Source organism: Pseudomonas sp. LBUM1645, from assembly GCF_059716185.1.
Genome location: NZ_CP166811.1, coordinates 887,226 through 1,001,188 on the forward strand (window position 1 = coordinate 887,226; position 113,963 = coordinate 1,001,188).

General features: G+C 59.5%; 102 protein-coding genes (2 of these 102 cut by a window edge). 50 read left to right on the forward strand and 52 right to left on the reverse strand.

Going from position 1 to position 113,963, the window contains the following annotated elements:
* Window positions 1–1,707, forward strand: the 3' portion of a protein-coding gene (locus ACA079_RS03790; protein ID WP_497702627.1) for a methyl-accepting chemotaxis protein. It extends 324 nt beyond the left edge of the window; the window shows 1,707 of its 2,031 coding nt (coding positions 325–2,031); its start codon lies off the left edge, out of view; its stop codon occupies window positions 1,705–1,707.
* A gap of 109 nt (window positions 1,708–1,816) precedes the next feature.
* On the forward strand, window positions 1,817–2,206 hold the full coding sequence (locus tag ACA079_RS03795; protein WP_497702628.1) for a hypothetical protein: 390 nt from the start codon (window positions 1,817–1,819) through the stop codon (window positions 2,204–2,206).
* On the opposite strand, the gene ACA079_RS03800 is transcribed toward ACA079_RS03795, so the two are convergent.
* Together ACA079_RS03800 and cra are read right to left on the reverse strand one after the other, a co-directional pair.
* A complete protein-coding gene (locus ACA079_RS03800) occupies window positions 2,207–2,983 on the reverse strand; it encodes a TatD family hydrolase (protein WP_497702629.1) in 777 nt (258 codons plus the stop codon). It lies immediately after the preceding gene.
* 3 nt (window positions 2,984–2,986) lie between these two features.
* The gene (cra, locus tag ACA079_RS03805; RefSeq protein ID WP_046045803.1) at window positions 2,987–3,982 is read right to left on the reverse strand and encodes a catabolite repressor/activator; all 996 of its coding nucleotides are present in this window, start codon (window positions 3,980–3,982) and stop codon (window positions 2,987–2,989) included.
* A gap of 288 nt (window positions 3,983–4,270) precedes the next feature.
* On the opposite strand from cra, the gene ptsP reads away from it, so the two are divergent.
* From ptsP to ACA079_RS03825, 4 genes are all read left to right on the forward strand, one after another.
* Window positions 4,271–7,132, forward strand: coding sequence for a phosphoenolpyruvate--protein phosphotransferase (gene ptsP / locus ACA079_RS03810; protein WP_497702630.1), 2,862 nt, complete (start codon window positions 4,271–4,273; stop codon window positions 7,130–7,132).
* Window positions 7,132–8,073, forward strand: a complete 942-nt coding sequence (gene pfkB, locus ACA079_RS03815; RefSeq protein WP_497702631.1) for a 1-phosphofructokinase — start codon at window positions 7,132–7,134, stop codon at window positions 8,071–8,073. The genes ptsP and pfkB overlap by 1 nt, the downstream gene beginning before the upstream one ends.
* Before the next feature lie 11 nt (window positions 8,074–8,084).
* A complete protein-coding gene (locus ACA079_RS03820) occupies window positions 8,085–9,824 on the forward strand; it encodes a PTS fructose-like transporter subunit IIB (RefSeq protein ID WP_497702632.1) in 1,740 nt (579 codons plus the stop codon).
* Window positions 9,825–9,990: 166 nt separating this feature from the next.
* The gene (locus ACA079_RS03825) at window positions 9,991–11,532 is read left to right on the forward strand and encodes an alkaline phosphatase D family protein (RefSeq protein ID WP_497702633.1); all 1,542 of its coding nucleotides are present in this window, start codon (window positions 9,991–9,993) and stop codon (window positions 11,530–11,532) included.
* Between the two features lie 54 nt (window positions 11,533–11,586).
* Here the strand turns inward: ACA079_RS03825 and ACA079_RS03830 are convergent, their stop codons facing one another.
* From ACA079_RS03830 to ACA079_RS03845, 4 genes are all read right to left on the reverse strand, one after another.
* On the reverse strand, window positions 11,587–12,747 hold the full coding sequence (locus ACA079_RS03830) for an integrase core domain-containing protein (protein WP_497702634.1): 1,161 nt from the start codon (window positions 12,745–12,747) through the stop codon (window positions 11,587–11,589).
* Window positions 12,748–12,967: 220 nt separating this feature from the next.
* Window positions 12,968–13,345 (reverse strand): endonuclease domain-containing protein, encoded by a 378-nt coding sequence (locus ACA079_RS03835; RefSeq protein ID WP_497702635.1) that lies wholly within the window; start codon window positions 13,343–13,345, stop codon window positions 12,968–12,970.
* Between the two features lie 234 nt (window positions 13,346–13,579).
* Complete coding sequence (locus ACA079_RS03840) at window positions 13,580–16,108, reverse strand: PepSY domain-containing protein (RefSeq protein WP_497702636.1); 2,529 nt, start codon at window positions 16,106–16,108, stop codon at window positions 13,580–13,582.
* A gap of 214 nt (window positions 16,109–16,322) precedes the next feature.
* Window positions 16,323–18,584 (reverse strand): TonB-dependent receptor, encoded by a 2,262-nt coding sequence (locus ACA079_RS03845; RefSeq protein WP_497702637.1) that lies wholly within the window; start codon window positions 18,582–18,584, stop codon window positions 16,323–16,325.
* Window positions 18,585–18,790: 206 nt separating this feature from the next.
* Between ACA079_RS03845 and ACA079_RS03850 the strand changes: the two genes are divergently transcribed.
* A complete protein-coding gene (locus ACA079_RS03850; RefSeq protein ID WP_008148973.1) occupies window positions 18,791–19,471 on the forward strand; it encodes a Fe2+-dependent dioxygenase in 681 nt (226 codons plus the stop codon).
* Complete coding sequence (locus tag ACA079_RS03855) at window positions 19,468–20,235, forward strand: tetratricopeptide repeat protein (RefSeq protein WP_497702638.1); 768 nt, start codon at window positions 19,468–19,470, stop codon at window positions 20,233–20,235. The genes ACA079_RS03850 and ACA079_RS03855 overlap by 4 nt, the downstream gene beginning before the upstream one ends.
* 164 nt (window positions 20,236–20,399) lie before the next feature.
* Here ACA079_RS03855 and ACA079_RS03860 read toward each other — a convergent pair whose 3' ends face one another.
* The 5 genes from ACA079_RS03860 to ACA079_RS03880 all read right to left on the reverse strand — a co-directional run bounded on the left by ACA079_RS03860 (window position 20,400) and on the right by ACA079_RS03880 (window position 25,483).
* Entirely contained in the window at window positions 20,400–21,563 is a 1,164-nt protein-coding gene (locus ACA079_RS03860; RefSeq protein ID WP_059403206.1) for a type III PLP-dependent enzyme, read from the reverse strand.
* A 469-nt stretch (window positions 21,564–22,032) separates the two neighbouring features.
* Window positions 22,033–23,190 (reverse strand): osmoprotectant ABC transporter ATP-binding protein OsmV, encoded by a 1,158-nt coding sequence (locus ACA079_RS03865; protein WP_497702639.1) that lies wholly within the window; start codon window positions 23,188–23,190, stop codon window positions 22,033–22,035.
* The gene (locus tag ACA079_RS03870) at window positions 23,187–23,840 is read right to left on the reverse strand and encodes an ABC transporter permease (RefSeq protein ID WP_008148960.1); all 654 of its coding nucleotides are present in this window, start codon (window positions 23,838–23,840) and stop codon (window positions 23,187–23,189) included. Before ACA079_RS03870 ends, ACA079_RS03865 begins: the two co-directional genes overlap by 4 nt.
* A gap of 12 nt (window positions 23,841–23,852) precedes the next feature.
* Window positions 23,853–24,746 carry a glycine betaine ABC transporter substrate-binding protein gene (locus ACA079_RS03875; RefSeq protein WP_497702640.1) on the reverse strand — a complete coding sequence of 298 codons (894 nt, stop codon included), beginning with the start codon at window positions 24,744–24,746 and terminating at the stop codon, window positions 23,853–23,855.
* A gap of 20 nt (window positions 24,747–24,766) precedes the next feature.
* On the reverse strand, window positions 24,767–25,483 hold the full coding sequence (locus tag ACA079_RS03880) for an ABC transporter permease (RefSeq protein WP_008148956.1): 717 nt from the start codon (window positions 25,481–25,483) through the stop codon (window positions 24,767–24,769).
* A gap of 363 nt (window positions 25,484–25,846) precedes the next feature.
* Between ACA079_RS03880 and ACA079_RS03885 the strand changes: the two genes are divergently transcribed.
* On the forward strand, window positions 25,847–27,430 hold the full coding sequence (locus tag ACA079_RS03885) for a peptide chain release factor 3 (protein ID WP_033058078.1): 1,584 nt from the start codon (window positions 25,847–25,849) through the stop codon (window positions 27,428–27,430).
* 122 nt (window positions 27,431–27,552) lie between these two features.
* Here ACA079_RS03885 and ACA079_RS03890 read toward each other — a convergent pair whose 3' ends face one another.
* Window positions 27,553–28,713, reverse strand: coding sequence for an integrase core domain-containing protein (locus tag ACA079_RS03890; RefSeq protein ID WP_497701752.1), 1,161 nt, complete (start codon window positions 28,711–28,713; stop codon window positions 27,553–27,555).
* Window positions 28,714–29,139: 426 nt separating this feature from the next.
* Here ACA079_RS03890 and ACA079_RS03895 point away from each other — a divergent pair, with 426 nt between their 5' ends.
* Entirely contained in the window at window positions 29,140–29,385 is a 246-nt protein-coding gene (locus ACA079_RS03895) for a hypothetical protein (protein ID WP_497702641.1), read from the forward strand.
* A 106-nt stretch (window positions 29,386–29,491) separates the two neighbouring features.
* Here the strand turns inward: ACA079_RS03895 and ACA079_RS03900 are convergent, their stop codons facing one another.
* The 9 genes from ACA079_RS03900 to ACA079_RS03940 all read right to left on the reverse strand — a co-directional run bounded on the left by ACA079_RS03900 (window position 29,492) and on the right by ACA079_RS03940 (window position 42,080).
* The gene (locus ACA079_RS03900; protein ID WP_140681593.1) at window positions 29,492–30,472 is read right to left on the reverse strand and encodes a peptide ABC transporter ATP-binding protein; all 981 of its coding nucleotides are present in this window, start codon (window positions 30,470–30,472) and stop codon (window positions 29,492–29,494) included.
* A complete protein-coding gene (locus ACA079_RS03905) occupies window positions 30,472–31,440 on the reverse strand; it encodes an ABC transporter ATP-binding protein (RefSeq protein WP_129438545.1) in 969 nt (322 codons plus the stop codon). Before ACA079_RS03905 ends, ACA079_RS03900 begins: the two co-directional genes overlap by 1 nt.
* Window positions 31,441–31,450: 10 nt before the next feature.
* Complete coding sequence (locus ACA079_RS03910; RefSeq protein ID WP_033058231.1) at window positions 31,451–32,362, reverse strand: ABC transporter permease subunit; 912 nt, start codon at window positions 32,360–32,362, stop codon at window positions 31,451–31,453.
* 13 nt (window positions 32,363–32,375) lie between these two features.
* Window positions 32,376–33,386, reverse strand: coding sequence for an ABC transporter permease subunit (locus ACA079_RS03915; protein ID WP_027924494.1), 1,011 nt, complete (start codon window positions 33,384–33,386; stop codon window positions 32,376–32,378).
* Between the two features lie 72 nt (window positions 33,387–33,458).
* On the reverse strand, window positions 33,459–35,054 hold the full coding sequence (locus tag ACA079_RS03920) for an ABC transporter substrate-binding protein (RefSeq protein ID WP_497702642.1): 1,596 nt from the start codon (window positions 35,052–35,054) through the stop codon (window positions 33,459–33,461).
* Window positions 35,055–35,133: 79 nt separating this feature from the next.
* Window positions 35,134–36,570: an OprD family porin gene (locus tag ACA079_RS03925; protein ID WP_497702643.1), complete on the reverse strand. Its 1,437-nt coding sequence runs from the start codon at window positions 36,568–36,570 to the stop codon at window positions 35,134–35,136.
* Between the two features lie 173 nt (window positions 36,571–36,743).
* On the reverse strand, window positions 36,744–38,345 hold the full coding sequence (locus ACA079_RS03930; protein WP_497702644.1) for an ABC transporter substrate-binding protein: 1,602 nt from the start codon (window positions 38,343–38,345) through the stop codon (window positions 36,744–36,746).
* A gap of 307 nt (window positions 38,346–38,652) precedes the next feature.
* Window positions 38,653–40,278: an ABC transporter substrate-binding protein gene (locus ACA079_RS03935; RefSeq protein WP_497702645.1), complete on the reverse strand. Its 1,626-nt coding sequence runs from the start codon at window positions 40,276–40,278 to the stop codon at window positions 38,653–38,655.
* A 1,085-nt stretch (window positions 40,279–41,363) separates the two neighbouring features.
* Window positions 41,364–42,080: an SIMPL domain-containing protein gene (locus ACA079_RS03940; protein WP_497702646.1), complete on the reverse strand. Its 717-nt coding sequence runs from the start codon at window positions 42,078–42,080 to the stop codon at window positions 41,364–41,366.
* 360 nt (window positions 42,081–42,440) lie between these two features.
* Here ACA079_RS03940 and ACA079_RS03945 point away from each other — a divergent pair, with 360 nt between their 5' ends.
* The 4 genes from ACA079_RS03945 (at window position 42,441) to ACA079_RS03960 (ending at window position 47,001) form a co-directional block, all read left to right on the forward strand.
* Window positions 42,441–43,703 carry an ATP-binding protein gene (locus ACA079_RS03945; RefSeq protein ID WP_095129467.1) on the forward strand — a complete coding sequence of 421 codons (1,263 nt, stop codon included), beginning with the start codon at window positions 42,441–42,443 and terminating at the stop codon, window positions 43,701–43,703.
* A complete protein-coding gene (locus tag ACA079_RS03950; RefSeq protein ID WP_497702647.1) occupies window positions 43,696–44,262 on the forward strand; it encodes a response regulator transcription factor in 567 nt (188 codons plus the stop codon). Before ACA079_RS03945 ends, ACA079_RS03950 begins: the two co-directional genes overlap by 8 nt.
* A 96-nt stretch (window positions 44,263–44,358) precedes the next feature.
* Window positions 44,359–46,086, forward strand: coding sequence for an ABC transporter ATP-binding protein/permease (locus ACA079_RS03955; protein ID WP_497702648.1), 1,728 nt, complete (start codon window positions 44,359–44,361; stop codon window positions 46,084–46,086).
* Between the two features lie 165 nt (window positions 46,087–46,251).
* Entirely contained in the window at window positions 46,252–47,001 is a 750-nt protein-coding gene (locus tag ACA079_RS03960; protein WP_046045828.1) for a FadR/GntR family transcriptional regulator, read from the forward strand.
* On the opposite strand, the gene ACA079_RS03965 is transcribed toward ACA079_RS03960, so the two are convergent.
* From ACA079_RS03965 to ACA079_RS03975, 3 genes are all read right to left on the reverse strand, one after another.
* Window positions 46,998–47,222, reverse strand: a complete 225-nt coding sequence (locus tag ACA079_RS03965; RefSeq protein WP_283182944.1) for a hypothetical protein — start codon at window positions 47,220–47,222, stop codon at window positions 46,998–47,000. The genes ACA079_RS03960 and ACA079_RS03965 overlap by 4 nt on opposite strands.
* Before the next feature lie 250 nt (window positions 47,223–47,472).
* On the reverse strand, window positions 47,473–47,664 hold the full coding sequence (locus ACA079_RS03970) for a hypothetical protein (RefSeq protein ID WP_497702649.1): 192 nt from the start codon (window positions 47,662–47,664) through the stop codon (window positions 47,473–47,475).
* Between the two features lie 14 nt (window positions 47,665–47,678).
* The gene (locus ACA079_RS03975) at window positions 47,679–48,995 is read right to left on the reverse strand and encodes a phospholipase (protein ID WP_497702650.1); all 1,317 of its coding nucleotides are present in this window, start codon (window positions 48,993–48,995) and stop codon (window positions 47,679–47,681) included.
* Between the two features lie 238 nt (window positions 48,996–49,233).
* Between ACA079_RS03975 and kdgD the strand changes: the two genes are divergently transcribed.
* From kdgD to ACA079_RS04000, 5 genes are all read left to right on the forward strand, one after another.
* Entirely contained in the window at window positions 49,234–50,145 is a 912-nt protein-coding gene (gene kdgD, locus ACA079_RS03980) for a 5-dehydro-4-deoxyglucarate dehydratase (RefSeq protein WP_008148911.1), read from the forward strand.
* Window positions 50,146–50,206: 61 nt separating this feature from the next.
* Complete coding sequence (locus ACA079_RS03985; protein ID WP_497702651.1) at window positions 50,207–51,652, forward strand: aldehyde dehydrogenase family protein; 1,446 nt, start codon at window positions 50,207–50,209, stop codon at window positions 51,650–51,652.
* 43 nt (window positions 51,653–51,695) lie between these two features.
* On the forward strand, window positions 51,696–53,168 hold the full coding sequence (locus tag ACA079_RS03990; protein WP_497702652.1) for an MFS transporter: 1,473 nt from the start codon (window positions 51,696–51,698) through the stop codon (window positions 53,166–53,168).
* An 11-nt stretch (window positions 53,169–53,179) separates the two neighbouring features.
* Window positions 53,180–54,733 carry a galactarate dehydratase gene (gene garD, locus ACA079_RS03995; protein WP_046052868.1) on the forward strand — a complete coding sequence of 518 codons (1,554 nt, stop codon included), beginning with the start codon at window positions 53,180–53,182 and terminating at the stop codon, window positions 54,731–54,733.
* A 186-nt stretch (window positions 54,734–54,919) separates the two neighbouring features.
* Window positions 54,920–55,861, forward strand: a complete 942-nt coding sequence (locus ACA079_RS04000; protein WP_497702653.1) for an AEC family transporter — start codon at window positions 54,920–54,922, stop codon at window positions 55,859–55,861.
* Window positions 55,862–56,016: 155 nt separating this feature from the next.
* On the opposite strand, the gene ACA079_RS04005 is transcribed toward ACA079_RS04000, so the two are convergent.
* From ACA079_RS04005 to gatC, 6 genes are all read right to left on the reverse strand, one after another.
* Window positions 56,017–56,397, reverse strand: a complete 381-nt coding sequence (locus tag ACA079_RS04005; RefSeq protein WP_134096699.1) for a carboxymuconolactone decarboxylase family protein — start codon at window positions 56,395–56,397, stop codon at window positions 56,017–56,019.
* On the reverse strand, window positions 56,394–57,455 hold the full coding sequence (locus ACA079_RS04010; protein ID WP_497702654.1) for a calcium/sodium antiporter: 1,062 nt from the start codon (window positions 57,453–57,455) through the stop codon (window positions 56,394–56,396). The genes ACA079_RS04005 and ACA079_RS04010 overlap by 4 nt, the downstream gene beginning before the upstream one ends.
* Window positions 57,456–57,505: 50 nt before the next feature.
* Window positions 57,506–57,880, reverse strand: coding sequence for a septal ring lytic transglycosylase RlpA family protein (locus ACA079_RS04015; RefSeq protein ID WP_497702655.1), 375 nt, complete (start codon window positions 57,878–57,880; stop codon window positions 57,506–57,508).
* 148 nt (window positions 57,881–58,028) lie between these two features.
* Window positions 58,029–59,474, reverse strand: coding sequence for an Asp-tRNA(Asn)/Glu-tRNA(Gln) amidotransferase subunit GatB (gene gatB / locus ACA079_RS04020; protein ID WP_095129458.1), 1,446 nt, complete (start codon window positions 59,472–59,474; stop codon window positions 58,029–58,031).
* Between the two features lie 10 nt (window positions 59,475–59,484).
* The gene (gatA, locus tag ACA079_RS04025) at window positions 59,485–60,936 is read right to left on the reverse strand and encodes an Asp-tRNA(Asn)/Glu-tRNA(Gln) amidotransferase subunit GatA (RefSeq protein ID WP_497702656.1); all 1,452 of its coding nucleotides are present in this window, start codon (window positions 60,934–60,936) and stop codon (window positions 59,485–59,487) included.
* A 16-nt stretch (window positions 60,937–60,952) separates the two neighbouring features.
* Window positions 60,953–61,240 carry an Asp-tRNA(Asn)/Glu-tRNA(Gln) amidotransferase subunit GatC gene (gene gatC, locus ACA079_RS04030; protein ID WP_008026876.1) on the reverse strand — a complete coding sequence of 96 codons (288 nt, stop codon included), beginning with the start codon at window positions 61,238–61,240 and terminating at the stop codon, window positions 60,953–60,955.
* A gap of 214 nt (window positions 61,241–61,454) precedes the next feature.
* Here gatC and mreB point away from each other — a divergent pair, with 214 nt between their 5' ends.
* From mreB to tldD, 8 genes are all read left to right on the forward strand, one after another.
* Entirely contained in the window at window positions 61,455–62,492 is a 1,038-nt protein-coding gene (mreB, locus tag ACA079_RS04035) for a rod shape-determining protein MreB (RefSeq protein ID WP_002555108.1), read from the forward strand.
* A 142-nt stretch (window positions 62,493–62,634) separates the two neighbouring features.
* Window positions 62,635–63,792, forward strand: coding sequence for a rod shape-determining protein MreC (mreC, locus tag ACA079_RS04040; RefSeq protein WP_497704278.1), 1,158 nt, complete (start codon window positions 62,635–62,637; stop codon window positions 63,790–63,792).
* Window positions 63,792–64,283, forward strand: a complete 492-nt coding sequence (gene mreD / locus ACA079_RS04045; protein ID WP_008148886.1) for a rod shape-determining protein MreD — start codon at window positions 63,792–63,794, stop codon at window positions 64,281–64,283. Before mreC ends, mreD begins: the two co-directional genes overlap by 1 nt.
* Window positions 64,284–64,477: 194 nt before the next feature.
* Window positions 64,478–65,074 carry a Maf family protein gene (locus tag ACA079_RS04050; RefSeq protein WP_497702657.1) on the forward strand — a complete coding sequence of 199 codons (597 nt, stop codon included), beginning with the start codon at window positions 64,478–64,480 and terminating at the stop codon, window positions 65,072–65,074.
* A 57-nt stretch (window positions 65,075–65,131) separates the two neighbouring features.
* Window positions 65,132–66,589: a ribonuclease G gene (gene rng, locus ACA079_RS04055; protein ID WP_033058026.1), complete on the forward strand. Its 1,458-nt coding sequence runs from the start codon at window positions 65,132–65,134 to the stop codon at window positions 66,587–66,589.
* Between the two features lie 75 nt (window positions 66,590–66,664).
* On the forward strand, window positions 66,665–70,468 hold the full coding sequence (locus ACA079_RS04060) for a YhdP family protein (protein WP_497702658.1): 3,804 nt from the start codon (window positions 66,665–66,667) through the stop codon (window positions 70,466–70,468).
* A gap of 178 nt (window positions 70,469–70,646) precedes the next feature.
* Window positions 70,647–71,495, forward strand: coding sequence for a carbon-nitrogen hydrolase family protein (locus ACA079_RS04065; protein WP_497702659.1), 849 nt, complete (start codon window positions 70,647–70,649; stop codon window positions 71,493–71,495).
* Window positions 71,496–71,513: 18 nt separating this feature from the next.
* Complete coding sequence (tldD, locus tag ACA079_RS04070) at window positions 71,514–72,956, forward strand: metalloprotease TldD (protein ID WP_008148876.1); 1,443 nt, start codon at window positions 71,514–71,516, stop codon at window positions 72,954–72,956.
* Window positions 72,957–73,005: 49 nt separating this feature from the next.
* Here the strand turns inward: tldD and yjgA are convergent, their stop codons facing one another.
* Window positions 73,006–73,530 carry a ribosome biogenesis factor YjgA gene (gene yjgA / locus ACA079_RS04075; RefSeq protein WP_054049927.1) on the reverse strand — a complete coding sequence of 175 codons (525 nt, stop codon included), beginning with the start codon at window positions 73,528–73,530 and terminating at the stop codon, window positions 73,006–73,008.
* Window positions 73,531–73,638: 108 nt separating this feature from the next.
* Between yjgA and pmbA the strand changes: the two genes are divergently transcribed.
* The 6 genes from pmbA (at window position 73,639) to ACA079_RS04105 (ending at window position 78,921) form a co-directional block, all read left to right on the forward strand.
* Window positions 73,639–74,985, forward strand: a complete 1,347-nt coding sequence (gene pmbA, locus ACA079_RS04080; protein ID WP_046045848.1) for a metalloprotease PmbA — start codon at window positions 73,639–73,641, stop codon at window positions 74,983–74,985.
* A gap of 178 nt (window positions 74,986–75,163) precedes the next feature.
* On the forward strand, window positions 75,164–75,571 hold the full coding sequence (locus tag ACA079_RS04085; RefSeq protein ID WP_497702660.1) for a FagA protein: 408 nt from the start codon (window positions 75,164–75,166) through the stop codon (window positions 75,569–75,571).
* Window positions 75,552–76,928 (forward strand): class II fumarate hydratase, encoded by a 1,377-nt coding sequence (locus ACA079_RS04090; protein ID WP_497702661.1) that lies wholly within the window; start codon window positions 75,552–75,554, stop codon window positions 76,926–76,928. The genes ACA079_RS04085 and ACA079_RS04090 overlap by 20 nt, the downstream gene beginning before the upstream one ends.
* Window positions 76,929–76,955: 27 nt before the next feature.
* Complete coding sequence (locus ACA079_RS04095) at window positions 76,956–77,384, forward strand: DUF2753 family protein (protein ID WP_497702662.1); 429 nt, start codon at window positions 76,956–76,958, stop codon at window positions 77,382–77,384.
* Window position 77,385: 1 nt separating this feature from the next.
* Window positions 77,386–77,997 carry a superoxide dismutase gene (locus ACA079_RS04100; protein ID WP_415766520.1) on the forward strand — a complete coding sequence of 204 codons (612 nt, stop codon included), beginning with the start codon at window positions 77,386–77,388 and terminating at the stop codon, window positions 77,995–77,997.
* 30 nt (window positions 77,998–78,027) lie between these two features.
* Window positions 78,028–78,921, forward strand: coding sequence for a ZIP family metal transporter (locus ACA079_RS04105; RefSeq protein WP_497702663.1), 894 nt, complete (start codon window positions 78,028–78,030; stop codon window positions 78,919–78,921).
* 170 nt (window positions 78,922–79,091) lie between these two features.
* Here the strand turns inward: ACA079_RS04105 and ACA079_RS04110 are convergent, their stop codons facing one another.
* The 10 genes from ACA079_RS04110 to ACA079_RS04155 all read right to left on the reverse strand — a co-directional run bounded on the left by ACA079_RS04110 (window position 79,092) and on the right by ACA079_RS04155 (window position 86,118).
* Window positions 79,092–79,367, reverse strand: coding sequence for an HPr family phosphocarrier protein (locus ACA079_RS04110; RefSeq protein WP_033058002.1), 276 nt, complete (start codon window positions 79,365–79,367; stop codon window positions 79,092–79,094).
* Window positions 79,368–79,382: 15 nt separating this feature from the next.
* The gene (gene rapZ / locus ACA079_RS04115) at window positions 79,383–80,240 is read right to left on the reverse strand and encodes an RNase adapter RapZ (protein ID WP_033058000.1); all 858 of its coding nucleotides are present in this window, start codon (window positions 80,238–80,240) and stop codon (window positions 79,383–79,385) included.
* A 2-nt stretch (window positions 80,241–80,242) separates the two neighbouring features.
* The gene (ptsN, locus tag ACA079_RS04120; RefSeq protein WP_056742951.1) at window positions 80,243–80,707 is read right to left on the reverse strand and encodes a PTS IIA-like nitrogen regulatory protein PtsN; all 465 of its coding nucleotides are present in this window, start codon (window positions 80,705–80,707) and stop codon (window positions 80,243–80,245) included.
* A 12-nt stretch (window positions 80,708–80,719) separates the two neighbouring features.
* Window positions 80,720–81,028, reverse strand: coding sequence for a ribosome hibernation-promoting factor, HPF/YfiA family (gene hpf / locus ACA079_RS04125; protein ID WP_007941242.1), 309 nt, complete (start codon window positions 81,026–81,028; stop codon window positions 80,720–80,722).
* 74 nt (window positions 81,029–81,102) lie between these two features.
* Entirely contained in the window at window positions 81,103–82,596 is a 1,494-nt protein-coding gene (locus ACA079_RS04130) for an RNA polymerase factor sigma-54 (RefSeq protein WP_033053633.1), read from the reverse strand.
* A 183-nt stretch (window positions 82,597–82,779) separates the two neighbouring features.
* Window positions 82,780–83,505, reverse strand: coding sequence for an LPS export ABC transporter ATP-binding protein (gene lptB, locus ACA079_RS04135; protein ID WP_027924532.1), 726 nt, complete (start codon window positions 83,503–83,505; stop codon window positions 82,780–82,782).
* Window positions 83,505–84,053: a lipopolysaccharide transport periplasmic protein LptA gene (lptA, locus tag ACA079_RS04140; RefSeq protein WP_497702664.1), complete on the reverse strand. Its 549-nt coding sequence runs from the start codon at window positions 84,051–84,053 to the stop codon at window positions 83,505–83,507. Before lptA ends, lptB begins: the two co-directional genes overlap by 1 nt.
* Window positions 84,040–84,612, reverse strand: coding sequence for an LPS export ABC transporter periplasmic protein LptC (gene lptC / locus ACA079_RS04145; RefSeq protein ID WP_150658803.1), 573 nt, complete (start codon window positions 84,610–84,612; stop codon window positions 84,040–84,042). Before lptC ends, lptA begins: the two co-directional genes overlap by 14 nt.
* Before the next feature lie 7 nt (window positions 84,613–84,619).
* Window positions 84,620–85,144 (reverse strand): KdsC family phosphatase, encoded by a 525-nt coding sequence (locus tag ACA079_RS04150; protein WP_033057989.1) that lies wholly within the window; start codon window positions 85,142–85,144, stop codon window positions 84,620–84,622.
* A complete protein-coding gene (locus tag ACA079_RS04155) occupies window positions 85,144–86,118 on the reverse strand; it encodes a KpsF/GutQ family sugar-phosphate isomerase (RefSeq protein WP_129438476.1) in 975 nt (324 codons plus the stop codon). Before ACA079_RS04155 ends, ACA079_RS04150 begins: the two co-directional genes overlap by 1 nt.
* A 276-nt stretch (window positions 86,119–86,394) precedes the next feature.
* Here ACA079_RS04155 and ACA079_RS04160 point away from each other — a divergent pair, with 276 nt between their 5' ends.
* The 10 genes from ACA079_RS04160 to hisC all read left to right on the forward strand — a co-directional run bounded on the left by ACA079_RS04160 (window position 86,395) and on the right by hisC (window position 94,350).
* A complete protein-coding gene (locus ACA079_RS04160) occupies window positions 86,395–87,204 on the forward strand; it encodes an ATP-binding cassette domain-containing protein (protein ID WP_008150748.1) in 810 nt (269 codons plus the stop codon).
* Window positions 87,204–88,001, forward strand: coding sequence for a lipid asymmetry maintenance ABC transporter permease subunit MlaE (mlaE, locus tag ACA079_RS04165; protein ID WP_008150745.1), 798 nt, complete (start codon window positions 87,204–87,206; stop codon window positions 87,999–88,001). Before ACA079_RS04160 ends, mlaE begins: the two co-directional genes overlap by 1 nt.
* A complete protein-coding gene (gene mlaD, locus ACA079_RS04170; RefSeq protein ID WP_046045861.1) occupies window positions 88,001–88,468 on the forward strand; it encodes an outer membrane lipid asymmetry maintenance protein MlaD in 468 nt (155 codons plus the stop codon). The genes mlaE and mlaD overlap by 1 nt, the downstream gene beginning before the upstream one ends.
* 11 nt (window positions 88,469–88,479) lie before the next feature.
* The gene (locus ACA079_RS04175; protein ID WP_415773254.1) at window positions 88,480–89,136 is read left to right on the forward strand and encodes an MlaC/ttg2D family ABC transporter substrate-binding protein; all 657 of its coding nucleotides are present in this window, start codon (window positions 88,480–88,482) and stop codon (window positions 89,134–89,136) included.
* Window positions 89,133–89,438, forward strand: a complete 306-nt coding sequence (locus tag ACA079_RS04180; protein WP_008150739.1) for an STAS domain-containing protein — start codon at window positions 89,133–89,135, stop codon at window positions 89,436–89,438. The genes ACA079_RS04175 and ACA079_RS04180 overlap by 4 nt, the downstream gene beginning before the upstream one ends.
* 113 nt (window positions 89,439–89,551) lie before the next feature.
* Complete coding sequence (locus ACA079_RS04185) at window positions 89,552–89,791, forward strand: BolA family protein (protein ID WP_046052891.1); 240 nt, start codon at window positions 89,552–89,554, stop codon at window positions 89,789–89,791.
* Between the two features lie 22 nt (window positions 89,792–89,813).
* The gene (gene murA / locus ACA079_RS04190; protein WP_415773255.1) at window positions 89,814–91,079 is read left to right on the forward strand and encodes a UDP-N-acetylglucosamine 1-carboxyvinyltransferase; all 1,266 of its coding nucleotides are present in this window, start codon (window positions 89,814–89,816) and stop codon (window positions 91,077–91,079) included.
* 128 nt (window positions 91,080–91,207) lie between these two features.
* On the forward strand, window positions 91,208–91,843 hold the full coding sequence (hisG, locus tag ACA079_RS04195; RefSeq protein ID WP_007901570.1) for an ATP phosphoribosyltransferase: 636 nt from the start codon (window positions 91,208–91,210) through the stop codon (window positions 91,841–91,843).
* Between the two features lie 126 nt (window positions 91,844–91,969).
* Window positions 91,970–93,295 carry a histidinol dehydrogenase gene (hisD, locus tag ACA079_RS04200; RefSeq protein WP_497702665.1) on the forward strand — a complete coding sequence of 442 codons (1,326 nt, stop codon included), beginning with the start codon at window positions 91,970–91,972 and terminating at the stop codon, window positions 93,293–93,295.
* Window positions 93,296–93,297: 2 nt separating this feature from the next.
* The gene (gene hisC / locus ACA079_RS04205; protein ID WP_497702666.1) at window positions 93,298–94,350 is read left to right on the forward strand and encodes a histidinol-phosphate transaminase; all 1,053 of its coding nucleotides are present in this window, start codon (window positions 93,298–93,300) and stop codon (window positions 94,348–94,350) included.
* 124 nt (window positions 94,351–94,474) lie between these two features.
* Here the strand turns inward: hisC and algW are convergent, their stop codons facing one another.
* Entirely contained in the window at window positions 94,475–95,635 is a 1,161-nt protein-coding gene (gene algW, locus ACA079_RS04210) for a Do family serine endopeptidase AlgW (protein WP_129438464.1), read from the reverse strand.
* A gap of 102 nt (window positions 95,636–95,737) precedes the next feature.
* On the opposite strand from algW, the gene ACA079_RS04215 reads away from it, so the two are divergent.
* From ACA079_RS04215 to cysN, 3 genes are all read left to right on the forward strand, one after another.
* Window positions 95,738–96,496 (forward strand): Nif3-like dinuclear metal center hexameric protein, encoded by a 759-nt coding sequence (locus ACA079_RS04215; RefSeq protein ID WP_497702667.1) that lies wholly within the window; start codon window positions 95,738–95,740, stop codon window positions 96,494–96,496.
* Between the two features lie 266 nt (window positions 96,497–96,762).
* Complete coding sequence (gene cysD / locus ACA079_RS04220; RefSeq protein ID WP_462047023.1) at window positions 96,763–97,680, forward strand: sulfate adenylyltransferase subunit CysD; 918 nt, start codon at window positions 96,763–96,765, stop codon at window positions 97,678–97,680.
* 9 nt (window positions 97,681–97,689) lie between these two features.
* Window positions 97,690–99,588 (forward strand): sulfate adenylyltransferase subunit CysN, encoded by a 1,899-nt coding sequence (gene cysN, locus ACA079_RS04225; RefSeq protein WP_134096681.1) that lies wholly within the window; start codon window positions 97,690–97,692, stop codon window positions 99,586–99,588.
* 148 nt (window positions 99,589–99,736) lie between these two features.
* On the opposite strand, the gene yihG is transcribed toward cysN, so the two are convergent.
* Genes yihG through ACA079_RS04240 form a run of 3 tightly spaced genes read right to left on the reverse strand, consistent with a single transcriptional unit; the run spans window position 99,737 to window position 103,141 of the window.
* Window positions 99,737–100,642, reverse strand: a complete 906-nt coding sequence (gene yihG / locus ACA079_RS04230; protein WP_497702668.1) for a 1-acylglycerol-3-phosphate O-acyltransferase, YihG family — start codon at window positions 100,640–100,642, stop codon at window positions 99,737–99,739.
* Window positions 100,643–102,742, reverse strand: a complete 2,100-nt coding sequence (gene pta, locus ACA079_RS04235; protein WP_497702669.1) for a phosphate acetyltransferase — start codon at window positions 102,740–102,742, stop codon at window positions 100,643–100,645. It abuts the gene before it with no gap.
* Between the two features lie 60 nt (window positions 102,743–102,802).
* A complete protein-coding gene (locus ACA079_RS04240) occupies window positions 102,803–103,141 on the reverse strand; it encodes a DUF3565 domain-containing protein (protein ID WP_497702670.1) in 339 nt (112 codons plus the stop codon).
* Between ACA079_RS04240 and ACA079_RS04245 the strand changes: the two genes are divergently transcribed.
* The 3 genes from ACA079_RS04245 to ACA079_RS04255 all read left to right on the forward strand — a co-directional run bounded on the left by ACA079_RS04245 (window position 103,110) and on the right by ACA079_RS04255 (window position 105,492).
* Window positions 103,110–103,595, forward strand: coding sequence for an FKBP-type peptidyl-prolyl cis-trans isomerase (locus ACA079_RS04245; protein WP_007901600.1), 486 nt, complete (start codon window positions 103,110–103,112; stop codon window positions 103,593–103,595). The two genes, ACA079_RS04240 and ACA079_RS04245, sit on opposite strands and share 32 nt — an antisense overlap.
* Before the next feature lie 124 nt (window positions 103,596–103,719).
* On the forward strand, window positions 103,720–104,202 hold the full coding sequence (locus tag ACA079_RS04250; RefSeq protein WP_415773261.1) for a glutathione peroxidase: 483 nt from the start codon (window positions 103,720–103,722) through the stop codon (window positions 104,200–104,202).
* 186 nt (window positions 104,203–104,388) lie between these two features.
* Entirely contained in the window at window positions 104,389–105,492 is a 1,104-nt protein-coding gene (locus ACA079_RS04255) for an NADH:flavin oxidoreductase (RefSeq protein WP_497702671.1), read from the forward strand.
* A gap of 113 nt (window positions 105,493–105,605) precedes the next feature.
* On the opposite strand, the gene ACA079_RS04260 is transcribed toward ACA079_RS04255, so the two are convergent.
* Together ACA079_RS04260 and cysZ are read right to left on the reverse strand one after the other, a co-directional pair.
* Window positions 105,606–106,805 (reverse strand): glycosyltransferase family 4 protein, encoded by a 1,200-nt coding sequence (locus tag ACA079_RS04260; protein WP_497702672.1) that lies wholly within the window; start codon window positions 106,803–106,805, stop codon window positions 105,606–105,608.
* A gap of 40 nt (window positions 106,806–106,845) precedes the next feature.
* Window positions 106,846–107,598, reverse strand: coding sequence for a sulfate transporter CysZ (gene cysZ / locus ACA079_RS04265; protein ID WP_415757910.1), 753 nt, complete (start codon window positions 107,596–107,598; stop codon window positions 106,846–106,848).
* Window positions 107,599–107,914: 316 nt separating this feature from the next.
* Here cysZ and trxB point away from each other — a divergent pair, with 316 nt between their 5' ends.
* Window positions 107,915–108,871 carry a thioredoxin-disulfide reductase gene (gene trxB, locus ACA079_RS04270; RefSeq protein WP_033057935.1) on the forward strand — a complete coding sequence of 319 codons (957 nt, stop codon included), beginning with the start codon at window positions 107,915–107,917 and terminating at the stop codon, window positions 108,869–108,871.
* Window positions 108,872–109,057: 186 nt separating this feature from the next.
* Here the strand turns inward: trxB and ACA079_RS04275 are convergent, their stop codons facing one another.
* The 5 genes from ACA079_RS04275 to ACA079_RS04295 all read right to left on the reverse strand — a co-directional run.
* Window positions 109,058–110,341: an NAD(P)/FAD-dependent oxidoreductase gene (locus tag ACA079_RS04275; protein ID WP_497702673.1), complete on the reverse strand. Its 1,284-nt coding sequence runs from the start codon at window positions 110,339–110,341 to the stop codon at window positions 109,058–109,060.
* Window positions 110,342–110,424: 83 nt separating this feature from the next.
* Window positions 110,425–111,252 (reverse strand): transporter substrate-binding domain-containing protein, encoded by an 828-nt coding sequence (locus tag ACA079_RS04280; RefSeq protein WP_415757907.1) that lies wholly within the window; start codon window positions 111,250–111,252, stop codon window positions 110,425–110,427.
* Between the two features lie 46 nt (window positions 111,253–111,298).
* Window positions 111,299–112,027 carry an amino acid ABC transporter ATP-binding protein gene (locus ACA079_RS04285; protein ID WP_165353310.1) on the reverse strand — a complete coding sequence of 243 codons (729 nt, stop codon included), beginning with the start codon at window positions 112,025–112,027 and terminating at the stop codon, window positions 111,299–111,301.
* Between the two features lie 60 nt (window positions 112,028–112,087).
* Window positions 112,088–113,062 (reverse strand): amino acid ABC transporter permease, encoded by a 975-nt coding sequence (locus ACA079_RS04290; RefSeq protein WP_415757906.1) that lies wholly within the window; start codon window positions 113,060–113,062, stop codon window positions 112,088–112,090.
* A 131-nt stretch (window positions 113,063–113,193) separates the two neighbouring features.
* Window positions 113,194–113,963 carry the 3' portion of a 2-aminoadipate transaminase gene (locus tag ACA079_RS04295; protein ID WP_497702674.1) on the reverse strand. The gene runs 481 nt beyond the window's last position, so the window shows 770 of its 1,251 coding nt (coding positions 482–1,251); its start codon lies beyond the right edge, outside the window; it ends in the stop codon at window positions 113,194–113,196.

A 113,963-nucleotide genomic window follows, 5' to 3' on the forward strand; every position in this document is an offset into this window, starting at 1 on the left:
GGGCTGACAGCGATGACCGCTGACCCCGAGCAAATCATGGTTTTCGATGCCAAACGCGATGAAATGATCGCTGCGTTCAAGGCCCAGCAAGCGGAAAACTCCCTGCAAAGCAAAAGCGCGATGATCGGCAAGTTGCTCGGCAACGCGCAAATTTTCAGCCAGATCATTGCCAGTCAGGCCGGTCTGAGCCACGACACCCAGAGCGACATGCGCCAGCTGAGTGAACTCATCACCAATGTCACCCCGCCCGTGACCCAGCTTCTGGGTGAAGGTCGGGCGATGGGCTCTTTTTCGCTGGGGCAAGGCTTTCTCAACTCGGCATCGAGTACCCGTTTTGATGAGTTGCTGGCGCAGATCGAAAAACTGCACGCTGAATATGCCCTGAAGTTGCAGGACGCGCTGGGTTCCAGCAAAGCGGCACGGGAAACCCTGGCCGCCCAGGCTGATAGCAGCAAGGCGTCGTTGAAAAAGGCCAGTGAACTGTTCGAAGAGCAGGTAGTGATGGCCGACACGCTGGATGCGCCGTGGCAGGGCTTTTACGATCAGGTCACGGGCCTGATGGACCAGACGTACCAACTCAACGAAGCCACCCTGAAGTTTCTCGGCACCCAGTTACAACAGCGACTGGAGCAGAACCGCACGCATATGGTCTTGCAGGCCGTGGCGCTGTCGGTGGTGTTTGTGTTGATTTTTTACCTCTACGGCGGCTTCTACGCCTCGACCCGCACCACCCTCAAGCGTCTTGGCGCGGTGATGGACAAGGTCGCGGCCGGCGACATGACAGTGACCTTCAGCGCCAACAGCCGCGATGAACTGGGCGAGTTGGGTGAGGTGTTCAATGGCACTGTGAAGAAAATCCATGACCTGATCGAGCGGGTCGGCCAGACCGTCACTGAGGTCGAGCGCCAGGCCGGGCAGGTGGAGAACGTTTCCGCCCAGAGCAACCAGGCGGTGGCGGGACAGCGTACGCAGATCGAGCAGGTCGCCACGGCCATGAATCAGATGTCGGCCACCTCTCTTGAGGTTGCACGCAGTGCCGCGGCAGCGGTCAGCAGCGCCCATAGCGTCAATGACGAGACCATCAGCGGTCGCGGGTTGGTGGAGTCTCAACAGGGCAGCATCGCTGCACTGGCCAGTGAGATCGATCAGTCGGTGCTGGTGATCAATCAACTGGCCAGCGACAGCCAGTCCATCAGCCGTGTGCTGGAGGTGATCAAGAGCATCGCCGAACAGACCAACCTTCTGGCCCTCAACGCGGCTATCGAAGCCGCTCGGGCCGGTGAGCAGGGCCGTGGTTTTGCGGTGGTGGCGGACGAGGTTCGGACCCTGGCCAAGCGCACCCAGCAATCGACCGAGGAAATCGAGCAGATGATCGCCAAGCTGCACAGCGGTGTCGGCGCTGCGGTGAAGGCGATGGGGACCAGTCATCAGATGGCCAACGGCACGGTGGGGCAGTCGGAAAAGGTTCAGCAAGCGCTGGAAAACATCCTCGGTGCCGTCGGCATGATCGTCGATCAGAATCAGCAAATTGCCGCCGCGGTAGAGCAGCAGACCGCCGTGGCCCATGACATCGACCAGAATATTGTCGAAATCAACCGCGCCGGTGAGCGTACTGCCGAAGGTGCACACCAGACCGAGGATGCCAGTCGTGCGTTGTCGGCTCAGGTGGTGGAGTTGAAGCAGCTGATCAGCGCGTTCCGGGTCTGATATCACCCCGGCTCCTACAGGGCAATGTCCGGTTTTCCTCCGTCGTCTGGATTTTGGTCTTTAATGAAGGAAGATCAATCACTTGGACCCGCCCTGAGGAGGCTTGGTAATGTCTGCTGCAACAGTTGGAATCCAGGGTCACTGCGCTCATTGCGGGAACACACTCCTGCTCAAACCCTGGCAACTCAACGCCATTGCAATCAACGAAGCGTTCGCGTGTTCCCACTGCCAGAAGACGTTGCAACTGAACGATCCGAAACAGATCAAGCGCTTCAAGTCTCTCGACTCCCTGGCATTGCTGCGGGCGAGCACGTTGGTCATGGTTTGCACCGCGTTGCTGGTGGCGTTGGTGTTGGAGTGGATCGGGATGTTCAGCGTCGTGGAGCAGCTGAATTTTTCGCTGTTGGCGATTTTCGCCTATTTCGCCGTCATGCGGTTTGCCCGGCACCGGCAACACATGACGCTGACGCTGGAAGCCGCCAAGGCCCACGCCGACTGATTACCAGTTGAACAGCTCACAGGCATTGGCAGTGCTGGCGGCGGCCAATTGCTCGGGGCTGATCGCCATGATCCCGGCCAGTGCCGAGCAGATCGCCGGCAGATGGGCCGGGCTGTTGCGTTGGCCGGGGAACATGGCGGGTGCCATGTCCGGCGAATCGGTTTCCAGTACCACCGATTCAAGCGGCAATTCGGCCAGCACACGATGCATGCGCAGAGCTTGCGGCCAGGTCGCGGCTCCGCCCAGACCCAGTTTGAATCCGAGCTTGATGTATTCGCGGGCTTCTTCTTTGCTGCCGGCGAAGGCATGAATGATCCCTGCGCGTTGCAAGCGAAACCGTTTAAGCGTGGCAATCACCGCCGCGTGGCTGCGTCGCACATGAATCAGCGCGGGAAGATTGAAGTCAGCCGCCAGTTGCAGTTGCGCATCGAACAACGCCTGTTGGCGTTCACGGTCCAGGGTTTCGATAAAGTAATCCAGACCGATCTCGCCCACCGCGCAGAGCTGTCGATGGCCGGTTAACCGAGTCAGCCAGTCACCGAGTTCCGTCAGGTCTTCGGGACGATGATCATCCAGATACACCGGATGCAAACCGAACGCCGCATGCAGGTCGGGATCGCTTTGCACCAGGTCCCAGACCCGCTGCCAATTACCCTGATAAACCCCCAGCACCACCATCCGCCGTACTCCGACGGCGCGGCTCTCGGCCAACAACGCCGTGCGATCCTCGTCGAAGTCCGGAAAATCCAGATGAGTGTGGCTGTCGATCAGCTCCACGGTTCAGTCCTGGCGAATACGCTGCTTGAAGGTCCGCGCGATGGCCTGCACGCCGGGTCGGTAATCCGATTGCTCGATGGCGGCTAGGGCCAGTTCCAGAGCCTTGTCGGCGATGAGCTGATGCTGCTGGGCCATGGCGTTGACTGGCAGCGGCAGGAAATCCAGCAGCTGCGTGTCGCCAAAGGTGCCGAGGCGCAGCGGGCGGGTTTTGAGCGGGAAGTCGTGCAAGGCATCGAATACGCCCTGAAGCAGCACGTAGGAAGTCGTCACCAGCGCATCCGGCAAATGGCCCAGACGCTGTAGCAGTTCTTCCATCAACTGTTTGCCGCACTCACGGCTGAACGACTCGCCGTGCTCGATCAGCACCTCGCCTTTGAACCCGTCCAACGCATCTTTGAAACCGCCCGCCCGCTCCTGGCTGATGCTCAGTTCGGGGCGTGCGCCGATCAGTGCGATCTGCTTGGGCAACGGGTCCAGTAGACTGCGGGTCAGTTGCAGGCTGGCCTCGCGGTCATCACTGATCACCGAACAGAAATGCTCAGGCTCCATGACCCGGTCGATCGCGATGATCGGAATGCCCTTGGCCTGCAATTGGCGATAGCTGTCATCGCCGGCCGGCAGGCAACTGGCAACGATCAACGCATCGCAGCGCCGGGCCCGGAACAGTTTCAGCAATTGCCGTTCGCTGTCCGGCGCATCGTCGGAACTGGCGATCAGCAGCTGATAGCCGCGAGCGCGGGCGCCTTGTTCCAGCAGTTTGGCGATTCGCGCGTAACTGGGGTTTTCCAGGTCCGGCAGAATGAAACCCAAGGTGCGGGTGTGCCGACTGCGCAGCCCGGCGGCCTGGGGATTGGGCGTAAAGCCATGTTGTTCGACGACCGCGCGCACGCGCTCGACGGTGGCACTGCTGATACGTTGTTGTTCTGCCTTGCCATTGATGACGTAGCTGGCGGTGGTAACGGACACACCGGCCAACTGGGCGATATCACTGAGTTTCAACCCGGGTTTTCCTTGTTTTTTCGAGCTTGCCTCGACATTTTCGCCAATCCTACCCGATTAAAGCAGACGACCATCGTCGCGACGCATCCGACAATTGGACTTCAAGGATGAGACATTATCGAGTAACGTGCCAATCATTCTAGATTAAACGTTTCAGCAAGCGTATTTTCTACGTTATAGGCTCCTTTGCCGGTTCTGCCGCGAAACCGCCAAAAGTTATGACTAAGGGCCTAAGCTGAATCATTCAAAACAATACCTGGCGTCACAAGGCGCCAAAAAGGAGAAAGCATGCTCGAGCTCACCATAGAGCAGATATCCATGGGCCAATCGGCTGTGGATAAGTCCGCAGCGTTGCACCTGCTAGCCCAGCATCTGGTCGCCGATGGCCTGGTGGCCGAGGGTTATCTCGCCGGGTTGCAGGCGCGCGAAGCCCAGGGCTCGACCTTTCTCGGGCAAGGTATTGCCATCCCCCACGGTACGCCGGAAACCCGCGATCTGGTGTTTTCCACCGGCGTGCGGCTGATGCAGTTTCCTGAAGGCGTGGACTGGGGCGACGGTCAGATTGTCTATCTGGCGATCGGTATTGCGGCCAAATCCGACGAGCACCTGCGCCTGTTGCAACTGCTGACCCGCGCCCTCGGCGAAACCGACCTGGGCCAGGCGTTGCGCCGCGCTAGTTCCGCCGAAGCCCTGCTGAAACTGCTGCAAGGCGCGCCGCAAGAACTGGCGCTGGATGCACAGATGATCGGCCTCGGTGTGTCCGCCGATGACTTCGAAGAGCTGGTCTGGCGTGGTGCGCGTTTGCTGCGTCAGGCCGATTGTGTGAGCAATGGTTTCTCCGCCGTGTTGCAACAAGTCGATGCGCTGCCGCTGGGCGATGGCCTGTGGTGGTTGCACAGCGAGCAAACGGTCAAGCGTCCGGGCCTGGCCTTCGTCACGCCGGACAAACCCATGCGCTACCTCGGCCAGCCGCTCAGCGGTCTGTTCTGCCTGGCCAGCCTCGGTGAAGCCCATCAGGCCTTGCTCGAACGCCTTTGTGCGTTGCTGATCGAAGGTCGCGGCCACGAATTGGGCCGCGCCACCAGCAGCCGTAAAGTCCTCGAAGTCCTGGGCGGTGAGCTGCCGGCCGATTGGCCGAGCGCTCGTATCGCCCTGGCCAACGCCCACGGCTTGCACGCGCGTCCGGCGAAGATCCTCGCGCAACTGGCGAAAAGTTTTGAAGGTGAAATCCGCGTACGCATCGTCGATGGCCAGGACAGCGCGGTGTCGGTGAAGAGCTTGAGCAAACTGCTCAGCCTCGGTGCCCGTCGCGGGCAGGTGCTGGAATTTGTCGCCGAACCGAGCATCGCCGCCGATGCCTTGCCAGCCTTGCTGGCCGCCATCGAAGAAGGCCTCGGTGAAGAAGTCGAGCCGCTGCCAGCCGTGAGCCAACAGCGCGAAGTGATCGCCGATGTGGCCGAGGTAATCCTCGCGCCGGCGTCCGGTAGTCTGGTTCAGGCCATCGCCGCCGCACCGGGCATCGCCATCGGCCCGGCGCACATTCAAGTGCTGCAAACCATTGAATACCCGCTTCGCGGCGAGTCTGCCGCGATCGAGCGCGAGCGTCTCAAACAGGCGTTGGCGGACGTGCGTCGCGACATCGAAGGTCTGATCGAGCGCAGCAAGTCCAAGGCCATTCGCGAGATTTTTATCACTCACCAGGAAATGCTCGACGACCCGGAATTGACCGATGAAGTCGACACCCGTCTCAAGCAGGGTGAAAGCGCCGAAGCGGCGTGGATGGCGGTGATTGAAGCGGCGGCCAAACAACAGGAATCGCTTCAGGACGCCTTGCTCGCCGAGCGCGCTGCCGACTTGCGTGATATCGGCCGTCGAGTACTGGCGCAACTGAGTGGCGTCGAAACCCCGAGCGAGCCTGAGCAACCGTACATTCTGGTGATGGATGAAGTCGGTCCGTCCGACGTCGCCCGCCTTGATCCGGCGCGTGTCGCCGGCATCCTCACTGCCCGTGGCGGCGCCACCGCACACAGTGCGATTGTCGCCCGAGCCCTCGGGATTCCGGCGCTGGTCGGCGCCGGCCCGGCCGTGTTGCTGCTGGCGCCGGGCACGCCGTTGCTGATTGATGGCCAACGCGGTCGCCTGCACGTGGACGCCGACGCGGCGACCTTGCAGCGCGCCACCGAAGAGCGCGACACCCGCGAGCTGCGTCTGAAAGCGGCCGCCGAACAACGTCATCAACCGGCACTGACCACTGACGGCCATGCGGTCGAAGTGTTCGCCAACATCGGCGAAAGCGCTGGCGTGACCAGCGCGGTGGAGCAGGGCGCCGAAGGCATTGGCCTGCTGCGCACCGAACTGATTTTCATGGCTCACTCGCAAGCTCCGGACGAAGCGACCCAGGAAGTAGAATACCGTCGCGTCCTCGATGGCCTGGCGGGTCGGCCGCTGGTGGTACGTACTCTCGATGTCGGTGGTGACAAACCGCTGCCGTATTGGCCGATCGCCAAAGAAGAAAACCCGTTCCTCGGCGTGCGCGGTATTCGCCTGACCCTGCAACGTCCGCACATCATGGAAGCGCAGTTGCGCGCGTTGCTCCGTGCGGCGGACAACCGTCCACTGCGGATCATGTTCCCCATGGTCGGCAGCGTCGACGAGTGGCGCCAGGCGCGGGACATGACCGAACGTCTGCGTCTGGAAATTCCGGTTGCCGACCTGCAACTGGGGATCATGATTGAAGTGCCGTCGGCTGCATTGCTGGCGCCGGTGCTGGCCAAAGAGGTCGACTTCTTCAGCGTCGGCACCAATGACCTGACCCAATACACCCTGGCCATCGACCGTGGTCATCCAACCTTGTCGGCCCAGGCAGACGGCTTGCACCCGGCGGTGCTGCAACTGATCGACATCACCGTGCGCGCGGCGCATGCCCACGGCAAGTGGGTCGGCGTGTGCGGCGAGTTGGCGGCCGATCCGCTGGCGGTGTCGGTGCTGGTCGGTCTCGGTGTGGATGAGTTGAGTGTGTCGGGTCGCAGCATTGCCGAGGTCAAGGCGCGGGTTCGCGAGCTCAGCCTGGCGCAGACCAAAATCCTTGCCCAACAGGCCCTGGCCGTTGGCAGCGCAAACGAAGTACGCGCACTAGTGGAGGCCCTGTAATGGCCAAGATCCTGACCCTGACCCTCAACCCGGCGCTGGACCTCACCGTCCAGTTGCCGCTACTTGCCCCCGGCCAAGTCAACCGTAGCGACGAGATGCACACGCATGCCGCCGGTAAAGGCGTGAACGTGGCGCAAGTGCTGGCGGACCTCGGGCATCAGCTCACGGTCAGCGGCTTCCTCGGGGAGGACAACCTTCAAGCGTTCGAAACCCTGTTCGCCAAACGCGGGTTTGTCGACGCGTTCATCCGTGTTCCGGGTGAGACGCGCAGCAATATCAAACTGGCGGAAAGCGATGGACGCATCACCGACATCAACGGCCCCGGACCCTTGGTGAGTGAATCCGCGCAACAGGCGTTGCTTGATCGACTTGATCAGATTGCACCCGGTCATGATGCGGTCGTCGTTGCCGGCAGCCTGCCCCAAGGCATCAGTCCGCAGTGGTTACAGGCGTTGATTGTGCGTTTGAAAAATCTCGGTTTGAACGTGGCGCTGGACACCAGTGGCGAAGCATTGCGGGCTGCGCTCAAAGCCGGCCCGTGGTTGATAAAACCAAATACCGAAGAACTGGCCGATGTGCTGGGCTGCGAGGTGGTTTCGGTGGCCGCACAGGCGCAAGCCGCGAGCCGCTTGCACACTCAAGGCATCGAGCACGTGGTGATCTCCGACGGCGCCGATGGCGTGAACTGGTTCAGTGTCGGCTCGGCAATGCACGCCACGCCGCCCAAGGTCAGTGTCGTCAGCACGGTGGGCGCGGGCGATTCTTTACTGGCCGGCATGCTCCACGGTTTGCTCAGCGCCGACACGCCTGAACAGACCCTGCGCACCGCCACGGCGATTGCCGCGATGGCGGTCACCCAGATCGGTTTCGGTATAGGCGACGCCACGCAGTTGGCGCGGCTCGAACAGGGCGTGCGCATGCGCTCCCTGACAGAACAATAAGAGGGTTTGTCATGAAGTTAGCCATTGTTACGGCCTGCCCGAACGGCATGGTCACCAGTGTGCTGTGCGCCCGTTTGCTTGATGCGGCGGCCCAGCGTCAGGGCTGGAGCACCAGTGTCGAAGTCAACGATGCCGCGCACCCTGAACGTCAATTGTCGGCGGCCACGATCGAGGCGGCCGAGTGGGTATTGCTGGTGATCAGCGCGCCTGTGGATATGTCACGATTCGTCGGCAAGCGGGTGTTCCAAAGCACTCCGGCGCAAGCCCTGCAAGATGTTGAAGCGGTGCTGCGTCGCGGTGCTGAAGAGGCTCAGGTTTACGTCGCCCCCGAAGCCGTGGCCGAGCCTGTCGCCCTCGTAAAAAACGCCCCGCGCCTGGTTGCGATTACCGCGTGCCCGACCGGCGTCGCTCACACCTTCATGGCAGCCGAAGCCTTGCAGCAAGCGGCCAAGCGTCTGGGCTACGACCTGCAAGTGGAAACCCAGGGCTCGGTCGGTGCGCGCAATCCGCTGAGTGCAGCGGCAATTGCCGATGCGGACGTGGTGCTGCTGGCCTGCGATATCGAAGTCGCCACCGAGCGTTTCGCCGGCAAGAAGATTTACCGTTGCGGTACCGGCATCGCCCTCAAACAAGCCGAAGCCACGCTGAATAAAGCGTTGACCGAAGGCACGCAGGAAACCGCTTCGAGCGGTGCCAAAGGCCCGTCCAAGCAAGAGAAAAGTGGCGTCTACAAACACCTGCTGACCGGCGTGTCGTTCATGCTGCCGATGGTGGTGGCGGGCGGTCTGATGATCGCCTTGTCGTTCGTGTTCGGCATCACCGCCTTCAAGGAGCCGGGAACATTGGCGGCGGCGCTGATGCAGATCGGCGGCGAGACCGCGTTCAAGCTGATGGTGCCGTTGCTGGCGGGTTACATCGCCTACTCGATCGCCGACCGTCCGGGCCTGGCGCCGGGGATGATTGGCGGTCTGCTGGCAAGCACCTTGGGCGCCGGTTTTATCGGCGGGATCATTGCCGGTTTCATCGCCGGTTACGCGGCGCAGGCGATCAATCGTTATGCACGCTTGCCACAAAGTCTTGAGGCGCTGAAACCGATCCTGATCATCCCGTTGCTGGCGAGTCTGTTCACCGGTCTGGTGATGATCTACGTGGTCGGCAAACCGGTGGCCGGGATGCTCGAAGGGCTCACGCACTTCCTCGACAGCATGGGCACCACCAACGCGATTCTGCTCGGTGTGTTGCTGGGCGGGATGATGTGCGTCGACCTTGGCGGGCCGATCAACAAAGCCGCGTATGCATTCTCGGTGGGACTGCTGGCGTCGCAAAGTTATGCACCGATGGCCGCGACCATGGCGGCGGGTATGGTGCCGCCGATTGGCCTGGGCATCGCTACGTTTATCGCGCGGCGCAAGTTCGCCCAGACCGAACGCGAGGCCGGTAAAGCGGCGTTGGTCTTGGGGCTGTGCTTTATCTCGGAAGGTGCGATTCCGTTTGCCGCCAAGGACCCGTTGCGGGTGATCCCTGCGAGCATTGCCGGTGGTGCGCTGACCGGCGCGCTGTCGATGTACTTCGGCTGCAAACTGATGGCGCCGCACGGCGGGTTGTTCGTGCTGGCGATCCCGAATGCGATCAACCATGCGCTGTTGTATTTGCTGGCGATTGTGGCCGGGAGTCTGCTGACGGCGGTGGCGTATGCGGTGCTCAAGCGGCCAGAAGTCGTTGAGTTGGCCATAGAGCCCGTCAGCGCCTGACACCCAACCTCTGTAGGAGCCGAGCTTGCTCGCGATAGCGGTGTATCAGCCACCATTTTCGGTGAATGTTAAACCGCTATCGCGAGCAAGCTCGGCTCCTACAGGGGGGCGTGTCACAGCCATTTCACACGGCCATGTTTAAGTTTTCCTTTTCAGGGAGAACACCATGAGCGAATTCGACCTCGGCCGCCGTCGTGTCATACAAGCCGTCGGCGCCGGGCTGTTGTTGCCAGGACTGGCGCCGACGGTGATTGCTTCGGTCAAGGATCGTCCGCAACTCACCGATGGCGTGCAGTCCGGCGACGTGCTGGGCGACCGGGCGATGATCTGGAGTCGTTGTGATCGTCCGGCGCGCATGGTGGTGGAGTGGGACACCCGCAGTTTGTTCACCAACCCTCGTCGTTTTGTCTCGCCATTGGCCGTGTCCAATACCGATTTCACCGCACGCGTCGAACTCACTGGCCTGCCCGCGGACCAGGCGATTTTCTACCGCGTGCACTTCGAAGACGCCCAGAGCGGCGTCGCCAGCGAACCCTGGTTTGGCCATCTGCGCAGCGTGCCGCAAACCCGTCGTGACATCCGTTTCGTCTGGAGCGGCGACACCGTCGGCCAGGGCTTCGGCATCAACCCGGACATCGGCGGCATGCGCATCTACGATGCCATGCGTTTGCGCCTGCCAGACTTCTTTATCCACAGCGGCGACTCCATCTACGCCGACGGCCCCGTGCCTGCGCAGCTCCCCACAGAGAGCGGCCGCGTGTGGCGCAACATCACCACTGAAGCCAAGAGCAAAGTCGCCGAAACCCTCGACGACTATCGCGGTAATTACCGCTACAACCTGATGGACGAAAACATCCGCCGCTTCAACGCCGAGGTCCCGCAGATCTGGCAATGGGACGACCATGAAGTGGTGAACAACTGGTCGCCGGGCAAGCAGTTGGATGTGCGCTACAAGAGCAAAGATATCCACAGCCTGGTCGGTCGCGCGCGTCAGGCCTGGCTCGAATACGCGCCAATGCGGTTGCAGAGCGCCGACGGCGGCGGGCGGATTTATCGCAAGCTCGGTTATGGGCCATTGCTCGATGTGTTCGTGCTCGACATGCGCAGCTATCGCGGGGCCAATGACGACAACCTGGGTGCGGCTAAACCGTTCCTCGGACGTGAACAGCTGGACTGGCTCAAGCGTGAATTGAAGGCCTCCAAGGCCCAGTGGAAAGTCATCGCTGCTGATATGCCGATCGGCCTCGGCGTATCGGATGGCGAAGTCAGCCCCGGTGTGATGCGTTGGGAAGCCGTGGCCAATGGCGATCCGGGACCGGCTCAGGGGCGTGAGCTGGAAATTGCCGAATTGTTGGGTTTTCTGCGGGCGCAGCAGGTGCGCAATTTTGTCTGGCTGACGGCGGATGTGCATTACTGCGCCGCGCACCATTACCACCCGGACCGTGCGGCGTTTCAGGATTTCGAACCGTTCTGGGAGTTTGTCGCCGGGCCTTTGAATGCGGGGAGTTTTGGGCCTGATTTGCTGGATAAGACCTTTGGTCCCGAGGTGGTGTTCGAGAAAGCACCACCGGCACAGAACACCTCACCGTTTGCCGGGTTTCAGTTTTTTGGTGAGGTGAATATTGATGGGCAGACGGGGGAGATGAGTGTGGTGTTGCGGGATTTGGATGGGGTTTCTGTTTTCGAACAGAAATTGCAGCCAGTCTGATAGATCCACTGTAGAGACCGGTACATCCTTTACACATTTGACCGGGTACATCGTTTACACATTTAACAGGCTTGATACGCGTTTGGCACCGCGTTCAAGCCTGCCTAAAGGGAAAGAGCAAAGGTACAACTCCCACACGCCATCAGCCACTTCCTTCAGCGCGACGTGCTCGTCGATCAGTGCCTCGCCCAGAAAGATCAGGGCCCCTTGCCACTTGATCTCACCATTCTTGCGCACCCGCCGTACTTCGACGTCGGCCCCGTATTCGACCGCCGGCAAATAGCCTGGATAAGGTCTGAGTGACGGGCGATAGATATCTGCTGGCGTCTTCATCTCCAGCGCCGTATGAGGCCGTGCGTGATTGAAATCCTGTACGAAGACCTCAAAGGCAAGCTGCTGACGCAGCAGGTTTTCTGCCGGCGGCCTGAGCACGGCAGCCTTTAGCGTGCGGTGCATGCGTTCATGCCGACCGTTCTGATCCGGGCGTCCTGGCTTAATTGTTTCGGGGTGGACACCATGCCTGATGAACCAGACGGACAGCCTGGAGAGGCGGGCCAAGCCTGTCGACGCAAATGGCGCGCCGTTATCGGTGCGGATCACATCAGGCATGCCGAACTCCCGGAACGCCCACTCGAAGCCCTGACGCGTAGGTTCACCGTGGGTGCTGGGAAGCGCCCGGCATTCCAGAAGATAGCGACTGGCATGGTCGGTGATGGTCAGCGGATAGCACCAGTGGCCGTCCTGGGTTCTGAATTGCCCTTTGAAATCGGCGCACCAGGTTTGATTGGGTTCGTCGGCCTGACGTAGATGCACTGGCCCATGCGGGCGGGGCTGGCGCAGCCGTCGAGGAATCACCAGACCGGCCTTTTTCAGCCACTCTCCAGCGGTGCTGGCGGCCGGCCAAGCGATCTGCGGCTGCGCATTGCGCAGGCGCTGGATCAGTTGCTTCGGTCCGCGATCCGGGTGCTCGCTTTTCTTCGCAAGCAACGTGGCAATGATTTCATCGCGGGTTTGGTGCGGACAGCTCAGCGGTTTTCGCGAGCGCTCTTTCAAGCCATCTACGCCGCAGGTTGCATACCGATCAAGCCACTTATCGACCGTCGGACGGCTAACGCCATATCGTCGACTCAGTTGGCTCTTGCTGTAACTGCCGCTAAGCCAGTCATGGATTAATTTCACTCGCTGATCCATCGGGGACTCTCGATTCCAGGGCATGGTCAGTACCTCCTGACCATGATTGATACCTGTAAACCATGTATCCGGTCTCAAACGTAAAGGATGTACCCGGTTTTTACCCACCCCAGCCCTCTCCCCACAGGGGAGAGGGGAAAGGGAGCCGATCTCTGTTGTTTTCAAACCTGAGTTCGACTCGGTTTTTCAGGTCGATGTATAACGTGAGACACCTCGGTCAGTCCCCTCTCCCTCCGGGAGAGGGCTAGGGTGAGGGGGGCGATGTTCGATTCGCGGCAAATCTCAGGATCTGCTCAAGCACTTCACTCATCCGCTCAATTACCTCCAGATTGCTAAACCGCACAACCTCAATACCTTGCTGCTGAAGGTAAAGCGTACGACGCTGGTCATGTATTTTTGCCGCCGTCTCGTAATGCTGACCACCATCCAGTTCGATGGCCAACTTCAGTTCCACGCAATAAAAATCCAGGATGTACGGCGGGCATGGAAACTGCCGACGGAATTTCAGATTGGCGATTTGCCGAGAACGAAGTTTTTGCCAGAGCAGGAGCTCGCAGTCAGTTTGATTGGTGCGTAGATGGCGGGCGAATTGGCGTTGGTTGAGGGTGGGGCGGGTGGGCATGCTTCACGTCCGTGTGAAGGGGGATGGAAGTTTAACTGTAGTCTGGATTTTGCGGATGATTTGAAATCGACCCCTCACCCCAGCCCTCTCCCCAGTGGGGAGAGGGGGAAAGGGGGCCGATCTGCGTTGAATTCGAAACCCGAGTTCGACTCGATTTTTCAGGTCGATGTATAACGAGAGACACCCCGGTCAGTCCCCTCTCCCTCCGGGAGAGGGCTAGGGTGAGGGGCTCTTTCAGTAGACGTCACGCCGATACCGGCCTTGCTCAATCAACCGGTCAACCTCTGCAATTCCGAGTACTTCGTTCAGCACGTGATCCACCCCCGACGCCATCCCCTGCAAGCTGCCACAGATGTAAATGACCGCACCCTCAGCCAACCACTTCTTCAACTCTCCAGCCGACTCCCGCAGTCGATCCTGCACGTAGATCTTCTCGGCCTGATCCCGCGAGAACGCCAGGTCCAACCGCTCCAGATCCCCCGAAATCAACCATTCCTCAAGCTCATCGCGGCACAGATAGTCATGCTCGCGATTGCGTTCGCCGAACAACAGCCAATGACGTTGCTGCTCATCGGCAATCCGCGCCTTGAGCAAACTGCGCAACCCGGCCAGGCCGGTGCCGTTGCCCAGCAGGATCATCGGCACCGGCTCGGTCGGCAGGTGGAAACCGCTATTGCGCCGTACGCGCAGGCTGATGGTGCCACCCACAGGGGCGTGTTCGGTCAGCCAGCCGGAGCCGACGCCCGGGCTGCCGTCGGGATGCAGTTCCTGGCGCACGATCAGTTCGAGGATGCCATCGGCGGCGATCGAGGCGATGGAGTATTCGCGCATGGCCAAGGGCACCAGCGCATCCACCAGCGCCTGGGCATGCAGGCCGACCAAGTGAGTTCTGTTTTCCGGCAGTTGTCGACTGGCGAGGGCTTGCTCCAGCGGTTGTGACAGGCCACCGAGCGCAACCGTGGCCCGACCGTCAATGCCCAGGCCATCGAGGAAATGCTCGATCGCCCACGGACAATTGCGCGGCAACACTTCCACCAGGTCACCGGCCAGCCAACTGCTGGTGGTGGGGGCGGTGAGGCCGAGCAGGTAAACACCCGAACCGCTGCTGTCAGGGTTGAGTAGTTCACGTCGGGTCAGGGTCCAGTTGTCGTAGCTTGGTGCTTGCCAGGTGTCCACGGGCGCCTGTCCGGTCAGCAGGCCCAGTTGCTGCTGCCAGTGACGCAAGGCGTAGGGGTCGCCGCTGTCGACCTCCACCGGGGCGAACAGAGTCTTGCCGCCGTGCTCACCGAGCCAGGTGTGCAAGCGTCGAGCGAAGCCGCAGAAGTGCTGATACTGCCGATCACCGAGGCCGAGCACCGCGTAGTTCAGGCTTTCCAGGCTCAACGTCCGACCCAGCACTTTGCGTTCGAAGCTGCGGGCACTGTCCGGTGCTTCGCCGTCGCCAAAGGTGCTGACCACGAACAACGCATTGCTGGATTCACGCAAGTCTTGCTCGCTGACGTCCGCCAGCGGCTGAACCTTCACCGGCACGCCGGCAGCCTGCAATTGCCCGGCGGTCTGCCACGCCAGTTGCTCGGCAAACCCGCTTTGGCTGGCGAAGCCGATCAACCAGGCTGGCGTATTGCTGCCTGTTTGCGCGAAATCTTTGCGCGCGTCCTTGATCTGCTTTTTCTTGCGTCGACGATCGAGGTACAGCAACCAGCCCGTGACAAAGAACAGCGGTATGGTCAGCGCGCTGAGCGTCAGAATAATCCGCCCGACGATGCCGAAGTAGCTGCCGACATGCAGCGCATAAATGCTGGTCAGCAGTTGCGCCTTAAGGCTCTTGTCGCTGTAGCGGTCATGCCGTTTGACGGTGCCGGTCGCCGGATCGAGGGTGATCTGGTTCAGCGCGCGGTCGTGGGGCGAGGTGTTCAGCAGGTAGAACACGGTGGCCGGTTGTCCGGCCACTGGCGGCATACGAATGTTGTAGGCGCTGAGTGCCGGACCGGCTGCGCTGTAAATGCTGCTCCACATCAGCGCGTAATCGGCCGTCGGCGCCGGGCCGCTTGGCGCAGGGCCGCGACCGCCGCGAACACGCTCGTTCTGCGGTGAGTCGGAAAGCAATCGGGTCAGGCCCTTGTTGTACCACTCATAGGACCAGGACAGCCCGGTGAGCGCTGCCAGGAGGTAAAACACCAGGCACCAGGTGCCGGCGACGGAGTGCAAATCCCAGTTGAAGCTGCGGCCCTTTTTCTTCCAGTCGAGGGTCAGCCAGGCGCGCCAGCTTTTCCACTGGCGCGGCCAGCGCAGGTAAATACCGGACAGGCAGAAGAACACCAGAATCAGCGTACAGGCACCGGTGATCTGCCGACCGCTATCGCCCATGGCGAGGAAACGGTGCAGTTGCAGCATCAGGCCGAAGAAATCCTGGCCGGTGGCGTCGCCCATGAACTCGGCGGTGTACGGGTCGAAGTAGCGCATCTGCCCGCGGCGTTCGCCCGGTGGCGGGGTAAAGATCACGCGCGCGGCGTTGCCGCTGTCGGTCTCGACCCAGAGCATCGAGACTTTCTTGCCCGAGGCGCCCTCGATTTTTTCCACCAGTTCGGCGGGCGGCAGGACGCCGGCGACCTGCTTCTCGACCTGACACACAGAAGGGTTCAGCGCGCGCAGGATTTCATCCTGAAACGACACCGTCGCCCCGGTGATGCCCATCAGGGCCAGGACCAGTCCGGCGCTGATGCCGAAAAACCAGTGCAACTGGAACAGGGTTTTCTTCAACACGTCACTCGCCTTGTTCGTTCGAAAATAATGATCACGGCGCGCATTATGCCGTGGGTTGTCGAGATACATTCTTTATTACGCACAAAAGCCCCGTTCATAGAGATGAACGGGGCCTGTCCTTATGTAGGCGCTGGCGAAGCCTGCGATCTTTTGATCTTTGGCAATTTCAGCGATGCCAAAGATCGCAGCCTTCGGCAGCTCCTACAGTTTTGGGCTAGAAGTGGAAGTTAGCGCTCAGCAGGGCGGTACGGCCCGCCGCCACGTGGGCGTAGTGCGTCTGGAACACCTGGTCGAAGTAACGCTTGTCGGTCAGGTTCTGTACGTTGAGTTGCAGGTCGACGTTCTTGGTCAGGGCGTAGCTGGCCATTGCGTCGTAACGCCAGTAGGACGGGATCTCCACCGAGTTGGCGACGTTGCCGAACTGCGAGTCGACGAACGTGGCACCGGCGCCGACGGTCAACTTGTCCGGTACCAGGTCGTAGGTCGACCAGAACGTGAAGTTGTTCCGTGGGGTGCTTGGCATGTGGTTGCCTTCATCGGCGGCGAGGGTGGTTTTGACCACTTCGCTTTCCATGTAGGTGTAGCCACCGAATACCCGCCAGTTACGGGTCAGCTTGCCGGCGTAGCTCAGTTCCAGGCCATTGACCTGCTGTTCGCCATCCAGCACTTGAGTGGTGCCGCCGTCCGGATCGTTGATCCGCGCGTTGGTTTTCTCGGTGCGGAACAGTGCGGCGGTCAGCGACAGGTCGTCACCGAAGAAGTCCCACTTGGTACCGATCTCGTAGTTGCGGTTCTTTTCCGGGTCCAGGTCGGTGTTGTTCGCCGCCAGTTCCAGGCCACCGTTGCCGCTGGTTTCACCGGACGGGTTGCTGGAGGTGGAATAGGCCGCGTAGATGCTGCCGTTAGGCAACACGTTGTAGACCACGCCGATCTGGTAGTTGACCAGGTCGCTGGTGTTCTCACGGGAGAAGTCGTTCGCGGGCGCTGTGCTGCTAGCGTTGGCGTGCCCGCTGGATTTGACCTGGTAGTTGTCGTAACGCAGGCCCAGGTTCAGGGACCATTGTTCGTTGAACTTCAGCGTGTCGAACACGTAGGCCGCAGCGGTTTTGGTGTCGGTGTCGGTGAACGCGGCGCTGTCGGTGATCGTGCCGTTCCAGTGATCCCCAGGCGTCGGGTTCTGCAGACTGGTGCAGTCGCCGGAGTTGAACAGGGCGCGGTTACACCGGGTGCCGCTGGCGGTCGAGGTCAGGATGTACGGACGGTTGTGGGTGTCTTGATAGGAAAACTCAAGGCCGGTGACCAGGCTGTGCTCGATGGCACCGGTGTTGAACTTGGCGCTCAGGTCGGTCTGGTTGATCCAGCCGCTGGACGTCGAGTTACGGCTTTTCGCGCCTCGATACACGCTGCCAAGAGCCGCGTTGCCCTTGCTGTCGTCCGGGTTGGTGACGATGTAATCGAGCGTGGAACGGGACATGCGGAAGCTGTTCGAGACGGTCAGGTCATCATTCAGATCGTGTTCGATCTTGATGGTGCCGCTGTCATTGCTGGTCTGGCGATAGTCGCGCCCGGTGAGACCGTAGAAGTTGTCGCGATCGACATGCACAGGTTTATCGACATTGTACTTGCTGCGGTTGGGGCTCAAGGTCAACGGGAGGCCGTAGTCGGGCATGTCGTCGGTTTCGACGTGGTAGTAGCCGACGGTCAGGCGAGTGTCGGTACCCAGGCCAAACGCGAAGGAAGGTGCCACGCCCCAACGGCTGACGTCCACGGCATCACGGCCGGCGACGTTGGCTTCGTGCTTCATCAGGTTCAGACGGAAGGCCGAGGTGTCGGTCATCTGCTGGTTCAGGTCGAGGGTGGTGCGCTTGGTCTGGTCCGAGCCCCAGGTGAAACCGCCGTTGTAGGCATTGCCCAGTTTGGCGGTCTTGCTCACCAGGTTCAGGCTGCCACCGGTGGAACCGGCGCCGGTGAAGGCTGATCCCGGGCCCTTGCTGACTTCGATCGATTCTACGTTGAAGATCTCGCGGCTCTGGGAGGCCGGGTCGCGCATGCCGTCGATGAACACGTCGCTTTCTGCGTTGAAGCCGCGAATGATCGGACGATCGCCAGCCGGGTTGCCACCTTCACCGGCACCGAACGTGATGCCCGGTGTGGTACGCAGCGCGTCGACCAGGCTGGTGGCGCCCGTGTCGCGAATTACTTGTTGTGGAATCACGGTGACGCTTTTCGGCGTCTCACGCAGCGGCGCGGTGTACTTCTTGTTGGCCGAGGTATCGGTCTTGTAGGAGGTCTCGTCCTGGGCTTCGCCGTTGATAGCGGTAGCGCCCAGGGAAATCACGTTGCTCGGTGCTTTTTCGTCGGTCTGTTCAGCCGCGAAAGCCATGTGGCCCGCAGAGCTGGCAGTGATCGCCACGCCAATTGCAGACGCGAGCAAACGCGGTGAACTGACCGGTAATTGTGGTTGTTGGCGTGACATGAGAATTCCCCTCCCCAAGGATTTGAGGCCGCGGAATATAGGGTAAACAGGTATTTGTATCAATTGCGAAACGTTACTATTCGCGACAAATTTACATTCTTTACAATTTACCCTTACGGTTTTTGCTGTCTCGTTCGTCACAGGGGTTTTACAGAGTCAATAAGAATCAATACCATTGCCGACTCTTTGTCCTCAGGTGTCATCCCATGCTGCTGCACATTCCCGGCGTGTTCGCGAAAGAAGAAGTGCAGCGCATCCGCGAGGCTCTGGAGCAGGCAGATTGGGCCGACGGCAAAATCACCGCCGGCTACCAGTCGGCCAAAGCCAAGCACAATCTGCAGCTGCCTGAAGGTCATCCGCTGGCCAAGGAAGTCGGCGCGGCGATGCTGGAACGGCTGTGGAAAAATCCGCTGTTCATGTCAGCCGCGTTGCCGCACAAGGTTTTCCCTCCGTTACTGAACTGTTACACGGCCGGCGGCAGTTTCGACTTCCACATCGACAACGCTGTGCGCCAACCCAAGGGCAGCATCGAACGGGTGCGCACCGATTTGTCGGCCACTCTGTTTTTCAGCGAGCCGGACGACTACGACGGCGGCGAACTGGAAATCCAGGACACCTTCGGCACCCAACGTGTGAAGTTGCCGGCCGGCGACATGGTTTTGTACCCCGGCACCAGCCTGCACAAGGTCAACGCCGTGACGCGCGGCACTCGCTACGCCTCGTTCTTCTGGACCCAAAGCCTGGTCCGTGAAGACAGTCAGCGCGCCTTGCTGTTCGAGATGGACGGGGCGATCCAGCAGCTGACCCAGGACATGCCCGATCACCCTTCGCTGATTCGCCTCACCGGCACTTATCACAACCTGTTGCGTCGCTGGGTCGAGGTATGAGTTATCAACTGCGCCGTGAGGAAATCCTCGACGGTGATCGGCTCAAAGCCATGCTCGACGAAAGCCCGGCACGTGCCGCCCAGGCGATTCTGATCGCCGCCCGCGAAGGCGTGCTGGATGCTCAGGCCTTGCTCGGGCAGATTCTGTTGGATGGCCAGGGTATCGAGAAGGATCAGCCGCTGGCCGTGCGCTGGTTTGACATCGCCGCTCAGCGTGGGCATTTGATGGCGCGCAACATGCTCGGTCGTTGTCATGAGCATGGTTGGGGTTGCGTTGCCGATGCTTCGGTCGCTGCGGGGCATTATCGCCAGGCCGCCGACGCCGGACTGGATTGGGCGATGTACAACTACGCCAACTTGTTGGCCACCGGGCGCGGGGTGATCGAGGATCAGTTGCAAGCGCTGAACCTGTATCGCCAGGCGGCCGAATTGGGCCACGCCAAGTCCATGAACCTGCTGGGGCGTTATCTGGAAGACGGGCGGGTGTGTCCGGCAGATCCGCAAGCTGCGCGTGACTGGTATCGACGTTCGGCACTCGGCGGGGATTTTCGCGGGCAGTTCAGTTATGCCTCCGTGCTGGCGGATGAAGGCAAGATCGACGAGGCGCTGGTCTGGTTACGCAAGGCCCTGGACGGTGGGAATCTGAATTTCTTGCGGGTGGCGAGTCACTCATTGTTGACTGCGGGGAATTCGCAAGTTCGCGAATTGGCCGCCGATTACGCTCAACGATGCGTCGAATTGGAGCTGGAACTCGTCCCCCTGTAGGAGCTGTCGAGTGCAACGAGGCTGCGATTTTTTGATCTTGTATTTAAAAAGCAAAGTCAAAAGATCGCAGCCTCGTTGCACTCGACAGCTCCTACAAGGGGCGGATTTCAGACACAAAAAAGCCCATGACACGTCATGGGCTTTTTCATTTCTACGAGTAGCGCTTACACGTAGAACGACTTCAGCGGCGGGAAGCCATTGAACTCAACGGCGCTGTAGCTGGTGGTATACGCACCGGTCGACAACCAGTACAAACGATCACCAATCGCCAGGTTCAGCGGCAAACCGTACTTGTAGTTTTCGTACATGATGTCGGCGCTGTCGCAGGTCGGGCCGGCGATGACCACTTCTTCCATCTCGCCTTTCTTCTCGGTCCAGATCGGGAACTTGATGGCTTCGTCCATGGTTTCGATCAGGCCGGAGAACTTGCCCACATCCGTGTACACCCATCGCTCTACCGCGGTACGGGATTTACGGGCGACCAGCACCACTTCACTGACCAGGATGCCGGCGTTGGCGATTAGCGAACGGCCCGGTTCCAGGATGATTTCCGGCAGTTCGTCACCGAAGTCTTCCTTGAGGAAACGGATGATTTCTTCAGCGTAGGTTTCCAGGCTGTTGGTGCGGGTGATGTAGTTGGCCGGGAAGCCGCCGCCCATGTTGATCAGCTTCAGGTGAATGCCGTCTTCTTCTTTCAGACGTTCGAAGATCACTTTGACCTTGGCGATCGCCGCGTCCCAGACGCTGATGTCGCGCTGTTGCGAGCCGACGTGGAACGAAATGCCGTACGGCACCAGGCCCAGGTCACGAGCGAGGATCAGCAGGTCCATGGCCATGTCGGTCTGGCAGCCGAATTTGCGCGACAGAGGCCAGTCAGCGGTGGTCGAGCCTTCGGTGAGGATGCGCACGTAGACTTTCGAACCCGGTGCAGCCTTGGCGATGTTGCGCAGGTCGGCTTCGGAGTCGGTGGCATACAGACGCACGCCCTTCTCGTAGAAGTAGCGAATGTCTTTGGATTTCTTGATGGTGTTGCCGTAGCTGATGCGATCCGGGCCGACGCCCTGGTTCATCACTTTGTCGAGCTCGTAGATCGAAGCGATGTCGAAGTTCGAACCTTTCTCTTTGAGCAGGTCGATGATTTCGACGGCCGGGTTGGCCTTGACCGCGTAGTAGACCTTGGCGAAATCGAAACCGGCGCGCAGGTCGTCATAGGCCTGGCTGATCATCGCGGTGTCGATCACCACGAATGGGGTTTCTTGTTTGTCGGCGAAGGCCTTCATTTTGTTGAAGGTATCGCGCGCGAAATAGTCTTCGACGTTGATCGACATGCTGGGAACTCCTACTGGCAAACTAGATTAATCAATGGGTGCAAATGAACGTCCTCCGTATCCCCACTTTGGTTCGCCTACTTCCCAAGGCATGTCGCCGAAAGCAAAAAGGCCACGGGAGGCGGTGCTTTCCCTTGGCCTTGCTGTCTCGTCGTCAGTACTTGAGCCGGATGGATCGTTTCCAGCATGGACGTTCGGCGCGAACTTTAGGGCGTGAGGGGCTTGAGATCAACAAAAAATGTCGCGTTTTTACACGCATCCGTCGTGCGGTCCCGGACAACTACTGATGTAACCGACCTGCATGACAGTGTGATGTTCCCTTTGCTGGGATATTTGAGGTGTATCAGGCGGGATTTGTATTGCCCCAATCGCGAGCAAGCTCGCTCCCACAGGGATTTGTGTTGCTGCACAGATTGCATGCGCATCACAGAACCCTTGTGGGAGCGAGCTTGCTCGCGATGGCGTCAGATCAGGCGGCAGCAGTCTCGGCAGGCGAAACAATGCTGGTCTTGCCCCCACGGGACTTGCCGGAGCTCAGGTACTCGGCAATTGATTCCTGTGTCACTTCACCCAGGAACACCCGCTCCGCATCCATCACCGGCAACCACGAGCGGTTGAACTCGTACATCCGCGACAACAGGATGCGCAAATGCTCGTCGTACGCCGCGGTGGCGTTGAATTCGCGCAGGTATTGCGTGCATGTGCCCGTCTGACGGTGCAGGTCGCGACGGCGCACGTAGCCCAAGGCCTTGTTCTCACCATCAGTGACCACCACATAACGACGGTCAAGTTCGTCCATCAACTCCAGGGCCTCGGCCACTGGCGTTTCCGGGCTCACCGACGGAGCGTTGTCCGCTGCATCTTCGGCTTTCACCAACAACAGACGCTTGAGGGTGCTGTCCTGGCCAACGAAGTTGCTGACAAAGTCATCCGCCGGGTGCGCCAGCAGCGTATCCGGGTGGTCGATCTGCAGCAGCTTGCCGGCGCGGAAGATCGCAATCTTGTCGCCCAGCTTGATGGCTTCGTCGATGTCGTGGCTGACCATGATCACGGTCTTGTTCAGCGCGCGTTGCATTTCGAAGAACTCGTTCTGGATCATCTCGCGGTTGATCGGGTCGACCGCGCCGAACGGCTCATCCATCAACAACAGCGGCGCATCCGCTGCCAAGGCACGAATCACGCCGATTCGTTGCTGCTGGCCACCGGACAATTCACGCGGATAGCGAGTCAGGTATTGCTTTGGCTCAAGCTTGATCATGCTCATCAACTCGCGGGCGCGGTCGTGGCATTTCTGTTTGTCCCAGCCCAGCAGGCGCGGAACGATGGTGATGTTTTCCTCGATGGTCATGTTCGGGAACAGACCGATCTGCTGGATCACATAACCGATGTTGCGGCGCAGGGTCACGGCGTCGAGGTCGGTGGTGTCTTCGCCGTTGATCAGAATCTTGCCGGAGGTCGGCTTGATCAGGCGATTGATCATCTTCAGCGTGGTGCTTTTGCCGCAGCCCGATGGCCCGAGGAACACACAGATCTCGCCTTCATTGACGGTCAGGCTTACCGAGTCCACGGCTTTCACATCTTTGCCGTTGCTTTGGAAGGTCTTGCTGAGGTTTTGAAGTTCGATCATTTCAGGAGTCCTTTTGGAGTCAGCGTGCGTTGCAGCCATTGCAGAAGCAGGTCGGCGAAGATGGCCAGGAGACTGACCAGCACGGCGCCGACGATCAGCATCGACATGTCGCTGCGGCTGATTGAAGCGAGAATAAGTACACCGAGGCCACCGGCGCCGATGGTGGCGGCGATGGTCATGACACCAATGTTCATGACCACGGCGGTGCGCACACCGGCGAGGATCACTGGCACGGCGATCGGCAGCTCGACCATGCGCAGGCGCTGGCCGAAGGTCATGCCGATGCCGCGGGCGGCTTCGCGAATGCCGGGGTCGACACCGGTCAGGGCGAGGTAGGTGTTACGCATGATCGGCAGCAGCGAGTACAAAAACACTGCGGTGATCGCTGGCATCGGGCCCAGGCCCTGACCGAATTTGGAATAGAACGGCAACAGCAGGCCGAACAGCGCAATCGACGGCACGGTCAGCAGCACCGTGGCGCTGGCCTGCAAGGGGCCGGCGAGGGTCGGGAAGCGTGTCATCAGGATGCCCAGCGGCACGCCGACCAGAATCGCCAGGGTCACGGCAATGCCGACGAGGGTGATGTGCTGCCCGGTCAGTTGCAGGACCAGCGGCCAGTCGAGATGGGAAAAGGCGTTCAGAAATTCCATGTCTTTTCCTCCTTAGTTCAATGGATGCTGGCGCAGGAAATCGGCGGCAACGGATGAAGGGCTTTCGTGATCGACATCGACCCGCGCGTTGAGCTGGCGCATGGTGACGTCGTCGAACAGTTCGGCCAGCGGCTTGAGTTCTTCAGCGAGTTTCGGGTGAGCGTCGAGGTAGGCCTGACGCACCACTGGCGCGGCGGTGTAGTCCGGGAAGTAATGCTTGTCATCTTCCAGCAGTTTCAGCTTGAAGGCGTTCAAACGACCGTCCGTGGTGTAGACCAGACCAGCAAACACCTGACCATTACGCAGGGCGGTGTAGACCAGCCCGGCGTCCATCTGGCGGATGTTTTTGCGGTTCAGGTTCATGCCGTAGAGGTTCACCATGCCGTCCAGACCGTCGGAGCGGTTGGCGAATTCGGTGTCCAGCGCCACCAGGTGATTGGTCTTCGCCTCAGCCTGCAGCACCGTGTTCAGCTCGCTGATGGTGTTGATCTGCGGGTAAGCCTTCGCGGTGTTTTCCGGCAGGGCCAGGGCGTAGGTGTTGCTGAACTTCGACGGGGTGAGCCAGATCAGGCCTTTTTTCGCGTCGAGTTCTTTCACCTTGGCGTAGGACTGAGCGCTGTCGAGCTTGTCAGTGATGTGGTTGTAAGCCACCAGCGACACGCCGGTGTATTCCCACATCAAATCCAGCTGACCACTTTCGTGGGCGCTACGGGCCAGGGTGCTGCCAAGACCGCCGGTCACCTGGGTGTCGTAACCCTTGGTGTTCAGGTACTGGGAGGTGATTTCCGCCAGCAGGGTTTGTTCGGTGAACACCCGGGCGCCGATGCGGATCACGGGTTTTTCAGCGGCTTGGGCGATTCCTGCGAACAGCAGGGCGCAGCCTAAAAATAAGCATACTTTTTTCATGAATATTCCTTTGCCGAGGCTTAAGACGGGCGTAGGCCGCGTTCGAGCCAGAGGCGGCTGGCGAGTGTCACCAGACCGTCGAGCAGCAAGGCCAGCAGGGCGGTGCAAGCCGCGCCGAGCAGCAGTTGCGGCTGATTGTTCAGGGCGATGCCAGGGAAAATCAGGCTGCCCAGACTATTGGCGCCAATCAGGAACGCCAGCGGTGCGGTACCGACGTTGATCGCCAGCGCCACGCGCACGCCACCGATGATGATCGGCACGGCGTTTGGCAGTTCGACCCGCCACAGCACCTGAGTCGGTGTCATGCCGATGCCGACGGCCGCTTCCTTGAGCGAACCCTGGACGTTTTTCAGGCCTTCATAAGTGTTGCGCACGATCGGCAACAGCGAGGCGAGGAACAGGGCGAAAATCGCGGGGCCGCTGCCGATGCCGAGGATACCCAGGGCGATGGCCAGTACGGCAAGAGGCGGCACGGTGTTGCCGATGTTGAAGATCTGCATGAAGCGTTCAGCGCGGCCCACCATGGTCGGGCGGCTGAGGAAGATGCCGGCGGGTATGCCCACAACAAGGGCGGCCAGCATGGAAGCGAGGACGAGAATCAAATGGGCTTGCAGGTAAAACAACAAATCGTCGCGGTAATGTTCGATCGTGTTGATGCCAATCCAGTGGACCAGCAGGGCCAGGAGGGCGACGACAACCGCACCTCCTATCAGCCCTTTGCCATAGCGAATAGCCACAGGCAGACTCCTTTTTCTTTGTCGGCGAACGCAGTCCCGTGGGGCATGCCATTCCTGGCTGCCGGGATTATCAACGTTCGCGAGAAGCAGCTCTTCATGCTGATAAAACCGCATGAGATCGAGCCATAAGCGCAGCCTCGTCAGGCTAACTTGCAGGTTTTTCAAACCCTGCTACGAGAGCTGTAACAGGGGAGTGGACGCCTCCACCTTTTAAAAGGTTCCATAATTAACAGCATTTAGCCACCCTTGATCGCCCTTCGGGCCCGTCAATTGCCGTTGGCGACAGGGCGAGCGGTGGTCCGTAAGGCTCGGTTTGCGCTATACTCGCCGCCCTTTTTTGAATCACCTGCCAGGCGATTTCCCATGACCAAACAGGCCGCCGAAGTCGCGAAACGCCGCACTTTCGCCATTATTTCCCACCCCGATGCCGGTAAAACCACCATCACCGAGAAGCTCTTGCTGATGGGCAAGGCGATTGCGATTGCTGGCACGGTGAAATCTCGCAAGTCTGACCGCCATGCCACCTCCGACTGGATGGAAATGGAAAAACAACGGGGTATTTCCATTACCACGTCGGTCATGCAGTTCCCGTATCGCGACCACATGATCAACTTGCTCGACACCCCGGGCCACGAAGACTTCTCCGAAGACACCTACCGCACCCTGACGGCGGTCGACTCGGCATTGATGGTTCTCGACGGCGGCAAGGGTGTAGAGCCACGGACCATCGCGCTGATGGACGTCTGCCGTCTGCGTGACACGCCGATCGTCAGCTTCATCAACAAACTCGACCGTGACATCCGCGACCCGATCGAACTGCTCGACGAAATCGAAGCGGTCCTGAAGATCAAGGCAGCGCCGATCACCTGGCCGATCGGTTGCTACCGCGATTTCAAGGGCGTTTATCACCTCGCCGACGACTACATCATCGTGTACACCGCCGGCCACGGCCACGAGCGCACCGATGTGAAAATCATCGAGAAACTCGACTCCGATGAAGCCCGCGCGCACTTGGGCGACGAGTACGATCGCTTCGTCGATCAGCTGGAACTGGTGCAGGGCGCCTGTCACGAATTCAATCAACAGGAATTCCTCGACGGCCAACTGACCCCGGTGTTCTTCGGTACTGCACTGGGCAACTTCGGTGTCGATCACGTGCTCGACGCCGTGGTCAACTGGGCGCCGAAACCGCTGGCCCGTGTCGCCAACGAGCGCACCGTGGAACCGGTTGAAGAGAAATTCGCCGGCTTCGTGTTCAAGATCCAGGCGAACATGGACCCGAAACACCGCGACCGTATCGCTTTCATGCGTATCTGCTCCGGCAAGTACGAAAAAGGCATGAAGATGCGCCACGTGCGCACCGGCAAGGACGTGCGGATCGGCGATGCGCTGACCTTCTTCTCCTCCGAGCGTGAGCAACTGGAAGAAGCGTTTGCCGGCGACATCATTGGTTTGCACAACCACGGCACCATCCAGATCGGCGACACCTTCACCGAAGGCGAAGTCCTGGGCTTCACCGGTATCCCGCACTTCGCCCCGGAACTGTTCCGTCGCGTGCGCCTGCGCGATCCGCTGAAATCCAAGCAACTGCGTCAGGGTCTGCAGCAACTGGCGGAAGAGGGCGCCACGCAGGTGTTCTTCCCTGAGCGCAGCAACGACATCATTCTCGGCGCCGTCGGTGTACTGCAGTTCGATGTGGTCGCCAGCCGTTTGAAAGAGGAATACAAGGTCGAGTGCTCTTATGAGCCGATTACCGTTTATTCCGCGCGCTGGATCGATTGCAGCGATAAGAAGAAGCTCGAAGAGTTCAGCATCAAGGCAGTGGAAAACCTCGCGATCGACGGCGGCGGTCACCTGACCTACCTAGCCCCGACGCGGGTGAACCTGGCACTGATGGAAGAGCGCTGGCCGGACGTGAAATTCCGTGCGACGCGTGAGCATCACTAAGCGTTGAGCTGAGAAACCGGAAACCCCGATTCGTGAGCCTCGGGGTTTTTTATTGACTGGTGAATCGCTGCCCTCACTGTAGAGACCGGTACATCCTTTACACATTTGACCGGGTACATCGTTTACACATTTAACAGGCTTGATACGCGTTTGGCACCGCGTTCAAGCCTGCCTAAAGGGAAAGAGCAAAGGTACAACTCCCACACGCCATCAGCCACTTCCTTCAGCGCGACGTGCTCGTCGATCAGTGCCTCGCCCAGAAAGATCAGGGCCCCTTGCCACTTGATCTCACCATTCTTGCGCACCCGCCGTACTTCGACGTCGGCCCCGTATTCGACCGCCGGCAAATAGCCTGGATAAGGTCTGAGTGACGGGCGATAGATATCCGCTGGCGTCTTCATCTCCAGCGCCGTATGAGGCCGTGCGTGATTGAAATCCTGTACGAAGTCCTCAAAGGCAAGCTGCTGACGCAGCAGGTTTTCTGCCGGCGGCCTGAGCACGGCAGCCTTTAGCGTGCGGTGCATGCGTTCATGCCGACCGTTCTGATCCGGGCGTCCTGGCTTGATTGTTTCGGGGTGGACACCATGCCTGATGAACCAGACGGACAGCCTGGAGAGGCGGGCCAAGCCTGTCGACGCAAATGGCGCGCCGTTATCGGTGCGGATCACATCAGGCATGCCGAACTCCCGGAACGCCCACTCGAAGCCCTGACGCGTAGGTTCACCGTGGGTGCTGGGAAGCGCCCGGCATTCCAGAAGATAGCGACTGGCATGGTCGGTGATGGTCAGCGGATAGCACCAGTGGCCGTCCTGGGTTCTGAATTGCCCTTTGAAATCGGCGCACCAGGTTTGATTGGGTTCGTCGGCCTGACGTAGATGCACTGGCCCATGCGGGCGGGGCTGGCGCAGCCGTCGAGGAATCACCAGACCGGCCTTTTTCAGCCACTCTCCAGCGGTGCTGGCGGCCGGCCAAGCGATCTGCGGCTGCGCATTGCGCAGGCGCTGGATCAGTTGCTTCGGCCCGCGATCCGGGTGCTCGCTTTTCTTCGCAAGCAACGTGGCAATGATTTCATCGCGGGTTTGATGCGGACAGCTCAGCGGTTTTCGCGAGCGCTCTTTCAAGCCATCTACGCCGCAGGTTGCATACCGATCAAGCCACTTATCGACCGTCGGACGGCTAACGCCATATCGTCGACTCAGTTGGCTCTTGCTGTAACTGCCGCTAAGCCAGTCATGGATTAATTTCACTCGCTGATCCATCGGGGACTCTCGATTCCAGGGCATGGTCAGTACCTCCTGACCATGATTGATACCTGTAAACCATGTCCCCGGTCTCAAACGTAAAGGATGTACCCGGTTTTTACCCACCCTAGCCCTCTCCCGGGGGGAGAGGGGACTGACCGAGGTGTTCTTCAGAACTACATCGACCTGAGAGTCCGAGCTGAACTCAAGTTCCGAAATCACTGAAGATCTGCTCCCTTTCCCCTCTCCCCCGTGGGGAGAGGGCTGGGGTGAGGGGTGGCTTTTGAGCTCGCCGAAAATTTCAGAAATAACCATTCGTCCTAACCCCTATTCAAAACCAATCTCCCCACAAACGGCATTCCGTCCATTCGTTAGCGTCCTATCTGGAGAACCTGGCTGATCGGAACTAAATTTCACTTGGCGCCAGTCAGGCACTGAAGTTTCACCTGCGAAAGGATGGAATCGGCTATGAACAGGTTGCTACGCGTTGTATTGCTATTGAAGGTGTTGGTGATGCTGTCTCTCGGCAGTGCGGCGGCCTTGGCCGAGTGTGAGGATCACGATACGCAAGCGTCGAGCGGGCAGGGTGGGCATGGCGAACTGATGATCGCCAAATCCGAATCGGAGCCCGGTGATCAGGGGCAGGGCGGCAGCGCGGACGATGACGACTCGACCACCGACGAACCGGACAGCGACGAGGCTGAAGGGGCTTAAATGACAGACAAAAGAAAACCCCTCCTCCCGGTCTGATGCGCAGCCCGGGAAGAAGAGGTTCGGTTAACTCTACAAAAGCGCGCCTCAGTGTCACAGGCGCGTTTTTTTATGCCGCGCCGTCGAGGAATTGCTCGGCGTAGTGGCAAGCCACCTGGCGGCTGTCGAGCAGGCGCAGGGCCGGCTCTTCAGTGCTGCAGCGCTCGGTCGCGTACGGGCAGCGCTTGTGGAAAGCGCAACCGGACGGCGGGTTCAGCGGGTTGGGCAACTCGCCGACGATCTTGATTTTCGGCTTGTTCGGGTCCGGGTGAATGGTCGGGGTGGCCGACAGCAGTGCTTGGGTGTACGGGTGCAGAGGACGCTCGTAGATGTCGTTCTTCGGGCCCATTTCCACCGGGCGACCGAGGTACATCACCATCACGTCATCGGCGACGTGTTGCACCACCGCCAGGTTGTGGGAGATGAACACGTAGGCAGTGTTGAACTCTTGCTGCAAATCCATGAACAGGTTCAGCACCTGAGCCTGAATCGACACGTCCAGCGCCGAGGTCGGTTCATCCGCTACCAGCACTTTAGGCTGCAACATCATCGCGCGGGCCAGGGCGATCCGCTGGCGCTGACCGCCGGAGAACATGTGCGGATAACGCTGGTAGTGCTCAGGACGCAAGCCCACCTGCTTCATCATCGCCTGCACTTTCTCGCGACGTTCGGCGGCGCTCAGATTGGTGTTGATCAGCAGCGGCTCAGCCAGTTGATCACCGACTTTCTGCCGTGGGTTCAACGATGCGTACGGGCTCTGGAACACCATCTGCACATCTTTGCGCAGTTGCTTGCGCTGGGCCTTGTCGGCACCGGTGACTTCCTGCCCGGCGATTTTCAAGGAACCGGAGGACGGCTCCTCGATCAGCGTCAAGGCACGGGCCAGGGTGGATTTGCCGCAGCCCGATTCGCCGACGACAGCGAGGGTCTTGCCGGCTTCCAGTTCGAACGACACACCGTTAAGCGCGCGAACGGTCGCATGGCCCTTGAACAGGCCACGGGACACTTCGTAGTGACGGGTCAGGTCGCGGGCGGTAAGTACGACGGCCATTACGCCACCTCCTGATTCAGCGGGTAGAAGCAGCGGGCGAGGCTGTTGCTTTTCGGGTCAAGGGTTGGACGTTGCTGACGGCAGGTGTCCTGCACGTACGGGCAACGCGGCGACAGCAGGCAACCCTGCGGACGGTCATAACGACCGGGAACGATGCCCGGCAGCGTCGCCAGACGGGTGGCGCCCAGGCTGTGTTCCGGAATCGCCTTGAGCAGCGCTTCGCTGTACGGGTGTGCCGGAATGTCAAACAGCTGAGGCACCTGACCCACTTCGACCGCTTGGCCGGCGTACATCACGCACACGCGCTGAGCGGTTTCGGCCACGACCGCGAGGTCGTGAGTGATCAGCACCAGGCCCATGTTCTGCTCTTTCTGCAGGGCCAACAGCAGGTCCATGATCTGCGCCTGAATGGTTACGTCCAGTGCAGTGGTCGGTTCGTCGGCGATCAGCAGTTTCGGTTCGCCGGCAATCGCCATGGCGATCGCAACACGCTGGCTCATACCGCCGGACAGTTGATGCGGGTAAGCATCCATACGACTGGCGGCGCCCGGGATTTCAACTTTTTCCAGCAGTTCGATGGCGCGGGCGCGGGCTTGCTTGCCGGACATTTTCAGGTGCAGGCGCAGCACTTCTTCGATCTGGAAACCGACGGTGTAGCTCGGGTTCAGCGCGGTCATCGGGTCCTGGAACACCATGGCCAGGTCTTTGCCGACAATCTGCCGACGCTGACGGTTACTCAGCTTGAGCATGTTCTTGCCATCGAAATTCAGGGCGTCGGCGGTGACGATCCCCGGATGTTCGATCAGGCCCATCAGCGCCATCATGGTCACGGACTTGCCGGAACCCGATTCGCCAACGATGGCCAGGACTTCGCCCTTGTCCACGGTAATGTCGAGACCGTCGACCACCGGAACGGCGTTCTTGTCGCCGAAGCGAACGTTGAGATTCTTGATTTCTAACAGTGACATTTGAATCTCCTCAGGCGGCGTTCTTGAGTTTCGGGTCCAGCGCATCGCGCAGGCCGTCGCCCATCAAGTTGATTGCCAGCACGCTGAGCAAAATGGTCAAACCAGGCAGACTTACCACCCACCAGGCGCGTTCGATGTAGTCGCGAGCCGAAGCCAGCATGGTGCCCCACTCAGGGGTTGGCGGTTGTACGCCAAGGCCGAGGAAGCCCAGTGCGGCGGCATCGAGAATCGCCGAGGAGAAGCTCAAGGTCGCCTGAACGATCAGCGGCGCCATGCAGTTAGGCAGCACGGTGACGAACATCAGGCGTGGCAGACCGGCACCGGCCAGGCGCGCGGCGGTAACGTAATCGCGGTTCAGTTCGCCCATCACCGCGGCGCGGGTCAGACGAACATAGGACGGCAACGAAACCACGGCGATGGCAATAATGGTGTTGATCAGGCCAGGGCCGAGGATGGCGACAATCGCCACAGCCAGCAGCAGGGACGGCAGGGCCAGCATGATGTCCATCAGACGCATGATGGTCGGGCCGAGCAAGCGCGGGAAGAACCCGGCGAACAGACCCAAAAGGATGCCCGGAATCAGCGACATCACCACCGACGACAAGCCGATCAGCAGGGACAGGCGCGAACCGTGGATCAGCCGCGACAGCAGGTCGCGACCCAGTTCATCGGTGCCGAGCAGGAACTGGAGTTGCCCACCTTCCAGCCAGGACGGCGGGGTCAGCAGGAAGTCGCGGTACTGCTCGCTCGGGTTATGCGGTGCCACCCAAGGGGCGAACAGGGCGCAGAAAATCACCAGCAGCATGAACAACAGGCCGGCGACGGCGCCTTTGTTCTTGGAGAACGCTTGCCAGAATTCTTTGTATGGAGACGGATACAGCAGGCTTTGATCGACTGCTACCGCTGGAATTGAAGTGGTCATGGTCATAATGATCTCAGCGCTGGTGACGAATGCGTGGGTTGGCAAAGCCGTAGAGGATGTCCACCACGAAGTTGACCAGAATCACCAGGCAGGCGATTAACAGGATGCCGTTTTGCACCACGGGATAGTCCCGTGCGCCAATGGCTTCGATCAGCCATTTGCCGATGCCGGGCCAGGAGAAGATGGTTTCGGTCAGGACAGCACCGGCCAGCAATGTGCCGACTTGCAGGCCAACCACGGTCAGCACCGGAATCAGCGCGTTACGCAGGCCGTGAACGAATACCACGCGCGACGGCGACAGGCCTTTGGCGCGGGCGGTACGGATGTAGTCTTCACGCAGCACTTCGAGCATCGAAGAGCGGGTCATCCGCGCGATCACCGCCAGCGGAATGGTGCCGAGCACAATGGCCGGCAGGATCAGGTGATGCAGGGCATCGAAGAACGCACCGACATCATCGGCCAGCAGCGTGTCGATAAGCATGAAGCCGGTCCGCGGCTCGATGTCATAGAGCAGGTCGATCCGCCCGGACACCGGGGTCCAGCCCAGGGACACCGAGAAGAACATGATCAGGATCAAGCCCCACCAGAAGATCGGCATCGAGTATCCCGCCAGGGAGATGCCCATCACCCCATGGTCGAACAGGGATCCTCGCTTGAGTGCCGCGATCACCCCGGCCAGAAGGCCCAGGATGCCGGCGAACAACAGGGCGGCCATGGACAGTTCCAGGGTCGCGGGGAATAGAGAAGTGAATTCGCTCCAGACACTTTCACGGGTACGCAGGGATTCGCCGAGATCGCCGTGGGCTAGTTTGCCAACGTAATCCAGGTATTGGGCATACAGGGGTTTGTTCAGCCCCAGGCGTTCCATTGCCTGAGCATGCATTTCGGGGTCGACGCGACGTTCGCCCATCATCACTTCCACGGGGTCGCCTGGAATCATGCGGATCAACGCGAAAGTCAGCAAGGTGATGCCGAAGAACGTGGGGATCAATAACCCCAATCGGCGGGCAATAAAACTAAACATCTTGTGTGGTACCTCATCAGCCGGTTAGGCGTGCCCGGCATTCCTGGGTCAGGAATGCCGGTAGTTTCTTATCTACTTCACCTGGGTGGTGGCGAAGTTATTAGTGGTGAGCGGGCTAATGTGATAGCCCTCTACGTTGTTGCGCATTGCAGTGAACATACGGGTGTGCGCCATGCTGATCCAAGGTTGGTCCTGGTTAAAGACTTCTTGGGCTTGCTCATAGAGCGCTGCGCGTTCGGCCGGGTTCACTTTAGCCCTGGCTTCATCAATCAGCGCCTGGAACTTCTCGTTGCACCAACGTGCGTAGTTTTCGCCGTTTTTGGCGGCCTCGCAACTGAGCATAGGCGTCAGGAAGTTATCCGGGTCGCCGTTATCGCCCGCCCATCCGGCAGACACCATGTCGTGCTCGCCGTTTTTCGCGCGTTTGAGCATTTCGCCCCATTCCATGACGCGAATATCGACCTTGATCCCGACCTTGGCCAGGTCAGCCTGCATCATCTGCGCGCCGAGCATCGGGTTCGGGTTGGTTGGACCGCCGCCGTTCCGGGTGAACAGGGTGAACGTGGTGCCATCCGGCACGCCGGCTTCCTTGAGCAAGGCGCGAGCCTTGTCCAGATCACGCGGCGGATTCTTCAGGTCGTGGTTGTAGCCCAGCAGGGTGTCCGGGTACGGATTGACCGCCACGGTCGCATTGCCTTTGCCGAACAGCGCGTTGACGTATGCGGCCTTGTCGAAGGCGATATCGATGGCTTTACGTACACGCACATCGCTCATGTACTTGTGCGAGGTGTTCATGGCGATGTACGAGACGGTCATCGCGTTCAGTTCATCGACACTCAGTTTGGCGTCTTTCTTGATGCTCGGGATGTCATCCGGTTTCGGATACAGCGCAATCTGGCACTCGTTGGCTTTCAGTTTTTGCAGACGCACGTTGTTGTCTGTGGCGATGGCCAGGATCAGCGAATCAGCCGGTGGCTTGCCACGGAAGTAATCCGGGTTGGCCTTGAAGCGGACTTGAGCGTCCTTGTTGTAACGCTGGAATACGAACGGGCCGGTGCCGACAGGCTTGTTGTTCAGGTCGCCGGTCTTGTTGGCCTTGAGCAACTGGTCGGCATACTCGGCGGAGTAGACCGAGGAGAAGGCCATGGCGATGTCGGCCAGGAACGGCGCTTCGCGGCGGGTCAGGGTGAAGGTGACCGTGTTGTCGTCGATCTTCTCGACACTTTTGAGCAGTTCCTTGAAGCCCATGCTTTCAAAGTACGGGAAGCCTACGCTCGACAGTTTGTGCCACGGGTGATTCGGGTCCAGCTGACGCTGGAAGCTCCAGACCACGTCGTCGGCGTCCATGTCGCGGGTCGGCTTGAAGTATTCGGTGGTGTGGAACTTGACGCCTTTGCGCAGGTGGAACGTGTAGGTCAGACCGTCCTCACTGATGTCCCAGGAATCGGCCAGTGCCGGAATCACTTCAGTGGTGCCGGGCTTGAAGTCCGCCAGACGATTGAAGATGGTTTCGGCCACCGCATCGGCGGTGACTGCAGTCGTGTACTGGACCATATCGAAGCCTTCCGGACTGGCTTCGGTGCAGACCACCAGGGGTTTGGCCGAGACGCCAACAGCGACACTCAGCAACGCGGCGGCGATGGCCGCACGTAGGGGAAGCATTTTCATCAAAGAACCCTCTGCAATCGGTTGAACTGAAGAAAACCAAACGGCCGACTCGTCATGAGTCAGCCGCAGGCGTGCGTTTTTACAGAATGTTGAACGGGATGGTGGTCACGAGGCGGAACTCGTTGATGCTGCCATCAGCCTGGTTTTCGCTGGCGCGGTGAGCGGTGTAGGTCGCGCGGATAGCGGTGGCCTTGAGTGGGCCGCTCTGCACGGCGTACGAAGCACCGATACCGTATTCGTAGTGGTGTTCGCCATCCTGGGACTGGATACCGTCGTAACCCTTGCCTGCTACGCCTTCGTTGCCGGTGTAGTGGGTACCGTCGATGCCCCAGCCGCGAGCCTGGTAGATGTTGAATTTCAGGCCCGGCACGCCGTATTCGGCCATGTTCAGACCGTAGGCAATCTGGAAGGATTTCTCGTTCGGGCCGTTGAAGTCCGACAGCAGGGAGTTGGCCAGGTAGATGCCGTTGGTCTCGTGCAGGTAGTCGAAGTATTCGTTACCGTTCACTTCCTGGTACGAGAAGGTCAGGCTATGAGCCTGGTGAGTCAGGCCGAAGGACAGGGAGTAGGTGTCGTTGTCGATTTCGCCCAGTTTGGCCGAACCCGAATCAACGGTTTTGTAGTAGTTCAGGCCGGTGGTCAGGCTCAGTACCGAACTGTCGCCCAATACGTGGCTGGCGCCGAAGTAGTACTGGTTCCACAGGTCTTCAGCCTGGGTGCCCCACAGACTGGTGGTCAGGCTGGCGAATGGCTGGTAAGTGAGACCCGCAGTGTAGATGTGGTCGGCTTCGGCCTCGCCGTTACCGTATTCGGAGCGGAACTTGCGCTGGCTTTGTTCCGTACGAGGAGAGTTGCGGTCGAAGGTGCCGATGTCAAAGGACAGGTTTTCCAGCTCTTCGCTGTGCAGGCTCACACCTTCGAAGCTCGACGGCAGAGGACGGTTACCGATGACGTCGACCTGTGGGCTGCTGAAGTTCTGGCGGCCGGCGGTCAGGGTGGTGTTGGAGACACGGGCCTTGACGTTGGCCAGGCCCAGTTTGCTCCACTGGTCTACTGCGTCGCCGCCATTTTCGGTCAGCGTACGGTTGTTGCCGCGGCCACCACGACCTGGCTCTGGAGCACCACCGTTTGCGGACGCCAGGTCTTTGCGATCACGGTCCAGGGCAATAGCATTGTAGGCAGCTACTTCAGTGCTGAAACCAATAGCACCCTCGGTGAAGCCCGAGTTGTACTTGATGATGGTGCCCTGGACCCAGTTGATACGACGATCAGTTGGGGTCGGTGAACCGTTTTTTTGGTAGCTGAACTTGGCGCCACGTTTCAGTTGCTCGTTGGCATACCAGTTACGCGTGCTCCCAGTGATCGATTGGCCTTCGACAAAGCCGGTGGCTTCGCTTTGGGCGCTCTTTTCTTTCACGGTAACCGGGGTGTACGCCTGGCTTTGGGTTTCTGCGTACGCCGAGGCGGTTACGCTGCTGATGGCCAAGGCCAATAACGCGGTGCTACTCAGTTTCATGGGGTGAAGCTCCTTTCTTTCTTTTATTAATGCCGGTCTTTTTTGGTGATCCGGCTATTTGGTTTCGAACTCATACAAGGCATCGCAAACGTTTGCTGTAGACCGGATTGACGAATTACGGCAATACGCTTGCGTGAGGGCGGAATCCGCCCTCAGCGTTTCTGGCTAATCGGTTATTTTTCTATGCTGACGCCCGAGAACACGTTACGACCGAAAGGACTCACCTTGAATCCTTCGATTTTGGCGCTCAACGGCTGGTTAACCGTCGAGTGGGCGACTGGCGTAATCGGCACCTGCTGCTTGAGGTACTGTTGCGCCTGTTTGTAAAGCACGGTGCGCTGGTCGCGGTCGGTGACGACCTTGGCCTGCTTGATCAGCTTGTCGTAAGCTGGATCACACCACATGGAGTAGTTGTTGCCGCCAATGGCGTCGCAGCTGTAAAGCGTGCCGAGCCAGTTGTCCGGGTCCCCATTGTCACCGGTCCAGCCAATCAGGCTGACGTCGTGCTCGCCATTCTTGGTGCGCTTGATGTACTCGCCCCATTCGTAGCTGACGATCTTCACTTTGAGGCCGATTTTTGCCCAGTCAGCCTGGAGCATCTCGGCCATCAATTTGGCGTTCGGGTTGTAAGGGCGCTGAACGGGCATCGCCCACAGAGTAATTTCGGTGCCTTCCTTCACGCCGGCAGCCTTGAGCAGTTCCTTGGCTTTTTCCGGGTTGTAGGCGGCGTCTTTGATGGTCTCATCGTAGGACCATTGGGTCGGTGGCATGGCGTTGACCGCCAGTTGACCGGCACCTTGATAGACGGCGTTGAGAATCCCTTGCTTGTTCACCGCCATGTCCAGCGCCTGGCGCACTTCGAGCTGGTCGAAAGGCTTGTGGCGCACGTTGTAGGCGATGTAGCCGAGGTTGAAACCGGGTTTCTCGATGAGCTTGAGTGTCGGGTCGTTCTTCAGTGCGGTCACGTCGGCAGGGCGTGGGTGCAGGGTGATCTGGCACTCGTTGGCCTTGAGCTTCTGCACACGCACCGAGGCATCGGTGTTGATGGCGAAAATCAGGTTCTCGAGCTTGACCCGGCTCGGGTCCCAGTACTGCTTGTTGCCGGTGTAACGGATGTTGGAATCTTTCTGGTAGCTCTTGAACACGAACGGCCCGGTGCCGATCGGCTTCTGGTTGATGTCGCTCGGCTTGCCTTCGGCCAGCAGTTTGTCGGCGTATTCGGCGGACAGGATGGCGGCGAAGCTCATGGCGATGTTCTGGATGAACGCGGCGTCCACGCTGTTGAGCGTCATGACCACGGTCAGCGGCCCGGTCTTCTCGACCTTGGCGATGTTCTTGTTCAGGCTCATCCCGTTGAAGTACGGGAACTCGGTCGGATAAGCCTTACGGAAAGGTTGCTGTGGATCGAGCATGCGATTGAACGTGAACAGCACGTCATCGGCGTTGAAATCACGGGTCGGCGTGAAGTATTTGGTTGTGTGAAATTTCACCCCTTCGCGCAGGTGAAAAGTGTACTTGAGGCCGTCCTCGGAAATATCCCAGCGAGTAGCCAGGCCAGGTACGACGTTGGTGGCGCCTTTTTCGAACTCTGCCAGTCGGTTGTACAACGGCTCGGCGGCGTCATTGTCGGTCGCGGTCGTGTACTGCGCGGTGTCGAAGCCAGCAGGGCTGCCTTCGGAGCAGAACACCAGGCTGTTATTGGCGGCCAGGCTGATGGAAGTGGCAGCCAGCAGGCCGGTGCCCAGCACTGCGGATAAAACCAAGGTATGGCGCATGACGCTCCCTTTTCTCTTTCTCTAAGTGTTTTCAATGAATCGCCGCCTCGTCCGGGGACGTGGAGGCATCACTGATCTCAAACCATGACAGCAGTAATAACCGAGAGCCCACGCACGAACTGGTCAGATCCCGACGGTATGAGCCGCGGGTCTGGCAGTAAATGCGTAGAGTCCTAAAGACTCGTAGGAAATGGCAACGCATCCGACGCCGCTGCTGTAATCCTCAGCGGAATTGGATGTAGGTGGTTTCCTACTTTCTCGGCAGATAAAACAACGGCGACGTCAAAAGCGTCGCCGTTGTAAAACCTTATTTGCTGACGCTGACGCCGTAGAAGGAGTTCAAGCCAAACGGGCTGATCTTGAAGTCCTGCACGTTGTCGCGCATGGGTTGGAACACCGTCGAGTGAGCGATAGGTGTCATTGGAACGGCATCTTTGAGGACGTGTTGCGCCTGTTTGTACAGTTCGGTGCGCTTGGACTGATCGGTCGTGCGCTTGGCTTCTTTCACGATGCCGTCAAACTTCTTGTCGCACCACTTGGAGAAGTTGTTGCCTTGCAGGGAGTCGCAGCCGAACAGCACGTTCAGCCAGTTGTCCGGGTCACCGTTGTCGCCGCTCCAGCCAATCAGCATCGCGCCGTTTTCGCCGCCTTTGGAGCGCTTGATGTACTCGCCCCACTCGTAGGTCACGATCTTGGCTTTGATACCAACTTTGGCCCAGTCGGACTGCAGCATTTCAGCCATCAGCTTGGCGTTCGGGTTGTAAGGACGCTGCACCGGCATCGCCCACAGGTTGATCTCGGTGCCTTCCTTGATGCCGGCTTCCTTGAGTAGCTCTTTGGCTTTCTCAGGGTTGTACGGCGCATCCTTGATGGTGGTGTCGTAAGACCACTGGGTTGGCGGCATGGCGTTGACGGCCAGCTGACCTGCGCCCTGGTAAACCGAGTCGATGATCTGCTGCTTGTTGACGGCCATGTCCAGCGCTTGACGCACTTTCAGTTGGGCCATCGGGTTCGGCTGATCGCTGCCCTTGATCTTGTCCATCACGTTGTAGGCGATGTAACCCAGGTTGAAACCAGCCTGGTTAGGCACTTTCAGAGTCTTGTCTTCTTGCAGCGCCTTCAGGTCGGCCGGACGCGGGAACAGAGTGATCTGGCACTCGTTCTTCTTCAGCTTCTGGATACGTACCGACGGGTCGGTGGTGATGGCGAAGATCAGGTTGTCGATCTTGACGTCGTCAGGCTTCCAGTAGTCCTTGTTCCCGGTGTAGCGGATGTTGGAGTCTTTCTGGTAGCTCTTGAACACGAACGGACCAGTGCCGACCGGCTTCTGGTTGATGTCGGCGGCTTTGCCTTCTTTCAGCAGCTGGGCGGCGTACTCGGCGGACTGAATGGAAGCGAAACTCATGGCCATGTTCTGGATGAACGCGGCGTCGACTTCTTTCAGGGTGAACTTGACAGTTTTGTCGTCGACTTTATCGATCTTGGTGATGTTGGTGTCCATCCCCATGTCGGTGAAGTACGGGAATTCGGTTGGGTACGCCTTACGGAACGGATCATCCTTGTTAATCATGCGATTAAAGGTGAACAGCACGTCGTCGGCGTTGAACTCACGAGTCGGCTTGAAGTACGGGGTGGTGTGGAACTTGACGCCTTCACGCAGGTGGAAGGTGTACGTCAGGCCGTCATCGGAGATGTCCCACTTGGTCGCCAGACCAGGAATGACAGCAGTGCCGCCACGTTCGAACTGAGTCAGACGGTTGAACATGGTTTCTGCAGAGGCGTCGAAGTCGGTTCCGGTGGTGTACTGACCAGGATCAAAACCGGCCGGGCTCCCTTCGGAGCAAAACACCAGGTTAGTCGCCGCTTGGGCGAAAGGTGCGGAGGCTAACAAGCCTGCGCCGACTAAAAACGGAATGACCGCGTGTTTAAGCATGGTGGCCTCATGATTTGTTGTCATTTTTGGAATTAGAGGACGACCTCGTGAGTCGTGCCTGCGGATACTTATGCAGGGGCCATACCCATTGCAAGATCCTGAGCGACCACAGGCGTTAAACAGTGGCACGAACGTACCTTAATGTCGCATTTGTATAAATTCAGGCGCATTTGACCGTTTGCGCAGGTTTTTTTCAGTGCATATGGCGCACCTGTGCGGGGCGATCTTGACGTCTTGCGCACTGGATTGGAGCGCGGTGTTACTTATTTATACCCATCATTGAGGGGTGTGAATGGGGAGGGCGGGCGTGAATGAGATTGAATTCTGATTTGTTGGCTAGGTGTTTGTTGTTTAAAGAGTTGTTGTGTCTGTGGGGGCAGATTGTTGCGTTACTGTTTGGCAGTGGACAGCTGTGGGTGATGCTTGGCTTTGGGATTTGGTGGGGCTGCGTGGGCGTGTTGGTAGTACCGGGGGTGCAACCTTTGCTGCTTGCGGTAGCGCTTTTGGCTTTTGACCAGTTTCTTTCAGGTGTACATATCCATTCCTGCGGTAACGGCCGCTATTGGTTTCGCCCTTACGGCGACTCCCTTTGGCAGACGCCCCAAAGGAAGCAAAGGTCTCGCCCCGAGCGTCCGGCCCCTCGCCTAGGCTCGGCGTTCCTTCGCTCCGGTATCCATCTGGGGGCATCGCCTCCGGTTGGCTTCGCTTCAACCTCCTCTCGATGTGTTCGACTTCGTCGAACGGCGCTGCGCGCCTACCCCCCAGATGAACACCTCCACTCAGCCTCCCGAAGGGGCGGGTGGATCAAGATCACAAGCTGCAGGCGAGCTAACGCTCGGCCTGTTGAGTGGTGAGAAGCCTCGGGTGTACACCGTCCCACTGTGGGAGCGAGCTTGCTCGCGATGGCGGCCTGACAGCCGACCAATCTCTTTCTGCTGCACCCCATTGATCGTTCCCACTTCCGCGTGGGAATGCCGCCTGGGACGCTCCACGTTCCGCTTTTAAGCCTTTGCGTGGGTTTTGATCTGGCAATAAAAAACGGCGATCACTTCGGTGATCGCCGTTTCTGTGCACGGGTTATCGAATCAAGGCATCAACACTTCAATCGACCCATCCGCCGTCATGCTGACCTGACTGGTGCCAGCCTCAACTTCCGGTGTAACCGGCGCTCCATCCATGCTCGCGGCTTTCATCATCATCGGCCCACGCATGTACGGTTGTGGATAACCGTTGCTGTTCAAGTTCAGGTTAACGATTTTGTAACCCTTGCCGCCCAACGCATCGGTAGCCAATTGCGCACGGGCTTTAAATGCGGTGACAGCGTCTTTGAGCAGCGCATCTTCACTGGCCTTGCGGGTTGGTGTGGCGATGGCGAAATCCATGCCGCCCATTTTCAGGTCGGTGAGCAGTTCGCCGGTCAACTTCGACAGTGCCGCGAAGTCGGAGCTTTCCAGGCGCAGTTCGGCGCGTTCGCGCCAACCGGTGATTTTCTGGCCCTTGGTGTCGTAGATCGGGTAGCTGTTGCGGCTGCCCTGGCGCAGAGTGACTTCCTTGACCTGTTTGGCCTGGGCCAGCGCTTTGTTCATGGTGGTGCTGACGTCGGCGGCGAGTTTGGCCGGGTCGGTGTTTTGTTCTTCGGTGTAGAGGGTCACGATCATCAGGTCGCGGGCGACTTCCTGACTGACTTCGGCGCGCAGGGCGATCTGGTTGTAATGAAGCTCGTCGGCGGCCAGGGCCGGGAGGCTGGCGACGGTGCCAACACTGAGGGCAAGAAGGGCGGCGCTGCGGCGGAAACTGTGCATGAAAACTCCTTGGACGGTGCGCAGGGGTTAAGGTCCGAGCCTGCGTGAAACCATCAGACTCTAGCTTTTATGATCCGGTTCGCACAGTTACAACTTCTATACAGATAGATAGCCGGTGGCCCTGTGGCGAGGGGATTTATCCCCGTTGGGTGGCGAAGCCGCCCAAATCAGCAAACAAATTTGTCAGATATTGCAGAGAGCGGTTTACGACTGCTTCGCAGCCGAACGGGGATAAATCCCCTCGCCACAAAGATCTCCAGGACACTCACAAGTGTGGCTGTTTGCCGCACTTTTGCCTGTCAGCACCCGTGCTTGGTTATACTCCGTGCGATCCGCCTGGAGCGCTCATCAGGAGAGCTCATGCTCGCCCCCGTTCAAATCACTTCTGCAACTCGCCAGAATCTCTGGCGGCTGACGTTCATCCGCACATTGGTGTTGGCCGCTCAGGCCGGTTCCGTGGGCCTGGCCTACTGGCTCGACTTGCTGCCGCTGCCTTGGTTCCAACTGGCCGCGACCCTCGGTTGCTCGATGCTGCTGTGCGCGTTCACGGCGATTCGCTTGCGCACCTCATGGCCGGTTACCGAACTCGAATACGCCGTGCAACTGGCCTGCGACCTGTTTATCCACAGTGCCTTGCTGTATTTCTCCGGCGGCTCGACCAACCCCTTCGTCTCTTATTACCTGGTACCGCTGACCATCGCCGCCGTGACCTTGCCGTGGCGTTATTCGGTGATTCTGTCCGGTATCGCGTTGACGATGTATACCCTGCTGCTGGCGCGCTTCTATCCGCTGCAAACCTTCCCGATCGCTCGGGAAAACCTGCAGGTTTACGGGATGTGGCTGAGTTTCGCTCTGGCCGCGGCGGTCATCACCTTTTTCGCCGCACGCATGGCCGAAGAGCTGCGCCGTCAGGAAGAACTGCGCGCCATCCGTCGTGAAGAGGGTTTGCGCGATCAGCAACTGCTGGCCGTGGCGACCCAGGCCGCCGGCGCTGCTCATGAACTGGGCACACCGCTGGCGACCATGAGCGTGTTGCTCAAGGAAATGCGCCAGGACCATCACGACCCGATGTTGCAGGACGACCTGAGCGTGCTGCAGGATCAGGTCAAACTCTGCAAGGAAACCTTGCAGCAACTGGTGCGCGCTGCCGAGGCCAATCGCCGTTTGGCGGTAGAGATGCAGGACGTCACCGACTGGCTCGACGAAGCCTTGAATCGCTGGCACCTGATGCGCCCGGAAGCCAGTTACCGCTTCCAGCGCTTGGGCCAAGGCACCGTGCCGCGCATGGCGCCGCCGCCGGACCTTACTCAAGCGCTGCTGAATTTGCTCAACAACGCCGCCGACGCTTGCCCCGAAGGGCTGCAAGTGACGCTGGACTGGAATGCCGAAGACCTGACCATCAGCATTCGCGACCACGGTGCCGGTGTGCCGCTGGCCATCGCCGAGCAGATCGGCAAGCCGTTTTTTACAACCAAGGGCAAAGGTTTCGGCCTGGGCCTGTTTTTGAGCAAGGCCAGCGTGACACGCGCCGGCGGCTCAGTGAAACTCTACAGTCATGAGGAAGGCGGCACGCTCACCGAGCTGCGCCTGCCCCGTGTCGCCCGAGGAGACGAACATGAGTGACGAGAACCAAGTCGAAGGCGAAGGCGAAGAACTGCCGCATTTGCTGTTGGTAGACGACGACGCAACTTTTACCCGGGTGATGGCCCGTGCCATGGCCCGCCGCGGTTTTCGCGTCAGCACCGCCGGTTCCGCCGAAGAAGGTCTGACCATCGCTCAGGCCGACCTGCCGGACTACGCCGCGCTGGACCTGAAAATGGACGGCGATTCCGGCCTGGTGCTGTTGCCCAAGCTGCTTGAGCTGGACCCGGAAATGCGCGTGGTGATCCTCACCGGTTACTCGAGCATTGCCACCGCCGTCGAAGCGATCAAACGCGGCGCCTGCAATTACCTGTGCAAACCGGCGGACGCCGATGACGTGTTGGCCGCGCTGCTCTCCGAGCACGCCGACCTCGACACACTGGTGCCGGAAAACCCGATGTCGGTGGATCGCCTGCAGTGGGAACACATCCAGCGCGTGCTGACCGAGCACGAAGGCAACATCTCCGCCACTGCCCGCGCCCTGGGCATGCACCGCCGCACGCTGCAGCGCAAACTGCAGAAGCGTCCCGTTCGTCGCTGAATGGGCGCTGAACGATTATCGCCAGCCCTCGCGAGGAACCGAACCGATCATCTATGATCGGTTCGTGTGTGTTCTTTTCTTTATCGAGCCTTATCCATGAATCAGAACGCTGAATATTCCGCGGTCAATGATGCTGTGCGCGGGCAGTTTTTTCGCAAAGTCTGGGCGATGACCACCCCTTACTGGCGCAGCGAAGAGAAGGGCAAGGCCTGGACGTTGCTGATCGCCGTGATCGCGCTGTCGCTGTTCAGCGTGGCGATTTCGGTATGGGTCAACAGTTGGTACAAGGACTTCTACAACGCCCTGCAGAAAAAGGACGAAGCGGCCTTCTGGCAGTTGATCCTGTATTTCTGCGGCATTGCGGCGGTGGCCATTCTCGGCGCGGTGTATCGACTCTACCTGACGCAGATGCTGACGATTCGCTGGCGGGCCTGGCTCACCGAGAAGCATTTTACCCGTTGGCTCGACAACAAGAATTACTACCAGCTGGAGCAGGGCGGTTACACCGATAACCCGGACCAGCGGATTTCCGAAGACCTCAATAAATTCACCACCAACACGCTGGGCCTGGGGCTCGGGTTGATTCGCAACGTCGTCAGCCTCGTATCGTTCTCGATCATTCTGTGGGGCGTGTCGGGCAGTATCGAAGTGTTTGGTTTCACGATTCCCGGCTACATGTTCTGGTGCGCACTGGTTTACGCCGCCGTCGCCAGTTGGCTGACGCATTTGATTGGCCGTCGCCTGATCGGCCTCAACAATAACCAGCAACGTTTCGAAGCCGACTTGCGTTTCTCCATGGTTCGGGTTCGCGAGAATGCCGAAAGTATTGCGCTGTACAACGGCGAGCCCAATGAGAACCGCCGCTTGAGCAGCCGTTTCGGGATGGTCTGGCACAACTTCTGGGACATCATGAAAGTGTCCAAGCGCCTGACCTTCTTTACGTCCGGTTATGAGCAGATCGCCGTCATCTTCCCGTTCATGGTCGCCTCGCCGCGTTACTTCGCTGGCAAGATCGAGCTGGGTGAGCTGATGCAAATAAACTCGGCGTTCGCCAACGTCCAGGACAACTTCAGTTGGTTCATCACGGCGTACCAGGACCTTGCCGAATGGCGCGCCACCTGTGATCGTCTGCTGAGTTTCCGCCAGGCCATGACCGACAACGAAGAGCGTGCGCCGGCGATTGATGTGCAAAACCAGGGCTCGGCGTTGAAGGTGCATAACCTTGGCCTTGATCTGGCCGACGGTCGTCACCTGCTGACCAGCGCCGACATGACCGTGGAGGAGGGTGAGCGCGTCATGCTCAGCGGTCGCTCCGGCAGCGGTAAATCCACTTTGTTTCGAGCGATGGGGCACCTTTGGCCGGCTGGCCACGGCAGTATTCGTCTGCCGGCGGCGCGTTATTTGTTCCTGCCGCAAAAACCGTATCTGCCGATTGGCAGTCTGCGTGAAGCGCTGAGTTATCCACAGTCTGGCGATACGTATCCGCAGGAGCGCTACGTTCACGTGCTGGAAGCCTGCCGTTTGCCGCATCTCGTTGCCCGTCTGGACGAAGCCAATCACTGGCAGCGCATGTTGTCGCCGGGTGAGCAACAGCGCCTGGCCTTCGCTCGTGCGCTGCTTTACGCACCGCAATGGCTGTACATGGACGAAGCGACCTCAGCGATGGACGAGGAGGACGAAGCGTTGATGTATCAGACCTTGATCGATGAGATTCCGGGCTTGAGCATTGTCAGCGTCGGACATCGCAGCAGCCTGAAGCGGTTCCATCCACGGCATGTACGTATCGAGAATGGCCACTTGGTGGACCAAACCGTAACCGCGTAAACCCCACAATCCCTGTAGGAGCTGCCGAAGGCTGCGATCTTTTGATCTTCAAAATCAAAGCCAAAAGATCGCAGCCTTCGGCAGCTCCTACGGGGTGTGGTGATCGTACAACCGCGTTGAGCTATGATGCGGTTTCAGCCGCAACTTTCGAGAAAGACGTTCACCATGGAAAACCCGATCGACGCACCACGCCTCCCTCGCAAGCGCCGCAGCCTCGCTCAGGAACTGGTGACGGTGCTGTCCGAGCAGATCCGCGACGGTCACCTCAAGCGTGGCGACAAGTTGCCCACCGAGTCGGCGATCATGGATGCCCATGGCGTCAGCCGCACCGTGGTGCGCGAAGCGATTTCCCGTTTGCAGGCGGCCGGGCAGGTTGAAACCCGCCACGGCATCGGCACCTTCGTGCTCGACACCCCAAGCCCGAGCGGTTTCCGAATCGACCCGGCGACCGTGGTCACGCTGCGTGACGTGCTGGCGATTCTGGAACTGCGTATCAGCCTCGAAGTGGAATCCGCCGGCCTCGCCGCGCAACGCCGCAGCCCCGAGCAGCTGGCATTGATGCGAGCTGCGCTGGATGCGTTGAATGAAAGTGTTTCCCATGCCAGCGATGCCGTGGCGTCCGACTTCCAGTTCCACCTGCAAATCGCTCTGGCGACCGGCAACCGCTATTTCACCGACATCATGACCCACCTGGGCACCAGCATCATTCCGCGTACGCGCCTCAACTCCGCGCGCCTCGCCCATGACGACCAACAGCACTACATGAATCGTCTGAGCCGAGAGCACGAAGAGATTTACGATGCGATTGCTCGTCAGGATTCGGATGCGGCGCGGGCGGCGATGCGGCTGCATTTGACGAATAGCCGCGAACGGCTGCGTCATGCGCATGAAGAGGCTGAGGCGCAGCGCGGCTAGGGGTAAGGATCTTCTACCTCGACCGTTTTGTAATCGACATACTCAACGGTGTTGTTCAGCAACACCTTGAATATCTTCAGGGTGATTTTCCAGTACTGACCGGGCAGTGTTTCAAACTCGACGATGTTGTCCACGCTTACATTCAGGTCAAAATCTGATGGCAGCTCTAGAGCTGCATGTCTGGTTTTGGCAGGAAAGTTAAACCGGTGGATTGTGCTCATGGGGTATTCGCCTGTGCAGTGATTGACTGCCCGATTAAGCCTTGGAGGCAGAGGGTTCGAAACTGTAAGAAATACCAGTTTCGATGAATGGTCGGCGTCAATCCGCACCTACCGCGGTGTCACAGATAATGCCATCGTGGGCAAGCCCGGCTCCCACAGGGTTTTGTGTGTGTTCGCACTGTTGTGATCGACACAAAACCTGTGGGAGCCGGGCTTGCCCGCGATGGGGCCAGTAGCCTTCAATCAATCTTCAAGCAGTCTCCAAAATCCCCCGATCCACTCGCACCGCCAGTGTTTCTGCCTTGGGCTTGGCATCGAACGCCACTTCCCCAAACTTATCCACCACCGCTTTGGCAATTGGCTTGCCATCAGCCAACAACTCCAGCGGTGCACCCTTCAGCGATTGCCCCGAAGCCAGTTCCAGTTTCAATTTGATAGTCATCATCGATCTCCTTATCAGGCAACGTTGCCAGTCGGTTTGTAATCCTTGAGCAGCAAATAAGTGCTCCAGCCCCACCAGTCGTCCACGGTGGCGGTATCGTTCAGGTTGTTGACGTCCTTGCGCCGCAGCACCTTGTTGCCCTCGACTTTGAACAACGGCGAGAAATTACCCGTCGGGTTCAGCACCGCTTGAAGATCAGGCAGTTTTTTCAACGCAGCAAAGCTGCCGGCCGACGGTGCGATCCCGCTGAGGTACGCCGCGAACACTTCATCCGCAGACACCTGAACCGCCTGAGTCACCTGGTCGCGATTGGCGCTGTCGATGGCGTCGAAGTAGCGTTTGTCCCCATACGCATGCCATTGATCGCCATTGCCGTTGCGCACATTGAGGCCGAATTTGCTGTCTTCGTCGTGCATGAAACGAGTGATCAACGAACCCAGATCGCTGGGTGTGACCACCGCTGCCAATTGTTTGCGCGGCACTCGCAGGTGGCCGGCGGAAAACAGGTCGGTCAGGTAGTGGTCGGCAAAAGCGTTCATCGCATAGGCCAGCTCCAACTGCTTTTCATCGCCGCTGGCGTGGGCCAGCACCGCTTGTTGCACCGCTGCGGTGTGCCCGGCGATGTAGGCGAGCAGCGCCCATTCGGCGAAGTGATCGGCATTGTTGGCGGCCAGTTTCAGGTAGCGGCCAAATGGGAACAACGCCGAGACGACACTGCCGCCGCCGGTGATCTTGTTCCACTCTTCCGACAACGTATCACCGAGGGCGTCATAGGCTTCGTGAGGTTGTTTACCGTCCTTGATCGCCTGCTTGATCGCGGCGATTTCCTTTTGCATGACACCGAGGATCAGCTTGGCCTCAGCGTTAGAAGCAGGCAGCACGGCCAGCGAGTTGAAGGCATTGGTAAAACGCTGGATTCGCTCGGCGCCTGTCGCGCCTTCGCTGATCGGTTGATCGGGAATTCCATAGAAATCACCCCCCAGCGCAACGACTTGGCCATAGGTCAGCGCCAGCCCATTGGGTAAATGCAGCTCCACCTGTGAAGCCGGGATAGCGGGCGCATCCTTGACGAAACGCAGCAGGGTGCTGTCGCCGATGGCGGTGTGTTCACCACCCTCGAACCTCAGCTGTGGCTTGCCTTTCAGGGCTTTACCGGGGGCTGTGGGTAGCGAGGCGGGAAGGGCAGATGCAGAGTTGTGATGATCAGCAATCTGCAAGACCACGTGTTGGTTTTCCCCGATCAGAGGGATGCCATGTTCGGTAAAAAGATCATCCAGTTCGGCAATGACCTGTTTCGGTTTTTCCTTCGGTTGTGCGTGTAGACCTGACATTTCTATCTCCTTGATATGTCGTCGGTACGATCAAAAAATAACTGTATGCATATACAGTTGTCTGGATCATAGATGAGAAATTTCCTACGTCAAGAAAATACCTTTCCGACTCAAATTCTGCGGTTGGCGATGAAATGCAGTTGACGGTTATTATTTAAGTTGTACGATGACCTACAACTTCGGCGAAGGCTGAACGGTTTCCTCACACACATACGTCGCTATCCAGGGTGTTCGAATAATGAATCCACAAGAACTGAAGTCCATCCTCTCTTCCGGTCTGCTGTCTTTCCCGGTTACCGATTTCAATGCTCAGGGCGATTTCCATCGCGCGGGGTATATCAAACGTCTCGAATGGCTGGCCCCATACGGCGCCTCGGCATTGTTCGCCGCGGGCGGCACCGGTGAGTTCTTCTCTCTGGCGGCCAGCGAATATTCGGAAATCATCAAGACTGCCGTCGACACCTGCGAAACCAGCGTGCCGATTCTGGCCGGCGTTGGCGGTTCGACTCGTCAAGCCATCGAATACGCACAGGAAGCCGAGCGTCTGGGTGCCAAAGGCCTGTTGCTGCTGCCGCACTACCTGACCGAAGCCAGCCAGGACGGCGTTGCCGCTCACGTTGAAGCCGTGTGCAAATCGGTGAAAATCGGCGTGGTGGTTTACAACCGTAACGTCTGCCGCCTGACTGCGCCGCTGCTGGAACGTCTGGCCGAGCGCTGCCCGAACCTGATCGGCTACAAGGATGGCCTGGGCGATATCGAGTTGATGGTGTCGATCCGTCGCCGCCTCGGTGATCGCTTCAGCTACCTGGGTGGTTTGCCGACCGCTGAAGTCTACGCCGCCGCCTACAAGGCACTGGGCGTGCCGGTTTACTCCTCGGCGGTGTTCAACTTCATCCCGAAAACCGCGATGGATTTCTACCACGCCATTGCCCGCGAAGATCACGCCACCGTCGGCAAGATCATCGACGACTTCTTCCTGCCATACCTGGACATCCGTAACCGCAAAGCCGGCTACGCAGTGAGCATCGTCAAGGCTGGGGCAAAAATTGTCGGCTATGACGCAGGTCCCGTGCGTGCACCGCTGACCGATCTGCTGCCAGAAGAGTACGAAGCTCTGGCCGCGCTGATCGACAAGCAAGGTGCGCAGTAACACACCCGATTAAACAAGGCCGCTGAGTAATCAGCGGCCTTTTGCGTGAGGAGAATATCCAGTGGCAAATGCAAAGCGTTTCGATAACTACATCAACGGTGAATGGGTTGCGGGTAGCGATTACTCCACCAATATCAACCCGTCCGAATTGACCGATACCATCGGCGAGTACGCCAAGGCTGATCTGGCTCAAGTTCACGCCGCCATCGACGCCGCCCGCGCTGCGTTCCCCGCGTGGTCGACTTCGGGCATTCAGGCTCGCCACGATTCGCTGGATAAAGTCGGTACTGAAATCCTCGCTCGCCGCGAAGAGCTCGGCACCTTGCTGGCTCGGGAAGAGGGCAAGACCCTGCCTGAAGCGATCGGCGAAGTGACTCGCGCCGGCAACATCTTCAAGTTCTTCGCCGGTGAATGCCTGCGTCTGTCCGGCGACTACCTGCCATCGGTACGTCCGGGTGTGAATGTCGAAGTGACTCGCGAAGCGCTGGGTGTGGTCGGTCTGATCACGCCGTGGAACTTCCCGATTGCGATCCCTGCATGGAAAATCGCCCCGGCCCTGGCCTACGGCAACTGCGTCGTGTTGAAACCGGCTGATCTGGTGCCGGGTTGCGCCTGGGCACTGGCCGAAATCATCTCCCGCGCAGGCTTCCCGGCCGGCGTGTTCAACCTGGTGATGGGCAGCGGTCGAGTGGTTGGCGATGCGCTGGTGCAGAGCCCGAAAGTCGACGGCATCAGCTTCACCGGTTCCGTGGGCGTCGGTCGTCAGATCGCCATCAGCTGCGTGTCGCGCCAGGCCAAGGTTCAGCTGGAAATGGGCGGCAAGAACCCGCAGATCATTCTCGACGACGCCGACCTCAAGCAAGCGGTCGAGCTGTCGGTACAAAGCGCGTTCTACTCCACCGGCCAGCGTTGCACCGCCTCGAGCCGCTTCATCGTCACCGCCGGGATTCACGACAAGTTCGTCGAAGCCGTGGCTGAGCGCATGAAGTCGATCAAGGTCGGTCACGCGCTGAAAGCCGGCACCGACATCGGTCCGGTCGTCTCGCAAGCGCAGCTTGAACAGGACATGAAGTACATCGACATCGGCCAGTCCGAAGGTGCACGTCTGGTCAGCGGCGGTGGTCTGGTGACCTGCGATACCGAAGGCTATTACCTCGCGCCAACCCTGTTTGCCGACAGCGAAGCTGCGATGCGTATCAGCCGCGAAGAGATCTTCGGCCCGGTGGCCAACGTGGTTCGCGTCGCGGATTACGAGGCTGCGCTGGCCATGGCCAACGACACCGAATTCGGTCTGTCGGCGGGCATCGCCACCACGTCGTTGAAGTACGCCAACCACTTCAAACGCCACTCCCAGGCCGGGATGGTGATGGTCAACCTGCCGACGGCGGGCGTGGATTACCACGTTCCATTCGGTGGGCGTAAAGGTTCATCCTATGGGTCCCGCGAGCAAGGTCGCTATGCGCAAGAGTTCTACACGGTCGTGAAGACTAGCTACATCGGCTCCTGACACATCGCAATACCCCTGTAGGAGCTGCCGCAGGCTGCGATCTTTGCTTTTAAAAATCAAAAGATCGCAGCCTCGTTTCACTCGACAGCTCCTACAGGGAACACACCAAGATTCACCCGCGCATAAAAATAATCAGTGGGAGTACATCTACATGCAAGCGACCAAGCCGACCCACGTCCGCTATTTGATTTTGCTCATGCTTTTTCTGGTGACCACGATCAACTACGCAGACCGGGCTACCATCGCAATCGCGGGCTCCAGCCTGCAAAAAGACCTCGGCATTGACGCGGTCACCCTCGGTTATATTTTCTCCGCATTCGGTTGGGCCTACGTGGCCGGGCAAATTCCCGGTGGCTGGCTGCTGGACCGTTTCGGCTCGAAAAAAGTGTACGCACTGAGCATTTTCACCTGGTCGCTGTTCACCGTGTTGCAGGGTTATGTCGGTGAGTTCGGCATGTCCACGGCGGTGGTTGCGCTGTTCATGCTGCGCTTCCTGGTGGGCCTGGCCGAAGCGCCATCCTTCCCCGGTAACGCACGCATCGTTGCGGCCTGGTTCCCGACCGCTGAACGCGGTACGGCGTCTGCGATTTTCAACTCGGCGCAATACTTCGCTACCGTGTTGTTTGCGCCGCTGATGGGCTGGATCGTCTACAGCTTCGGCTGGCAGCACGTGTTCATCGTCATGGGCGTGATCGGCATCATCTTCTCGGGGATCTGGCTGAAGGTTATCCACAGCCCGCGTCAGCACCCGATGATCAATGACGCCGAGTTCAAGCACATCGCCGACAACGGCGGCATGGTCGACATGGACCAGGACAAAGGCAAAGGCAAAAAGGTCGACGGTCCGAAGTGGGACTACATCCGCCAGTTGCTGACTAACCGCATGATGCTCGGCGTGTACCTTGGCCAGTACTGCATCAACGGCATCACCTACTTCTTCCTGACCTGGTTCCCGGTGTACCTGGTGCAAGAACGCGGCATGACCATCCTCAAGGCGGGTTTCATTGCTTCGTTGCCGGCGATCTGCGGCTTCATTGGTGGCGTGCTCGGTGGCGTGATTTCCGACTACCTGCTGCGCAAGGGCCATTCCCTGACCTTCGCCCGCAAGGCGCCGATCATTGCCGGTTTGCTGGTTTCCAGCAGTATCGTGGCTTGCAACTACGTGGACATCGAATGGATGGTCGTCGGCTTCATGGCCTTGGCATTCTTCGGCAAAGGCGTGGGCGCGTTGGGCTGGGCGGTGGTGTCTGACACCTCGCCGAAACAGATCGCCGGTTTGAGTGGCGGCCTGTTCAACATGTTCGGCAACATCGCATCGATCACCACCCCGATCGTCATCGGCTACATCATCAGCTCCACCGGTTCGTTCAAATGGGCGCTGGTGTTTGTCGGTTGCAACGCACTGGTCGCAGTATTCAGCTACCTGGTGATCGTCGGTCCGATCAAACGCGTGGTGCTCAAAGAGCCGCCAAGCACCGGTCCTGAGCTGACCAAATTATCTGAAGCGCATTCCTGAGGAGCGGCGTCATGCAGTTGATTGAACATTCCGACTCGCCGCGCTACATCCGCCTGCACGAGCGGGACAACGTAGTGATCGTGGTCAATGACCAAGGCGTGCCGGCCGGCACCGAGTTTCCGGACGGCCTGGTCACCGTGGATTTCGTGCCACAGAGCCACAAGGTCACCCTTGAGGATATTCCCGAGGGTGGTCAGGTGATTCGTTACGGGCAGACCATCGGCTACGCGTTGCAGCCGATTCCGCGCGGCAGTTGGGTCAAGGAAGATCAACTGCGCATGCCCACCGCGCCACCGCTGGACAGCTTGCCGCTGTCCACCGAAGTGCCGGCGGCGCAGGCACCGCTGGAAGGCTTCACGTTCGAGGGTTATCGCAACGCCGACGGCACCGTCGGCACGCGCAACATTCTCGGGATTACCACGACTGTTCAGTGCGTCACCGGCGTACTGGACCATGCGGTCAAGCGCATCAAGGACGAGTTGCTGCCCAAGTATCCGCACGTCGATGACGTGGTCGCGCTGACTCACAGCTACGGCTGTGGCGTGGCGATTACCGCGACTGACGCGTACATCCCGATTCGTACCGTGCGCAACCTGGCGCGCAACCCGAACCTGGGTGGCGAAGCGTTGGTGATCAGCCTGGGCTGCGAGAAATTGCAGGCCGGGCAGGTGATGCACGAGAACGACAGCTCGGTGGATTTGAGCGATCCGTGGTTGTACCGCTTGCAGGATTCCAGTCACGGTTTCACCGAGATGATCGAGCAGATCATGGCGTTGGCCGAGACCCGTTTGAAGAAGCTCGATCAGCGTCGCCGGGAAACCGTGCCGGCGTCCGAGCTGATTCTCGGCATGCAGTGCGGCGGCAGCGATGCGTTTTCCGGCATCACTGCCAACCCGGCGCTGGGCTATGCCTCGGACCTGTTATTGCGCGCGGGTGCGACGGTGATGTTTTCCGAAGTCACCGAAGTGCGCGACGCGATTTACCTGCTGACTTCACGGGCGGAAACAGAAGAAGTCGCTCAGGAACTGGTGCGCGAGATGGACTGGTACGACCGTTACCTGGCCAAGGGCGAAGCGGATCGCAGCGCCAACACCACACCGGGCAACAAGAAGGGCGGGTTGTCGAATATTGTCGAGAAGTCCCTGGGCTCGATCGTCAAATCCGGCAGCAGCGCGATCAACGGGGTGCTGGGTCCTGGTGAGCGCTTCAAGCGCAAAGGGCTGATTTTCTGTGCGACCCCGGCCAGTGATTTTGTCTGCGGGACGTTGCAATTGGCGGCGGGGATGAACCTGCACGTGTTCACCACCGGGCGTGGCACGCCGTATGGTTTGGCGATGGCGCCGGTGGTGAAGGTGTCGACCCGGACGGAGCTGGCGCAGCGTTGGCCGGATTTGATCGACATCGATGCCGGGCGAATTGCGACCGGGCGGGCTTCGATTGAGGATCTGGGCTGGGAGTTGTTTCACTACTACCTGGACGTGGCTAGCGGGAAGAAGCAGACGTGGGCAGAGAAGCACAAGCTGCATAACGACATCACCTTGTTCAACCCTGCACCCATCACCTGAGACCGAGTCGCCTGCATCGCGAGCAAGCTCGCTCCCACAGTGGATTTTCGCCGTACACAGATTTTGTGTTCGACACTGGACAAATGTGGGAGCGAGCTTGCTCGCGATAGCGGCCTAACAGACGCCGAGGGACTTGCTGGCTTATCATTAGCCCCCTAACGACGCTCACCCAAGGTTACCCCCGGCATGCTGGCTATCTTCCTCGAAACCCTGAACATCACCGCGCCGGTGTTTGCCATGCTGTTTCTGGGGGCGCTGCTCAAGCGCATCGACTGGATCAACGACAACTTCATCCACACTGCATCGGCCCTGGTGTTCAACGTCACCATGCCGGCGTTGCTGTTTCTGGGCATCCTGCATGCCGACCTGCACGCCGCGTTGCAACCGGCGCTGCTCATCTACTTCTCGCTCGCCACCCTGGCGAGTTTCGCCATCGCCTGGGGCTGGGCGATCTGGAAGTGCCCGCGGGAAGACCGGGGGATTTACACCCAGGGCGCCTTTCGCGGAAACAACGGGGTCATCGGGCTGGCGCTGGCGGCGAGTATGTACGGCGACTACGGGATTTCCCTCGGGGCGATTCTCGCGGCGTTGGTGATCCTGTTCTACAACACGCTCTCGACCATTGTGCTGGCGGTGTACAGCCCAGTAATCAAGTCCGACCCCTGGAGCATCTGCAAAAGCGTGATGGTCAATCCGCTGATCATCAGCGTGTTTGCGGCGGCGCCGTTTGCCTACTTCAAGATCAGCTTGCCGGGATGGCTGGAGACGTCCGGTCAATACCTGGCGCAAACCACCTTGCCGTTGGCGCTGATCTGCATTGGCGGCACGCTGTCGCTGGCGGCACTGCGCAAAAGCGGCAACATGGCGCTCAGCTCAAGCCTGGTGAAGATGATCGGCCTGCCGGTTCTGGCGACGCTGGGTGCGTGGCTCTGGGGCTTTCGTGGTGCGGAGTTGGGGATTCTGTTCCTGTACTTCGGCAGCCCGACCGCCGCGGCCAGTTTTGTCATGGCCCGTCAGGCCAATGGCAATCATGAACTGGCGGCAGCGATCATCGTGATCACCACGTTGATGGCGGCGATCACCACCAACGTCGGGATCTTTTTGTTGCAGTGGGGCGGGTGGATTTAACCCCAAAATTTGTGGTGTTTTGAAGGGCCTCATCGCGGGCAAGCCTTGCTCCTACAGGTTGTGTGCCGGGCATAAAACAGGTGCATGGCACACAACCTGTAGGAGCAAGGCTTGCCCGCGATGGCGGCAGACCTGTCAACGCAATTTTTGAATATTCATTCCGGCTTCTGATAGCTATCAATCACTTCCTGCGCCGCGCGAAACGCATCGATGGCCGCCGGTACACCGGCATACACCGCGCAATGCAGCAGCGCTTCGCGAATCTCTTCCACGGTGCAGCCATTGTTCAGCGCACCACGCACATGACCTTTCAATTCCTGCGGGCACTTCAGCGCGGTCAGCGCGGCGAGGGTGATCAGGCTGCGGGTTTTCAATGGCAAACCTTCGCGGTTCCAGACGCCGCCCCAGGCGTGCTCGTTGACGAAATCCTGCAGCGGTTGAGTGAACTCGGTGGCATTGCCCAGCGCGCGGTCGACGAAGGCGTCGCCCATCACTTGGCGGCGGACTTCAACCCCAGGCTTTTTATCATCGGTCATGGCAATTCCTTATTGTGGTGTTGGCGACGCCAGGCGCGCAGCGACGTGAACAGAAAAAACGCCACCAGCGCCGGCAGGACAAAAAACAGCATCAGGTGTTCAAGCTTGCCGGCCAGCGGCATGCCGGTGGTGAACGACACCACGTGCAGACCGTAAGCCAGATACAAACCCAAAAACATCAGACCTTCGGCGCGGGTCACCCGGTAGCCGGAATAGAACGCCGGCAGACACAACGTCGCGACGCCGAGCATCACCGGCAAGTCGAAATCCAGGGCGTTGGGCGATACCGACAGCGGCGACGGCGCGATCAACGCAGTGAAGCCGAGCACGCCCAAGAGGTTGAACAGGTTGCTGCCGATCACGTTGCCCACAGCGATGTCCCGCTGACCACGCAATGCAGCGATCAACGAGGTGGCCAGTTCCGGCAGGGAGGTGCTGACGGCGACGATGGTCAGGCCGATGATCCGCTCCGACAGCCCCAGATCGGTCGCTACCGAAACCGCCGCGCCCAACAGCAAGTGCCCGGCGTAGACCAGCATCGCCAAACCCACGACGATCATCAGCAGACTGCTGATCCATGGCGCTTGCGGGACTTCGTGGGTCGTCGATTGCGGGCGGGTCGAGTGCCGCGACTGGCGCAGCAGCAGGCCCAGATACAGCGCCAGTGCGGCCAGCAGAATGATGCCGTCCACGCGGGTCAGTTCTTCGTTCCACGCCAATATGAACACCAGCAGGCTGGCGCCGATCATCAGCGGAATATCCAGGCGCACCAGTTGCCGTGAAACCCGCAGCGGGATGATCAGCGCCGAGAGCCCGAGGGTGACGAGGATGTTGAAGATGCTACTGCCGATCACGCTGCCGACGGCGATGTCGGCGTTCTGCGCCAGGGTGGCTTGCAGGCTGACTGCCATCTGCGGTGCGCTGCTGCCGAGGGCGACGATGGTCAGGCCGATAATCAGCGGTCGTACATGCAGGCGCGCGGCGAGGCGCACGGCGGCGCGCACCATCAGTTCGGCGCCGGCGATCAGCAACAGCAAGCCGCTGAGCAATTCAATCACGCTGATCAGGGGTAAATCGGCAAGTCCGAAAATGGTCAGCGCTCCGTCTATCAGTCGTCGAGGGCCTGCACGCGAACCTTCGCGGTGCCGCTTCTGAGCATACCCAGTTGTTCGGCCGCTTCATGTGAAACATCGATCAGACGCCCACGGGTATGCGGCCCGCGATCGTTGATGCGCACTACACAGGATTTGTCGTTATTCAGATTGGTGACCTTCACCCGTGTGCCAAAGGGTAGCTGGCGGTGGGCGGCGGTCAGGGAATTCTTGTTGAAACGCTCGCCGCTGGCGGTGCGTTTACCTTGGTGTTTGGCGCCGTAATAGGACGCCGTGCCAGTCTTGTCGTAGCCGTGTGGATCGATGACATCGGTGCTGGCGCAACCGGCGAGCAAAGAAAGCAGGGCGCAGGCACTGAGGAAGCGTTTCATTCGAAGGTTTCCACATACAAATGTGGGAGCGAGCTTGCTCGCGATAGCGGCCCGGCATTCAACACTGAGTTGACTGTCCGGACGCTATCGCGAGCAAGCTCGCTCCCACAGGGATCAGAGCCAGTTTTGAGTGCTGGCTCCATTCTCATCAGCCTTCGAGCTTGCTTTTCAGCAGTTCGTTAACCTGTTGCGGGTTGGCTTTGCCTTTGGAGGCTTTCATGGCCTGGCCGACGAAGAAGCCGAACATCTTGCCGCGTTTGGCTTCGTCTGCCGCGCGGTACTGTTCAACTTGTTCGGCATTGGCCGCGAGCATCTCGTCCAACACTGCCGAGATCGCGCCCGTGTCGGTCACTTGCTTCAAGCCGCGCTTGTCGATGATCTCGTCCGCGCTGCCTTCGCCGTTGGCCATGGCTTCAAACACCACCTTGGCGATCTTGCCGGAAATGGTGTTGTCGGTGATGCGCAGCAGCATGCCGCCCAGTTGCTCGGCCGAGACCGGCGACTGATCGATGTCCAGGCCCTGTTTGTTCAACAGGCTGCCCAATTCAACCATCACCCAGTTGGCCGCCAGCTTGGCGTCGCCGCCGATGCTCACGACTTTCTCGAAGTAATCGGCTTGCTCGCGGCTGGTGGCCAGGACGCTGGCGTCATAGACCGACAGACCGAACTGCGCCTGGAAGCGCTCGCGTTTCTGCGGTGGCAATTCCGGCAGGGTGGCGCGCACGTCGTCGAGGAACGAGTCTTCGATGACCACCGGCAGCAGGTCCGGATCGGGGAAGTAACGGTAGTCGTTGGCTTCCTCTTTACTGCGCATCGGACGGGTTTCGTCCTTGTTCGGATCGTACAGACGGGTCTGCTGGATCACCCTGCCGCCGTCTTCGATCAATTCGATCTGACGCTGCACTTCGGTGTTGATCGCCTTCTCGATGAAGCGGAACGAGTTGACGTTCTTGATCTCGCAGCGCGTGCCGAATTCAACCTGGCCTTTCGGACGGATCGACACGTTGCAGTCGCAACGCAGCGAGCCTTCGGCCATGTTGCCGTCGCAAATGCCCAGGTAGCGGACCATCGCGTGGACAGCCTTGACGTAAGCCACTGCTTCCTTGGCGCTGCGCATGTCCGGCTCGGACACGATTTCCAGCAGCGGCGTGCCGGCACGGTTCAGGTCGATGCCGGTGGCGCCGCTGAATTCTTCGTGCAGGCTTTTACCGGCGTCTTCTTCCAGATGCGCGCGGGTGATGCCGACGCGTTTGACCGTGCCGTCTTCCAGCGCGATGTCCAGGTGGCCTTTGCCGACGATCGGCAATTCCATCTGGCTGATCTGGTAGCCCTTCGGCAGGTCCGGGTAGAAATAGTTTTTACGGGCGAACACGTTGTGCTGGCCGATCTCGGCATCGATGGCGAGACCGAACATTACCGCCATGCGCACCGCTTCCTGGTTCAGCACCGGCAATACGCCGGGCATGCCGAGGTCAACCAGGCTGGCCTGGGTGTTCGGCTCGGAACCGAAAGTGGTGGAGCTACCGGAAAAGATTTTCGACCGGGTGGTGAGCTGGGTGTGAATCTCCAGCCCGATCACGACTTCCCATTGCATGTGTTTCTCCTCAGAAGCCGGTTGGGGTGCGGGTGTGCCAGTCAGTGTTGAGCTGATACTGGTGGGCAACGTTCAACAGGCGACCTTCCTGGAAATACGGGGCGAGCAATTGCACGCCGACCGGCAGGCCGTCGACAAAACCGGCTGGCATGGACAAGCCCGGCAGACCGGCGAGGTTGGCGGTGATGGTGTAGACGTCTTCCAGGTACGCAGCAACCGGGTCGCTGCTCTTGGCGCCAAGCTTCCAGGCCGGGTTTGGCGTGGTTGGGCCGAGGATGATGTCGACCTCATTGAAGGCAGCCATGAAGTCGTTCTTCACTAAACGGCGAATCTTCTGCGCCTTCAGGTAGTAGGCGTCGTAGTAACCGGCCGACAGCGCGTAGGCACCGACCATGATCCGGCGCTGCACTTCAGGCCCGAAGCCTTCGCCACGGGAGCGCTTGTACAGGTCGATCAGGTTTTTCGGGTCTTCGCAGCGATAGCCGAAACGCACACCGTCGAAACGCGACAGGTTGGAAGACGCTTCTGCCGGGGCGATCACGTAGTACGCAGGGATCGCGTGCTGCATGTTCGGCAGGCTGATTTCCTTGACCACGGCACCGAGCTTTTCCAGCTCCTTGACGCTGTTGTGGATCAGCTCGGCAATGCGCGGGTCGAGACCGGCGCTGAAATACTCTTTAGGAACGCCGATGCGCAGGCCTTGCAGCGAACCGTTGAGGCTGGCGCTGTAATCAGGCACGGGCTCGTCGATGCTGGTGGAGTCTTGCGGGTCGAAACCGGCCATGCCTTGGAGCAGGATGGCGCAGTCTTCGGCAGTGCGCGCCAATGGGCCGCCCTGATCGAGACTGGAGGCGTAAGCGATCATGCCCCAACGCGAAACGCGACCGTACGTCGGTTTCAGGCCGGTCAGGTTGGTAAACGCGGCCGGCTGGCGGATCGAGCCGCCGGTGTCGGTGGCAGTGGCGGCTGGCAACAGACGAGCGGCAACGGCCGCAGCCGAACCACCAGACGAACCGCCGGGCACGTGTTCCAGGTTCCACGGGTTTTTCACTGCGCCGTAGTAGCTCGACTCGTTGGCCGAACCCATGGCGAATTCGTCCATGTTGGTCTTGCCCAGCGTCACGGCACCAGCAGCGGCCAGTTTGGCGACCACGGTGGCGTCGTACGGTGCTTTAAAGTTGTCGAGCATCTTCGAGCCGCAGCTGGTGCGGATGCCCTGGGTGCAGAACAGGTCTTTGTGGGCGATCGGCGCACCGAGCAGGGCGCCGCTCTCACCATTGGCCCGGCGTGCGTCAGCGGCTTTCGCCTGCTGGAGCGCGAGGTCTTCGGTGAGGCTGATGAAACTGTTGAGCTGAGGGTCGAGCTGGGCGATACGCGCCAGCAGGGTTTTGGTCAGCTCTTCGGAAGAAAACTTTTTATCGGCGAGACCGCGGGCGATCTCGGCCAGAGTCAATTGATGCATTGCAGGCTCTTTCCCTTTAGTCGATGACTTTCGGAACCAGGTACAGGCCGTTTTCGACCGCTGGTGCGATGGACTGATAGGCCTCGCGATGATTGGTCTCGGTCACGACGTCTGCACGCAGGCGCTGGCTGGCTTCCAGTGGGTGGGCGAGCGGCTCGATACCGTCGGTATTGACCGCCTGCATTTCGTCGACCAGCCCCAGAATGCTGTTCAGGGCCGAAGTGATGTGTGGAAGATCGGCATCATTAAGGCCCAGACAGGCCAGATGAGCGATTTTTTCCACGTCGGAGCGTTCAAGCGTCATGGGATTCTCCAGTGGAAGGAAAACAGAACGGATGCTATCCGTGTGTTAGATTGTCGGAACACTACCGCATTTCTACGGTCATAAGGCCGCGATTGTGGGGGTTGGTGCACAGAAAAGCGGCCAATTTAACATATTGGCGCCTTGCCCAAAATCCCTGTCGTTGTTAGAGTTTGCCGCACTTTTTTACCCACGCGTTGCCTAGGGTCCCTTTCCCATGTTCAAGAAACTGCGTGGCATGTTTTCCAGCGATCTTTCCATTGACCTGGGCACTGCCAACACCCTTATTTACGTGCGCGAGCGCGGTATCGTCCTGAATGAGCCCTCGGTTGTGGCTATTCGGACACACGGTAACCAGAAAAGTGTCGTTGCTGTCGGCACCGAAGCCAAGCGCATGCTCGGCCGTACGCCGGGCAACATTGCTGCCATTCGTCCGATGAAGGATGGCGTGATCGCCGACTTCAGCGTTTGCGAAAAGATGCTGCAGTACTTTATCAACAAGGTTCACGAAAACAGCTTCCTGCAGCCTAGCCCTCGTGTGTTGATCTGCGTTCCGTGCAAATCCACCCAGGTTGAGCGTCGTGCCATCCGTGAGTCGGCCCTCGGTGCCGGTGCCCGTGAAGTGTTCCTGATCGAAGAGCCAATGGCTGCTGCGATCGGTGCCGGCTTGCCGGTTGAAGAAGCTCGCGGCTCGATGGTTGTCGATATCGGTGGCGGTACCACTGAAATCGCGCTGATCTCCCTGAACGGTGTGGTTTACGCCGAGTCCGTACGGGTTGGCGGCGACCGCTTCGACGAAGCGATCATCACTTACGTGCGTCGCAACTACGGCAGCCTGATCGGCGAATCCACTGCCGAGCGCATCAAGCAGGAAATCGGTACTGCCTACCCGGGCGGCGAAGTTCGCGAAGTCGACGTTCGTGGCCGTAACCTGGCCGAAGGCGTTCCACGCGCATTCACCCTGAACTCCAATGAAGTGCTGGAAGCTCTGCAAGAGTCCCTGGCCACCATCGTTCAGGCTGTGAAAAGTGCACTGGAGCAATCGCCTCCGGAACTGGCTTCCGATATCGCCGAGCGTGGTCTGGTACTGACCGGTGGTGGCGCCTTGCTGCGTGACCTCGACAAGTTGCTGGCCCAGGAAACCGGTCTGCCGGTAATCGTTGCCGAAGATCCGCTGACCTGCGTTGCTCGCGGCGGTGGCCGTGCGTTGGAAATGATGGATAAACACACCATGGACCTGCTGTCGAGCGAGTGATCTCGCCCGACGCATCTATGCTGTTGGCGCGCAGGCAGCACTTTGCAGTGCTGCCTGTTGGCGTTTATCTTCTGTCAGTCTGCATCCAGGCCGGTTTGATGCCGTATGAATAAAGAGAACATTTGCCTGGGAGGAGCGGCTTATTAAACCGCTTTTCACCAAAGGGCCTTCACTGGGCGTGCGCTTGTTGGTGCTGGTCGTGCTATCGGTCGCGCTGATGGTGGTCGATGCCCGCTTCACACTGTTCAAACCAGTGCGTAGCCAAATGTCGCTGGTGCTGATGCAGTCTTACTGGATCACCGACCTGCCGCAGCGGCTATGGCAGGGTGTGGCCAGCCAGTTTGGCAGCCGTACCGAGCTCGTCGCCGAAAACGAAAAACTCAAAACCGAAAACCTGTTGTTGCAGGGCCGCATGCAAAAGCTTGCCGCTCTCACCGAACAGAACGTTCGGCTGCGCGAGTTGCTCAACTCCTCCGCGCTGGTCAACGAGAAGGTCGAAGTGGCCGAACTGATCGGCATGGACCCCAATCCCTTCACCCACCGCATCATCATCAATAAAGGTGAGCGCGACGGTGTGGTCCTCGGTCAGCCTGTGCTCGATGCCCGTGGTTTGATGGGCCAGGTGGTCGAGTTGATGCCGTACACCTCTCGTGTGCTGTTGCTGACCGACACCACTCACAGCATTCCGGTGCAGGTGAACCGCAACGGTCTGCGGGCGATTGCCAGCGGCACCGGTAACCCGGAACGCCTGGAGTTGCGTCACGTGGCCGATACCGCCGACATTAAAGAAGGTGATCTGCTGGTCAGCTCCGGTCTGGGTCAGCGGTTCCCGGCGGGTTACCCGGTGGCGACGGTCAAGGAGGTGATTCACGATTCCGGTCAGCCGTTCGCTATCGTGCGCGCCGTGCCGACCGCCGCCTTGAACCGCAGCCGTTACCTGTTGCTGGTGTTCACCGACGGTCGTACAGCCGAAGAACGCGCCAACGAAGCTGCCCAGGCTCAAGAAGCCTTGGACCAGCACGGTGGTGGGCCGATCATTCCAGCGACAGTACCGAAACCTGCCATCGTCCCGGCTGCTGTTGCTGCGCCCGTGGCTCCGGTTGCGCCGGCGACTGCCCCGGCCGCCACAACCCCGCCCAAACCTGCGGCAACTCATCCTGCTCCTGCGAAACCTGCCGCCAGCAAGCCGCCCGCGACGCAACCTGCGGCCGCTAAACCGCCGGCCACGCCACCCGCTGCCGTGAGGCCTGCAGCCAAGCCGCCTGTCTCTGCGCCGGCTACCACTGGGGGACGAGAATAATGGTTGGTGCTACTGCTTCCCGAAACGGCTGGATGGTCTGGCTGACATTCGCCATAGGCATGCTGCTCAGTGTTTCGCCGCTGCCACAATTCATGGAAATCCTCCGCCCGCTGTGGCTGGCCTTGCTGCTGGCATTCTGGGCGTTGGCCATGCCGCAGAAAGTCGGGATGGTCACCGCGTGGTGCCTGGGCCTGGCCGAAGACGTGCTTTATGGCACGCTGCTGGGCCAGAACGCATTGATCCTGACGCTGATCACGTATCTCGTGCTGGCGCTGCAACAGCGCCTGCGCATGTTCCCGATGTGGCAACAGAGCCTGGTGATCCTGGTGATCTTCGGCCTCGCACAACTTGTTCAGCTATGGCTCAGCGCCCTGACCGGCAATCGTCAGCCAACGCTGGCGCTGGTCTTGCCGGCACTGGTCAGCGCATTGCTCTGGCCGTGGATCAGCTACGGTTTGCGCGGTTTGCGTCGACGCTACAAAATCAATTAATTCGGTCAGGCATTTGCCGGTGCCCTGCCTCGCAAATACGTTCCTTTTTGGCGAGTGGCTGTTGTTGCCAGACAAGGCGCCGCGACGAGTCATAGCTCGCTATGGCAAGGAGCGGCAACGCAGTATGGCAACAACAGACGCCGCCCAAAAGGAACGTATTTGTGAGGCAGGGCACTAAACAGGGAGATGTCTTGATGAAAATGTTGTACCTCGCCTCAGGCTCGCCGCGTCGGCGTGAACTGCTCACGCAGATCGGCGTGCCGTTCTCCGCCATCAGCGCGGACATCGATGAAACCCCTTTGGAAAATGAATCCCCGTCGGCCTATGTCGAGCGCCTGGCGCGTGGCAAAGCCGAGGCCGGACGCGGGGCCGTCGTGTCCGACGCAGATTTTTGCGTGTTGGGCGCCGACACCGCCGTGGTGCTGGACGGAAAAATTCTCGGCAAGCCGGTTGATGAAGCCGAGGCGTGCGCCATGCTTATGATGTTGTCCGGGTGTGAACATGAAGTCCTGACGGCGATTGCGGTGCTCGATGGCGAGCGTTGCGAGTCTCGGGTGGTGAGCAGTCTGGTGCGTTTTCGCAACATCAGTCGCGATGAAGCGATAGCCTATTGGGCCAGCGGCGAGCCGCAGGACAAGGCCGGCGGCTACGGCATTCAAGGACTCGGTGCGGTGTTTGTCGCCGGGCTCAATGGCAGTTACTCGGCGGTGGTCGGACTACCGCTGTGCGAAACCGCTGAGCTGCTGGGCCATTTCGGCATACCCTGTTGGCAAACCCTTAACGCGCGTTGAGCGTCGTACTGACAAGATGCGGCCATTATCGTGAACATGCCTGAACGAGACCCTGCCATGAGTGAAGAGATCCTGATCAACATCACGCCGATGGAATCGCGCGTGGCGGTGGTTGAAAACGGTGTTCTGCAAGAGGTCCACGTCGAGCGCACGCAAAAGCGCGGGATCGTCGGCAACATCTATAAAGGCAAGGTCGTGCGGGTATTGCCCGGCATGCAGGCGGCATTCGTCGACATCGGACTGGACCGCGCCGCGTTCATTCATGCCTCGGAAATCTCCCTGCGCGAAGGCCCGGCGGTCGAGAGCATCAGCGCTCTGGTTCACGAGGGTCAGAGCCTGGTGGTGCAAGTGACCAAGGACCCGATCGGCTCAAAAGGCGCACGCCTGACGACTCAGTTGTCGATTCCATCGCGTTATCTGGTGTACATGCCGCGTACCGCACACGTTGGTATTTCGTTGAAGATCGAAGACGAAGCCGAGCGTGAACGTCTCAAGCAAGTGGTCACTGATTGCGTGGCCAAAGAAGGCATCCAAGAGGCCGGTGGCTTCATCCTGCGTACCGCTGCCGAAGGTGCCGGTGCCGATGAAATCCTCATGGACATTCGCTACCTGCGTCGTCTCTGGGATCAGATCAACGAGCAGATCAAAACCATCAGCGCGCCGAGTGTGATCTACGAAGACCTCGGCCTGGCGCTGCGCACCTTGCGTGACCTGGTGAGCCCGAAGATCGAGAAGATCCGGATCGACTCCCGGGAAACCTTCCAGAAAACCACACAGTTCGTCGCCGAGCTGATGCCGGAAATCGCCGATCGTCTTGAGCATTACCCGGGTGAGCGGCCGATCTTCGACCTGTACGGCGTCGAAGACGAAATCCAGAAGGCGCTGGAGCGCAAAGTCCCGCTGAAGTCCGGCGGTTACCTGGTGGTCGATCCGGCGGAAGCCATGAGCACCATCGACGTCAACACCGGGGCGTTCGTCGGTCATCGCAACCTCGAAGAAACCATTTTCAAGACCAACCTCGAAGCCGCGACCGCCATTGCTCGTCAGCTGCGTCTGCGCAACCTGGGCGGGATCATCATCATCGACTTCATCGACATGGAAGATGAAGAGCACCAGCGTCAGGTGCTGCGCACACTCGAGAAGCAACTGGAACGCGATCACGCCAAGACCAACATCATCGGCATCACCGAGTTGGGCCTGGTGCAGATGACTCGCAAGCGCACCCGCGAAAGTCTCGAACAAGTGCTGTGCGAGCCGTGCAGCAGTTGTCAGGGCCGCGGCAAGCTCAAGACGCCGGAAACCGTTTGCTACGAGATTTTCCGCGAAATCCTCCGAGAGGCTCGCGCCTATCAGGCGGAAGGCTATCGTGTATTGGCAAACCAGAAAGTGGTCGACCGTTTGCTCGATGAAGAATCGGGCAATGTCGCCGAGCTCGAAGGTTTTATCGGACGCACCATCCGGTTCCAGGTGGAAACCATGTATTCCCAGGAACAATACGACGTGGTGCTGCTCTGAATCGCTGTCTTTCAACCCTGCTAGAACGGCTGGCCTCAGCTTTTTGCAGTATTTTTGCCATGGGAGCCAACTGACATGGAACGTCTGACACGCATTTTGGCCGCACTGACCCGCTGGGGTCTGGGGCTGTGTGCGTTGGTATTGGTGTTGATGGCGTTGTACGTCAGCCTCGGCCGAGAGCTGACGCCGCTGGTGGCTGAGTACCGTGCCGAAGTCGAAGCCAAAGCCAGCGCTGCCTTGGGCATGCCGCTGAATATCGGCGAACTCGAAGGTAACTGGAGCGGCTTTGCTCCGATCATGCTGGCTCACGACGTGATGGTCGGCGAGGGCGCCAATGCCCTGCGTCTGGATCAAGTGCGCGCGGTACCGGATCTGTGGGCCAGTCTGATGGCTCGTGAAGTGCGCATCGCTCACCTGGAGCTCAGCGGCCTGAAGATCAGCCTCAAGGAAGGCGAGGACGGCCATTGGGCGCTGGAAGGTTTGCCGGTGCAGCAGGATCAGCCGCTGGATCCAGAGCAATTGCTCAATCGCATGCAGATGGTTCAGCAACTGTCGGTACTCGATAGCCAAGTCACTTTGCAGCCACTGCAAGAGCAGCCGCTGACGCTGACTTACGTCGGTTTGAATCTGAAAACCGGCGTCTCCCGCCAGCGACTCGATGCCCGTTTGACCCTGCCCGACGGACAACCGGTGGCCATCAGTCTGCGTACCCGTCTGCGCGCCAGCGAATGGAAAGACGGCGAGGCCGACGCCTATTTGAGCCTGCCGCAAAGCGACTGGTCGAAATGGTTGCCTGAGCGCCTGACCCAACAATGGAATTTTTCCGAGTTCAAGGCCGGCGGCGAGCTTTGGGTGAACTGGAACAAGGGCGCCCTGCAAAGTGCTGCGATTCGCTTGAACGCGCCGCAACTCAAGGGCGCGTACGGCGAGCGCAAGCCGATCCAGATCAACAATCTGGCACTCAATGGCTATTTCCAGCGCAGTTCCGAAGGCACCCTGATCACCCTGGATTCGCTGGCCATGAGCCTTGGCGAGACCCGTTGGGAATCGCATCTGCAACTCAAGCAAAACGCGGCGACCGACAAGACTGAAGAGCTTTGGCATCTGCAAGCCGACCGCCTCGACCTCACCCCGATCACCCCGATACTGAATGCCTTGGGGCCGCTGCCCGAAGGCGTTGCTACGGCCGTCGAGCGACTCAAAGTGACCGGTGGCCTGCGCAACGTGCTGATCGACTTCCGGCCCAATGCTACCGACGACAGCAAATTCAGCTTTGCCGCCAACCTGGATCGGGTCGGCTTCGATGCCTATCACGGCGCTCCGGCGGCGCGAAATGTCAGTGGCAGCATCAGCGGTGATCTGGGCGGTGGCGAGCTGCGCATGGACAGCAAGGATTTTTCCCTGCACCTGGACCCGATCTTCGCCAAACCATGGCAGTACATTCAGGCCAATGCCCGGCTGACCTGGAAACTCGATAAAGAAGCCTTCACCTTGATCGCGCCGTACCTGAAGGTGCTGGGCGAGGAGGGCAAGATTGCCGGGGACTTCCTGATCCGCCTGCATTTCGACCACACCCAGGAAGACTACATGGACCTGCGGGTCGGTCTGGTGGACGGCGACGGCCGTTACACCGCCAAGTACTTGCCGACAATGCTCAGCCCGGGGCTGGACGAATGGCTGCGCACGGCGATTCTCAAGGGGGCGGTGGACGAAGGCTTCTTCCAGTACCAGGGTTCGCTGAACCACGGCGCCGACGAGACGGCCCGCAGCATCAGCCTGTTCTTCAAGGTTCACGACGCCGAACTGGCCTTCCAGCCAGGCTGGCCACATGTCAGCAAGGTCACGGGCGACGTGTTTGTCGAAGACAGCGGTGTGCGGATCCTGGCCAGCAAGGGCCAATTGCTCAATACCCAGGTCAGCGACATTTACGTCAATATTCCCCATGTGCCAGCGGGGCAAAACGTCCATCTGTTCCTCGACGGCGGATTCGCCGGCGGGTTGGGCGATGGCCTGAAGATTCTCCAGGAAGCGCCGATCGGCACCGCAGCCACCTTTGCCGGTTGGGAAGGCGAGGGCGATTTGCGGGGCAAACTGAAACTGGACATTCCATTGGTCAAAGGCGAGCAGCCGAAGATCCTCGTCGACTTCAAGACCGCCAAGGCCCGTCTGAAACTGGCCGAGCCAACCCTGGAGCTGACTCAGCTCAAGGGCGACTTCCGTTTCGACAGCGCCAAGGGTTTGAGTGGGCAAAACATCACCGCGCGCGCCTTTGATAAACCGGTTACCGCACAGATTTTCGCCGATGGTAGCCCCGGCAACCTCAAGACTCGTGTCGCCGCCTCGGGCCAGGTCGAGGTCAAGAAACTGACTGACTGGCTGAGTGTGACTCAGCCGTTGCCAGTGTCCGGTGTGATCCCTTATCAGCTGCAACTGAACCTTGATGGGCCCGACAGTCAATTGATGGTCAGCTCCAACCTCAAAGGCGTAGCAATCGATTTGCCGGCGCCGTTCGGCATGGCGGCCGACGTCGGCCGCGACACCACGTTCCGCATGACCCTGCAGGGAGCGGAGCGGCGCTACTGGGTCAACTACGGTGAGCTGGCGAACTTCACGTTTGCGGCACCACCCGGCAATTTTGCCGACGGTCGTGGCGAGTTGTTCCTGGGTGGCGGCAATGCCGTGTTACCCGGCGCCAAAGGCCTGCGGGTGCGCGGTGTGCTGTCGGAACTGGACGTCGGCCCCTGGAAGGACCTGGTAGACAAGTACGCCGGCCAGGATCCGGGCGGCAACGCCAAACAGTTGCTCAGCAGCGCGGATTTCAAGATTGGCAAGCTCAGCGGTGTCGGTACTACGCTCGATCAGGCGTCTGTGCAGTTGAACCGCAAACCTGCCACATGGGCCTTGCAACTCGACAGCCAACAGGTAAAGGGCAGCGCCAGCATCCCCGATGCGAAAGCCGCGCCGATTGCGATCAATCTGCAATACGTGCGTTTGCCGGCGCCAGACCCGACGGTCCTGGCCGACGAAAACTCGCCAGATCCCCTGGCCTCGGTGGATCCGACGAAGATCCCGGCACTGGATATCACCATCAATCAGCTGTTCCAGGGCAAAGACCTCGTCGGGGCCTGGTACCTGAAAGTCCGTCCGACCGCCAAGGGCATTGCGCTTAATACGCTGGATCTGGGCCTCAAGGGCATTCTTCTGCAGGGCAGCGGCGGTTGGGAAGGTATGCCCGGTTCCAGCAGCAGTTGGTACAAGGGCCGGATCAGCGGCAAGAATCTCGCCGATGTACTGAAGGGCTGGGGATTTGCGCCGAGCGTCACCAGTGAAGATTTTCATATGGATGTCGATGGTCGCTGGCCCGGTTCGCCGGCCTGGCTGGCCACCAAGCGCTTCTCTGGAACCCTCGATGCTTCGCTGAATAAAGGCCAGTTCGTTGAAGTTGAGGGCAGCGCCCAGGCGTTGCGAGTGTTTGGCTTGCTGAACTTCAACTCCATCGGCCGCCGGCTGCGTCTGGACTTCTCCGACCTGTTCGGCAAAGGCTTGAGTTACGACCGGGTCAAAGGCCTGCTGGTCGGGACCAACGGCGTCTACGTGACGCGTGAACCGATCCTGCTGACCGGTCCGTCGAGCAACATCGAACTCAACGGGACGCTGGACCTGGTGGGCGATAAGGTTGATGCCAAGTTGCTGGTGACGTTGCCTGTGACCAACAACCTGCCGATTGCCGCGCTGATCGTCGGTGCACCGGCTATCGGCGGCGCGCTGTTCCTGATCGATAAGCTGATCGGTGACCGTGTGGCGCGTTTCGCCAGCGTCCAATACACCGTCAAGGGGCCGTGGAAAGAGCCGAAAATCACCTTCGACAAGCCTTTTTGACAACGCCACGCCTAAGGCCGATGGAGTAGCATGGCCGTAAGTCCCTGTAGGAGCTCACGAGTGAAACGAGGCTGCGATCTTTTGATTTTGCCTTTTAAGATCAAGATCAAAAAATCGCAGCCTCGTTTCACTCGTCAGCTCCTACAGGTATGTGTTGATTCCAGATCAGGAAAAGGCCATGTCTTTTGCGGTGATTCAAATGGTCAGCCAGAGCGATGTGCTGGCCAATCTGGCCCAGGCCCGACGGCTGCTCGAGCAAGCGGCGACCAGTGGTGCGCAGCTTGCCGTACTGCCGGAAAACTTCGCTGCCATGGGCCGTCGCGACATTGCCGACATCGGCCGCACCGAGGCATTGGGCGAAGGTCCTATCCTGCCGTGGTTGAAACAGACCGCCCGCGACCTCAAGTTATGGATAGTGGCCGGCACATTGCCGTTGCCGCCGGTGGATCAACCGACGGCCAAAGTGCATGCCTGCTCGCTGCTGGTGGATGACCACGGCGAAACCGTTGCACGGTATGACAAGTTGCACCTTTTCGACGTCGATGTGGCCGACAATCGCGGGCGTTATCGCGAATCCGATGACTATGCTTATGGCAGTGGGGTTGTCGTAGCGGACACGCCCGTCGGCCGAGTCGGGCTGACAGTGTGTTACGACCTGCGCTTCCCGGAGCTGTACAGCGAATTACGCGCTGCCGGTGCGGAGTTGATTACCGCGCCGTCGGCCTTTACCGCGGTGACCGGCGCGGCGCATTGGGATGTATTGATTCGCGCGCGGGCCATCGAAACTCAATGTTATGTGCTCGCGGCTGCCCAGGGTGGGACGCATCCGGGGCCGCGGGAAACCTTTGGCCATGCCGCGATTATCGACCCGTGGGGACGTGTGCTGGCGCAACAGGATCAAGGCGAGGCCGTGCTGCTGGCCGAACGCGATAGCAGCGAACAGGCGTCCATCAGGGCGCGGATGCCGGTGTCCAGTCACCGGCGCTTTTTCTCGCAGGGCGCCCAGCGACCTGCCTCAGAACGATGAATTTAAGGCGTAAAGCATATGAGCGAGTTGTTGTCCTCAGTCAGTGAACACCTCCTGGCGCCTGGCGGCGTAACGATCGAGAGCCTGCAAGGTGTACTCGGCGATCTGGCCGGCCCGGGCATCGATGCTGCCGACCTGTATTTCCAGGGGCAGATTTCCGAGTCCTGGGCGCTGGAAGACGGGATCGTCAAGGAAGGCAGCTTCAACCTCGACCAAGGTGTCGGCGTGCGAGCGCAATCGGGTGAGAAAACCGGTTTTGCCTACAGCAATGCCATTACCCTTGAAGCCCTCGGCGCCGCAGCCCGGGCTGCACGTTCGATCTCCCGCGCCGGTCAGAACGGCACGGTGCAAGCCTTCACGACCCAGGATGTCGCCCAGTTGTACGGGCCGGACAACCCGCTGGAAGTGATGACCCGTGCCGAGAAGGTCGAACTGCTCAAACGTATCGACGTCGCGACTCGCGCCCTCGACCCGCGTATCCAGCAAGTCACCGTGAGCATGGCCGGCGTCTGGGAACGAATCCTCGTGGCTTCCACCGACGGTGGCCTGGCCGCCGATGTACGGCCGTTGGTACGCTTTAACGTCAGCGTGATCGTCGAACAGAACGGTCGCCGTGAGCGCGGCGGTCATGGCGGTGGCGGTCGTACCGATTACCGTTATTTCCTCAGCGACGACCGCGCCATGAGCTATGCCCGTGAAGCGCTGCGTCAGGCGTTGGTGAATCTGGAAGCCATCCCTGCGCCGGCCGGTACGTTGCCGGTGGTGCTGGGTTCGGGCTGGTCGGGCGTGTTGCTGCACGAAGCGGTCGGCCACGGACTGGAAGGCGACTTCAACCGCAAGGGCAGTTCGGCCTACAGCGGGCGCATGGGCGAGATGGTTGCGTCCAAGCTCTGCACCATTGTCGATGACGGCACGCTGGCCGGTCGTCGCGGTTCCCTGAGCGTCGACGATGAAGGCACCCCGACCGAGTGCACCACGCTGATCGAAAACGGCGTACTCAAAGGCTATATGCAGGACAAGCTAAATGCGCGGCTGATGGGCGTGGCCCGTACCGGTAACGGTCGCCGCGAATCCTACGCGCACCTGCCAATGCCGCGCATGACCAACACCTACATGCTGGCGGGCGAAAGCGACCCTGCAGAAATCATCGCCTCGGTGAAGCGCGGCATCTACTGCGCCAACCTCGGCGGCGGTCAGGTGGACATCACCAGCGGCAAGTTCGTGTTCTCCACCAGCGAGGCGTACCTGATCGAAGACGGCAAAATCACTGCCCCGGTCAAAGGCGCGACGTTGATCGGCAACGGGCCGGAAGCCATGAGCAAGGTGTCGATGGTCGGTAACGATCTGGCGCTGGACAGCGGCGTGGGGACGTGTGGCAAGGATGGGCAGTCGGTGCCGGTGGGTGTCGGCCAGCCAACGCTGAAAATAGATGCGATCACTGTGGGTGGCACAGGATCGTAAGGGGATGGAGCTTCGGGTGAACCGCGTAGCGACTCACCCGATTCGAGATTTAACGCAGACCGCGTTGAGTCTCGTCCAGCTCACGGATGTACTTGAAGATTTTACGGCTCGATGCCGGTGGCTTGTTGGTCGCCAGTTCGTGCTGGGCCTGACGGATCAGGGAGCGCAACTGCTGGCGATCAGCCTCCGGGTAGTCGAGCACGAACTTCTCCAGGACCGCATCGTCGCCCGCGATCAAGCGATCGCGCCAGCGTTCCAGGCCATGGAAACGTTCGTTGTACTGCCGGGTGGAGGCATCGAGTTGATCGAGCAGCATCAGAATGGCGTCAGTGTCCTGATCGCGCATCAGTTTGCCGATGAACATAAGGTGCCGTTTACGCGCGATATTCGCGGTGTGCTTGGGCGCATCGGCCAGTGCCCGGCGCATAGCGTCGGTCAACGGCAGTTTTGCCAGCAAGTCAGGCTTGAGCGTTGTAAGGCGCTCGCCGAGGTCAACCAGAGCATGAAGCTCGCGTTTAACCTGGGATTTGCTTTTTTCTCCCGTATCGAGGGAGTCGTCGTAAGAATCAACCATGGTGGCCGTCCGCAAAGAAACGCCGCCATGATAACCAGTCGGGGGCCGCTTGTCCGGCCCGGTCGCTCGAAGGCCCTAGCCGAAAGCAGAATTTGAGTGGAGAACAGCATGAGTGCAGTTGAAAGCGTCGGCCCACAAGCGTTGCCGGCACTGCAAGAGCAAGTCGAGCAGATCATCGCTGAAGCCAAGCGCCAGGGTGCCAGTGCCTGTGAAGTGGCGGTGTCCCTGGAGCAGGGCCTGTCCACCTCGGTGCGTCAGCGTGAAGTCGAAACCGTCGAATTCAACCGCGATCAGGGCTTCGGCATCACCTTGTACGTTGGCCAGCGCAAGGGTTCGGCCAGCACATCCGCCAGCGGTCCGGAGGCGATTCGCGAAACCGTCGCCGCCGCACTGGCCATCGCCAAGCACACGTCGGAAGACGAAGCTTCGGGCCTGGCAGACGCCGCGCTGATGGCCAAGGATCTGCAGGATTTCGACCTGTTCCACCAATGGGACATCACCCCGGAGCAAGCCATCGAGCAGGCCCTGGCCTGTGAAGCGGCGGCGTTTGCCACCGACAGCCGGATCAAGAACGCCGACGGCACCACCCTCAGCACCCATCAGGGCTGCCGCGTTTACGGCAACAGCCACGGTTTTATCGGCGGTTACGCGTCGACCCGGCACAGCCTGAGCTGCGTGATGATCGCCGAGGCCGACGGCCAGATGCAGCGCGATTACTGGTACGACGTGAACCGTCAGGGCAATTTGCTGGCATCTCCGGAGAGCATCGGCCAGCGTGCCGCGCAACGGGCGGCGAGCCGTCTGGGCGCGCGTCCGGTACCGACCTGCGAAGTGCCGGTACTGTTTTCCGCGGAACTGGCCGGTGGTTTGTTCGGCAGTTTCCTCTCGGCGATTTCCGGCGGCAGTCTGTATCGCAAATCCTCGTTCCTTGAAGGCACGCTGGGGCAAAAACTGTTCCCGGAATGGCTGACCATCGATGAGCGTCCGCACTTGATGCGCGCCATGGGCAGTTCGGCGTTCGATGGTGATGGTTTGGCCACTTACGCCAAACCGTTCGTCGAAAAAGGTGAGTTGGTCTCGTACATCCTCGGCACGTACTCTGGCCGTAAGCTCGGGATGCCGAGTACCGCCAACGCTGGCGGCGTGCACAACCTGTTCGTCACCCATGGTGACGAAGACCAGGCAGCCTTGCTGCGCCGCATGGGTCGCGGCCTGCTGGTGACTGAATTGATGGGGCAGGGCCTGAACATGGTCACTGGCGATTACTCCCGTGGCGCGGCGGGTTACTGGGTCGAGAACGGCGAAATCCAGTTTGCGGTCCAGGAAGTGACCATCGCCGGCAACATGCGTGACATGTTCAAACAGATCGTTGCCGTCGGTAATGACCTGGAGCTGCGCAGCAACATTCGTACAGGTTCGGTGCTGATCGAGCGGATGACGGTAGCGGGTAGCTAAACCCAACCGATAAAAAGAGGCGCGCCACCCATTGGGTGGCGCGCCTTTTTTATGCGCCTTGCGCAGTCCCCTGTGGGACCAAGCTCGCTCCCACATTGAACAGCATGTATTTCGCTGGGGTTGTTTTGGTTCTCATTATCATCTAATAATAAATCTCATTACCGAATGAGCCCGGATCATGAGTTCTGCCTTGCACGAGCAGCCTTACCTCGAAAGCTGGCGCTGGATGAGTCGCCAGATCCGTTGCGCGATGGACCCCGATGAGCCTCGCCTGATCGAACATTACCTGGCCGAAGGTCGGTATCTCGCCTGTTGCACGGCAACGTCTCCCTGGACCATCGCCGAAACTTCTTTCCGCCTGTTGCTCGACACCGCCGCCGATGTCGCGCTGCCCTGGCACTGGCGCACCTTGTGTCTGGACCAGGCCTGGCGGCCATTGCGCGATCTGGAACGCCTCTCTCTGTGCAAATGCCGCCTCAAGCGCTGGCAGAGCTACACCTGGCAACTGGCGACCTGCGAGTTGCAGCCCTCGATTCCTCTCATAGAACTGGTGCAAGGATTTACAGATGACCAAGACTCGTATTGAGCGCGACAGCATGGGCGAGCTTCAAGTGCCGGTGGACGCCCTCTACGGCGCACAGACCCAACGTGCAGTGGATAACTTCCCCATCAGCGGCAAACCGATGCCGGTGCAGTTTATCCGCGCGCTGATCCTGGCCAAGGCCGCCGCTGCCCGAGCCAACGTCGAGCTCAAGCAAATCAGCGAATCCCAGGGCAAAGCCATCGTCGATGCGGCGCTGGGTCTGCTCCAAAGCGACTTCATGCAGCATTTTCCGGTGGATATCTTCCAGACCGGTTCCGGCACCAGTTCGAACATGAATGCCAACGAAGTGATCGCCACCTTGGCCAGCCGCCTGCTCGGCGAGCCGGTGAACCCCAATGATCATGTCAATTGCGGCCAAAGCAGCAACGACATCATCCCGACCACCATCCACGTCAGTGCTGCGTTGGCGTTGCACGAGCAATTGTTGCCGGCGCTGCTGCGTCTGGTTCAGGTGATCGAACGCAAGGCCGAAGAGGTTCATCACCACGTCAAAACCGGTCGCACTCACTTGATGGACGCGATGCCGGTGCGCATGAGCCAGGTGCTCAACGGTTGGGCGCAGCAGCTCAAGGCCAACATCGGTCATCTGCAGGATCTGCTGCCGAGTCTGCAATCCCTGGCTCAGGGCGGCACGGCAGTGGGCACCGGAATCAACGCTCATCCGGAATTCGCGGCGCGTTTCAGTGAGCAACTGAGCAAGCTGACCCAAGTGCAATTCAAACCGGGTGAGGATCTGTTTGCGCTGATCGGCTCTCAGGACACGGCGGTCAGTGTTTCCGGTCAGCTCAAGGCCACGGCCGTTTCGCTGATGAAAATCGCCAACGACCTGCGCTGGATGAACTCCGGCCCGCTGGCCGGTCTTGGTGAAATCGAACTCGAAGCCTTGCAACCGGGTTCTTCGATCATGCCTGGCAAGGTCAACCCGGTGATCCCGGAAGCGACCGCCATGGTCGCCGCTCAGGTCATCGGCAATGACACGGTCATCACCATCGCTGGTCAGTCGGGCAATTTCGAGCTGAACGTGATGCTGCCGATCATCGCCCAGAACCTGCTGAGCAGCATCGAGTTGCTGACCAACTCCAGCCGTCTGCTGGGTGAAAAGGCCATCGCCAGCTTCAAGGTCAACGAAACCAGGCTGAAGGAAGCGCTGTCGCGTAACCCGATCCTGGTCACTGCACTCAACCCGATCATTGGTTACCAAAAAGCCGCTGAAATCGCCAAGAAGGCCTATCAACAGGGCCGTCCGGTGATCGATGTCGCGCTGGAACACACCGACCTGACGCGCGGCCAGCTGGAAGAGTTACTCAACCCAGAGAAGCTCACCGCAGGCGGCGTGTAACCACCGCAACCGCTTTGGAGGCTCACCATGGAGCACTGGAAACGCACGATCGAAAGGGCTAATCGCCATTTCATGCTGGGCGAATTGGTTGATGCCCGCGAGGCTTACTTGCAGGCCCTGGCCCTGGCCCAGGTGTTGTTCGAGCGCTGGGCAGATGCCGACGAGGCGGTCGCGGCCTGCGTGATTTCCCATCACAACCTGGCGGATCTGCATTTACGTCTGAACCAGCCAGAGGAGAGCGCCGAGTACCTGTGCGCCATCCATCAGCGATTGTTGCAGACCATGCAGGACCCACGACTGGCGCCGGCCTTGCGTGAAGCAGCGTTGCGCCAGAGCAGCAAAACCTACGTCGAGCTGCTGAATTTCATCAGCGAACACGGCGAATACCCGCGTACGCATCGATTGCTGCACATCGATGCCGCCTCGCCTGCGCCCCTACATCATGGAGTTCATTGAAATGGCTTTTACCTTGCCTGCCTTGCCGTACGCCTACGACGCCCTGGAACCGCACATCGATGCGCAGACCATGGAAATCCACTACACCAAGCATCACCAGACCTACATCAACAACCTCAACGCAGCGGTGGAAGGCACCGAGTTTGCCGAGTGGCCGGTGGAGAAGCTGGTGTCTGCTGTCCAGCAACTGCCGGAGAAGCTGCGCGCGGCGGTGATTAATCAGGGCGGCGGGCATGCCAACCATTCGCTGTTCTGGGAAGTGATGGCGCCCAACGGCGGCGGCAATCCTGAAGGCTCCTTGGCTGAGGCGATCGATGAGCAACTGGGCGGCCTGAGCAGTTTCAAGGAAGCCTTCACCAAAGCCGCGCTGACTCGTTTCGGCAGCGGCTGGGCGTGGCTCAGTGTGACGCCGCAAAAGACACTGGTCGTTGAAAGCAGCGGTAATCAGGACAGTCCATTGATGAACGGCAATACGCCAATCCTCGGTCTGGATGTCTGGGAGCACGCTTATTACCTGCAGTACCAGAACCGTCGCCCGGAATACATCAACGCGTTCTACAACGTGATCAATTGGCCTGAAGTCGCTGCGCGCTATCAGGCTGCACTGGTTTAAGACTTCCGCAAAAACAATCCAAGGCTGGCTATGGGCACTGAAACACTGGCGATCGGAAGTGGACGAATGTTTCGTTACGCATTCGGATCGCTGTTACTGCTGGCAGGCATGACGTTATTGGTTGCCCAAGGCTTGGCGTGGCTGGACCTCGAGCCGAAATTGCTGCGCGCGCTGCAAGGCGGGGCGATCTGCGCCTTGGGCACAGCCTTGGGCGCGGTGCCCGTGCTGGTGATTCGACGGATGCCCCAGGCGGTCAGCGATTCACTGCTTGGCTTCGGGGCCGGGGTGATGCTCGCGGCGACAGCGTTTTCGTTGATCGTTCCTGGGATCTCTGCCGCTGAAAGCCTGGGGCTGACGCCTTGGGCGGCCAGCGGACTGATCAGTTTCGGCATCATGCTGGGTGCGTTCGGATTGTTCCTGGTTGATCGCAAGGTGTCGGGTGCGTCGCCGGAAATGCTCGTAAGCACGCTGGAGCGACCGATCATCCCGCCGCGAATCTGGTTGTTTGTGTTTGCGATCATTGCCCACAACATCCCTGAAGGCATGGCGGTCGGTGTGTCGGCGGGGGGTGGCATGCCCGACGCCGATAGCCTGGCCATGGGCATCGCCTTGCAGGATGTACCGGAAGGTCTGGTGATCGCGCTGGTATTGGCCGGGGCAGGGATGTCGCGGGTTAAGGCGTTCCTGATCGGTGCTGCGTCAGGTCTGGTCGAGCCGGTCTTCGCGTTGCTGTGTGCCTGGCTAGTGAGCCTGGCCGAATTGTTGTTGCCCTTGGGGTTGGCACTGGCGGCCGGGGCGATGTTGCTGGTGGTCACCCATGAAGTCATCCCCGAGTCGCGCCGCAATGGTCACGACAAGCTTGCAAGTCTTGGGTTGCTTATCGGGTTTTGCTTGATGATGGTGATGGATACAGCGTTGGCTTAGCGGCTGAACACGAACTTTGTAGCAGCTGGCGAAGCCTGCGTTCGGTTCGGGCCGCGTTCGGACGAAGCAGTCGCCAGTTTGAAATTTGTGGTGTGTCAGTTCAACCGCGCGTGTATTTACGACTGCTGCGCAGCCGAACGCAGCCTTCGGCAGCTGCTACAGGGCGAGGATTATTCGCCTTCGCCGAAGTAATCATTGATCAAATTCACCAATGCCTGCAGCGCCTCATCAGCCTGTTCACCCTCGGTGCTCAGGTGGATTTTGGTGCCCTTGCCCGCAGCGAGCATCATCATTGCCATGATGCTTTTTCCGTCGACCGTGGATTCCGGCGTGCGTCCTACTCTGATCGTGCAATCCTTGAACTCACCGGCGACGCCAACGAATTTTGCAGAAGCGCGGGCATGCAGGCCCAGCTTGTTGATGATTTCAATTTCCAGAGCAGGCATCGCGGTGTGAATCCTTTAGCTGAGGTCGCGGTGGCGAACCTGGACGTTCTTCAGGGATTTTTGCAGGGCCTGGCCCAGACGTTCGGTCAGGTAGACGGAGCGGTGATGGCCCCCGGTGCAACCAATGGCAATGGTGACATAAGCGCGGTTGCTGGCGGCGAAGCGTGGCAGCCACTTTAACAAGTAGGTGGAAATGTCCTGGAACATCTCTTCGACGTCCGGTTGTGCCGCCAGGTACTCGGCAACTGGTTGGTCGAGCCCGGATTGATCGCGCAACTCTGGCTTCCAGTAAGGGTTCGGCAGGCAGCGCACGTCGAACACCAGATCAGCGTCCACCGGCATGCCCCGCTTGAAGCCGAAAGACTCCACCAGGAACGCCGTACCGGGTTCCGGCTGGTTCAGCAGGCGCAGCTTGATGGTATCTCGCAGCTGATACAGGTTCAGGTTGGTGGTGTTTACTTTGAGATCGGCGAGGTCGGCAATCGGCCCGAGCAGGGCGGTCTCATCGTTGATGGCCTCGGCCAGCGAGCGATTGGCATTGCTCAGCGGGTGACGACGGCGGGTTTCCGAGAAACGCTTGAGCAAGGTTTCTTCGTCGGCGTCCAGATAAAGCACATCACACTGGATATGCCGGCTGCGCACTTCTTCCAGCAGTTCGGGAAACCGCGACAAGTGACTCGGCAAGTTGCGCGCATCGATGGATACGGCAACCAGCGGTTGCGCCAGCTCGGTGTGAATCAACGCGCGTTCGGCCAGTTCCGGCAGCAGACCGGCGGGCAGGTTGTCGATGCAGTAGTAGCCGTTGTCCTCGAGAACATCGAGTGCGGTACTTTTACCTGAGCCGGAGCGGCCACTGACGATGATCAAGCGCATGATTAGTGACCGTTTTGCTCGTCCAGGACAACCTGATACAAGGCTTCATTGCTCGGGGCGCTGCGCAGTTTTTCGCGCACTTCCTTGCGGTCGAGCATGCTGGCGATCTGGCGCAGTAACTCCAGGTGCGCATCGGTAGCGGCTTCCGGGACCAGCAAAACGAACAGCAGGTCAACCGGGGCACCGTCGATGGCGTCGAAATCAATGGGTGCATCAAGGTGCATCAGGGCGCTGATAGGCGAGGTGCAGCCCTTCAGGCGACAGTGGGGAATGGCGATGCCGTTGCCAAAACCGGTTGAGCCGAGTTTTTCACGGGCAATCAGAGCCTCGAAGACATCTTGCATCTCCAGATCCGGCACTTCTTTGTGGATAAGGTTGGCAATTTGCTCGAGGGCTTTCTTTTTACTGCCGCCCGGCACGTTCACGAGGGAACGGCCGGGGGTCAGGATGCTTTCAAGTCGGATCATGGGTTGGGAGTGTTAACGACCGGTCGCGCCCTGGAGGAGGCTTTGGGTCTTTTCCTTATGCTTTTTGAGTTGTTTATCCAGCTTGTCGGTCAGTGCGTCGATCGCCGCGTACATATCGGTATGCTCCGCGTTTGCGACCACTTCATTGCCGGGAATATGCAGCGTGGCTTCGATTTTCTGCTTGAGCTTTTCGACCGTCATCGTGACTTGCACGTTGGTGATCTTGTCGAAATGCCTCTCTAATCGTTCGAGTTTTTCGCCGATGTAGGTGCGAAGAGGTTCGGTCACTTCCAGTTGGTGTCCACTGATGTTGACTTGCATACAGCTTCTCCTTCGTTGCCAGTGCATAAAGCGGCAGGCAGAAATGCCTGCCACTGGAACGCTGTGGCGTGGCTCTACATCAACCGCTTACGTTCGCTCGAAGGCGCGATCCCGAGGGATTCGCGGTACTTGGCGACGGTGCGGCGAGCCACCTGAATGCCTTGTGCCTCCAGTAAACCAGCGATCTTGCTGTCACTCAACGGCTTTTTCTGATTTTCCGCGGCAACCAGTTTTTTGATGATCGCGCGGATCGCCGTGGACGAGCATTCACCGCCCTCGGAGGTGCTGACGTGGCTGGAGAAAAAGTATTTCAGTTCATATATGCCCCGTGGGGTATGCATGAATTTCTGCGTGGTCACCCGTGAAATCGTCGACTCGTGCATGCCCACCGCTTCGGCGATGTCATGCAGGACCAGCGGTTTCATGGCTTCGTCGCCGTATTCAAGAAAGCCGCGCTGATGCTCGACGATCTGAGTGGCTACTTTCATCAGGGTTTCGTTGCGGCTTTGCAGGCTCTTGATGAACCAGCGGGCCTCTTGCAACTGATTGCGCATGAAGGTGTTGTCGGCGCTGGTGTCGGCGCGGCGCACGAAACCGGCGTATTGAGCGTTGACCCGCAGTCGTGGCACGGATTCCTGGTTCAGTTCTACCAGCCAGCGTTCGTTGTCCTTGCGTACGATCACGTCGGGAACGACGTATTCGGCTTCGCTGGACTCGATTTGCGAGCCTGGGCGCGGGTTGAGGCTCTGCACCAGTTCAATCACCTGGCGCAGTTCGTCTTCCTTGAGCTTCATGCGACGCATCAGCTGGCTGTAATCGCGGCTGCCAAGCAGGTCGATGTAATCGGTGACCAGGCGTTTGGCCTCGACCAGCCAAGGCGTCTTGGCGGGCAACTGACGCAATTGCAGCAGCAGGCATTCGCCCAGGTTGCGGGCGCCGATGCCAGCGGGTTCGAATTGCTGGATGCGGTGCAGGACGGCTTCGATTTCGTCCAGTTCGATGTCCAGTTCCGGGTCGAAGGCTTCGAGAATCTCCTCGAGGGTTTCGTCCAGGTAGCCCTGATTGTTGATGCAGTCGATCAGGGTCACGGCGATCAGGCGATCGGTGTCGGACATCGGGGCCAGGTTCAGTTGCCACAGCAGGTGGCTTTGCAGGCTTTCGCCGGCCGATGTCCGGGTGGTGAAGTCCCACTCGTCGTCATCGTTGCTCGGCAGGCTGCTGGCGCTGGTCTGGTAGACGTCTTCCCACGCGGTATCGACGGGCAGTTCGTTGGGGATGCGTTCGTTCCAGTCGCCTTCCTCGAGGTTATCAACCGTCGGGGCGGTTTCCTGGTAGGAGGGTTCCTGAATGTCAGCGTTGGGTTGCTGTTCGGCTTTGTCGGCCAAGGGGTCGGCGTTATCGAAGTCGTCGCCTTCTTCCTGGCGTTCGAGCATCGGATTGGACTCCAGGGCCTCCTGGATTTCCTGTTGCAGGTCCAGGGTCGACAATTGGAGCAGGCGGATGGCCTGTTGCAGCTGCGGTGTCATCGTCAGCTGCTGGCCCATTCTCAAGACTAGCGATGGTTTCATGGCAGGGGCTTAACACCTTATTCGCCGGCGCACATGCGCCATCCACTACAGGGCGCCGGAGCGCCAAACATAAGCAAATTATATGCCCGAAACTGCAGCGTTTGCCTAGAGCACTGTAACAATAAAAAAATGTTGATTTTTTATCGAGACAAGCGCCGAGCAACCAGCCAGACACCTCAGTGCTTACAGGCGGAACTCATGGCCCAGATACACTTCCTTGACCAGGTCGTTGGCCAGGATGGTGGCAGAGTCACCTTCGGCGATCAGCTGGCCATCGTTGACGATGTAGGCGGTTTCGCAGATATCCAGGGTTTCACGGACATTGTGGTCAGTGATCAGCACGCCAATGCCTTTGGCCTTGAGGTGATAGATGATCTGCTTGATGTCACCCACCGAAATCGGGTCCACGCCGGCGAACGGTTCGTCGAGCAGGATGAATTTCGGGTTGGTAGCCAGTGCCCGGGCGATTTCCACACGGCGGCGTTCACCACCGGACAGGCTCATCCCGAGGTTGTCGCGGATGTGGCTGATGTGGAATTCCTGCAGCAGGCTTTCCAGCTCTTTGCGACGACCGGCCTTGTCGAGTTCCTTGCGGGTCTCGAGGATCGCCATGATGTTGTCGGCTACCGAGAGTTTGCGGAAGATCGATGCTTCTTGCGGAAGATAGCCGATGCCGGCCTTCGCACGACCGTGCATAGGCTGGTGACTGACATCCAGGTCGTCAATCAGTACGCGGCCCTGATCGGCCTGTACCAGGCCGACAATCATGTAAAAGCAGGTGGTCTTGCCGGCGCCGTTGGGACCCAGCAGGCCGACGATCTGACCGCTGTCGATCGACAGGCTGACGTCGCGCACGACCTGGCGGCTCTTGTAGCTCTTGGCCAGATGCTGAGCTTTCAGAGTTGCCATTACGGAGCCTTTTTCGTGTCGTTTTTCGGCTTCGGCTGGATCACCATATCGATACGCGGACGCGCCTCGGTGACCTTGCTGCCCGTAGCGCGCCCAGCGCTCGCAAGCTTTTTCTCGGTGTCGTAGACGATTTTTTCGCCTTGGGTGACGTTGTTGTCCTTGTCGACAACTTTTGCCTTATCGATCAGCACGACGCGGTTTTGCGAGGCGTGGTACTGAATGGTCACACCCCAGCCCTGTACAGGTTTGGTGTCGCCAGCCGTCTGCATCTGCTCGAAGTAGGCCAGATTGCCCACCGAAGTCACCACGTCGATGTCGCCGGCCGGGGTGCGGGTGATGGTCACAGTATTGCCTTTAACAATCATCGAACCCTGGGTAATGATCACGTCACCTTTATAGGTGGCAACACCATTCTTGTCGTCCAGTTGGGCATCGTCGGCCTGGATGCGGATAGGCTGCTCTTGATCGTTCGGCAGAGCCCAGGCGCTCACGCTTCCCAGTGCTGCGCTCAGACCGAGCAAAATAGGGAGGGTTTTAACGAGCCTCATACTGTCCTCTTACGTTAGATAGCAGGTGTATCCTGCTTTCTTTCAAATACGCTTTCATTCCCTTGCCAGTCGACACACCACCAGCGCCGTCGATTCTAACGGGTTGCTCGGTCTGCGCATATTGCTGCTGCGGGAACACTGTCATGCGGGTGGTAGTAATCAGGGTCTTGCGGTTTTTCTCGTCGAAGCGCGTGATGCGCACCGAGTCAATCAGTTCGACCTGAGTGCCGTCGGGATTCACTTCGCCGTGCTCGCTCTGGACATGCCACGGAAACTCGGTGCCGCGGAACATGTTCAGGTCGGGATTGGTCAGCAGCGTCACTTCGGTGGCTTTCAGGTGTTCAACCTTGTCGGACGTCATTTCGTATTGCAGTTTGCCGTCCGGCAGGTATTGCACGCTGTGGGCGTTGATCGCGTAATAGTCGATCGCGGTTTCATCGATCTTAGCCACCGGCTGATCGAGGAAGCGTTCCGGGCTGATGTTCCAGTAGCCGACCGCCGCGAATATCGCTGCGATGCAACCGAACACCAGGAATTTGCGAATCTTTTTGCTCAGCATAGTTGGCTCACAGGTACGCGGCGTTTGCCGCATCAAGGCGGCCCTGCGCGCGCAGGATCAATTCGCAGAATTCGCGAGCGGCACCCTCGCCACCGCGGGCCTGGGTGATGCCGTGGGCGTGTTCACGGACGAAACTGGCAGCGTTTGCCACCGCCATGCCCAAGCCGACGCGGCGAATCACCGGCAGGTCCGGCAGGTCGTCGCCGAGGTAGGCGACTTGTTCATAGCTTAGGTTGAGTTGGGCAAGAAGCTCGTCGAGCACCACCAGTTTGTCTTCGCGCCCCTGGTACACGTGTGGAATACCGAGGTTCTTCGCTCGTCGCTCGACCACCGGGGTCTTGCGGCCGCTGATGATAGCGGTCTGCACACCGGCTGCCATCAACATCTTGATGCCTTGGCCGTCGAGGGTGTTGAACGTCTTGAATTCGCTGCCGTCTTCGAGGAAGTACAGGCGTCCGTCGGTCAGTACGCCATCGACGTCGAAAACCGCCAGTTTGATGTTCTTGCCGCGTTGCAGCAGGTCGGTGCTCATCACATTACTCCTGCGCGCAGCAGGTCGGACAGGTTGAAGGCGCCGATTGGACGGTCTTCCTTGTCGACTACCACCAGCGCGTTGATTCGATGGTCTTCCATGATTTTCAGGGCTTCGGCTGCCAGCATATCGGGACGGGCGGTCTTGCCGTGAACGGTCATGACCTCGTCAATGGTCGTATGGTGGATGTCGATGGTCCGGTCAAGGGTGCGGCGCAAGTCGCCGTCCGTGAAGATCCCGGCCAGTTTGCCGTCGGCCTCCACAATCGCGGTCATGCCCAGGCCCTTGCGGGTCATTTCCATCAAGGCGTCCTTGAGTAGCGTGCCACGTTGCACCTGGGGCAGTTCTGCGCCGGCGTGCATGACGGTTTCCACTTTCAGCAGCAGGCGTCGGCCAAGCGCGCCGCCGGGGTGGGAAAAGGCGAAATCTTCAGCGGTAAAACCACGGGCTTCCAGCAGCGCAACGGCCAGGGCGTCGCCCATGACCAGCGCGGCAGTGGTCGACGAGGTCGGTGCCAGGTTGAGCGGACAGGCTTCGTGCTCGACGTGTACGTTGAGGTTGACCTCGGCAGCCTTCGCCAGCGGTGAATCAGGGTTGCCGGTCATGCTGATCAATTGAATGCCCAGGCGCTTGATCAGCGGCAGCAGGGTGACGATTTCATTGGTGGAGCCGGAGTTCGACAGCGCCAGGATGATGTCGTCGCGGGTGATCATGCCCATATCGCCGTGGCTGGCTTCGGCCGGGTGCACGAAAAAAGCCGTGGTGCCGGTACTGGCCAGGGTGGCGGCGATCTTGTTGCCGATGTGCCCCGATTTGCCCATGCCGACCACGACCACGCGCCCTTTGCTGGCCAGAATCATCTCGCAAGCGCGTACGAAATCTGCGTCGATACGGGGCAACAAGCCTTGTACGGCTTCCAGTTCGAGGCGGATGGTGCGTTGTGCTGATTGAATCAGGTCGCTGGATTGGCTCATGTCAGAAATCGTATAGCCTGATGAAAAGGCGGCGATTATAACGGTAATGATCGAAACCCTCACGCAAGTTCGTCGCGCTTTGTCATTCCCTGTTACCGAATACCCCTGAATAGAAGCTTTTACCCCGTCATGTTGCTCAACATGGCCCGGCTTGGGCCTTGGGCGCTTGGCCTTTGCAGTGATATAGTTCGCCGCCAGTTCGGCCTGCCCGGGAGGTATGTGCTTTCGTCAGAAAGCCAGGCGTCCGAGTGAGAGGCTGCATCGCAAGGAGTTTAGATGAGTGCCGATAAAGCCTACGCGGTCGAGCTGAAGGGACTGACCTTCAAGCGCGGAACGCGCAGCATTTTCAATAACGTCGATATACGTATCCCGCGCGGCAAGGTCACCGGCATCATGGGGCCTTCCGGGTGTGGCAAGACTACGCTGTTGCGGCTGATGGGCGCACAGTTGCGGCCCACCAAAGGCGAAGTCTGGGTCAATGGACAGAACCTGCCGAAACTGTCGCGCAGTGATCTGTTCGATGCGCGAAAGCACATGGGCGTGCTGTTTCAGAGTGGTGCACTGTTCACCGATCTCGATGTGTTCGAGAACGTCGCCTTTCCGCTACGCGTTCATACCGAACTGCCGGAAGAAATGATCCGGGACATTGTCCTGCTCAAATTGCAGGCCGTGGGCTTGCGTGGCGCCATCGACCTGATGCCTGACGAGTTGTCCGGCGGCATGAAGCGTCGCGTCGCTCTGGCTCGGGCGATTGCCCTCGATCCGCAAATCCTCATGTATGACGAGCCCTTTGTCGGCCAGGACCCCATTGCCATGGGTGTGCTGGTGCGCCTGATCCGCCTGCTCAACGATGCGCTGGGCATCACCAGTATCGTGGTCTCCCACGACCTGGCCGAGACCGCGAGCATCGCCGATTACATCTATGTCGTCGGCGAAGGCCAGGTGTTGGGGCAGGGCACTCCCGAGGAGCTGATGAACTCGCAGGAGCCACGCATCCGTCAATTCATGACAGGCGAGCCTGACGGTCCGGTCGCCTATCACTTTCCAGCGACGGATTACCGCGCAGATCTTCTGGGGCAGCGTTGATGCGCAAGATTTCACTAATAGAACGGGTTCGCCGGTTCGGCCACTCTGGCATTGACGTGCTGGGGGTGTTCGGCCGTTCGGCGATATTCCTGTTTCATGCCTTGCTTGGCCGTGGCGGCATTGGCGGCGGTTTTGGCTTGCTGATCAAGCAACTGCATTCGGTGGGCGTAATGTCCCTGGTGATCATCGTGGTCTCCGGGGTATTCATCGGCATGGTGCTGGCGCTGCAAGGCTTCAATATCCTATCCAGCTATGGTTCGGAGCAGGCGGTCGGCCAGATGGTTGCGCTGACGCTGTTGCGTGAACTGGGTCCCGTGGTCACGGCATTGTTGTTCGCCGGGCGCGCCGGTTCGGCATTGACTGCCGAAATCGGCAACATGAAGTCCACCGAGCAGTTGTCCAGTCTGGAAATGATTGGTGTCGACCCGCTCAAGTACATCATTGCCCCGCGCCTGTGGGCCGGCTTCATTTCCCTGCCAGTGCTGGCGATGATCTTCAGCGTGGTGGGAATCTGGGGTGGTTCGTGGGTGGCCGTCGACTGGCTGGGTGTCTATGAAGGTTCCTACTGGTCCAACATGCAGAACAGCGTGACCTTTGCAGACGATGTGCTCAACGGCATTATCAAAAGCATCGTTTTCGCCTTTGTCGTGACCTGGATCGCCGTATTCCAAGGCTATGACTGCGAGCCCACTTCCGAGGGGATCAGTCGTGCCACTACCAAGACCGTGGTGTATGCCTCTTTGGCTGTACTCGGCCTGGACTTTATTCTGACCGCCTTGATGTTTGGAGATTTCTGATGCAAAACCGCACCCTGGAAATCGGTGTCGGCCTTTTCTTGCTGGCTGGCATCCTGGCTTTGCTGTTGCTGGCGTTGCGGGTGAGTGGCCTGTCCCCGAGCGCAACGACCGACACTTATAAACTTTATGCGTATTTCGACAATATCGCCGGTTTGACTGTCAGAGCTAAAGTGACCATGGCCGGTGTGACCATCGGCAAGGTCACGGCGATCGATCTGGACCGCGACAGTTTCACCGGTCGAGTGACCATGCAGCTGGAAAAACGCGTAGATAACCTGCCGACTGACTCCACTGCATCTATCCTGACCGCTGGGCTGTTGGGCGAGAAGTACATCGGTCTCAGCGTGGGCGGCGAAGAAGGCTTGCTCAAGGATGGTGGAACCATCCACGACACGCAGTCGTCGCTGGTACTCGAAGACCTGATCGGTAAATTTCTGCTCAATACCGTTAGTAAAGACGCCAAATGAGGAGCTTTTAAATGATCTCTACCTTGCGACGTGGCCTGTTGGTATTACTCGCGGCCCTGCCGTTGATGGCTAACGCCGTGGCGGCGCCTTCCGCGCACGAACTGGTACAGGACACCACCAATCGGTTACTTGCCGATCTGGCGACCAATAAAGAGAAGTACAAGCAGGATCCGAAAGACTTCTATGCCGCGCTGGACAGCATCGTCGGACCTGTTGTGGATGCCGAGGGCATTTCCAAGAGCATCATGACGGTCAAGTACTCGCGCAAAGCCACGCCTGCGCAAATGAAGACCTTTGAAGAAAACTTCAAAAAGGGTCTGTTCCAGTTCTATGGCAACGCTTTGCTCGAATACAACAATCAGGGGATCGTCGTCGACCCTGCCAAGGATGAGTCGGGAGATCGTACAAGCGTCGCCATGACGGTCAAAGGCAGCAACGGCGCGATTTATCCTGTGTCTTACACACTCGAAAAGATCAATGGCGAGTGGAAACTGCGCAACGTGATCATCAACGGCATTAACATTGGCAAGCTGTTCCGTGATCAGTTCGCTGATGCGATGCAGCGCAATGGCAACGACCTGGACAAGACCATCAATGGTTGGGCCGGGGAAGTCGCCAAAGCCAAGGAAGCCAGTCAGAAGCAAACCACCGAGACGCAAGCTCAATGAGTGTGTCGGCCATTCGCATGAGCGAATCCGGCGAGCTGACACTTAGCGGCATGCTGGATTACCGCACCGGCCCCGGCTTGCGCAAGCAGGGGCAGGCGCTGATCAAGTCCAGCAAGGCCGCTGCACTGGTGGTCGATTGCTCGGCAGTGTTGAAGTCCAGCAGTGTCGGCTTGTCGCTGCTGCTGTGCTTCATGCGTGATGCAGAGGCGGCCGGCAAGGCGTTGAGCATCCGTGGGATGCCAGAAGACATGCGCGAAATCGCTCAGGTCAGCGAATTGACCGAGCTGTTGGCGCATCCCTAACCGCATCTATAAAGAAGCCCCCCGTCAGAGTCCTGCTTCGCGGGGTTCGCAGGCGCGGGGCTTTTTTGTATGATGTCCGACCCGCGCGCACAGGGCGCCGATTGAGGTTGAGCATGCAGGCCGTAGAAGTGAAGAGCTTCCTTGAAGGAAAGCTGCCCGGAACTCAGGTAGAAGTTGAGGGCGAAGGCTGCAACTTTCAGCTGAACGTGATTAGCGATGAACTGGCGGCGTTGAGCCCGGTGAAGCGTCAGCAGCAGATCTATGCCCATTTGAACCCATGGATCACCGATGGCAGCATCCATGCGGTCACTATGAAATTTTTCAGCAGCGCGGCCTGGGCCGAGCGCACCTGAGCCCAAGGGCGTCGAGATTCTTATGGATAAATTGATTATTACCGGTGGCGTTCGTCTTGATGGCGAAATCCGCATCTCCGGGGCAAAGAACTCTGCCCTGCCGATCCTGGCTGCAACCTTGCTGTGCGATGGCCCGGTGACCGTAGCCAACCTGCCGCACCTGCACGACATCACCACCATGATCGAGCTGTTCGGTCGTATGGGCATCGAGCCGGTGATCGACGAGAAACTCAGCGTCGAAATCGACCCGCGCACCATCAAGACCCTGATCGCTCCGTACGAACTGGTGAAAACCATGCGTGCGTCGATCCTGGTGCTAGGCCCGATGGTTGCCCGTTTCGGTGAAGCCGAAGTCGCACTGCCTGGCGGTTGCGCCATTGGTTCGCGTCCGGTTGACCTGCACATTCGTGGCCTCGAAGCCATGGGCGCGGTCATCGACGTCGAAGGCGGCTACATCAAGGCCAAGGCGCCTGAAGGTGGCCTGCGCGGTGCGCACTTCTTCTTCGACACCGTCAGTGTGACCGGTACCGAAAACATTATGATGGCGGCCGCTCTGGCCAAGGGTCGCAGTGTTCTGGCAAACGCCGCTCGCGAGCCTGAAGTCATCGACCTGGCGAACTTCCTGAACGCCATGGGCGCCAAGATCACTGGCGCCGGCACCGACACCATCACCATCGATGGCGTCGAGCGTCTGCACCCGACCACTTACAAAGTAATGCCTGACCGTATCGAGACCGGCACTTACCTGGTCGCCGCTGCTGTGACCGGCGGCCGTGTGAAGGTCAAGGACACCGATCCGACCATCCTCGAAGCCGTTCTTGAGAAACTCAAGGAATCGGGTGCCGAAATCACCTGCGGCGAAGACTGGATCGAGCTGAACATGCACGGCAAGCGGCCAAAAGCCGTTAACGTGCGCACCGCTCCGTATCCGGCGTTCCCGACCGACATGCAGGCGCAGTTCATCTCCCTCAACGCCATTGCCGAAGGCACGGGCGCTGTGATCGAGACGATCTTCGAAAACCGCTTCATGCACGTTTACGAACTGCACCGCATGGGCGCTCACATCCAGGTCGAAGGCAACACTGCCATCGTTACCGGCATCGAAAAGCTCAAGGGCGCGCCAGTCATGGCCACCGACCTGCGTGCTTCGGCCAGCCTGGTGATCTCGGCGTTGATCGCTGAAGGTGACACCCTGATCGATCGCATCTACCACATCGACCGTGGTTACGAGTGCATCGAAGAGAAACTGCAGATGCTCGGCGCCAAGATCCGCCGCGTACCGGGCTAGTTTCTGTTGCATGGGCACAGGGACGTGCCCGTTGGTTTCGTTTCAAGTCGAGCCGGTTACCGGCTCGATGTGTGTCCGGCGCCATTTGCGACCGGGCATCAGTAGCCTGATAAGGACTGACGTTTCCCATGTTGACCATCGCACTGTCCAAGGGCCGCATCCTTGACGACACCCTGCCGCTTCTGGCTGAAGCGGGCATCGTGCCGACCGAGAATCCGGACAAGAGCCGCAAGCTGATCATCCCCACGACTCAGGCCGATGTACGCCTGTTGATCGTGCGCGCCACCGATGTGCCGACTTACGTCGAACATGGTGCCGCGGACCTGGGCGTCGCCGGTAAAGATGTGCTGATGGAATATGGCGGCCAGGGCCTGTACGAGCCATTGGACCTGCGAATTGCCCTCTGCAAGCTGATGACCGCCGGCCGTGTCGGCGATGTCGAGCCCAAGGGCCGCCTGCGTGTGGCGACCAAATTCGTCAACGTTGCCAAGCGCTACTACGCCGAACAGGGCCGTCAGGTCGACATCATCAAGCTTTATGGCTCGATGGAACTGGCGCCGCTGATCGGCCTGGCAGACAAGATCATCGACGTGGTCGACACCGGCAACACCCTGCGCGCCAATGGCCTGGAACCCCAGGATTTCATTGCCGACATCAGCTCCCGGCTGATCGTGAACAAAGCTTCAATGAAAATGCAGCACGCCCGTATCCAGGCGTTGATCGACACCCTGCGCAAGGCAGTGGAGTCTCGACACCGCGGCTGACTCACCCGCGCGGCCATAAACCGCGCCCGTCTATCCGCCTCATAGCCAGAATTCTCAGGTGCCCAAGCGGAAACGACTGCTAAGTTAGGGCGCCTGAGTTTTTGCCAATTCTATGAGGCTCTCGCTATGACCGCACCGACTGCAATTCGCCGACTCAACGCTGCTGACCCGGATTTCGCACATCATCTGGATCATCTGCTGAGCTGGGAAAGTGTGTCTGACGACTCGGTCAATCAGCGGGTGCTGGACATCATCAAGGCCGTGCGCGAGCGTGGCGATGCGGCGCTGGTGGAATTCACCCAGAAGTTCGACGGCCTGCAAGTCGCGTCCATGGCGGACCTGATCCTGCCTCGTGAACGCCTGGAACTGGCCCTGACCCGCATCACCGTACCTCAGCGTGAAGCGCTGGAAAAAGCCGCGTCCCGAGTACGCAGCTACCACGAGAAACAGAAGCAGGAATCCTGGAGCTACACCGAAGCCGACGGCACCGTGCTGGGTCAGAAGGTCACGCCGCTGGATCGCGCCGGCCTGTACGTACCGGGCGGCAAGGCGTCTTATCCTTCCTCGGTGCTGATGAACGCGATTCCGGCCAAGGTGGCCGGTGTGACCGAAGTGATCATGGTGGTACCGACGCCTCGTGGCGAAATCAACGAGCTGGTGCTGGCCGCAGCCTGCATCGCCGGCGTCGACCGCGTGTTCACCATCGGCGGCGCTCAAGCGGTCGCCGCGCTGGCTTACGGCACCGAAAGCGTGCCGAAGGTCGACAAGGTGGTCGGTCCGGGCAACATCTATGTCGCCACCGCCAAGCGCCACGTGTTCGGCCAGGTCGGCATCGACATGATCGCCGGCCCATCCGAAATCCTCGTTGTCTGCGACGGCCAGACTGATCCGGACTGGATTGCCATGGACCTGTTCTCCCAAGCCGAGCACGACGAAGACGCCCAGGCGATTCTGGTCAGCCCGGACGCCGAGTTCCTCGACAAGGTGGCCGCCAGCATCGCCAAACTGCTGCCGACCATGGAACGCGCCGAGATCATCGAAACGTCGATCAATGGCCGTGGTGCGCTGATCAAGGTCCGCGACATGGACCAAGCCATCGAAGTGGCCAACCGCATCGCGCCGGAACACCTTGAGTTGTCCGTTGCTGATCCGCAGGCCTGGCTGCCGAAGATTCGCCACGCTGGCGCGATCTTCATGGGCCGTCACACCTCCGAAGCCTTGGGCGACTACTGCGCCGGTCCGAACCACGTGTTGCCAACCTCCGGCACCGCGCGTTTCTCCTCGCCGCTGGGTGTGTACGACTTCCAGAAGCGTTCGTCGATCATCTTCTGCTCCGAGCAGGGTGCGTCGGAACTGGGCAAAACCGCTTCCGTGCTGGCCCGTGGCGAGTCGCTGACCGCTCACGCGCGCAGTGCCGAATACCGCATCATTGACGAGCAAAAGGGGAACTGAGCATGAGTAAATTCTGGAGCCCGTTCGTCAAGAATCTGGTGCCTTATGTACCGGGCGAGCAGCCGAAACTGGCGAAACTGGTGAAGCTCAACACCAACGAAAACCCGTACGGACCATCGCCAAAAGCCTTGGCGGCGATGCAGACCGAACTGAACGACAATTTGCGTCTGTACCCGGACCCGAACAGTGATGTGCTCAAGCAAGCGGTCGCCAAGTACTACGGCGTGCAGAGCAATCAGGTGTTTCTCGGCAACGGTTCCGATGAAGTCCTGGCGCACATTTTTCACGGTTTGCTGCAACATGATAATCCAGTCCTGTTCCCGGACATCAGCTACAGCTTCTATCCGGTTTACTGCGGGTTGTACGGCATCACCTTCGACGCGGTGCCGCTGGACGAGCAGTTCCAGATCAACCCGGCGGACTACGCCAAGCCGAACGGCGGGATCATCTTCCCCAATCCGAACGCACCGACTGGCTGCCTGTTGGCGCTGGATGCCGTGGAGCAAATCCTCAAGGCCAGCCCGGATTCAGTGGTCGTGGTGGATGAGGCTTACATCGACTTCGGTGGTGAGACGGCGATCAGCCTGGTGGACCGTTATCCGAACCTGCTGGTGACCCAGACCCTGTCCAAGTCCCGTTCGCTGGCCGGCCTGCGGGTGGGTCTGGCGGTGGGGCATCCGGACCTGATCGAGGCGCTGGAGCGGATCAAGAACAGCTTCAACTCCTATCCGCTGGATCGTCTGGCGAATGTCGGTGCAGCCGCAGCGTTCGAAGATCGTGAGTACTTCGACAAGACCTGCCGGTTAGTCATCGAGAATCGTGAGTGGGTCGTTGCGCAATTGGAAGGGAAGGGTTTTGAAGTGCTGCCGTCGGCGGCGAACTTCATTTTCGCCCGTCATCCGAAACACGATGCGGCGGGGCTGGCGGCGAAGTTGCGTGAGCAAGGCGTGATCGTTCGGCACTTCAAGCAGGAGCGGATTGCCCAGTTCCTACGGATTTCGATTGGCACGCCGGAGCAGAATCAGGCGTTGATCGACGGCTTGGGCACTCTCTAAAGCATCCCCCGATCCTGTGGGAGCGAGCTTGCTCGCGATGAGGCCATAACATTCAACATCATCGTTGACTGTTAAACCGCTATCGCGAGCAAGCTCGCTCCCACAGTGGTCTTGTGCTGGTGGCTTACTCTTCTTCTTTCTCTTTGACCGGCGCAGGCGGCGGACGCAAACCGATCTCGGCGGTGAGCTTGAGCTCTTTGCCGTTGCGCATCACCTGGATCGTGACCTTGTCGGTCGGTTTGATCCGCGCGACCTGGTTCATCGAACGACGACCATCGCCGGCCGGTTCGCCGTCGATGCTGAGGATCACGTCACCCAGTTGCAGGCCGGCCTTCTGCGCCGGACCGTCACGGAAAATACCCGCGACCACAATGCCCGGACGCCCCGACAGGCCAAACGATTCCGCCAGTTCCTGGCTCAACGGCTGCACTTCGATACCGAGCCAGCCGCGAATCACCTGGCCGTGTTCGATAATCGACTTCATCACCTCCATGGCCAGTTTCACCGGGATTGCGAAACCGATGCCCTGCGAACCGCCGGACTTGGAGAAGATCGCCGTGTTGATGCCGGTCAGGTTGCCGTTGGCATCCACCAGCGCACCGCCGGAGTTGCCGGGGTTGATCGCAGCGTCGGTCTGAATGAAGTCTTCGTAGTTGTTCAAGCCCAGCTGATTACGCCCGGTAGCACTGATGATGCCCATGGTCACGGTCTGGCCGACACCGAACGGGTTGCCGATGGCCAGGGCCACGTCGCCGATGCGGATGTTGTCGGAACGCCCAACAGTGATCGAAGGCAAGTTCTTCAAATCGATTTTCAATACTGCAAGGTCGGTTTCCGGGTCGCTGCCGATCACTCGGGCCAGGGTTTCACGACCGTCCTTGAGCGCCACCACGATCTGGTCGGCACCGGTGGTCACGTGGTTGTTGGTCAGCAGGTAACCTTCCGGGCTCATGATCACGCCGGAGCCGAGGCTCGATTCCATGCGCTTCTGTTTGGGCGAGTTGTCGCCGAAGAAGCGGCGGAACTGCGGGTCCTCGAACAGCGGATGGTTCGGTTTGTTGATGACTTTGGTGGTGTACAGGTTGACCACCGACGGCGCGGCCGTGGTCACTGCGTCGGCATAGGACACCGGACCCTGTTGCATGGTGGTGGTTTGCGGGGCTTGCTGCATGTTGACGTCGAGGCTCGGAAGTCCGACCCACTGCGGGTAACGCTGGATGATTAACAGAGCAATAAGCACGCCGGCCAACAGCGGCCAGCCGGAAAAACGCAGCGCCTTGAGCATTAAGCACGTCCTGAGAGGTTGCAGGCGGTATGAGACCGCCCATAATGTCGCGCATTATACGAGGCGAAGCGTGCCTCTGAACGGGATATTTAGGAGTCTTTTATGGCCGTCGCCTTGAGCACCCTGGTCGAAGAAGCCGACCGTTACCTTAACAGTGCAAAGATTGCCGATTACTGCCCCAACGGGCTGCAGGTCGAAGGCCGGCCGCAGGTGATGCGCATCGTCAGTGGCGTCACCGCCAGCCAGGCATTGCTCGACGCCGCTGTGGAAGCCAGCGCCGACCTGGTACTGGTGCATCACGGCTATTTCTGGAAAGGCGAGAATCCGTGCATCACCGGCATGAAGCAGCGTCGGTTGAAAACCTTGCTCAAGCACGATATCAGCCTGTTGTCCTACCATCTGCCGCTGGATCTGCACCCGGAAGTCGGCAATAACGTGCAGCTGGCACGTCAGCTCGATATCACTGTGGAAGGCCCATTGGACCCGGACAATCTCAAAGTTGTCGGCCTGGTCGGTTCATTGAACGAACCGGTGACGGCCCGCGATTTTGCCCGTCGCGTACAAGAAGTCATGGGCCGCGAGCCGTTGCTGATCGAAGGCAGCGAGATGATTCGCCGCGTTGGCTGGTGCACCGGTGGCGGTCAGGGTTACATCGATCAGGCCGTGTTGGCTGGCGTCGACTTGTACATAAGCGGTGAGGCGTCCGAGCAGACCTTCCACAGCGCCCGGGAAAACAACATCAGCTTCATCGCCGCCGGCCATCACGCCACCGAGCGCTATGGCGTGCAGGCACTCGGGGATTATCTGGCGCGGCGCTTTGCCCTTGAGCACATCTTCATCGATTGCCCGAACCCCATCTGAAAACGGATCTGCCAAACACACCTCAATCTCCTGTGGGAGCGAGCTTGCTCGCGATGGCGGTGGCTCAGTCGAAACCATCGTTGAATGTGGAACCGCTATCGCGAGCAAGCTCGCTCCCACAGTGGTCTGCACTGCCCAAACGAGGGGGTATATTCATATACCCTTTCGATCTAGTCGGCGTCCTGATTAGAAGAGGTCGCTGTGCTAGGATTCCCCGCTCGAACACGGCCCGCTGGCCGTCCATAAGATCGTTTTCGTGAGTAGCCATGGTCGACAAACTGACGCATCTGAAACAGCTGGAGGCCGAAAGCATCCACATCATCCGCGAGGTCGCCGCCGAGTTCGATAACCCGGTGATGCTGTACTCCGTCGGTAAAGACTCCGCCGTGATGCTGCACCTTGCGCGCAAGGCATTCTTCCCGGGCAAACTGCCGTTCCCGGTGATGCACGTCGACACCCGGTGGAAGTTCAAGGAAATGTACGCGTTCCGCGACCGTATGGTCGAAGAACTCGGCCTGGACCTGATCGTGCACGTGAATCCCGAGGGTGTTGCGCAGGGCATCAACCCGCTGACCCACGGCAGCGCCAAGCACACCGATATCATGAAAACCGAAGGCCTCAAGCAGGCTCTCGACAAGTACGGTTTCGATGCCGCTTTCGGTGGTGCCCGTCGTGACGAAGAGAAGTCCCGTGCCAAAGAGCGCGTGTATTCCTTCCGCGACACCAAGCACCGCTGGGACCCGAAAAACCAGCGTCCCGAGTTGTGGAACGTCTACAACGGCAAGGTCAACAAGGGCGAATCGATCCGCGTGTTCCCTTTGTCGAACTGGACCGAGCTGGACATCTGGCAGTACATCTACCTCGAAGGCATCCCGATTGTGCCGCTGTATTTCGCTGCCGAGCGCGACGTCATCGAGATGAATGGCACCTGGATCATGATTGACGACGAACGTCTGCTCAATCACCTGAGCGATGAAGACAAGGCGCGTATCGTCAAAAAGAAGGTCCGTTTCCGTACACTCGGCGACTACCCGTTGACCGGTGCGGTCGAGTCCGAGGCCATCAGCCTGACCGACATCATTCAGGAAATGCTCCTGACGCGAACTTCCGAACGCCAGGGCCGGGTCATCGATCACGATGGCGCAGGCTCGATGGAAGAAAAGAAACGTCAGGGTTATTTCTAAGGGGTTGTCATGTCGCACGCATCTGATTTGATCAGCGAGGACATCCTCGCCTACCTGGGCCAGCACGAACGCAAGGAAATGCTGCGCTTTCTGACCTGTGGCAACGTCGACGACGGCAAGAGCACCCTGATCGGGCGCCTGCTGCACGACTCCAAAATGATCTACGAAGATCACCTGGAAGCCATTACCCGCGACTCGAAAAAAGTCGGCACTACTGGCGATGACATCGACCTGGCATTGCTGGTCGACGGCCTGCAGGCCGAGCGGGAGCAGGGCATCACCATCGATGTCGCTTACCGTTATTTCTCCACCGCCAAACGCAAATTCATCATCGCCGACACCCCTGGCCATGAGCAGTACACCCGCAACATGGCCACCGGTGCATCCACCTGTGACCTGGCGATCATCCTGGTCGACGCCCGTTACGGCGTGCAGACCCAGACCCGTCGCCACAGCTTCATTGCCTCGTTGCTCGGCATCAAGCACATCGTTGTCGCCATCAACAAGATGGACCTCAACGGCTTCGACGAAACAGTCTTCGAGTCGATCAAGGCCGATTACCTGAAGTTCGCCGAAGGCATCGCGTTCAAGCCGACCACCATGGCCTTCGTGCCGATGTCTGCCCTCAAGGGCGACAACGTGGTGAACAAGTCCGAGCGGTCGCCGTGGTACACCGGCCAGTCGCTGATGGAAATTCTCGAGACCGTCGAGATCGCCAACGACCGCAACTACACCGACCTGCGTTTCCCGGTGCAGTACGTCAACCGTCCGAACCTGAACTTCCGTGGTTTCGCCGGCACCCTGGCCAGCGGCGTAGTGCACAAGGGCGACGAAGTCGTTGTGCTGCCGTCGGGCAAGAGCAGCCGCGTGAAGTCCATCGTCACCTTCGAAGGTGAGCTGGAGCACGCCGGTCCTGGTCAAGCGGTGACGCTGACCATGGAAGACGAGATCGACATCTCCCGCGGCGACTTGCTGGTGCATGCTGATAACCAGCCACAAGTGACCGACGCCTTCGACGCCATGCTGGTGTGGATGGCCGAAGAGCCGATGCTGCCGGGTAAGAAATACGACATCAAGCGCGCCACGAGTTACGTGCCGGGTTCGATCACCAGCATCGTCAACCGCGTTGACGTGAACACCCTGGAAGAAGGTCCGGCCAGTTCGTTGAACCTGAACGAGATCGGCCGGGTCAAGGTCAGCCTCGACGCGGCCATCGCTTTGGACGGCTACGCGAGCAACCGCACTACTGGTTCGTTCATCGTCATCGATCGTTTGACCAATGGCACTGTCGCGGCCGGCATGATCATCGCTCAGCCGTTGAGCCATGGCACCAGCACGCATCACGGCAAACTGGCGCACGTCGCCACCGAAGAACGCGCCCAGCGCTTCGGCCAGCAACCGGCCACCGTGTTGTTCAGCGGCTTGTCGGGCGCCGGCAAAAGCACCTTGGCTTACGCGGTTGAACGCAAACTGTTTGACATGGGCCGTGCGGTGTTTGTACTCGACGGTCAGAACCTGCGTCACGACCTGAACAAAGGTCTGCCACAGGATCGCGCCGGGCGTACCGAGAACTGGCGTCGTGCCGCGCACGTTGCGCGTCAGTTCAACGAAGCGGGTCTGCTGACCTTGGCTGCGTTTGTTGCGCCGAGTGCTGAAGGTCGTGAGCAAGCCCGGGAACTGATCGGCAAGGAGCGTCTGCTGACGGTCTACGTCCAGGCCTCGCCGACGGTCTGTGCCGAGCGTGACCCACAAGGCTTGTACGCGGCGGCCGGGGATAACATCCCGGGCGATTCCTTCCCGTACGACGTGCCGCTGGACGCCGACCTCGTGGTCGATACCCAGTCGCTGTCGCTGGAAGAAAGCGTCAAGCAAGTGCTGGATCTGCTGCGCAAGCGTGGCGCGATCTAAGCGTTAGCCGTTAATAAAAAACCCGCCGATGAGTGATCATCGGCGGGTTTTTTTGTCCCTGAAATCGCCAAGATCGCAGCCTTCGGCAGCTCCTACAAGTGTACGCCAGGCCCCTGTAGGAGCTGCCGAAGGCTGCGATCTTTTGATCTTATGTCCTCGGATACTCGCGGTGCATCTGTGCAAGCAACGCATCCTTGTCCTGCCACAACTGGTTGATCCAGCCCTGAAACTGCAATCGATACTCGCCGTCCTGGTCGTAGTTCTTGCCGATGAACTGCGGCGGAATCTTCAGCTCCTGAAAGTGCACCACCACGTCCTTCACGTTCCCGCACAGCAGATCCCAGTAACCGGGACGCCCGGCCGGGTAGTGAATGGTCACGTTGACGATGGCTTCCAGCTGCTCACCCATGGCATCCAGTACAAACGCAATGCCGCCAGCCTTGGGCTTGAGTAGATGCTTGAACGGCGATTTCTGCTGGGCATGCTTGCCGTCGGTGAAGCGCGTGCCTTCGACGAAGTTGAAAATCCCCACCGGGTTATGGCGGAACTTGTCGCAGGTCTTGCGGGTGGTCGCCAGGTCTTTGCCTTTCTTCTCCGGGTGTTTCTCCAGGTAGGCCTTGGAGTAGCGCTTCATGAATGGAAAGCCGAGCGCCCACCACGCCAGGCCAATCACCGGGACCCAGATCAGTTCCTGTTTGAGGAAGAACTTCAGCGGGCGAATCTTCCGGTTCAGCACGTATTGCAACACCATGATGTCGACCCAGCTCTGGTGGTTGCTGGTGATCAAATACGAGTGCTGGTAGTCCAGACCTTCCAGGCCGCTGAGTTTCCAGCGCGTGTGTCCGAGCAAGTCCATCCACGCTTTGTTGTTGCTGATCCAGGCTTCGTGGATATGGCTCATCAGCCAATCGGTAAAACGCTGGGCGGCGGGGAAGGGCAATAGCAGTTTGAAAATCGCCACGATGAACAGCGGTGTGCAGCAGGCAATCGTGTTCAGTGCCAACAGCAGCGAGGCAATAATGCCTCGCAGCGGTGCAGGTAGGGAATCCAGCATTTAAAGATCCAAAGGTCGGTTGGCAGCTTGAATCGCGGTCAACGCGATGGTGTAGACGATGTCGTCGACTTGCGCGCCGCGCGGCAGGTCGTTCACCGGTTTGCGCAGGCCTTGCAGCATCGGCCCGAGGCTGACGCAGTCGGCGCTGCGCTGCACGGCTTTGTGGGTGGTGTTGCCGGTATTGAGGTCGGGGAACACGAATACCGTGGCGCGACCGGCGACCTGGCTGTTCGGCGCCAGTTGCCGGGCAACGGTTTCGTTGGCAGCGGCGTCGTATTGCAATGGGCCGTCGATCAGCAGCGAGTTTTGTTGTTCGTGGGCGAGCAACGTCGCTTCGCGCACCTTCTCGACTTCTTCACCGCTGGCCGATTCACCGCTGGAGTAGCTGATCATCGCCACGCGTGGGGTGATGCCGAATGCGGCTGCCGAGTCGGCGCTTTGCAGCGCGATCTCTGCCAGTTCGCTGGCGCTCGGGTGCGGGTTCATCACGCAGTCGCCGTAGACCAGCACTTCCTCGGGGAAGAGCATGAAGAACACTGACGACACCAACGTGCAGCCCGGCGCGGTCTTGATCAGCTGCAAGGCCGGGCGGATGGTGTTGGCGGTGGAGTGAATGACCCCGGAGACGAGGCCATCGACTTCATCCAGCGCCAGCATCATGGTGCCGATCACCACGGTGTCTTCCAGTTGCTGCTCGGCCATCGGTGCGTTGAGGCTTTTGGTTTTGCGCAGGGCAACCATCGGCTCGACGTAGCGCTCGCGGATCAGGTCCGGGTCGAGGATTTCCAGTCCCGGCGGCAACTCGATGCCTTGGGCGCGAGCCACGGCTTCGACGTCTGCCGGTTTCGCCAGCAAGACGCAACGGGCAATGCCGCGCGCCTGACAGATCGCCGCGGCTTGCACGGTCAACGGCTCGCTGCCTTCGGGCAGGACGATGCGTTTGTTGGCAGCCTGGGCGCGCTGGATCAATTGATAACGGAACACGGCGGGCGACAGGCGCATTTCCCGTGGCGTGCCGCAGCGTTGGTGCAGCCACTTGGCGTCGAGGTGGCTGGCAACGAAATCGGTGATGATCTCCGCGCGCTCGCGGTCGTCGATCGGGATTTCCTTGTTCAAACCGTTCAATTGGTTGGCGGTGTCGTAGGAGCCAGAGCTCACCGACAACACCGGCAGGCCCGCCTGCAAGGCGCCACGGCACAGGTCCATGATGCGCGGGTCGGGCAGGGTGTCGCTGGTCAGCAACAGGCCGGCCAGCGGCACGCCATTCATGGCGGCGAGGCTGACGGCGAGGATGATGTCGTCGCGATCACCGGGCGTTACCACCAGCACGCCGGGCTTGAGCAGCTCCACGGTGTTGCGCATGGTGCGGGCGCAGATGATGATTTTGGTCATTCGCCGGGTTTCGTAATCGCCGGCATTGAGAATCTGCGCGCCCATCAGGTCGGCAACGTCGCGAGTGCGCGGGGCGTTCAATTCCGGCTGGAACGGGATGCAACCCAGCAGACGGAAATCGCCACTGCGCAGCAACGGTGAGTGTTCCTTCAAACGCGAAGCGAAAGCCTCCATGCTTTCATCGGTTTTGACCTTGTTAAGGATCACGCCGAGGACTTTCGGGTCTTTCGGACCGCCGAACAATTGCGCCTGCAATTCCACTCGGCCGGACAGCTCGGTCAGCACTTCGTTTTCCGGTGCCGAGACCAGGATCACTTCGGCGTCGAGGCTTTTCGCCAAATGCAGATTGACCCGTGCGGCGTAACTGGCGCTGCGGGTCGGGACCATGCCTTCTACGATCAGCACATCCTTGCCGACTGCCGCCTGCTGATAAAGGGTGATGATTTCTTCGAGCAGCTCATCCAGCTGACCGTCGCCGAGCATGCGCTCGACGTGCGCCAGACCGAGCGGCTGAGGCGGTTTCAAACCGTGAGTGCGCGCCACCAGTTCAGTGGACCGTTCAGGCCCGGTGTCACCCGGATGCGGCTGGGCAATCGGTTTGAAAAAGCCGACCTTGAGGCCGGCCCGCTCAAGGGTACGCACCAGCCCGAGGCTGATGGAGGTCAGACCCACACCAAAATCGGTGGGCGCGATAAAAAAAGTTTGCATGCGGATTCTCTAAAGGTGCATGGCAATGGTGACGACCTATGTCTGGCCGTTTACCGAAATTCAGTCGCCAAGGTTATCGCTAACCGAGCCTTGTGCGCACCAACCGCAATCAAAGGGCTGGCCTATTTTTTCAATACGTTGCGCGGGGTCCAGGACCCAGGCGCGCGATTGCCATGGTGGCTGGTGGCGCAGGTGCTGGGTGTGACCGCAGGAAAGCTCGGCCACCCAGTGCCCGTCCTCATCCTGATGGAAGCCTGTGACCGTTGAGCCTTTCGCCGCCACCCGTCTGTCCGGGTTGTGTTCGCTTTCGGGCGATTGCTTCGCTAAACTTGGCCATTCTTCATTCTTTTGCAAAAGGTCTCGCCCCATGCTGATCGCCGCCAATAAGGCTGTCTCCATCGACTATACCCTGACCAACGACGCTGGTGAGGTCATCGACAGCTCCGCCGGCGGCGCGCCGCTGGTCTACCTGCAAGGCGCAGGTAACATCATCCCGGGCCTGGAAAAGGCACTGGAAGGCAAAGCAGTCGGCGACGAGCTGACCGTAGCCGTTGAACCTGAAGATGCTTACGGCGAATACGCTGCCGAACTGGTCAGCACGTTGAGCCGCAGCATGTTCGAAGGCGTCGACGAACTGGAAGTGGGCATGCAGTTCCACGCATCCGCTCCGGACGGCCAGATGCAGATCGTCACCATTCGCGATCTGGACGGCGACGATGTTACCGTCGACGGCAACCACCCGTTGGCCGGTCAGCGCCTGAATTTCCAGGTCAAGATCATCGACATCCGTGATGCCAGCCAGGAAGAAATCGCTCATGGTCACGTCCATGGCGAAGGTGGCCATCACCACTGATTTTCTGCGCTAAGCTCAGAGAACTGGAGAGGCGCCCGAGGGGCGCCTTTTTTAGTCCGCGGCTGTCCTTGGTGACACCGCCAAGTGGCTGTTTCGAGAAGAACACGGGAATTTGGAGTTCGTCATGAGTGCTTTTCACGACCTTAAATTGACAGCCCTGGATGGTCAGGAGCTACCGCTGGCGCCTTTCAAGGGGCGTGTCGTGCTGGTGGTCAACGTTGCCTCCAAATGCGGCTTGACCCCACAGTACGCGGCGCTGGAAAACCTTTACCAGCAATACAAGGACAAAGGTTTCAGCGTACTCGGCCTGCCGTGCAACCAGTTTGCCGGGCAGGAACCGGGTACCGAACAAGAGATCCAGGATTTCTGCAGCCTCAACTATGGCGTGACCTTTCCGTTGTCCAGCAAGCTGGAAGTCAACGGTCACGATCGTCATCAGCTGTACCGTCTGCTGGCGGGCGAGGGTGCTGAATTCCCGGGTGACATTACCTGGAACTTCGAAAAATTCCTGCTGGGCAAGGATGGTCGCGTGCTGGCGCGGTTCTCGCCGCGCACGGCGCCAGATGATCCGTCTGTCGTTCATGCGATCGAAAAAGCGCTGAGCTAAAGAGAAAGATCAAAAGATCGCAGCCTGCGGCAGCTCCTACGGGTGTACACATTCCCCTGTAGGAGCTGCCGCAGGCTGCGATCTTTTCGTTTCTAATCCTTAATCACTTAAATCAATAGTGCTGTTCAATGCTTGGCACTCTCCATATTATCGCCGTCATAAAGTCTATGTCCCGTGGAGCGTCCCATGCCCGTCAAAGCCCTGTTCAAACCGTTCCACCTCGGCACCCTCGAATTGCCGACCCGCGTCGTCATGGCGCCGATGACCCGTTCGTTTTCGCCGGGTGGCGTTCCCAATTCCAAAGTGATCGAGTACTACCGTCGTCGCGCCGCTGCGGGTGTGGGTCTGATCATCACCGAAGGCACCACCGTCGGCCACAAGGCTTCCAACGGTTACCCGAACGTGCCGCATTTCTACGGCGAAGCGGCGCTGGCCGGATGGAAAAAAGTAGTCGACGCGGTTCATGCTGAAGGCGGCAAGATCGTTCCGCAGCTGTGGCATGTCGGCAGCGTGCGCCGCATCGGCACCGAGCCAGACGCCAGCGTGCCGGGCTACGGCCCGTCGGAGAAATTGAAGGACGGTCAGGTCGTGGTTCACGGCATGACCCAGCAAGATATCCAGGACGTGATCGCCGCATTTGCCCAGGCCGCCAAAGATGCCCAGAGCATCGGCATGGACGGCGTGGAAATCCACGGTGCCCACGGCTACCTCGTGGACCAGTTCTTCTGGGAAGGCAGCAACCAGCGCACCGACGAATACGGCGGCAGCCTGGCTAACCGTTCGCGTTTCGCCATTGAACTGATCCAGGCGGTGCGTGCTGCGGTCGGCGAGGGTTTCCCGATCATCTTCCGTTTCTCTCAGTGGAAGCAGCAGGATTACACCGCGCGTCTGGTGCAAACCTCGGAGGCACTGGGTGAATTCCTCAAGCCGTTGTCCGACGCCGGCGTGGACATTTTCCACTGCTCGACGCGCCGTTTCTGGGAGCCGGAGTTCGACGGTTCCGAGCTGAACCTGGCCGGCTGGACCCGCAAACTCACGGGCAAGCCGACCATCACGGTGGGCAGCGTCGGCCTGGATGGCGAGTTCCTGCAGTTCATGGTCAACACCGACAAGATCGCGCAGCCGGCCAGCCTGGAAAAACTACTGGAGCGTCTGAACAATGATGAGTTCGATCTGGTGGCGGTAGGTCGTGCGCTGCTGGTGGACCCGGACTGGGCGCAGAAAGTGCGTGACGGCCGTGAAGAAGACATCCTGCCGTTCAGCCGTGAGGCGTTGATGACGCTTGTTTAAGCGGCGACTGCACTGACGCTATCGCGGGCAAGCCTTGCTCCTACGGTTCTTTGTCGAATACAAATGTGTGAATCGACACAAAACCGTAGGAGCAAGGCTTGCCCGCGATGCTTTTAAGGCAAAAACGCTGCATCGGGTATGGTTTGCCCCTGCATACAAGCCCCGCGCAACTGCCCTTCAAACTGCTCGATAATCGCTGCCCAGCCCTGGCGACTCGCATGTTGGCGCGCATTGAGCCGCACGCAGCGCAAGGTTTCGCGCTCCTCCAGCAGCCAACACGCCGCATCGCAGAACGCCTCTTCGTCCCCCGGCATCGCCAGTACGCCGTTGTAGCCATGGCGGATGTGCTGAGCCGCCGCCGCTTGATCGTAAGCCACCACACCCAAACCCGAAGCCAGTGCCTCAAGCACCACGTTGCCGAAAGTTTCGGTCAGGCTCGGAAACAGAAATACATCCCCCGACGCATAGTGACTGGCCAAGGCTTCGCCGCGTTGTGAGCCACAGAAAATCGCCTCGGGCAGTTCTTTCTCAAATGATGCTCGTTGCGGGCCGTCGCCAATCACAATCAACCGAATTTCGCGCTGTGGATAAGTGGCTTTCAGTGCGTCGAAGCAGCGCTTGAGCAGGCCCAGATTTTTCTCCGGTGCCAGACGTCCTACGTGGATGACAGCGATGTCGTCGTTACCCAACCCCCAGCTCTCACGCAGGGCGTTAATCCGCTTGGTCGGGTGAAACAACTGGCTGTCGACCCCACGCGACAGCAACGCCAAACGTTCGAAATGCCGGCGCTCCAGTTCCATTTTTTGACTCACGCTCGGCACCAGGGTCAGCGTCGAACGATTGTGAAACCAGCGCAGGTAGTGGGTCAGCAATCGCGTTAGCAGTCCAAGCCCATACTGACTGGAGTACTGCTGGAAATTGGTGTGAAAGCCGCTGACCACCGAAATCCCCAAGCGCCGCGCCGCACGCAACGCGGACAATCCCAGCGGTCCTTCCGTGGCGATATACAGCACGTCCGGTCGATGACGTTTCCAGCGCCGCAGCAGCTTGTGCATCGACGACTGACCCCATTGCAAGCCGGGATAACCCGGTAGCGGCCAGCCCCGACATAGCAACAACCCATCGTCGCTGCCCAACTGCTGATCGCAACCCTGTCGTGGCCGTACCAGTTCGACCTGATGCCCGCGCGCGCGCAAGCCGTCGCACAAGCGGCCGAGGGTATTGGCCACTCCGTTGATTTCGGGAGGGAAGGTTTCGGTGATCAGAGTGATATGCAGAGCTGTCGTCATGACCTCAGTGTCGGCTGAGGCCATGTCGTCAGTGTGACGGTGGGATGATGAATTTGTGACCGAATCAGCGCTGGACTACCAGATTTTCCGCGCCGCGTTCACGCACCCAGAACAAGGTCGCACCCGCCACGGCGGCCGGCATCATCAGGATGTTGACCACCGGAATCAGCAGCACCAGATAAACACTGCCGCCGAAACTCATGCTCTGCCAGCGCTTCTCGCGCAGCCAGGCGAGCATCTCATTCCAGCCGAGTTTGTGGTTGTCCGCCGGGTAGTCGATGTACTGGATCGCCATCATCCACACCCCGAACAGCAGCCACAGCGGCGCGGCGATGATGTTAACCACCGGAATGAACGAGAGGATGAACAACCCGATGGCGCGCGGCAGGAAGTAGCCGAGCTTGCGCATTTCCCGGGCCAGGGTGCGGGGGATCATTTCGATCAGTTCGCCCCAACTGAAGGACGGGAAGTCGTCAGTGCCGCGCACCACGACTTCGACTTTTTCCGCGAGGAAGCCGTTGAATGGTGCAGCGATGATGTTGGCGAGCATGGTGAAGGTGAAGAACACCATCAACACCACCAGCACCACGAACAACGGCCAGAGGACATAACTGAGAAAACTCAGCCAGTCGGGCAGGGACGGCATCAACGTATCGACCCACAGGCTGAATTGATGGCTGGCCAGATAGATCAATCCGACGAACAGCACCAGGTTGATCACCAGCGGCAACAGCACAAACAAACGCAGGCTTGGGCTCAGGACCAGCTTGAGGCCTTCGCGCAGGTATTGCGGGCCGGACAGAACGGGGGCGGGCATAACGTGCTCCGAGCAAAGGGGAAACGCGCCGACCTTACCGGCTTTGTCTTACGGGTGAAAGCGCGGTAGCAGCATCGACATTAACTGTAACAAAGGCGCCTATGTATCCATCGTGATGGGATAGAGACCGCCTATGAGCTGGATTGTTAAACCGTATTTCCTTAATCTTCGCCCCCTCGATACGCTGCACCCCATACTTTTTACAGGACTGTCGAGCTCAAGCCTTCCCCAAGTGCTTTCAACGGTCCTTTTTTATTCCCGCCGGCAACCCGGCGTTCCGCGCCAGGTATACCGGGCCGGTTAACAGGAGCAGGTCATGTCTGAAGTCCGTCATTCGCGAGTGATTATTCTCGGTTCCGGCCCTGCCGGTTACAGCGCCGCGGTCTATGCCGCCCGTGCCAACCTCAAGCCACTGCTGATCACCGGCATGCAAGCCGGCGGTCAACTGACCACCACCACCGAAGTCGACAACTGGCCTGGCGACGTCCACGGCCTGACCGGCCCGGCGCTGATGGACCGCATGAAAGAGCACGCCGAGCGCTTTGAAACCGAAATCGTCTTCGATCACATCAATGCCGTGGACTTCGCTGCCAAGCCGTACACCCTGACCGGCGACAGCGCGACCTACACCTGCGACGCGCTGATCATCGCCACCGGCGCCAGCGCTCGTTACCTGGGTCTGCCGTCGGAAGAAGCGTTCATGGGAAAAGGCGTTTCGGCCTGCGCGACCTGCGATGGTTTCTTCTACCGCAACAAGCCAGTGGCCGTGGTCGGTGGCGGCAACACCGCTGTTGAAGAGGCGCTGTACCTGGCCAACATCGCCAGCAAGGTCACCCTGATCCACCGTCGCGAAACCTTCCGCGCCGAGAAGATCCTGATCGACAAGCTGAATGCCCGGGTTGCCGAAGGCAAAATCGAGCTGAAGCTGAACTCGACTCTGGACGAAGTCCTGGGCGACAACATGGGCGTGACCGGTGCCCGCCTGAAGAACAACGACGGCAGCTTCGACGAGCTGACAGTCGACGGCGTGTTCATCGCCATCGGCCACACCCCGAACACTTCGCTGTTCGAAGGTCAGCTGACGTTGAAAGACGGCTATCTGGTTGTGCAGGGCGGCCGTGACGGCAACGCCACTGCCACCAGCCTCGAAGGTATCTTTGCCGCCGGTGACGTGGCTGACCACGTTTACCGTCAGGCCATCACCTCGGCCGGCGCTGGCTGCATGGCGGCACTGGACGCCGAGCGCTACCTCGACGACCTGCAGAACGCTTGATTCTGATTTCGTAGCGATGAAAAAACCGGTCTCGGCCGGTTTTTTTGTGCCCACGATTTAGCTGCCTATCAAAGAACCTGTGGGAGCGAGCTTGCTCGCGATAGCGGTGTACCAGTCGACATCAATGTTGAATGATAAATCGCTATCGCGAGCAAGCTCGCTCCCACAGGTTTTCGCATTGGCTGATCAACCGCGAAACCGCTCCTGGACGAAGTCCATGACCTTCAACGATTGATAGATGGCATTGGCGGCAATCCGTCCGAACGGTCCGCCGTTCCAGTCCAGCAGGTACGGTTTGAACAGCTGATAACGCGCACTTTCCCCGCACACCGCTTCGGCGATGACCCTGCCGCCAATCGAGCCGGTATTCAAGCCATGGCCACCAAACGAGGTGCAGGCCCAGACGCCCGGTTCGAGCAATCCCAGGTTGGGCATCTTGTTGGTGGAGTAACCCATCAGGCCGGACCAGGCCAATTCGATTTTGACCGGGGCCAGTTGTGGATAGACCGACACCATGTCGGCCTTGAGCATGGTGGCGAGGGCCTTTTCGTTCTGTTCGTTGCGGGTGGTGATGCGTCCGCCCCAGAGCAGGCGATCGCCTTCGACCACGCGGTAGTAGTCCGAGGCGCGACGGTCGTCGGAGAACGCGGCGCCGGAGTCGAGGACGTTTTTGATCGAGTCGCCCAGGTGTTCGGTCAGCACCACATAGGTTGCGATGGGCAGGTAGGCGCGGCTGAGTTTTTGCAACTCCGGGCCGCCGTAGCCGCCGGCGCAGAACACCAGGTCCTGGCAGCACACGGTGCCGTTGGCGGTCTGGACAATTTTGTCGGCGCCGTCGCGACGCCAGGCCAGCATTTTTGATTGTTCGAAAATCCGGCTTCCCGCCGCTTCGATAGCGAGGGCCAGCCCCAGGCAATAATTCAGCGGGTGAAAGTGCAACGCCTTCGGATCCTCGATGCCCTGGAAATAACGCAGGGTGTGGGCCCGCTCGCGGACCTGAGGGGTGTCGAGGTAGTTGAGTTCATAGCCGAAGTCCCGGCGCATGCTCTCGATGTGGTTTTTCACACCAGCACTGTCGTCGTAACGCTTGACCCGAATCGTGCCGGCGGATGGATCGCAGCCGGGCAGTGCCAGTTCGGCGATGTTGCGACGGACAATCTCCACGCCCTCGACCGACATTTGAAACAGCGCCCTGGCCTGTTCCAGTCCCAGTTTCTTGCGGATCGCTCCCGACCCTTCAGCCCAGCCCGGCGAGACCACGCCGCCATTTCGACCGGACGCGCCCCAGGCGACTTGTTGGGCTTCGAGGATGATCACGCGTTTGCCGCGCCGGGTCAGCTCCAGGGCGGCGGTAAGGCCCGCGATCCCGGCGCCGATGATGCAGACGTCGCAAGTTTCGTCAGTGCTCAGTTCGGGCCTGGTCGCGCGGGGTAGCGAAGTTTGGGAATACCAGGTGGTGGGGAAGGACATGGGTCGATCCTTGATAGGTTGCCGGTCATTTAAGCGAACACCTGGCCTTTGTGGGAGCGAGCTTGCTCCCACAGTGGGCGGGGTTATTTGACGGTCGAATAATCCACGCCGTACCACTTGGTCGACAGCTTGGTCAGCGTGCCGTCCTTGTGCATCGCGCCGATGATTTCACCGAGCTTGGCCTTCAATTCCGCGTCACCCTTGTCGGTGGCAATGGCCAGGGGTTCGTAGAACACCACGCCATTGTCGACGGCACGCAGCGGGTAGTTTTTCTTGATGGCCGCTTCCAGCGTGCTGCGCTGAGTGAGAATGCCGTCTAGACGAACGCCGTCGCCCAGTCGCAAGTCATCCAATGGTCCAAGGGAGCCGGCATAGGTTTTCATCTTTTTGGTCTGTACGTCGTAGGCGACGGGCGGCATGTCAGTCGCTTCGATGGCCAGCGCCTGGTTCAGGTAATCCTCGGACGTGGTGCCGCCTTCGACACCGATCGTTTTGCCATTGAGCGCTTTGTGGTCAGTGAGTGTGGATTTGTTGTGTACCGCAAACACGTAGGGCACGTAGTAATAGGTCGCGGGGAAGTCGAGAATTCGCGCGCGACTTTTAGTGGCGGTCATCGAGCCCACGGACATGTCCCAGCGCCCGTTCCACTTGCCGGCGGTGATCACGTCCCAATCGGGGGTAATGAACTTGACCTCGACGCCGAGACGCTTGGCGATCTCCTTGGAAACATCGATATCAAACCCGTCGATTTCATTCTTGTCGTTGATAAACCCTTGGGGTGGCCAGGTCGCCGACGTGGCGACGGTCATTGTTTTACTGCTCTGGATTTTGTCCAGTACGGCTCCGGCGTTGGCGGCGCCGACGAACACCAGCGACATTGCGGCTGCGATTACGTGTTTTTTGCTGACCATGTCCATCTCCACTTATCGTTATTGTTATGAAGGGGCAAAGCGGTGCTCAGTGACCAATGATCTGTGACAGGAATTTCTGTGCGCGTTCGGTTTGCGGGTTGTTGAAAAACTCGGAAGGGGTGGCTTGTTCGATGACTTGGCCCTGGTCCATGAACAGCACACGATCGGCAACCTTGCTGGCAAAACCCATCTCGTGGGTCACGCAAATCATGGTCATGCCGTCGGTGGCCAACTCGCCCATCACGTCCAGCACTTCGTGGACCATTTCCGGATCGAGGGCCGAGGTGGGTTCGTCGAACAGCATCACTTTGGGGTTCATGCACAGCGCCCGGGCAATCGCCACGCGTTGCTGCTGGCCACCGGACAGTTGCGAAGGGTACTTGTCAGCGTGTTCGGCAATTCGCACCCGCTCCAGGTAGACCTGAGCGCGCTTTTTCGCCTCGGCAGATGACACGCCTTGCACCAGTTGCGGGGCCAGGGTCAGGTTGTCCATCACGCTTAAATGTGGGAACAGGTTGAAGCTCTGGAACACCATGCCGATTTCCCGGCGCACCGCGCTGACACTTTCTGCCTCGCTGGTGAGGGTGATGCCGTTGACCTGAATGTGGCCTTTCTGGAAGTTCTCCAGATGGTTGATGCAACGAATCATCGTCGACTTGCCCGAACCCGATGGCCCGCACACCACCAGAATTTCGCCGGCGGCGACGTTCAGGTCGACATCGCGCAACGCGTGAAAGTCGCCGTACCACTTGTTCAAACCGATGATGGAAATCATCGAAGGACTGGTCTGCGCAACAGGTGCCAGGTCGATTCGTTCTGCCGTAGTCATCACGCATCAGCCCCTTGCGATGGATCGGTTGACCCGTTTTTCGATCCGCGCCTGCACCCGTTCGAGGATGAACGACAGGGCCCAGTAAATCATCGCGGCAGTGATCAGCATTTCCAGGTGGCGGAAGTCCGCGCGGCCCTGGGTCTTGGCCAGGTACATCAGTTCCCAGACGCCGATCACCGACACCAGCGAACTGTCCTTGAGCATGGCGATGAACTGGTTGCCGGTGGGCGGGATGATCACCCGCAAGGCTTGCGGCATGATCACCCGGCTCAGGGTCTTGAGCGGGCTGATGCCGAGGGCTCGTGAGGCTTCCCACTGACCCACCGGAATGCTCTGGATGCCCGCACGAAAAATCTCGGTCATGTAGGCGCCGTAGCACAGCGACAACGCGAGGATGCCGGCCGGTACTGCGTCCACCACATAACCCAGTTGCGGCAGTCCGAGGTAAATCAGGTAGATCTGTATCAGCAGCGGAACACCGCGAAAAAACGAGGTATAGAACGAGGCGATGGCATTGGCCAAGCCGTTGTTCGACAGCTTGGCCACCGCACCGATCAACGCCAACACGAAGGCAATCACAATCGCGATGGCGGATATGTACAGCGTGGTTGCAGCGCCCTGGATGATCAGGAAGCCGATCTTGTCGAGGATGAAGCTGTAAGAGAGGTCGAAGGTGTCGAAGAACGCCAGGAACAGAATCAGCAGTTCGATCCATACCACGGTGGTCTGCACTTTGAATTTCAAGCGTCCGAGGACGTGAAAGTTCAGCGTGCCCAGTGCGGCAATCGCCAGGCCGATGGCGATATTGCGAGCGGTCAGGCTGTCCGGGGCATTGCCCAACAGTGGATGCAGGAAATGACTGAGGGCGCTGTTACCCAGGTTCATCAGGTAGGAGCCGAGAAACAGCACCACGGCTACGCCAAGCAGGAATTGAGGATCATTGGACTTTTTTTTATAAATTATATTGTCGTGATACATGAATGCCTCAGGCTTGTAGGTGGTAGTGATCTCGCTTGGTAAAAGGGGTATTTGGCCAGTATTGCGACGCAAAATCGGGGACTACAAGCGAACATAATTCGCTATGTCAGTCCCTGATCGTAGTTTGCTTTTCAGGAAAGGTTCGCCAGGCAGGCCTCGAGGATATCCAGCCCTTCCTCCAGCACCGATGCCTCGGTGGTCAGTGGTGCCAGCAGCCGAATGATGTGGCGCGACTTGCCGCTGGGCATCAGCAGCAAACCGGCGTCTCGTGCCAGCGCCAGCAGCTGCGTCAGTTGCACCGAGGCCGGTGTGCCGTCGGGATTGATCAGTTCGATACCGCGCATCGCGCCAACGCCGGTCAAGCGGCCCAGAAACGGGGAAAGCTTGTTGGCGCGCCAGGTCTCGTAGCGGCTGACGATGGCTTCTTCCTGTTGCGAGCCCCAGGCGTGCAGGTTCGCATCGGTCATCTCGTCCAGGGTTGCCAGTGCTGCGGCGCAGGCAATCGGGTTACCTGAATAGGTGCCGCCCAGTCCGCCCTTGGGCAAGTTGTCGAGCAGCGACTTGCGCCCGACCACCGCGCCCAGTGGTACGCCGCCAGCAATGCTTTTAGCGAGCAGGATCAGATCGGGTTCAATGCCCAGTCGCGAGAAGGCAAAACGCTCACCAGTGCGACCGAAACCAGACTGGATTTCATCAGCGATCAGCAGGATGTTTTTTTCATCACAGAAGCGACGTAGCGTTTGGGCGAACTCCACGTCCAGCGTCAGGAAGCCCGATTCGCCTTGCACCGGTTCGACGATAAAACAGGCGACGTCGTCGACGTCGATCTCGACGCTGAAAAGGCGGTCCATGGCCTTCAGGGCCTCCGCGCAGGTCACGCCGTTGTCCTTGCTCGGGAAGG

What these genes read in the sequence shown, in the direction of transcription:
- cysN (WP_134096681.1), top strand. Translation starts at nt 97,690, where the DNA reads ATGTCGCACGCATCTGATTTGATCAGCGAGGACATCCTCGCCTACCTG.
- ACA079_RS03940 (WP_497702646.1), bottom strand. Translation starts at nt 42,080, where the DNA reads ATGCACAGTTTCCGCCGCAGCGCCGCCCTTCTTGCCCTCAGTGTTGGC.
- ACA079_RS04215 (WP_497702667.1), top strand. Translation starts at nt 95,738, where the DNA reads ATGGCCGTCGCCTTGAGCACCCTGGTCGAAGAAGCCGACCGTTACCTT.
- ACA079_RS04280 (WP_415757907.1), bottom strand. Translation starts at nt 111,252, where the DNA reads ATGGTCAGCAAAAAACACGTAATCGCAGCCGCAATGTCGCTGGTGTTC.
- ACA079_RS03970 (WP_497702649.1), bottom strand. Translation starts at nt 47,664, where the DNA reads ATGACTATCAAATTGAAACTGGAACTGGCTTCGGGGCAATCGCTGAAG.
- ptsP (WP_497702630.1), top strand. Translation starts at nt 4,271, where the DNA reads ATGCTCGAGCTCACCATAGAGCAGATATCCATGGGCCAATCGGCTGTG.
- ACA079_RS04255 (WP_497702671.1), top strand. Translation starts at nt 104,389, where the DNA reads ATGCCCGTCAAAGCCCTGTTCAAACCGTTCCACCTCGGCACCCTCGAA.
- ACA079_RS04185 (WP_046052891.1), top strand. Translation starts at nt 89,552, where the DNA reads ATGCAGGCCGTAGAAGTGAAGAGCTTCCTTGAAGGAAAGCTGCCCGGA.
- ACA079_RS03890 (WP_497701752.1), bottom strand. Translation starts at nt 28,713, where the DNA reads ATGCCCTGGAATCGAGAGTCCCCGATGGATCAGCGAGTGAAATTAATC.
- ACA079_RS04000 (WP_497702653.1), top strand. Translation starts at nt 54,920, where the DNA reads ATGCTGGCTATCTTCCTCGAAACCCTGAACATCACCGCGCCGGTGTTT.
- yjgA (WP_054049927.1), bottom strand. Translation starts at nt 73,530, where the DNA reads ATGGTTGATTCTTACGACGACTCCCTCGATACGGGAGAAAAAAGCAAA.
- hisC (WP_497702666.1), top strand. Translation starts at nt 93,298, where the DNA reads ATGAGTAAATTCTGGAGCCCGTTCGTCAAGAATCTGGTGCCTTATGTA.
- mlaD (WP_046045861.1), top strand. Translation starts at nt 88,001, where the DNA reads ATGCAAAACCGCACCCTGGAAATCGGTGTCGGCCTTTTCTTGCTGGCT.
- ACA079_RS03930 (WP_497702644.1), bottom strand. Translation starts at nt 38,345, where the DNA reads ATGCGCCATACCTTGGTTTTATCCGCAGTGCTGGGCACCGGCCTGCTG.
- rng (WP_033058026.1), top strand. Translation starts at nt 65,132, where the DNA reads ATGAGTGAAGAGATCCTGATCAACATCACGCCGATGGAATCGCGCGTG.
- gatA (WP_497702656.1), bottom strand. Translation starts at nt 60,936, where the DNA reads ATGCATCAATTGACTCTGGCCGAGATCGCCCGCGGTCTCGCCGATAAA.
- ACA079_RS03865 (WP_497702639.1), bottom strand. Translation starts at nt 23,190, where the DNA reads ATGATCGAACTTCAAAACCTCAGCAAGACCTTCCAAAGCAACGGCAAA.
- ACA079_RS03820 (WP_497702632.1), top strand. Translation starts at nt 8,085, where the DNA reads ATGAAGTTAGCCATTGTTACGGCCTGCCCGAACGGCATGGTCACCAGT.
- hisG (WP_007901570.1), top strand. Translation starts at nt 91,208, where the DNA reads ATGTTGACCATCGCACTGTCCAAGGGCCGCATCCTTGACGACACCCTG.
- ACA079_RS04060 (WP_497702658.1), top strand. Translation starts at nt 66,665, where the DNA reads ATGGAACGTCTGACACGCATTTTGGCCGCACTGACCCGCTGGGGTCTG.
- ACA079_RS03975 (WP_497702650.1), bottom strand. Translation starts at nt 48,995, where the DNA reads ATGTCAGGTCTACACGCACAACCGAAGGAAAAACCGAAACAGGTCATT.
- ACA079_RS03955 (WP_497702648.1), top strand. Translation starts at nt 44,359, where the DNA reads ATGAATCAGAACGCTGAATATTCCGCGGTCAATGATGCTGTGCGCGGG.
- ACA079_RS04015 (WP_497702655.1), bottom strand. Translation starts at nt 57,880, where the DNA reads ATGAAACGCTTCCTCAGTGCCTGCGCCCTGCTTTCTTTGCTCGCCGGT.
- ptsN (WP_056742951.1), bottom strand. Translation starts at nt 80,707, where the DNA reads ATGATCCGACTTGAAAGCATCCTGACCCCCGGCCGTTCCCTCGTGAAC.
- ACA079_RS03905 (WP_129438545.1), bottom strand. Translation starts at nt 31,440, where the DNA reads ATGTCACTGTTAGAAATCAAGAATCTCAACGTTCGCTTCGGCGACAAG.
- hpf (WP_007941242.1), bottom strand. Translation starts at nt 81,028, where the DNA reads ATGCAAGTCAACATCAGTGGACACCAACTGGAAGTGACCGAACCTCTT.
- algW (WP_129438464.1), bottom strand. Translation starts at nt 95,635, where the DNA reads ATGCTCAAGGCGCTGCGTTTTTCCGGCTGGCCGCTGTTGGCCGGCGTG.
- ACA079_RS04290 (WP_415757906.1), bottom strand. Translation starts at nt 113,062, where the DNA reads ATGTATCACGACAATATAATTTATAAAAAAAAGTCCAATGATCCTCAA.
- pta (WP_497702669.1), bottom strand. Translation starts at nt 102,742, where the DNA reads ATGCAAACTTTTTTTATCGCGCCCACCGATTTTGGTGTGGGTCTGACC.
- kdgD (WP_008148911.1), top strand. Translation starts at nt 49,234, where the DNA reads ATGAATCCACAAGAACTGAAGTCCATCCTCTCTTCCGGTCTGCTGTCT.
- ACA079_RS03875 (WP_497702640.1), bottom strand. Translation starts at nt 24,746, where the DNA reads ATGAAAAAAGTATGCTTATTTTTAGGCTGCGCCCTGCTGTTCGCAGGA.
- ACA079_RS04100 (WP_415766520.1), top strand. Translation starts at nt 77,386, where the DNA reads ATGGCTTTTACCTTGCCTGCCTTGCCGTACGCCTACGACGCCCTGGAA.
- tldD (WP_008148876.1), top strand. Translation starts at nt 71,514, where the DNA reads ATGAGCGAGTTGTTGTCCTCAGTCAGTGAACACCTCCTGGCGCCTGGC.
- ACA079_RS04105 (WP_497702663.1), top strand. Translation starts at nt 78,028, where the DNA reads ATGGGCACTGAAACACTGGCGATCGGAAGTGGACGAATGTTTCGTTAC.
- ACA079_RS03870 (WP_008148960.1), bottom strand. Translation starts at nt 23,840, where the DNA reads ATGGAATTTCTGAACGCCTTTTCCCATCTCGACTGGCCGCTGGTCCTG.
- ACA079_RS04110 (WP_033058002.1), bottom strand. Translation starts at nt 79,367, where the DNA reads ATGCCTGCTCTGGAAATTGAAATCATCAACAAGCTGGGCCTGCATGCC.
- ACA079_RS04155 (WP_129438476.1), bottom strand. Translation starts at nt 86,118, where the DNA reads ATGAGCCAATCCAGCGACCTGATTCAATCAGCACAACGCACCATCCGC.
- ACA079_RS03915 (WP_027924494.1), bottom strand. Translation starts at nt 33,386, where the DNA reads ATGTTTAGTTTTATTGCCCGCCGATTGGGGTTATTGATCCCCACGTTC.
- mlaE (WP_008150745.1), top strand. Translation starts at nt 87,204, where the DNA reads ATGCGCAAGATTTCACTAATAGAACGGGTTCGCCGGTTCGGCCACTCT.
- ACA079_RS03860 (WP_059403206.1), bottom strand. Translation starts at nt 21,563, where the DNA reads ATGTCGATCAACGTCGAAGACTATTTCGCGCGCGATACCTTCAACAAA.
- ACA079_RS03830 (WP_497702634.1), bottom strand. Translation starts at nt 12,747, where the DNA reads ATGCCCTGGAATCGAGAGTCCCCGATGGATCAGCGAGTGAAATTAATC.
- ACA079_RS04005 (WP_134096699.1), bottom strand. Translation starts at nt 56,397, where the DNA reads ATGACCGATGATAAAAAGCCTGGGGTTGAAGTCCGCCGCCAAGTGATG.
- lptA (WP_497702664.1), bottom strand. Translation starts at nt 84,053, where the DNA reads ATGAGGCTCGTTAAAACCCTCCCTATTTTGCTCGGTCTGAGCGCAGCA.
- ACA079_RS04180 (WP_008150739.1), top strand. Translation starts at nt 89,133, where the DNA reads ATGAGTGTGTCGGCCATTCGCATGAGCGAATCCGGCGAGCTGACACTT.
- pfkB (WP_497702631.1), top strand. Translation starts at nt 7,132, where the DNA reads ATGGCCAAGATCCTGACCCTGACCCTCAACCCGGCGCTGGACCTCACC.
- pmbA (WP_046045848.1), top strand. Translation starts at nt 73,639, where the DNA reads ATGAGTGCAGTTGAAAGCGTCGGCCCACAAGCGTTGCCGGCACTGCAA.
- ACA079_RS04050 (WP_497702657.1), top strand. Translation starts at nt 64,478, where the DNA reads ATGAAAATGTTGTACCTCGCCTCAGGCTCGCCGCGTCGGCGTGAACTG.
- ACA079_RS03895 (WP_497702641.1), top strand. Translation starts at nt 29,140, where the DNA reads ATGAACAGGTTGCTACGCGTTGTATTGCTATTGAAGGTGTTGGTGATG.
- ACA079_RS04285 (WP_165353310.1), bottom strand. Translation starts at nt 112,027, where the DNA reads ATGATTTCCATCATCGGTTTGAACAAGTGGTACGGCGACTTTCACGCG.
- mreD (WP_008148886.1), top strand. Translation starts at nt 63,792, where the DNA reads ATGGTTGGTGCTACTGCTTCCCGAAACGGCTGGATGGTCTGGCTGACA.
- ACA079_RS04065 (WP_497702659.1), top strand. Translation starts at nt 70,647, where the DNA reads ATGTCTTTTGCGGTGATTCAAATGGTCAGCCAGAGCGATGTGCTGGCC.
- ACA079_RS03945 (WP_095129467.1), top strand. Translation starts at nt 42,441, where the DNA reads ATGCTCGCCCCCGTTCAAATCACTTCTGCAACTCGCCAGAATCTCTGG.
- ACA079_RS04130 (WP_033053633.1), bottom strand. Translation starts at nt 82,596, where the DNA reads ATGAAACCATCGCTAGTCTTGAGAATGGGCCAGCAGCTGACGATGACA.
- ACA079_RS04275 (WP_497702673.1), bottom strand. Translation starts at nt 110,341, where the DNA reads ATGTCCTTCCCCACCACCTGGTATTCCCAAACTTCGCTACCCCGCGCG.
- gatC (WP_008026876.1), bottom strand. Translation starts at nt 61,240, where the DNA reads ATGACGCTTGAACGCTCCGACGTGGAAAAAATCGCTCATCTGGCCTGT.
- ACA079_RS03795 (WP_497702628.1), top strand. Translation starts at nt 1,817, where the DNA reads ATGTCTGCTGCAACAGTTGGAATCCAGGGTCACTGCGCTCATTGCGGG.
- ACA079_RS03950 (WP_497702647.1), top strand. Translation starts at nt 43,696, where the DNA reads ATGAGTGACGAGAACCAAGTCGAAGGCGAAGGCGAAGAACTGCCGCAT.
- garD (WP_046052868.1), top strand. Translation starts at nt 53,180, where the DNA reads ATGCAGTTGATTGAACATTCCGACTCGCCGCGCTACATCCGCCTGCAC.
- ACA079_RS04245 (WP_007901600.1), top strand. Translation starts at nt 103,110, where the DNA reads ATGCTGATCGCCGCCAATAAGGCTGTCTCCATCGACTATACCCTGACC.
- ACA079_RS03925 (WP_497702643.1), bottom strand. Translation starts at nt 36,570, where the DNA reads ATGAAACTGAGTAGCACCGCGTTATTGGCCTTGGCCATCAGCAGCGTA.
- ACA079_RS04250 (WP_415773261.1), top strand. Translation starts at nt 103,720, where the DNA reads ATGAGTGCTTTTCACGACCTTAAATTGACAGCCCTGGATGGTCAGGAG.
- ACA079_RS04085 (WP_497702660.1), top strand. Translation starts at nt 75,164, where the DNA reads ATGAGTTCTGCCTTGCACGAGCAGCCTTACCTCGAAAGCTGGCGCTGG.
- ACA079_RS04150 (WP_033057989.1), bottom strand. Translation starts at nt 85,144, where the DNA reads ATGAGCACCGACCTGCTGCAACGCGGCAAGAACATCAAACTGGCGGTT.
- mreB (WP_002555108.1), top strand. Translation starts at nt 61,455, where the DNA reads ATGTTCAAGAAACTGCGTGGCATGTTTTCCAGCGATCTTTCCATTGAC.
- ACA079_RS03850 (WP_008148973.1), top strand. Translation starts at nt 18,791, where the DNA reads ATGCTGCTGCACATTCCCGGCGTGTTCGCGAAAGAAGAAGTGCAGCGC.
- murA (WP_415773255.1), top strand. Translation starts at nt 89,814, where the DNA reads ATGGATAAATTGATTATTACCGGTGGCGTTCGTCTTGATGGCGAAATC.
- lptC (WP_150658803.1), bottom strand. Translation starts at nt 84,612, where the DNA reads ATGCTGAGCAAAAAGATTCGCAAATTCCTGGTGTTCGGTTGCATCGCA.
- cysD (WP_462047023.1), top strand. Translation starts at nt 96,763, where the DNA reads ATGGTCGACAAACTGACGCATCTGAAACAGCTGGAGGCCGAAAGCATC.
- ACA079_RS03910 (WP_033058231.1), bottom strand. Translation starts at nt 32,362, where the DNA reads ATGACCACTTCAATTCCAGCGGTAGCAGTCGATCAAAGCCTGCTGTAT.
- gatB (WP_095129458.1), bottom strand. Translation starts at nt 59,474, where the DNA reads ATGCAATGGGAAGTCGTGATCGGGCTGGAGATTCACACCCAGCTCACC.
- lptB (WP_027924532.1), bottom strand. Translation starts at nt 83,505, where the DNA reads ATGGCAACTCTGAAAGCTCAGCATCTGGCCAAGAGCTACAAGAGCCGC.
- ACA079_RS03960 (WP_046045828.1), top strand. Translation starts at nt 46,252, where the DNA reads ATGGAAAACCCGATCGACGCACCACGCCTCCCTCGCAAGCGCCGCAGC.
- cysZ (WP_415757910.1), bottom strand. Translation starts at nt 107,598, where the DNA reads ATGCCCGCCCCCGTTCTGTCCGGCCCGCAATACCTGCGCGAAGGCCTC.
- ACA079_RS04095 (WP_497702662.1), top strand. Translation starts at nt 76,956, where the DNA reads ATGGAGCACTGGAAACGCACGATCGAAAGGGCTAATCGCCATTTCATG.
- ACA079_RS04175 (WP_415773254.1), top strand. Translation starts at nt 88,480, where the DNA reads ATGATCTCTACCTTGCGACGTGGCCTGTTGGTATTACTCGCGGCCCTG.
- ACA079_RS03835 (WP_497702635.1), bottom strand. Translation starts at nt 13,345, where the DNA reads ATGCCCACCCGCCCCACCCTCAACCAACGCCAATTCGCCCGCCATCTA.
- ACA079_RS04260 (WP_497702672.1), bottom strand. Translation starts at nt 106,805, where the DNA reads ATGGCCTCAGCCGACACTGAGGTCATGACGACAGCTCTGCATATCACT.
- ACA079_RS03845 (WP_497702637.1), bottom strand. Translation starts at nt 18,584, where the DNA reads ATGTCACGCCAACAACCACAATTACCGGTCAGTTCACCGCGTTTGCTC.
- trxB (WP_033057935.1), top strand. Translation starts at nt 107,915, where the DNA reads ATGTCTGAAGTCCGTCATTCGCGAGTGATTATTCTCGGTTCCGGCCCT.
- ACA079_RS03825 (WP_497702633.1), top strand. Translation starts at nt 9,991, where the DNA reads ATGAGCGAATTCGACCTCGGCCGCCGTCGTGTCATACAAGCCGTCGGC.
- ACA079_RS03920 (WP_497702642.1), bottom strand. Translation starts at nt 35,054, where the DNA reads ATGAAAATGCTTCCCCTACGTGCGGCCATCGCCGCCGCGTTGCTGAGT.
- ACA079_RS03965 (WP_283182944.1), bottom strand. Translation starts at nt 47,222, where the DNA reads ATGAGCACAATCCACCGGTTTAACTTTCCTGCCAAAACCAGACATGCA.
- ACA079_RS03855 (WP_497702638.1), top strand. Translation starts at nt 19,468, where the DNA reads ATGAGTTATCAACTGCGCCGTGAGGAAATCCTCGACGGTGATCGGCTC.
- hisD (WP_497702665.1), top strand. Translation starts at nt 91,970, where the DNA reads ATGACCGCACCGACTGCAATTCGCCGACTCAACGCTGCTGACCCGGAT.
- ACA079_RS03935 (WP_497702645.1), bottom strand. Translation starts at nt 40,278, where the DNA reads ATGCTTAAACACGCGGTCATTCCGTTTTTAGTCGGCGCAGGCTTGTTA.
- rapZ (WP_033058000.1), bottom strand. Translation starts at nt 80,240, where the DNA reads ATGCGCTTGATCATCGTCAGTGGCCGCTCCGGCTCAGGTAAAAGTACC.
- ACA079_RS03885 (WP_033058078.1), top strand. Translation starts at nt 25,847, where the DNA reads ATGACCAAACAGGCCGCCGAAGTCGCGAAACGCCGCACTTTCGCCATT.
- ACA079_RS04090 (WP_497702661.1), top strand. Translation starts at nt 75,552, where the DNA reads ATGACCAAGACTCGTATTGAGCGCGACAGCATGGGCGAGCTTCAAGTG.
- ACA079_RS04160 (WP_008150748.1), top strand. Translation starts at nt 86,395, where the DNA reads ATGAGTGCCGATAAAGCCTACGCGGTCGAGCTGAAGGGACTGACCTTC.
- ACA079_RS04240 (WP_497702670.1), bottom strand. Translation starts at nt 103,141, where the DNA reads ATGGAGACAGCCTTATTGGCGGCGATCAGCATGGGGCGAGACCTTTTG.
- yihG (WP_497702668.1), bottom strand. Translation starts at nt 100,642, where the DNA reads ATGCTGGATTCCCTACCTGCACCGCTGCGAGGCATTATTGCCTCGCTG.
- ACA079_RS03900 (WP_140681593.1), bottom strand. Translation starts at nt 30,472, where the DNA reads ATGGCCGTCGTACTTACCGCCCGCGACCTGACCCGTCACTACGAAGTG.